This window comes from Pseudomonas coronafaciens pv. oryzae str. 1_6 (assembly GCF_000156995.2).
In the GTDB taxonomy this organism is placed as follows: Bacteria; Pseudomonadota; Gammaproteobacteria; order Pseudomonadales; family Pseudomonadaceae; genus Aquipseudomonas; species Aquipseudomonas tremae.
In genome coordinates this window covers 4722501-4833374 of the sequence record NZ_CP046035.1, presented here as the reverse complement: position 1 = coordinate 4833374, position 110874 = coordinate 4722501, and the positions used below count along the sequence as shown (strand labels likewise).

The window sequence follows — 110874 nt, the reverse complement described above, 5'->3', positions numbered from 1 at the left end:
CCGCGTTGCGCAGCTGTCTCAAGGGCCAATAAAGTGTTTTCCGGCGCGTAGGCCTTGGCACCGCGGTGAGCGATCAGCGGCGAGCGGACGAGGGGAGCGTGTTTGGGCATGGACGATCACTTGGCGGGTTGGGAAAAGGAGACGAGCTGGCGCTTGCCACTCTCGACATCGAACAGCAAGGGTGTGGCATTGAGCCCCAGTCGGACTTGGGTGCCAGGCATCAGCTGCTGACGCCCGGCAAGGCTGACAACGCAGCGTGTCCCGGCCAGTTGGCAATAGAGCAGGCTGTGGCTGCCGAGGTTTTCAGAGGACTCGACCGTCGCAGTCACACCTTCCTGGTTCAGCGTGAGTGTTTCAGGCCGCAGCCCGAGCAGCCATTTGCCCACGTGGTTGGTGGCAAAGCCGAGTTTGACGGGCAGGCGTTGCCCGTCTGCGAGCATCAGCACGTTGTCTTCCTGACAGGTCACGGGCAGCAGATTCATGGGCGGCGTACCGATGAAACCGGCGACAAAGGTGCTGGCCGGCTGGTCGTAAATATCGGCGGGCGTGCCCACCTGCTCGACGTGCCCCCGGTTGAGAATCATCACGCGATCTGCGAGCGTCATGGCTTCGGTCTGGTCGTGAGTGACATAAAGGATCGTGGCACCGGTCTGTTGATGCACGTTACGGATCAACAGACGTGTTTCGTGACGCAAGGCGCTGTCCAGATTGCACAGTGGCTCGTCGAACAGCAGCACCGGCGGCTTGCGAATCAACGCCCGTCCTATGGCTACACGCTGGCGCTGGCCCCCTGAAAGCTCTCCGGGCTTGCGTTGCAGCAGGTCCAGCAACCCCAGCGAAGCGGCGCAGGCTTGAATGCGCTCATCCCGGTCCTTGCGTGAAACGCCTTCAAGCTTCAGCGCGTAGCCTATGTTCTGGGCCACGCTCATGTGCGGGTAAAGCGCGTAGTTCTGAAAAACCATCGCGCAGCGGCGTTCTTTGGGCGCAAGCCGGGTGACATCGCGGCCACCCATCATGACCTGCCCTTGGCTAACCTCTTCCAGACCGGCAATCAGGCGCAGCAGTGTGGACTTGCCGCAGCCGGACGGGCCAAGAATGACGCTCAGTTCACCCGCCTTGAAGGTCAGGTCCAGACCGTGAAGAACAGGCTCCGCACCGTATGTCTTATGCAGGCCGCTGAGAACGATAGCCGGAGCGCATGCAATGGGGGTGAGGGCGGTCATTTACCGACTCCAATCAAGCCTTTGACGAACCATCGCTGCATGATCGCGATGACGAGGACTGGTGGCAGCATGCTGACTACAGCGGCGGCCATCAGCAGGTTCCATTCGGGGATTTGCGTATTGTCGGTTGGCAGGAAGCTGGCGACACCCAGTACCAGTGTGCGCATGTCCTCACGATTGGTCGCGACCAGCGGCCACAGGTAGTCTTTCCAGGCACCGATAAACACCAGCGTGCCCAGCGCTGCGAAGTTGGTCTTGGACAGTGGCAGCAGAATGTCGATGAAAAAACGCCACGGCCCTGCGCCATCCATTCGTGCGGCTTCGACCAGTTCGGCGGGCAGCGTCTGGTAGAACTGTCGAAACAGAAAGGTACCGGTAGCCGATGCAATCAGCGGCAGCGCCAGGCCGGGGTAGCTGTCCAGCAGATTGATGGTCGGCACCGGGAGCCACTGGATGCCCAGCCATTGCAATACGCTGCGCACTGGGCCGAGCAAATCACTGGCGACCGAGTAAGTCGGAATGATGCGCACCTCCAGCGGCAGCAACAACGCGCCCAGTACGGCGAAGAAAATCACCGAGGTGTAGCGGCTGCGAAAGTACACCACCGCAAAGGCGGTCAGCGCCGAGAGCGTCAGCTTGCCGATTACCACGAGTGTGGCGACCAGCAGGCTGTTGCCGAGCAAACGCAGCAAGTCCAGCCGCTGTGTCACTTGCGCAAGATTTGTCAGCAATTGGTCGCCAGGTATCACTGCCAGCCCTTGGCTGAACAATTGCGAATTGCTGACCGTCGCCGAGCAGAACGCCAGGTACAGAGGCCCCAGCGCGAATATCAGCCCCAGAATCAGCAGCAGGTAGGCGCCTGCGTCGAGCAGTCGGTTGCGCTCGTTCATGTTTTCACCCCGCGTCGCTTGAGGCGCGTCATGAGCTTGAACTGGGCAACGCTCAGCCCTACGACCGTCAACAGCATGAGCACCGAAAGCGTGGATGAACCTGCCAGGTCCAGCCCCATGAAACCGTCGGTGTAAATCTTGTAAGCCAGCACGTTGGTGGCATCGCCAGGCCCACCGTGGGTAAGGGTGTCGACCAGGCCGAAGCTGTTGGACAGGCTTTCCAGCAGGTCGATGACGAACACGAACAGCAGATAGGGCGCTATCAGTGGCAACTGAATATCGAGCATGCGCCGGAACGGGCCTGCACCGTCCAGTGCCGCAGCGGCAAGGTAATCGTCGGGTACTGATTTCAGGCTTGCGACCAGCATCACGAAATTGAACGGCACCAGGCACCACGCATAGGCCACGATCAACAACAGCATGCTTTGCACCGGGCTGGCGTAGGGCGCCCAAGTGCCGGGAGCAATTGCGTTGAGCCAGGCAAAAATGCCCATCACCGGGTTGGCCAGCACGTGAAAGACAATGCCGATGGTGGCGCCCGACACTGCGTAGGGCCAGATCAGCAGGTTACGAAACACAGCGTTGCCGCGCAGTTTCAGCTCAAGGCACAGCGCAAGCACCAACGCGATGAGGATCGAAAGCACCACACTCGACAGGCTGAACACCAGCGTCGAGCCCAACGACGCGAGCACGCCGGGGTCTTTCAGTACACGCCAATAATTGCTCAGGCCGACAAATACCTCGTTGCCTCCGAAGGGCGGTACAAGGTGAAACGACCACCAGACCGCCTGCACCGCAGGCCAGTAGAAAAACAGCCCGAGCGCCAGCAGTTGAGGCAGGGCAAACAGCAGCGCTGTACGTGGCTGAGGAAAGTGTGCGGTCGGCTTCATGGCGTCGCCTCGTCAGTCAGTTGGCTGGCCTGGCTCTGGTGCATCTGTTGAAACAGACTGAGCAACTCGTTGGCGCGCAGGGTTGACTGGTGCAGCGCGTGATCAACGCTTTGTCGGCCTGCGAGTGCGTTTTCCATCTCCTGCGACCAGATCAGGCGCATCAGCGTGATGAAGCCGCAGCGCAGCGGGGTAGATGGCTGGCCATCAATGTCATTGAGTGCAGCCAGGCCGACCGTCACCGCCGACGGTTGCTGCGCAGTGGATTGCAGCGTCGCCGCTGCAGCCTGAGTGACTGGCAAGTAGCCGGTCCGGGCGCTGAACATCAATTGGTTTTCCGGTTGCAGTAAGAACGTCAGGAATTGCGCTACCAATTGGTCATCCTGAACAGAATGCCCACGCATCACCCACAACGAGGAACCTCCGGGAACGTTGGCGCGCCTCTGGCTATTCGCATAGATCGGTAGTGCTGTGACGTCGATATCGGATTTGAGCGTGCTGCTTACAACATTCCAGGCGCCGGTGGAATCAATCAGCATGGCGCAATCGTCAGTGGCGAACGCCAGCGCCTGCTGGCCACTACGGGTTGAGTCCTCGTATCTAACCAGCCCTTCGGCAGCCCATTGAGCAAGGTCATTCATCAGGCGCAAATGCGTGCCTTTATCGAACTGGTAACGATCCGTTCCGTCGACACGTATCGCGACATCAGTACCCTGCGCTGCGCTGGTTTGCTCCAGCCAGATCCACGACGCGAACTCGGTGGCGACAGGGCAGGCATGACCATTTTTCTTCAGGGCACGCAGGGCCGTGGCAAATGCTTCCCAAGTGGCGGGCGGCTGTTGAATGCCTGCTGCGGCCAACGCGTGGCGATGGGTGTACAGCACGGCGGTCGACACAGCGAAAGGCTGTGCTGCCAGAGCGCCGCTATCGTCTGCGTAGTAGCGGCGCAGCGCAGGCAGGAACGTGTCGGTCGAATAGGCTCTCTGATGTTCGGCCATCATGGTTTCGACAGGCTGCGTGGCGCCACCCAGCAGCATGTCCGGCGTGGCTACGTCATAAATCTCCACCAGAGCGGGACCAATGCCCGCTCGATAAGCCGCTACTGTTTTTTGTAACGTCTGCTCGTAGGTTCCCTGGCGGATACAGTGCAGGCTATCGCCTTCTTCATGCTGTGCATTGAAACGTTTGCACAGGTCAGCGATGGCGCTACCGGCCGCACCACCGTGGCTGTACCAGAACTCGGCTGGCGCAGCACAGGTCTGGGCGGCGAGGGGCAGCAGAGCCAGCACGGACAGAATTTTATGGATGAAAGGCATGAGGACACTCACAGGATCTGAGTGTTATTTAATACAGGTAGTGTGTAGTATTTGTGACCTGCGTGGTTTTTATTAAATTTTCATGATTGAGGCGTGTAATCGGCGACGAGCGATACACTGCCCCACACGCATACAGTTTTAACCCTCTTCTGACACGTTGACCCTCATGCCCCTCGACCTTCAAACGCAGCCGCACCCGCTATTGAGCCTCAACGAGCGCAAGTTGCTGGACATCCTTCGGCGGCGTGGCGCCATCACCCGCGCTATCGTATCGACCGAAATGGATCTGGCTCAGCAGTCGGTTCATCGTCTGATCGAAGAACTGATCAGCCGAGGTCTGCTGCGCAGTGGCGAGCGTGTGAAGAACGGTCGCGGCCAGCCCAGCCCGCGTATCGAACTGGTCAATGAAGCGGTGTACGCAATCGGCGTGTCGATCAACACTGACTCGGCGGTGGTCTGCGTTGCCGATCTTGGCTGCAACGTCCTGGAGCAAGTCACCCTGCGTACGCCGCCGTTGAGCCGCAACAGCACGCTGGATTCGCTGGAAAAAACCATCGAGCGCATGCTGCAACGCAATGGTATCGACGCTGAGCGTGTCATCGGAATTGGCTTTGCCATCGCCGGTTTCTTCCTCCAGAACCGCCAGGTCAATGCCCCCGAACCGCTGCGCGACTGGTCATTGATAGACTTGCAGCCAGTCCTCGAAGAGCGCTTCGGCATGCCGGTCTGGCTGGAAAACAACGCCACTACAGCGGCCATCGGCGAAAGCCTCGTGGGGGCAGGGGCCTGGGCGTCCAACTTCATCTACCTGTCGTTCAACTTCGGCTTCGGCGCGGGCGTGGTCATCAACGGCAAACCGTATTTTGGCAGTCACGGCAACGCAGGGGAGATCACCCTGTACAACGATGAAGAGTCGGTAAACCGCCCGGCGTTGCGCTACCTGTTGGAAGAGCTGCACCAGAACGGCGTGCAGGTCGACTCAATCGAAGACCTGCGCTTGCGCTTCGATCCCTACTGGCCAGGCGTGGACAACTGGCTGAAACGCATCCAGCCAACCCTCGACCGTCTGGTCAACGCACTGGCAGGGCTGTTTGACCCTCAGGCCGTGGTGTTTGGCGGGCAGTTGCCACCTGAACTGGGCAGGCGCCTGATTGCCGCTACAACGTTCTGGGGCACCCACCGCTACAACTCGCCACCGCCTCGGCCGCAGTTATTGCTGAGTGAGACCAATGGAGATGCAGCGGCTATTGGTGCGGCGCTAGTGCCGTTGAAAGAGCGTTTTTTTGTTTGATCAAGTGGTACGCGCTCGGGTCTGTTAAGCGGCTTGCAGATAGTCGACGACTACCGGACCTCGATCTCTGCGTGATCAGCGCCGTCGCTTTTTTACCACCAGCGTCATAGAACACGCGCAGAAATGCCTGGTCCGCAAGCTCATGCCGGCCATGCGACTGGCGCAAAGCGTTACCGCTTATGAGTCAAAACGCATATTACGAACGTGTGCTGAAAGTCGTGCTTTTCCTTTTCCAGTTTCTAGCTATGGCAATACTTTTGACAAAGCCTGAATAACATCCGCTGCCATCTTTTCAGCACTGCTCAACCCATCAACTCTAACAATTGGAACTGTTTGCCTGGACAGCCACGCCTCGTGCCACGCCCTGTTGCGTCCTGAAAAAGTCGGGTCGTCATACTTCGATGCCCATTCCCGGAAGGCCAGATGAATCTCATGCATGTCGCCACCTGGCGCGATCCGGTCTCCAAAGCGCTTCTTTTCACGCGCTGCTAATCTTTCAAGGCGAACGGGTGTTGGCGTTGCGACAAACACAATCACGTCGGCGTTGTTAATTAATGCATCTCCCCAACCCATACAGGATCCGGTCAGTACCCAGTTGTCGTCCTCTTGGCTTTGCTGAATCAGGGCCACGCGCTCACTGGGCGCGCGTTTGGTTGTAAAAGGTGGGTCGGTAGGCAGCCAATAGAAGTCATCCACGTCTAGATGACGAAGGCTGAGCAAGGAGGCGAGGGTATGACCCAACGTCGTCACGCCGGCACATGAGGCACCTGTGATGTAGGTCCGCAATTTTTTACTCCATAAGTAACTGCCAGCGTTGAGCAGTCTGCTGTTAATACCATCCAAAGTCGTACATTTTTGTGGATCATCGATTACAGCTTTAGCCGATTTTGTAAAAAATCACTCACTCAGGTCTGAATTTAAGGCGCCTGAAACAGACAGCAAGCATTCGTGAATGCGGTCTGACGAAGTCGCCGCGTCGCTTTCGGTCAGCGGCAGACTTCCAGATATCTCCGCATTACCACCGGGAACATCAGCGACCGCCTGATGGACTAAATTAAGTTACTTCTGCGGCTGTCCCCCAACAGGAATGAAATCGATGCATATTCTTCACATCGCCAGTTCTCCACGCGGGGAGCGCTCAGCCTCCCTGAAATTGGCCTCGCGCTATCTTGAGACGCTAACCTCGCTTCATCCCGGCGCTACCATAGATGTTCTGGATGTCTGGACGACAGAGCTGTTGCCGTTCGACGGTCCTGCCCTGAATGCGAAGTACGCGGACCTCCAAGGCTTGCAAATGAGCCCTGAACAACAGGCGGTGTGGAAGCAGATACATGCATTGAGCGAGCGTTTCCATCTGGCCGACGTCATCCTCTTTAGCGTGCCTATGTGGAATTTCGGTATCCCTTACCGGCTCAAGCATTTGATTGACGTAGTTTCCCAGCGTGGCGTGCTGTTCGAGTTCGACGCCCAAGGCATGCGAGGTCTTCTTAAAGGCAAGAAGGTAGTGGTGTTCGCCACCCGCGGTGTGGCGCTTGGGGAAGACTTCCCTACTGAAGCTTACGATCATCAGGTCGCGTACATCAGAACCTGGGCGCGGATGGTGGGCATCACGACCATTGATGCGGTCCTGTCAGAAGCAACGCTTGCGGATCCTGCAACGGCAGATGCCAATTTTGCTGCAGCGCTGACAGAGGCGTCTAAGCTGGCTACAAGCGTTGTATGAAACGTCAGCGTCTAATGTCGATGGGCAGGGCGCTCTGACCGGGGCGAAAGCACTCGCTGCTACCTAACAAATGTTAGGTAGCCTATTGACGCAGGCCACTTGTCATCCTATGGTTTACCTACCTAACAACCGTTAGGTAGATTTTTCTCACTCCAAGGTATGCCCATGAATTCGAAATTGCAGCTGTTTACGTCCCCTTCGGCTTTCCCCAATCCCCAGCGGCTGCGCTTATTCATTCATGAAAAAGGCATCGCCGACCAGTTTGATGAAATCATCTATGACATGGCCCCGGGAGGCGAGCAGCGCGGCTGGCGTCACCTGAACATGAATCCATGGGGTGAAACACCAACTCTCCAGCTGGCCGATGGTGGCTATATTTCCGAAACCCCGGCAATCGCTCGTTTTCTCGATCAGTCCTACCCTGGTCGCAAGATCATGGGCGATGGGGCTCTTGAGCAGGGACTCGACAATATGTGGGATAACCGCATATGGGTGCATATCCTCTATCGGATTGTTACGGCTTTCCACGTATTGCACACAGGACTCGGATTCAAGCTCGAACTGACCAAGAATGAGGCGTGGGGTGAGCACTGCCGCAAGGAGGCGCTTACACACGCGGCACTGGTTAATCGTCATTTGTCTGATGGTCGCGAATGGCTGCTCGGCGGCACTGAGCCCACGTTTTCCGATATAACGCTGGCTACCGCCATCGCATTCTCCAAGTTCCCCGTCAACGCTACCCCTCTGGATGAGCGTTTCGAACATCTGGACGCTTACTGGAAACGCTGGCAGAAACGGCCAGGCTTTCAGGCTGCTTATGCTGATCGCAGCAGCGGTATACCAGAACTGGATTCGCCCACTGTGTAATGTCCGCTCGTTAAACACTGAGCAATCGTCGAGACAGCGGCTGGATGGCAGTCTCGGCGTAAATACCTTGGGCGCGCTCGACGTTTGCCAGCCATGCAGACGTCAGGTAGATACTTTTTGCAGCCCGATCTTGCCTACCTGACAAATGTTAGTTTTTTTGCTTTACCATGCCCGGCTTCCTCGAAACTCGCCCGAAGTGCGAAAGGCACGACAATGAGCACCAACGCCCGAGAGGCCATACTCATGGCCGCCAGGAACATCGCCCAGTCACAGGGTTACAACGGACTGAATTTTCGCGATCTTGCTCATGAGGTCGGCATTAAGCCAGCCAGTATTTATTACCACTTTTCCAGCAAGGCCGATTTGGGTGTCGCTGTTGCCAAACGGTACTGGGAAGACGGCGCAGCTGCGCTCGAAACTATCTCTGAGCAAACCCCGAATCCTGTCGAAGCACTTCATCGTTTCCCCGAAATTTTTCGGCGCTCGCTTGAAGCTGGAAATCGCCTGTGCCTGTGCAGTTTCGTGGGGGCTGAAACCGATAATTTACCCACCGAAATGTCCCAAGAGATACAAGCGTTCACAGAGGTCAATGTTGACTGGTTGAGTAAGCTACTTGTCGCCGCACACGTCTGCGAGCCAGTTGATAGCGACGCGCGCGCGCGAGCTATTTTTTCTGCCGTGGCGGGCGCCCAGCTCATCGCAAGAAGCAGGTCAGACATCTCGCTTTTCGATACCCTGATCGACGCCTACCGAATGCATGGGCCGCTCCCGGCATAATTTAAAACCATCCGCCGGGTACCTCGGCAAGAGTCCGCATTCGTTCGAGACACTCTGCTCTGAAGATTTGGCATGCCGGAAGAAGCGGCGTCTGTAGCCCAATAAATTCGTTCATCGGCATACTCCGCGCGTTCCGATTCAACTTTGCGGATCTACGATCCTGAGCCAAGGCCAGCGAGCTTGATAACTTTTCGCCTTCTGATCGAACATATCCGGCTTGGGATTCTTTGGATTGATACGAAGTAGCCCTTGCTCGGTGTCTGCCAGGCCATTGGGAGCATAGATTTCGCCAGTTTCAACTTCCCAACCAATGCAGGTACCGGCAATCAGGTAGCGATCAATCCCTTCTTTAGCAGAATGAAGCTGGGGATAATCCCCGCCAAACCGCTGGTTGTACCACAGGTGAACGCGAGCCTGATTCTTGATCTCAATGTTAACTTCGAGATCCTGGAAGAGACGCTGAACAGAGCCGATGACCTTATTCTCGGCCTCCCAGGACAGATCATTGTCGAAGTAAAAAACGTCGTAATCCTTCACCCCCAGGCTGACGGCAGGCGAGCCTGATGATTCCAGAATGCTTGGAACAGGCAGCCAGCGGTGAGCATGCATTGATTCAAACCGAGTGAAGGCAAGCGTGAGATGATTTCAGCATTTATCGGATTGGCCATTGCTACCCTGGCAAACCTCTCGACAGTCAACGTCATTTTCATCCTTTTGGAATCAATCTAATCCTGGCGACCGGCAATACATCTTGGCCTTGTAAAACTCCGCCAAGGACAGCCTTTTTACACACTATGACTATGGGCCAAAACAGCCGCTCAAATAGGCAGGTCAGGCCGGCAGCGATCCTGTTTTCGCGAGCGACATAAGTCACCAGACAATAGGTTTGTCGTCCCACGCCCAGAAGGACCCGCTGTCGGCTGGTCCATGTACTCCTACCAGCTCAATAATGCGATCCGCCGAGAACGCCGGTTCGAACAGTTGGCCATCAGGCACGTTCGCCTGGAATGGCTGAGACAGATCCGTGTCCGTCGTGCCTGGGTGTATTGCCAGAACAGTGGAGGCAGGATTCAGGCGTTTCAATTCGATACTGGCTGTGTGCAGCAACTGGTTGAGCGCTGCTTTGCTGGCTCTGTAGCTGTACCAGCCGCCCAATCGATTATCGCCGATAGAGCCGACTCTGGCAGAGAGCGCCGCGAAGGTAGAAGGTTGTTTGCGCAATAACGGGAGCATGTATTTGAGCAAAAGGATTGGAGCAAACGTATTGGTCACAAAGCTTGCTTGCATGCCCGCAAGGGTCAACTGTGCCAGACCCTTTTCTGCTCTTGCGCCGTCCTGATGAAGAATGCCTAGCGTACTAATGACAAGGTGCAGATGATCACATCCTTCAAGTATCTCGCTCGCGAGTGCTTCAAGGGATTGCTCATTGCGCGCGTCGCAGTTGACCCGTTTCAGGCGGTCGCCATATTGCTCTGCAAGCTTTGCCAGTTCCAGGGAAGTGCTGGCTTCTCGCGCTACCGCCCATACCTGAGCCACATCATCGCGAGCAAGCAAAGCCGCGCAGAGTGCCAAACCGATACCTCGGCTGGCTCCGCATATCAGCACGTGAGCTTCGCTGTTCAGTTCGGGTATCAAACTCATAAGGCACCTTGAGGAGCGTGGTTACGCTGGTTGCTTTGTCACGATAAGCAGCATTTAGTCCAGAGACCGCAGAGAGTAGCAGTCGAAGCAAATGATGGGCAGCTTCTGGCTGATTGCTGTCTGTCGTAATGGGCAGTTATCGACCCGTTACAGCCATTCGTGCGGCAGTGTTCAAGTTTCGCTGTCATCCAATACCACTGGCGTCGCTGCCGACCCTGCCAGCAGACCTCCATCAATGTTGAACTCACTGCCGGTAATGTATGTAGCCTCATCGGTGGCCAATAACAGGGCCACAGCCGCCACTTCTTCGGGCATGCCAAATCTTCTGAGTGGAGTGTGTCGAACGAGTGCAGCCATTCGCTCTTCACGACCCGCATCAGCACCCAGCATGGGCTCCCACATGGGGGTGAGGATGGCGGCCGGGTGGATAGAGTTGCATCGAACTTTCAATCCTTGCTCGGCGCAGTAAAGCGCCACCGTCTTGGATGTCTTGCGTGATGCTGCCGCTAGGGGATGTCACAGGATTACCCCGCACTTGCAGAGAATCCTGACCTGCCGCGGCGCTGACCTGAGTCTGACGGATCGGTTGAAGGGGAGGGTTTTACTTGAGCTTCTGGACGTTATCGAAACTTGACTCGTAACGCGTCATGGTCACGCCACAGCCTTGCATCAACAGTGCAAGCAACGCAACCACCAGTAGGCTTCCTTTCACTGCGTTTCCTTGCTTGAGTTATTTGAGGGCGTGATTATCAGAAACCTCAAATTCAAGGGCAATGCTTGATGGCAGGCGTGACCTACATCCTCAGCGCGATAGCCTCGGCCACAAGGCACTCCAGTGCAAACTGCTCGGTATAGGTCATCTGAATCGGCGTGGTTTCGCCCTTGACGGTCCTTTCACCATCAAGAATGTAGCGAATACGTTTGTCAGTCACACCGATACGCTTGGCGATCCACAAGGGGGTTTGCCCGATGCGCGAGATCAGTTTGTCGGCGTATTCGGTTGAAGGGTTATAGAGTTCTGCGTTGGGTGTCATGGGGTGTCCAGATATAAGTCGGCGCTATGTAGATGGGGAGTATGCAGCACCGTGCGCTATTCGTCGCCAGTCGCCCGGCTCACTCCCGCAAGCAAGTGAGCAGCAGGCCGGGCAACACACGTCCACCATCAGCAACAATTACAACTTCACCCCCAATGTCACAAACGCACTACGTGGCGTCCCCACTTGAAGAATCTGCAAGTTGCCTGACGGGTCGGCAGCGGCGCTGGCGTCGGTGTTAAGGGTAGAGATGTAGCGCTTGTCGAACAGGTTGACCATGTTCAGCGAAACGGTGGTGTCCTTGAGGGCGCCGAGTTTGCCGAAGTCGTAACCCAGGTTGGCGTTTGCCAGCCAGTAGCCGCTGACGCTGGAGTCGTTGGTGTAGGTGTAATAGCGTTTGCTGACGTAATTGCCTTGCAGGCCGGCGTTCCAGTGTTCCCAGTTCCAGTCCAGGTTGCTTGAATACATCAGCTTCGGCGAGTCGACCACGGTTTTGTCTTTGACATGCACGGTGCTGCCTCCGCTGGAGTAATCATCATCGTAAGTGCTGCGGTTATAGGACATGGAGTTGCTCCAGCGCCAGTGTTCGTCGGGTGTCAGGCCGAATGACAGCTCCAGCCCTCGACTGGTGACCGAGCCGACGTTGGCCACGCCGTTCTGGCAGATCACGATCCCGGTGCAATTGGTGATAGCGACCAGGCGATTGTCGAACTTCGTGCTGTATACCGCCGCCGATGCCGAATACAGCTTCGTGCTGCGACGCAGGCCCAGTTCGACGGTTTTCGAGGTTTCGGGTTTCAGGTCCTTGAAGCCATTTTGCGCGTCTACGGCAGTCTGGGTGGTGAAGAACGGGCTGTAACCGCCGCTCGGAAAGGCTGCCATGTTTTCCGAGTAGGAAGTGAAGACCTCGTCGTCTTCGTCGAGCTTATAGGTCGCGCCCACCTGCGGCAGGAAGCGGTCCCGGGCTTCCAGTGAGCCATTGGCGTAACCGCCACCCTTGCCTTCGGCGGTAGATGTGGTGACCGTATTTTTCGCGCCGAACTCGAGTTTGAGGCGGTCATCGAGCAGAGTGTAGGTATCACGCAAGTAGAACTGTCGGGTCAGGTCGTTGTAACTCTGGTCCAGCACAGTAGCCGCCAGCGGCAGGCCGTTGGTTTTGACGATGTGGTTCTGCGGTGTCGCATTGGTGGTGTCGAACAGGTAACGAGCAATGTCGTTCTTGTTGGACTGAATCCAGAACCCGCCCTGAATTTCATGCTGGCCCAGATAGTAGGTCAGCGAGCTCTGGAACCCGGTTCTATCAATGCCGTACTGCGTGCTGCGAATCGAGTTGCTGGGCACCGTGTTAGCGCCGGTGGTGTAGATGAACGGATAATAAGAGTTGCCCCGGCCCGAGTCGTGATGGTGATAGACAGTGGCGTCGAGGACCAGATCATCGGTCAGCGAGAAGTTGCCATTGAGAATATCCAGCTCGTCGTCGCGCAGGCTGCTGGCGTTGTAGGTTGCATCGCCTGCGCTGGTTACACCACCGGTATAAATGCCGTTGGCAGCGTTGACTGCGCGGGGCCAGTCGGGTGTGTAATAGCTCCAGTTGTAGCCCAGTCGCTGGATAATGCTTTGCGACATGTTCGGCAAGTTGGCTTCGTCATGCGACGAGGTGCTGTGAAAGAAACTCACGCGGTTGTCGCCGAAGTTGTAATTGACCTTGGCGTTCACAGCATCGGACTTTTGCGGGTTGTTGTGGCCTTTCCAAGCGTCGGCATCGTATTTTTCTCCCGACACGTAAGCCGACAGGCCGTTGTATTCCCCTGTGTCGACCCGCATGAACGTGCGCGAAGTGTCGTAGCTGCCCATGGTCTGCGACAGCCGCGCGCCGAACTCTTTATCGGGGTTGGAACTGGTGAACTGGATAGTGCCGCCCAGGTCACTGTTTGACGCCGTGCCGAGCGAACCGATGCCGGGAGCCACTTCGCTGGCTGCAATGTTTTCCGCAATGATCGCTCGGGTAATGCTCAGGCCGTTGAAGTTGCCGAAGCTCATGTTGCCGAGTGTGACGCCGTCCAGTGTATAGCCCAGGTGGTGCATGTCGAAGCCGCGCAGGCTGATGCGCTGGCTGCCTTCTTCACGGCCCAGCGGGTCGCCGGACTGGAAGTTGACTCCCGGCAGGCGCTGCAGAACCTTCAGCGGGCTGGTGCCTGCGGAATAAGCCTTCACGTCTTTTTGTGTGACGCGTTGCACCTGACGGGTTTCGCCCTGGCCGATCACCGAGACGGTGCCCAGCGTCGTGGCTGTGGCATCGTCGCTGGCTGGCGGCGTGACAGCCACTGGCACATTGTCGTCGGCCCGAATGAACGGGCTGATCAGGCACAGTGAATTCAATGAAATCAGCAGCGCAAGACGCGTTACTGGAAATCGAGAGGCGCGCGGTATCGATCGAGTGTTCATGAAAGGTTTTCCTGGGGCGTCAGGGGGCCGCACTGGCGGCATGTGTCATTAGGGAGCGGCAGGTTTTATGTCAGGGGCTTTCGGTTACGACCGACAGGCGACTGATCCCGGCTTTCTGGACATCGGCCAACACCTGAGCGACTCGGCCATAGCCCGTCGCCTGGTCGGCGCGCAGGTTGATCGCGACGTCCGGATCCTTGTCGTGAAGGTTTTGCAGCGCGTCCGGCAGTTGTTCCAGCGCTACCGCTTCACTGTCGATAAACACGCCACCGCTGGCATCGACGCTCACCACTACCGGGCTGGCCTGATCCTGTGAGGGCGTGGCGACCGTTTGTGGCAGATCCAGCGGAATGGAATTATTGAGCAGCGGCGCGGTGATGATGAACGTCACCAGCAGCACCAGCATCACGTCCACCAGCGGCGTGATGTTGATGTCGCTGATTGCATCGTCATCACTGGAAGTTGAAAAGGACATGTCAGATCACTCCTTTCAGGTTGGGGACTGCCTTGTCGCGCTTCCCGGGTTGCAGCCGGAACGCGTTGCGTTGCGAGAGGTTGAGAAAGTCCACGGCGAACTCGTCCAGATCCGCGATCACCAGTTTCATGCGTCGTCCGAAAAAGTTGTAAGCCAGCACCGCAGGCACGGCGACTGCTATGCCGACGCCGGTCGCGACCAAGGCTTCGCCGATAGGCCCGGCGACCACAGCGATGCTGGCAGACTTGGCCTGGCTTATCGCAGTGAGCGCATGAATGATTCCGAACACGGTGCCGAACAAACCAATGAACGGCGCGGTGCTGCCGATAGAGGCGAGCAGGATCATGCCGCTTTCAAGATGACGTCGTTCCTTGTGGATCTGCTGGCGCAGGCTGCGCTCCAGCAGGTCCTGGCGATTCCAGCTGTGGCCAAGGTCTGGCGAGTCATGAGGCGCGGCGAGGGCTTGTGCGCCAGCATCGGTCAGGCGCGCCAGGCTGCCTTCGCCGTGGGGCAGCTGCAGTGCATTTTGCAAGTCGCGTGCGGCCCAGAACTGCGTGGCGTAACGTCGATTCTGCCGCGACAGTCGCCAGTGCTGGAACGTCTTGCCAAGCAACAGCGCCCAGGTCACCAGCGAGAAGATCACCAGCAGGATCATCGAGGTCTGGGTAATGATTACGGAGTAAGCGGTGTTCATGACGTAAGCCTCAGGGTGCGAGTTTGAAAGCCAGGGGCACGTTGACCCAGCCTTCGACCGGGGTGTCGCCGCGTTTGGCGGGAATAAAGGTCCACTGCCGAACAGCCGCTTGCGCGGCTTCATCCAGCGCTGGCACGCCGCTCGATTGCTGCACCTGTACCTGGTCGGCACGTCCGTTGGGCAGCACGTGGACGCGCAGCAGCGTCGTGCCTTCCTGGTGTCGGCGTGCGGCGGCGGGCGGGTACACCGGCGGCGGGTTATTCAGGTAACCCGCCCGGCCAATTGGCGCGGTAGTTGACTGCGTCGCAGCCGCGGCAGGCGCTGGCGCCGCTTTAGTCGCCGCAGGTGCGGGTGGCGCTGCGGAAGGGGCTTGCGCAACCGGTTTGGCCACGGCTTTTATCGGCGGTGATTTTGCTTGGGCCTTGGGCCTTGGCAGCTCGGCTGGCGCAGGTTTGGGAGGCGGCGTGGGCGCAGGGCGCGGCGCTTCTGGCTGAGCTACAGGTTCGGGCGGCTGCGGTGTCGGCTGGGCTGACGGCGGAGCAGGCGGAGTAGGCGGCGGCACCCATTGCACGGTGATCGGCATCGGTGGAGTCGGTTCGGGCGCTTGCGGATGATCGGCCGTCAGCCACAGCACCAGTGCCGCATGCAGCCCGAGCGCTGCCAGAATCGCCGATGTATTGCCCAGCCACGCTTTCGGAACGTTGCCTCCATGAGGCGGGACGAACAGCGAAGATGGCGCCACACAGCGCGTGCCGACAGGCGGTTCAGGCCAGGAGCGGCATTCATGCGGCGGCAGTCGGCGGGGCAGGATCAGCGTTGACATGGAATCGGCTCACCATCGAAAGAGTACGAACCCGCGACGTAACAATGCGGGCTCGTTTCAACTGGTGAGGATATTAATACTCATTGTGTGTATTAATTATGACCGCCTCCGTTCGATCCAATTTTCTTTCGCTTAATGCGAATGCCTTGGCGGCCCATTGCGGGCGATGATTCTCATGTGCAGGGTGGCCGGTTCCAGACAGCCGCCGGTGGACAACTGCCCGACCAACTGTCGGTAGAGTTCCTGCCAGGGCGTTTGTGACGGCGCCATTGACGGTGTCCAGGCTTGTCGACGTACTGCAAGTTCCTCGTCGTCTACCAGCAGGTTCACCGAACGGGCATTGAGGTCCACCCGCAAACGATCATTGGTGCGCAGCAATGCAAGGCCGCCACCGATGGCGGCCTCCGGAGACATGTTGAGTATTGACGGGCTTGCCGAGGTGCCGCTCTGGCGCCCATCACCCAGACAGGGCAGCGAGTCGATGCCGCGTTTGATCAGTGCGGCGGGTGGGTCCATGTTCACCACTTCAGCGCTGCCAGGGTAGCCGACGGGGCCTGCGCCACGGATTACCAGAATGCAGCGCTCGTCGATATCCAGCGTCGGATCATCAATGCGCGCGCGGTAATCCTCGGGCCCCTCGAACACGATAGCGCGCGCTTCAAAGCTGTTTTCGGCTCCGGGTTCGGACAGATAGGTTTTGCGGAAGGCCTCGCCGACGACTGACATTTTCATGATCGCGCTGTCGAAAAAGTTGCCGCTGAGCACGATAAACCCGGCACCGTATTTGAGCGGTTTGTCGTAGGGCAGGATGACTTCGGTGTTGCTGGTGACTGCCGTGCGGACAATGTCGCCTATGGATCGGCCGCTGACCGTGGCGCAGTCTTCATGCAGGCGCCCGGCTTTTTGCAGTTCGTGCATCACGGCAGGTACACCGCCTGCATGGTGAAAACCCTCGCCAAGGTATTTGCCGGCCGGCATGCAGTTGACCAGCAAGGGGACATCGACGCCGATACGCTGCCAGTCTTCCAGGCTCAGTTCGACGCCCATATGGCGGGCGATGGCGATCAGATGTGGCGGACAGTTGCTCGACGCACCCAGTGCCGAAGCGACAGCAATAGCGTTTTCGAACGCTTCTCGGGTCATGATCTGCGAAGGGCGGACGTCTTCCATTACCAGTTCACAAATGCGTTTGCCGGTGGCGTAGGCCATCTGCCCGCGTTCGCGATAAGGTGCAGGAATACTCGCGCAGCCGGGCAACGACATGCCCAAGGCTTCAGCGATCGCGTTCATCGACAGGGCGGTGCCCATAGTGTTGCAGTGGCCGATCGAAGGCGAGGCGGCGGTGGTCATTTCCATGAAGCCTTCGTAGTCGATCTCCTGAGTCGCCAGCAGCTTGCGCGCATGCCAAAGCACTGTGCCGGAGCCGATCAATTCGCCTTTGTGATGGCCGTCGAGCATCGGCCCGCCGGACAGCACAATGGACGGCAGGTCGGTAGTCGCGGCGGCCATCAGGCACGCGGGCGTTGTCTTGTCGCAACCGGTAGTCAGCACGACCCCGTCCAGCGGGTAGCCATGCAGAATCTCCACCAGCCCCAGGTACGCCAGGTTGCGATCCAGCGCAGCAGTCGGGCGACGGCTCTGTTCGGCAATCGGATGCACCGGGAACTCCATCGGGATGCCGCCCGCATCGCGAATGCCGGCCTTGACCCGTTGGGCCAGTTCGATGTGATGGCGATTACAGGGCGTCAGGTCGCTGCCGGTCTGGGCGATCCCGATGATCGGACGACCCGATTGCAGCTCACTGCGTGTCAATCCGTAATTCATGTAGCGCTCGACATACAGCGCAGTCAGGTCGGCATGCTCAGGGTCGTCGAACCATTGCTGGCTGCGCAGAGAGCGTTTGGGTGGCAGGCTCATGGGCGTGTTCTCTTGTTATGTGGTGAAGCCGGAATAGTGCGCAACGTCGCTTAGCGTTTCAGAAGGCCTCGGGCTGACAGGTTATGAAACAGCGCGCCGATCCCGAACGTCCACGGCGCGGCGGCATTGCTGTACGTCACCTCGTTGTGCAGGCTGCCGAGAAACGGGCTGCTGATGCGCACCAGATCGCCGGATTTGTGAGTGAAGCCAGCGCCAGGGTGATCGCGATCCTGGGTCGGGGCGAACAGCGTGCCAAGGAATAGCACCAGGCCGTCCGGGTACTGGTGACAGCCATTGAGGGTCTGCGCCACGATATCCAGCGGGTCGCGACTGATCTGATCCATCGAACTGGCCCCTTGCAGCCGGTAAGCATCGGTCCCCTCAACCGTCAGGTCGATCACGCAGTGGCGCACGTCATCAAGGCTGAAATGCTCGTCAAACAGCCGAATAAACGGGCCGATGGCGCATGAGGCGTTGTTGTCCTTGGCCTTGCCCAGCAACAGCGCGCTTCGTCCTTCGAAGTCACGAAGGTTCACGTCATTGCCCAGCGTCGCGCCTACAACATGACCGCGACTGTTGACCGCGAGCACCACTTCGGGCTCGGGGTTATTCCAGTGCGAATCCGGGTGAATGCCGATCGGGCTGGCGCTGCCAACGGCTGAAAGCACAGGGGCCTTGGTGAAAATCTCTGCGTCGGGGCCTATCCCGACTTCCAGGTATTGCGACCACATGCCTTTTTCGAGCAGCACCGCCTTCAGCAGCATAGCCTGCTCGGAGCCAGGCTTGACCGCGCGCAGGTTGTCGCCGATGACCTTGCGCACCGTCTCGCGGACACTGTCGGCAAGCGTTGCGTCGCCTCCGGCTTTTTCCTCGATGACTCGTTCGATCATGCTGGCGGCGAAGGTCACGCCGGCGGCCTTGATCACCTGTAAATCCAGTGGCGCCAGCAAGCTGGGGCGGTCACGGTTGGTGTGTACGCCACTGTTCGCCAGCAGCGCCGCAATGCTTGCGACAAAAGTACCCGAAGCGTTGCGCACAGCCTCGACTGGGGAGTCCTGCTCCAGCAATTCGCTGACCGTGGCGAAGTGCGCCGACAGGTCGAACACCCCATCAGCGCGCAGTACCACAGGCGAGGGGCCAGCCACATTGCCGGGGATCCAGGCGCGTCCGATAAGGGTGGCAGGCGAGCCATCGGTTGGCAGGGTGTTTTCAGGCGTAAGACGGATGGGCATAGCGAACGCTTCCTGGTCCATAAAAACTGCACGCTAGGTGGCTGCCTGGATAAACTCCAATGGCAAATATTCACTTATCGATAACCTGGCGTTATTGCTGCGCAGAGGGAACCCATGTCGGACCTGTCGTTTTCGAGCTTCTGTAACTGGTTGAAATATCGCCATCTGATTCTGATCGACACCCTCGGGCGTACCCAGAACATGCACCTTGCTGCGCAGCAGATGAACCTCAGCCAGCCTGCGCTGAGCAAGATGCTCAAGGAAATAGAGAGTCTGCTGGGTTTCGCGATTTTCGAGCGTTTGCCGCGCAGCATGGTGCCGACTTCACTGGGCGTGCAGGTGGTGCGTTACGCCCAGCTTGCCTTGAACGATGCGCGTACGTTCGTCGAACAGATCAACAACCTCAGCGCCGGTGGCCATGGACACCTCAAGGTCGGCGGCATCTTCGCTGCCACGGCGGTGGTGCTGCCCGAGGCCATCGTGCAGATCAAGGAACGGTGGCCGTTGCTGTCCATCGAGGTGGTCGAGCAGACCAGCGATCACCTGATGGAAATGCTGGAAGAGCGAACACTCGACTTGGCCATCGGCCGATTCACCGAAAAGGGCCAGCAGCAGCGTTATGATTTTCAGGCACTGGCGCCCGAACCGTTCAGTATCGTGGTCAACAGCCGTCATCCGTTGTGCGATGCAGGGCCGATGAGCTTGCAGCAATTGGTGGACTGGCCATGGATGCTGTATCCGAAAGGCACGCCGATACGCGGACGTATGGAAGCAGCATTTGCCGAGGCCGGTGTCGGCGTGCCGCGCAATACCATCGATACCATCTCGATGCAGACCTTCCTCAAGGTGCTGCAAAGCGGCCCGATGATCGGCATGTTGCCTGACGCGATGGTTGCACCTCATCTCGAAAGTGGGCTGCTCAGGACATTGCAAACGCAGATGCATCTGGTGCCGCAGTTCTACGGGATTCTGACCCGCAAGAGCGAGCCACTGACCGGCCCCGCTCAGGAATTTGCCAATATCCTGCTGGAAAACGCGCGTCTGGTTCAGGAAAAGCTAGCGCCAGGTTCATGAGGTAGAGCAATAACCGTGCGTTATCGATTAATCCAAAAATGCCATTGGGATTGAATCACTCCCTGACCTAGATTACTGGCCAGCACATGCAATGGGGCATTCAGTGATTTAGCTGTGTCTGCCCGCACGACCCACTCAATAAAAACAATGAGGCATGCCCGCATGCCAAGGGTTATTCACATGCAGACCAATGCCGAACCGCAGGGCTCCGACGCAGGATTTGAAGACCGCACTTATCGCAAGGTTATCTTGCGAACTCTGCCGATCCTGCTGCTGTGTTACATGGCCGCCTATCTGGACCGGGTCAATATCGGTTTCGCCAAGCTCGACATGCTCAACGATCTGCAATTCAGCAATACCGTCTATGCGCTGGGCGCGAGCATGTTCTTCTGGGGTTACTTTCTGTTTGAAGTACCCAGCAACCTGCTGTTGCACAGGCTTGGCGCGCGTTTCTGGATTGCCCGGATCATGTTCACCTGGGCACTGGTGTCCATTGCAGTCGCCTTCACCGTACCCCTCGCACAGTTCTTCCGCATTGAATCGAGCAGCATGTTCTACGTGCTGCGCTTTTTGCTGGGCATCTGTGAGGCAGGTTTCTTTCCCGGGGTCATTCTGTACCTCAACTACTGGTTTCCAACGCACCGTCAAAGCCGCGTGATGTCCGGTTTTCTGATGGCGCTGCCGGTCAGCCTCACGCTCGGCGGCATGCTGTCCGGCTGGCTGATGAACAGCATGAACGGCATACACGGCATGGCCGGATGGCAGTGGATGCTGATCATCGAGGGTATCCCGTCAATCATCATGGCGGTCGTGGTGATCGTTTACCTGTGTGACAACATCGACTCGGCCAAATGGTTGTCGGCACCTGAGAAAGCCATGCTCAAGGCCAATCTGGTCAGCGACAATCACGGCAAGGCCTCGCGCCTGAGCGAGGTGTTTTTCAACCCGCGCGTCTGGCTGCTGGTGTTGATTCTGCTGACATTCAACACCGGTTTTTATGGCCTTGCGTTCTGGATGCCGTCGATCATCAAAAGCGCAGGTATTGCCAATACCTTTCATATCGGTTTGTTGACCGCCATTCCCTACAGCATCGCCACCGTTGCCATGTTGCTCAATGCACGGCACTCCAATCGCACTGGCGAGCGGCGTCTGCACGCGGCAGTGCCCGCGTTCATTGGTGGCGTCGGTCTGATTCTGAGTGCTTACTTTGCTCACAATCTGGTGCTTTCGGTGCTGTTTCTCAGCGTGGCGGCGTCAGGGCTGCTCAGCCTGATGCCGATATTCTGGACGTTGCCGGGGACCGTGCTGTCAGGCGTTGCGGCAGCGGCCGGGATCGGGATGATCAATGCGATCGGCAACCTGTCCGGCTTCACGGGCTCTATGATCACTGCTGTCGCTGAGACCATGACGGGGGACATCAATAACGGCACATACGTGCTGGCCCTGTGCCTACTGGTCAGCGGCGGGTTGATTCTGTTGATCCCGCACAGCATGCTCGACAAGACCGGCGCTGCTCCGGCAATGGTTACTCCCACTCTTTCTGGCATGGAGAAAGTATGACCATGAGCGACAAACGAGTACTGATTACCGCGGCTGGCCAAGGTATCGGGCTGGCCAGTGCCAAGGCGTTCGTCGAGGCTGGCGCTGAGGTCATTGCAACTGATCTGGACCTGAGCAACCTGAGCGGTATAAGCGGACTGCAAGCCATTAAGCTGGACGTTACCTCGGCCCAGGCGATCCGCGAACTCAGCGAGCAGATCGGCCCGATCGATGTGCTGTTCAACTGCGCAGGCTATGTGCATTCCGGCACAATCCTGGAATGTGACGAAGCAGCCTGGCTGCACTCGATGGATCTCAATGTCACCGCCATGTACCGCATGATCCAGGCCTTTCTGCCGGGCATGCTGAGCCGCGGTGGCGGTTCGATCATCAACATGGCGTCGGTGGCGTCCAGCGTCAAAGGCGTGCCCAATCGCTTCGCCTACAGTGCCAGCAAGGCGGCGGTGATCGGGCTGACCAAATCGGTAGCTGCAGATTTCATTGGTCAAGGCATCCGTTGCAATGCTATTTGTCCAGGCACGGTGGATTCACCGTCTCTGCGAATGCGCATTGCCGCGCAGGCCAGACAGCAGGGCATTACCGAGGCACAGGTCTATCAGCAGTTTGTGGATCGACAGCCCATGGGACGTATCGGCAGCGTGGAGGAAATCGCGCAACTGGTTATTTATCTGGGCTCTGATGCCTCGTCCTACACCTCCGGTGCTGTGCATGTGATCGATGGTGGAATGAGCATCTGAACCCGTTTTTGCAGCCTCGACAGAAACAGGAGAACCCGATGAAATTGCTACGTTACGGTGAAAAAGGTGCTGAAAAGCCCGGCCTGCTGGATGCAAGCAACCAGATCCGCGATCTCTCCGCGCACATCAAAGATGTCGCAGGCGATGCGTTGAGCCCAGCCAGCCTGGCTAGCCTTGCGGCACTTGACCCTGCAAGCCTGCCGCTGGTGCCGGGTCAACCGCGTATCGGCGCCTGCGTCGGGCAGGTCGGCAAGTTCGTCTGCATCGGCCTGAACTACGCCGACCACGCTGCCGAATCCAATATGGAAATCCCGAAAGAGCCGATCATATTCAATAAATGGACCAGCGCCATCTGCGGCCCGAACGATGACGTCCAGATCCCGCGTGGCTCGCTCAAGACCGACTGGGAAGTGGAAATGGGCGTCGTGATAGGCAAGGGCGGGCGTAACATCGACGAAGCCAATGCAATGGAGCACGTCGCTGGCTACTGCGTGATCAATGATGTGTCCGAGCGCGAATGGCAGCTCGAGCGCGGCGGCACATGGGACAAGGGCAAGGGCTTCGATACCTTCGGCCCGCTTGGCCCTTGGCTGGTGACCCGCGATGAGATCGCCGACCCTCACTCGCTTGACCTGTGGCTTGAGGTCGATGGCCATCGCTACCAGCAGGGCAATACCCGCACGCTGATTTTCTCGGTGCCGCAATTGATCGCTTACCTGAGCCGGTGCATGAGCCTGCAACCGGGTGATGTGATCTCGACGGGCACGCCACCTGGCGTCGGCCTTGGCGTCAAACCCGAGCCCGTGTTCCTGCGTGCCGGGCAGCGTATCCGCCTGGGCATCGCCGGGTTGGGCGAGCAGAATCAGTTGACCGTTCAGGCCGACTGATTCTGTGTGAGAGGGGAGTCGGCAATCGACTCCCTGTTGTACGCAGGGCTTCAGCTCTGCAGAAACGTCAGCAAATCCTCGTTCAGTTGTTGCGCATGGGTCACTGCAAAACCATGCGGAGCGCCAGGATAAACCTTCAGCACGGCGCCCTTGATCATCTCGGCAGCCCGCTTGCCCGACGCCTCGAATGGCACGACCTGGTCACCATCGCCATGAATCACCAGGGTCGGCACATCGATTTTGGCCATGTCCGGACGGAAGTCTGTGGCGGAAAACGCCGTAACGCAATCCAGCGTGCCCTTGAGTGAGGCGAGCAGGGCGATGTTCAGGGTTTGGGTCTGAACGCCTTCAGAAACTTCCTGACCTTTATTCAGGCCGTAGAACGGTGTCGCAAAGTCACTGATGAACTGGGCGCGGTCCTTCATCAGGCCGTCCTTTATGCCATCGAAAACGGATGCGTCGACACCTTCAGGGTTGTCTTCGGTCTTGAGAAAAAACGGCGTGACGGAGCCCAGCAAGGCGAGCCTGGCGACTCGTTCGCTGCCATGCCTGGCAATGTAGCGCGTCACGTCGCCGCCGCCCATGGAGAAGCCGACCAGCGTTACGTCGCGCAGGTCGAGGTGCTCGATCAGCTCAGCGATATCGTCAGCAAAGGTGTCGTAATCGTAACCGCTCCACGGCTGGCTCGAACGGCCAAAGCCGCGCCGGTCAAAGGCGATGGTGCGGTAGCCTTTGCTGCTGAGGTGCTCCATCTGGTATTCCCACATGTCGCCATCCAGCGGCCAGCCGTGGCTGAACAGCACCGGTGTGCCCGTGCCCCAGTCCTTGTAATAGATATCGGTGCCATCTTTGGTCTTGAACGTGCTCATGCCGATTCCTCTCGTTTCAGATGATCTGGCTTGCCAGTCAGGTTGCCACGTGTCGAGCCTGTTGACTGTACGCATGCAGATGTTACGGCTCTCGTCTTTTCCGGCATTTGGCCTGTTGCATAGTTCAGTCCGAATGTCCGAGAGGCATGCCTGACTCGTGCTGCAGAGCGCTCCGCTGAAACATCGGCTCATTGTATTTCCCTGTGCAAACCGAACTTGCCGGGCAAACAGGAATCAGTTCCTTGGGTTGAGGCTTCCTGAACCTGAACATTGAAGGAGAAAACGGCGTGGCGTCTCAGCTGAAAATCTTGATCCTGTCGGGTCTGTTGTTATTCGCAGGCAGCTTCAACCTTCAGGCGGCCGATGTACCCGCACTGCCAATGGGCGCTGCGGTGCCCGCCGATGACAAGGCGGCGGACAAGGCCGACAGCAAGGCAGCCGACAAAGCGCCCGCCAAGCCGGACGACAAGGCCGCAGCCAAACCGGATGCAGCGTCAGACGCTGCTGCAGACCCCGCCGCCGCTGACCCGGCTGCCGAACTTCTGGTACAGGGCGGTTTGCTCGGCGCTATCAGTACCAGCATTGATGACGTGCAGGAAAAGCTTAATCTGGATGACAACCTGTTCGACGCCTGGCGATTGCGTGCCGACCGTGCAGCCGACGAACTGGAAAAGCTGGTCAACAAGCGCACCACGCGTTCGCCCTGGAGCGTGGTCGGCGACTTCCTGGCCTTGTCGTTCGTGTGGATGGGGGCGTTCGCGGTTCTGACGACATTGGGTCGCTTTCTCGCCGTTCGCTTGTGCAAAACCCCCTTCATGCAGGTTCGCGAGCGCAGTCAGGCGCTGCTCAAATACGTCTTGCCGTTTACTTTGCCAGCCATCATCTGCCTGCCACTGACCCTCTATGTCAGCCACTTCATGCCGTCCTCGGTCGGTCGCGCCCTGGCGCTGTGTTTTGCCTACGCCACCAGCAGCGGCATCGTTTCCACGTCAGTGCTGCTGTGCGTGATCGTGATGTTCAACGCAGGGCACAAGCGCGCTGCGGTGCGCATGATTCGCCGTTATTCACCCAAGCCGTTGTTCGTGGTGGGCTTTCTGGCAGCGCTGAGCGATGCGCTGACCAGCCCGCAGATCGCCCGGCAACTGGGCAGCAACGTCACCACCAGTGTTGCGGTGTTCACCGGCCTGTTCGCGTCGGTGGTGTTCTGCATGCTGATCATCAAAGTGCGTCGGCCAGTGTCGCATCTGATCCGTAACCGGTCGCTGAGCAGCCGCTTGCAGCGGCCTGCACTGCAACAGTCGCTGAAGATATTCTCCAACCTGTGGCACCTGCCTATCCTGCTGATGATTCTGGTCTCGGCGATCAACCTCATCGGCGCCGGTGAAGACAGCCAGGAGGCGCTGCGTTGCGCGCTGTTCACCACCATATTGCTGATTGCCACGGTTTTCCTCAGTACCGTGTTCCAGCACCTTTTCAAACCCGCCGAATCCCTCGGGCGCGGCGGGCATGTGTACAAGGCGCGCTTGCTGAGCCTTGTGTACGCCGTGTTGCGTATCGCACTGGCGCTCACCTTCATCGAAGTGCTGGGGCGTATCTGGGGGTTCTCGATGTTTGAGTTCGCCCAGCGCAATACGCTGGGTCGGGTGATCAGCGATTCACTGAGCAGTATCGGGCTGATCTTTGTGGTCACCTGGCTGCTGTGGGTGGTGCTGGACACTGCGATTCAGGAAGCCCTCAAACCACCGATCAATCATCGCAGCGGTCGTCAGCCCAGTACGCGGATCAAGACCATCCTGCCGTTGCTGCGCAATGCGGTAAAAATCATTCTGGTGGTGATCTGCGCGATCACCACCATGGCCAATCTGGGGATCAACGTCGCGCCACTGCTGGCGGGTGCCGGTGTTGTCGGCCTGGCGATCGGTTTTGGCTCGCAGCAATTGGTTCAGGATGTGATCACCGGCCTGTTCATCATCATCGAAGACACGTTCTCGGTGGGCGACTGGGTGGTGCTGAGTACCGGCCATTCGGGGTCCGTGGAAAGCCTCACCATCCGCACCGTGCGTCTGCGTGACGGCAAGGGCTTCGTCCACTCGGTGCCGTTCGGGCAGATCAAGGCGGTCACTAACCAGTCACGCCAGTTCGCCTATGCGTTCTTCTCGGTGCAGTTCACCTACGACTCGGACATCGATGACGCGCTGGCGCTGATCCGCGAAACCGGTCAGTCGATCAGCGAAGACATCCTGCTCAAGCACAACCTGCAAGGCCCGCTGGAAGTGTTCGGGGTCGATCGCATGGACCTGAATGGCGTGGTGCTGACCGCGCAGTTCCGCACCTCGTCAGGCGGGCAGTATGCGGTCGGGCGTGCGTTCAATGAGCGCCTCAAGCGGCTTGTGGACAAGAACCCCAACGTGCGCTTCGCGCAGACTTATCCACAGATGGTCATGGGGCCGGGCTTCAATAATCCTCAGGCTGGCGTTGAAGCCGAAGGGCCGCCGGCGCCATCGGACCCTGCCGTCGCTACGCCATCTGCGCCGACACCTGCGCCGCTCGGTCTGCCCAAAGGCAATGCATGAGGCCAAGGCGCTGCAACGTGTTGTTGTAGCGCCATCGCCCAGCCAGACTGCGCAACTGTTGGGGGTTGGCAGCCAACGTGTTATGTTTGCAGGCGTTTTTCAATTGTTTGTTTGATTACCTGATTCCGAGCCTGCTGACTCTATGCGAATGCGCCTTATGCTGTTGGGCGGCGGGAATGCCCTCGGGCAGGCGCTGATTCGTCTGGGTGCCGAGGAAGACATTGGCTTCCTCGCACCACGTCCACCGCAAGACGGCTGGGACGTGGCGAGCCTCACGCAACTGCTTGACGACACCCGTCCCGATGCCTTGATCAACCTTGCTTACTACTTCGACTGGTTTCAGGCAGAGGTGGTCAGCGAAGCGCGTCTGACTCACCAGGAACGCTCTGTCGAGCGTCTGGCCGAACTGTGTCAGCACCACAACATCACTCTGGTACAGCCTTCCAGCTACCGTGTGTTCGATGGCTCGCGTGCGACCGCCTACAGCGAAAAGGACGAGCCAGTGCCGTTGGGCCTGCGTGGCCAGGCGCTGTGGCGTATCGAACAAAGCGTGCGCGCGACCTGCCCGCAACATGTGCTGGTGCGTTTCGGCTGGCTGCTGGACGACAGCGCCGACGGCGTATTGGGTCGCTTTCTGTCGCGCGCCAAAGAGCCTGGCGAAATACTGCTGGCCGATGATCGACGTGGCAATCCGACGCCCGTCGATGATGCTGCGCGAGTGCTTATTTCGGTGGTCAAGCAACTCGATTGCGAAGCGCCGCTGTGGGGCACTTACCACTATGCCGGGCACGAGGCGACCACGCCATTGGCGCTAGGACAGGCAGTGCTCACCGAGGCGCGTATTGCGCATCCGCTGGCCATCGAGTCGCCTACCGCGCAGGCCCACGCCGCGCGCCCCGATGCAGCCGAAGAGCCGCAGCACGCGGTCCTCGCCTGCAAGAAGATTCTCCACACTTTCGGCATCAAGCCTCGCGCCTGGCGGGCCGGCTTGCCAAGCCTGCTGGATCGGTATTATCGACATGTCTGACGCTCCTGTTCTGATCACCGGGGGGGCTGGCTTCATCGGCTCGCACCTGACCGACGCATTGCTCGCCAGCGGGCACAGCGTGCGCATTCTCGACAACCTTTCGGCGGGCAAACGCAGCAATCTTCCGCTCGACAACCCTCGGGTCGAACTGATCGAGGGAGACGTGGCAGACGCCGCACTGGTCAAGCGTGCCGCACAGGGCTGCCGGGCAGTCGTACACCTTGCTGCCGTAGCCTCGGTGCAAGCGTCAGTCGATGACCCCGTACGTACCCATCAGAGCAACTTCATCGGGACGCTGAATGTATGCGAAGCGATGCGCGAAGCCGGCATCAAACGTGTGATCTTCGCCTCCAGCGCGGCGGTCTACGGCAATAACGGCGAAGGCGATGCTATCACCGAGGACACCGTCAAAGCGCCGCTGACCCCTTATGCGTCGGACAAGCTGGCCAGCGAGTTCTACCTGGATTTCTATCGCCGCCAGCATGGTCTGGAGCCAGTGATCTTTCGCTTCTTCAACATCTTCGGCCCGCGCCAGGATCCATCTTCGCCATATTCCGGGGTGATCAGCATCTTTGCCGAGCGTATCCAGAACGGTTTGCCGATTGTCGTGTTTGGCGATGGCGAGCAAACGCGCGACTTTTTCTACGTAGGGGATCTGCTCAAGCTGCTGCTGCAGGCCCTGTCGCGGGAAAGTGCGATTGAAGGTGCGATCAACGTGGGTCTGAACAACACCACCTCGCTCAATGAGCTGCTGTCGGCGCTCTCGCAAGTGGTCGGCAAGCAGCCGGAAGTCAGCTACCAGGCGCCGCGCTCGGGCGACATAAAACACTCCCGCGCCAGCAACCGGCGTTTGCTGGAGCACTTCACGGTGGATGAGCCGACACCCTTGCATCGCGGCCTTGAGCTGTTGATAGGGCAGTGAATCCGGCGTTCAGCGTTACACACACACACACACACACACATCTGGTTGATTACTAAAAACGACAAAGGCACCCGCTGAGGGTGCCTTTGTGTTTGTGGCGCTTGAAACTGTGCAGGTCAGAACTTGTAACCCACGCCCACCATGTACACCCACGGGTCGATATCCACATCCACTTTGGTCTTGCCGACAGCCAGCGCAGAAGGCCCGTCGACGGTAGCTTTGGTGTCTATATCGACGTACCAGACCGAGGCGTTGACCAGAACGTTTTCGGTGATCATGTAGTCCATGCCCAACTGTGCGGCCAGGCCTACCGAGTCCTTGAGCTTGAGGTCACTGAAACCCTGATTCTTGCGGTCGCCGGTCAGGTCGGTGTCGAAGAACGTGGTGTAGTTGATACCCACGCCCGCGTAAGGCTGGAATCTGGACGAGGGTTCCATGGGGTAGTACTGCAGCGACAGGGTGGGCGGCAGTTGTTTGATGTCCGCCAGCTTGCCATCCAGTCCAGGGCCCAGGCCTTTGACCGATACGGTGTGGCTGAATGGCGTGGCGGCCAGCAGCTCGATGCCGACATGTTGAGTCAGCATGTAAGCGAAGGTCAGGCCCAGCTGGTTTTCGCCATCGACAGTGGCTTTGGTGCCGGAAACCTTGGCGCCGTCGAGCCTGACTTCGCTGCTGTCTTCGTTAGGCTGGACGTGCGCGACACCGGCACGGACGATGAAATCGCCTTTTTCGTAGGCGTGTGCCGCAACCGGGGCAGTGATGGCGAGCGCGACAAGGGACGCGCTTAGCAGGTGCTTGTTCATGGAGGCTCCAGAGATCAGTCAAAATTTATGGGCGTAATGTTAAAGCGCTGTCGAGCGGCGGCTTTGACTCAGCTCAATGAAATCGCTGGGAACCTCGTCATCCTCATGAATCCGGCAACTCGTAGACAAGGATCTTGTCTGCCTGCATCTGATAACCCGCTTCTGCCAGTTCGCTGCTAGACGACTTGGCCTGCATCGGTCCTTCGATCCAGTACGGCTGATACAGCTCATCGACCTTCACGCCCAGCTCACTCGTGACATGCACGATCTGGTTCGCTGGTGGCGGCGGCACATGGATGCAGGCACCGAAATACGGCACCAGCAAAAACTCCGTCACTCTGCCTTCTTCACTGACCTCGAGCGGCACGATGTAGCCCGGCAAACGCACCATTTGTCCATCCAGTGCCTTGACCACCGGCGCATGCGGTGCCAATTGATGGGCCGCAGGCGCTGCCTCCATGGCCAGTGCATCGGACAGCTTGGACATATCGTGTATGGGAGCCGTTACCGGCTTCACCACAGGTGCATCGGGCGGAATCATGTCATTCCAGGTCAGTATCCGCGGCTCGGCGGCCCACAGTTGAGTGGTCACCGAGAGCAGCAGAGTGAGTAGCATGCGCCGCATCATGAAGGTCCTCATAAACGAATCGACAGTCCATCGGCCAGTGACTGCCTGTAGGCTCGCCAGGCTGGCACGGTTCCCATCAACAGCGCGCAACCGAGAATGCCACCCAGTAAAGTCCATTCATATTGGCCAGGTGGCATAGACGAGAGGTACAGGCCGTAGTTGTCCAGTACGTAGTCACGTGCCGCAAAAATGCCGATATAGAGCAGTGCAAGGCCGCTGATGACACCGGCCAGAGCGAGTGCGAAGGCCTCGAGTATAAGCAGGCTTGCGACGTGCCAGGGACGCGCGCCGACCGAGCGTAGAATCGCCATTTCCCGGCGTCGCTCGTTGAGGCTGGTGAGAATCGCGGTGAGCATGCCGATCAGGCCGGTCAGCACCACAAACAGAGAAATCACGAACAGCGCTTTCTCGGCGGTGCCCATCAAGCCCCACAGTTCTTGCAACGCCACACCTGGGAGAATCGCCAGCATGGGTTCGCCTCGGTATTCATTGATCTCGCGTTGCAGGCTGAACGTCGAAATCTTGCTGTTCAGGCCCAGCATGAATGCAGTAATTGCGGTGGGTGTCAGGTCCATGTTGCGCGCCTGATCGGCCGAGATTCGCTCATTGCCGCGTGCCGGAGCGCCGTTATGCCAATCGATGTGAATGGCCTCCATGCCGCCCAGGCTGATGTGCAGTGTGCGGTCAACCGGCGTGCCGGTCGGTTTGAGAATGCCGACCACAGTGAACGGCTTGTCGTCATGCTTGACCAGGCTGATCGCCGCCACACCGTGCGCCAGTACCAGCTTGTCGCCCAGCTTGTAATGAAGCGCCTTGGCCACTTCAGAGCCCAGCACCACTTCGAACGGGTCGGTGTTGAACTCGCGCCCATCGGCCATCTGCAAGTGCTGCTGGCGGCCGAATTGATAGTGTTCGAAGTACGAGGCATTGGTGCCCATTACCCGATAGCCGCGGTGCGAATCGCCGAGGGAGATCGGGATTGCCCATTTGACCTGCTTGTTCTCGGCAAAATGCTCGAAGCTGTCCCAGCGAATATTATTGGTGGCGTTGCCGATGCGGAACACCGAATACAGCAATAAGTTGATGGAGCCGGAACGTGCGCCGACGATCAGGTCGGTGCCGCTGATGGTGCTGGCGAAACTGGAACGGGCTTCGGTGCGCACGCGCTCGACGCCGAGCAACAGGCAAACCGAGAGAGCGATGGCGAAGGCGGTGAGAAACGCAGTGAAGCGGCGATTGGCGAGGCTGGCGAGCGCCAGACGAAACAGATACATCTCAAATCTCCACGGCAACGGCGGCGCGATTCAGGTCGCTCAGCGACAGGTTGCGATCAAACAAGGGCGCCAGGCTCTGGTCATGACTGACGAACAACAGGCTGGCCCCGGCTTCGCGGCATTCGGCGAACAACAGGCGAATGAACGCCTCGCGCGAATCGGCATCCAGCGCAGAGGTGGGCTCGTCGGCAATCACCAGCTCCGGCTGACCGATCAACGCCCGTGCGGCGGCCACACGTTGCTGCTGGCCGATGGACAGGGAATCGGCGCGGCGGGCGAGCAGTGCCGGATCTTTCAAGCCTAGATGGGCGAGCAGGGTAGTGGTGGCTTTTTCAACGCTGCCGTGACGTTGCCTGGCGCGTTCTGCACGGACGTTGGAAAAGTGGCAAGGCAGCTCGACGTTCTCCCGGACCGACAAAAAGGGCAGCAGGTTGAACTGCTGGAAGATGTAGCCGGTGTGATCGACACGGAAGCGATCACGGGCTGCCGACGACAGGCTCGATAACTCCTGATTCAGTAGTTTGATGCTGCCACTGACGGGTTTTTGAACGCCGCCCAGCAGGCCCAGCAATGTGGTTTTGCCGCTGCCACTGGGGCCTTTGAGGAACAGGGTTTCGCCGGTTTCCAGACGAAACGCCGGGATGTCCAGCAACTGCGGTTGGCCTGGCCAGTTGAAGGTCAGGTCCGACAGCTCGATCAGTGCTTGGGTCATGGCTGACTCACGCTCGGTTGGAAATTAAAAGACCGGGCCAGGCCCGGTCGTTGTGCCGCAAAGTGCGATCAGAACTTCAGCGTAGGGTTGGCCGCTATCACTTCCGCGCCCGACTGGCCGCCTGGCGAGATCAGTTGTACCTGAAGCTTCTTGGTGTCGGGGAAGGTTTTGAAGATTTGCGACAGGTCGAGCTTCTTCAAAACGGACGGTGCGTCGCAGACGAACTTGTAGTGACCATGAATTTCACTGTGCTCATGATGATCTGCGTCGCCTGCTGCGGCGTGTTCCTCGTGGTCATCATCCTTGTCGCCAAACAGCGGGCTTTCCAGCTTCACCGAGGTGGCCGAGCAGTTGGCTGCATCGGCAATGCTGAACAGTGCGTTGGGCTTGAGCAGCAACTCACGTGCCTTGGCCACTTTGGCCTTGTCTTCGGCAGAGGTTGCCACGTGCTCGAAGCCCACGATATTCATGGCCGGGCTGTCAAACTCGAACTCCAGCGTCTTGCCTTCCAGCACCACGTCCAGACGCCCTACGCCGTGCTCATGGGCGCCAAGGCTGCCATGTTCCTCACCATGGTCGTGGTCATGATCGTGTTCTTCTGCCGCATGAGCGGCAACGAGTGGCAGCAGGGCGAAAGGCAAAGCGAGTAGCAGGCGGCGCATAGCGAACTCCGGAACAATATTCAAAAAACTGTTATGTGATCTTATAACAAGTGTCGATGTGGGTGGACGTGTTTTTATCCTGGGCGTGGCCTGACGAGCCTCTTTGGGGGCTGAGTTGTTGGTGCTGACTGGAATACCTTGCCCAGTGCTTATGCAGAAGTAGTCTCACACTTTGCGTCATCAAGTCCTACTCTGGAAGATGAAAGTCTCTACACCTGCGCCGGATGCGTCAGGAAGGTTTTCAGCGCCAGCCGGGCCATGTGTTCGACGTCGGTCGAGTGCGACATCAAGGAAGATACCCATGAACAAGCTCCATCCGAACAGAGAAATCCTGCGCGCGGTGTACAAGGATCTGACACGCATTACCGAATTCGCCGACGCTGACATCGTGCTGCACAAGGCTGATCAGGGCGCGGGCGGCGGTCTTTCCATTGCCATCGGTAGAGACGCGGTGCTGTCCCACGAGCTGAACCTGCTCAAGCGTACGCATCAGACGCTGTACATGGATGTTCACGAGATCGTTGCCAACGCACATTTCGGTTCGGTGGTGGGAGAGATACGCGCCCGCTGCGAGGGGCGGAAAATCATCATGCCGTTTTGCGGCCTGTGGCGGTTTCGTGATGGACGGATCGTCGAGCACTGGGAAAACGTCTACGACGTGCGGTCGCTTGGCGACTTCATGAACGGCAAGGCGCCGGCAGCCAATCAGTGGCATTACGGTTGAGAATGGGAATGTGCGTCTGCCTGTGGGAGCATGTGTGCCTGACTGTCAGCAGGTACACATCATGTTGCGTATTCGTGGAACCGTAGGCCAGTGGCCGGTGGATTTGACCCTGGAATTGGATGAAGGTGACTGGGCTCAGTTGGGCGCGCAGCTCAAGGCTGCCGCGCCTGATATATCGGTCGCGGAGGTTGAGAGCAAGCCGCTTGGTCAGGACGACACGCTATGGCAGGTCGCTCAGGAGCTGCTGCAGAAGGCCGGGCAGATGAGTGGGCCGGATTTACTGGGGCAACTGGAAGGGCTGGCCGGCAGCACGGCAGCCGGCAAGCATCTGCTGGTGCGTCTGAGGCATAACGCAAACGTGAAGGTAGAAAGCGGCGGAGATGCGCCGCTTTACAGCTGGATCGAAGCTGTTTGATCTGACGCCGTCCACACACTGGCACCCATGCGGTGCCAGTGTGTTGAGCTTAGTACAGCGCGGCGAACAGCTTGCGACGATAGGCAGTGACCAGCGGGTGATCATTGCCCAGCAGGTCGAACACTTGCAGCAGCGTCTTGTGCGGCAGGCCCTCGGCGTAGCTGCGGTTGCGAATGAACAGCTTGAGCAGGCCTTCCAGTGCAGCTTCGTACTGCTGGCGCGATAACTGCTGAATAGCCAGTTGGTGTGCGGCTTCGTCATCCTGCGGGTTTTGCGTCAGGCGGCTTTTCAGCTCGGCGGCATCTGGCAGGGTCGCAGCTTCAGCCAGAAACGTCAGCTGTGCCTTTGCACCGGCCAGTTCGGCCTTGTGTTCGTCACCCGTGACCGCATCCAGCACTGCTTTGGCTTCGCTCAGTTCGCCACGTTCGGCCAGGCAACGTGCATACAGAATCAGCGCGGCAGCGTTGGTGTTGTCCTCGCCCAGCAGCAGCTTCAGTACTGCTTCAGCCTCGGAAAAACGGCTTTCGGCGAATAAGGCCTGTGCCTGCTTGAGCGGGTCGGCAGCCGGTGGCGGCGGCATTACCACATGTTGTTCGAGAATTTTGCGAATCTCCGACTCCGGCTGCGCACCGGCAAAGCCATCCACCGGCTGACCGTCCTTGAACAGCACCACGGTCGGCAGGCTGCGAATACCGAAGCGCGCTACGACATCCGGCTCGGCATCACAATTGACCTTGGCCAGCAGCAGTTCGCCCTGATAACTCTCGGTGATCTGCTGCAGCAGCGGCATCAAGACCTTGCAGGGCGCACACCACTCGGCCCAGAAATCGACCAGCACTGGTTGATCGAATGACTTGTCGATCACCATCTGATCGAACGTAGCCGTGGTGGCGTCGAAGATGTAAGCAGTGTCCTGGCTCATTGCGCGTCTCGAAGAATCTGAATGCCGCCAACTATAAAGCCCGCAGCGCAATGCGCAAAGCGGCGTCGGCTATAGCGCGCCGAATGCAGGCTGATCCAGCGTGGTAACGCCGTTCCGGGCGCTCTGCGTCTGGTCCTGAGTGCATCGCACGGCGTGATACACACTCACGTCGCGAAACTCGTGGGGTTCTGCCAGGTCCGGCAACGTGTGTGCATGCAGTATCGCCAGGCGCTGGTAGGCAGCGTGCCTGAAGTCGCGCACGCGCGAGTCTGCCACCAGGGCCTGGCGGCCTCGAGAGAGAAACTGATCAAGCAGCGGCAGATTGGCGCGGTCGTACAGCACGTCGGCGACCAGGATCAGGTCAAAGCGATCAGCTTCGGCGAAGAAGTCAGCAGAGTAATTCAACTGCACCTGATTGAGCTCGGCATTGGCCCGACAGGCGGCAATAGCCAGTGGGTCCAGATCACACGCCACCACCTCGATTGCCCCGGCTCTGGCCGCCGCAATGGCCGCCACACCTGAACCTGCGCCGAAATCCAGTACTCGCTTGCCTGTTACCCATTGCGGGTTTTCAGCCAGAAAACGAGCCAAAGCCAGACCGCTGGCCCAGCAAAAGCTCCAGTACGGCGGATCTTCCAGGATGCGGCGCGTTTCATCCGGGCTGAACGCTCGGTCCATGTTGGCATCGTCGATCAGCCACAGTTTCAGTGCCGTGCCCGGCAGTGCCGTTACCACCAGTCGGGCGTCGCCGAGCAATTCTCCCAGCGCGTCTTGCAGATGTTGCGGGGCGATCATGGCGCCTTGACGAACTGCAGTTGGCCGAGCATTTGAGTGGTGGGCTGATCGATGCGCATCGACGGCAGGTGCAGAATGAGCTGCCCTGACTGGCTGGCTCGACCGCGCAGCTCCACTCGTCCGCCTACCGGAAAGGCCTCCGGGTTGAAGCGCAACTGGAAGGGCAGCGACTTGCCGTTGCCTTTAAGCAAGGTGTTGGTCAGCAGCTTTTGCGGACGACCGCGATCGTCGATCACCAGCATTGCCAGTTCGACCTCGGCCCCGGCCGGCACGCCCAGCAACTGACCGCTGATCTCGCGCTGATAAGGTTGCAGCGGCCCTGGGCCGGCAGGCAACTTGATCGCCGGCGCAACGGGAGGAGCGGCAACAGGTTTCGGGGCATCGTTGCTGCTGCACGCGGCGAGCAGACCAACGAGGCCTAGCAAAAACAGGGGTCGTAGCGTCATCAAAAGCTCCATAAAACAAATATCGAAAGGCTGTGCGACGCCAGAGGTGCAGTATTACCGAGCCAAGGCAATTTAACATCGCTTTAATGCGCGTCTATATACCGCAAACCCTCAGCCTTGTCTTGCCGACAGGATGCGCTAACATGGCGCTCCTCATTCTTTCGTTGCCAGCCACCATGCACTGTCCCTTCTGCGGTGCCAATGACACCAAAGTCATCGACTCCCGCCTCGTCGCCGAAGGCGAGCAAGTACGCCGCCGACGTGAATGTCTGGCTTGTGGCGAGCGCTTCACCACGTTCGAGACCGCCGAGCTGGTCTTGCCGCGCCTGATCAAGCAAGACGGCAGTCGTCAGCCTTTCGATGAAGAAAAGCTGCGCGCCGGCATGCAGCGGGCTCTTGAAAAGCGCCCCGTGAGTGTAGAGCGTCTTGAAGCGGCGCTGGCCCATATCAAGCACAAGTTGCGCGCAACCGGCGAGCGTGAAGTCAAATCCCTGGTGGTGGGCGAACTGGTCATGACCGAGCTGCAAAAGCTCGATGAAGTGGCCTATATTCGTTTCGCTTCGGTGTACCGCCGCTTTCAGGACCTCAACGAGTTTCGTGAAGAAATCGACCGTCTGGCCCGCGAGCCGGGTAAGGAATGAGTGCATTGTTGACTGAGCAGGCTGCCCTTGACGTTCATTACATGGCCCATGCGCTGGAACTGGCGCGCAAAGGCCTGTACTCCACCCACCCCAACCCGCGAGTCGGTTGCGTCATCGTGCGCGATGGCCAGATCGTCGGTGAAGGCTGGCATGCCCGCGCGGGCGAGCCTCACGCCGAAGTGCATGCCTTGCGTCAGGCTGGCGAGCTGGCAAGAGGCGCCACCGCCTACGTCACGCTGGAACCGTGCAGCCACCAGGGCCGTACGCCGCCCTGTGCCGATGCGCTGGTCGAGGCCGGGCTGTCCCGCGTCGTTGCTGCCATGCAGGACCCCAATCCCGAAGTTTCCGGTCGCGGACTGCTACGTCTGATGAACGCGGGCATCGGTGTTCAATGCGGTGTGCTGGAAAACGAAGCGCGAGCACTGAACAAAGGCTTCCTCAAGCGCATGGAAACCGGACGTCCCTATATCCGGGTCAAGCTGGCAATGAGCCTGGATGGCCGCACTGCGATGGCCAGTGGCGAAAGCCAGTGGATCACCGGCCCCGAAGCCCGTTCTGCGGTGCAGCGTCTGCGCGCGCAGTCGAGTGTCGTTCTGACGGGCGCCGACACCGTGCTGGTGGACAGCGCCAGGCTGACCGTTCGCCCTGAAGAACTGGGGCTGAGCGCAGAGTTGACCGCATTGGCTGCTGCGCGTCCTCCCTTGCGCGTATTGATCGACGGAAGGCTGCGCGTGCCACTGGACGCGCCGTTTTTTCAGGCAGGTAATGCCCTGGTTGTGACCTGCGCCGCTGCGTCGGCGCGGGGTCGCTATCAGGAAGACGGCCACGAAATGCTGGCGCTGGCCGACAGCGCGGGCCATGTGGACCTGCGCAAGTTGATGGGCGAGCTGGGCGCGCGTGGCGTCAACGAGGTGCTGGTCGAGGCTGGCCCGCGTCTGGCGGGTGCTTTTGCGCGTCTCGGGCTGGTCGACGAATTTCAGATATTCATTGCCGGGAAGTTTCTCGGCTCATCGGCCCGGCCGCTGCTGGATCTGCCACTGGCGCAGATGAGCGAAGCGCTGGAGCTGAACATCGTGGAAATGCGAGCCGTCGGCAATGACTGGCGAGTCATTGCTCTCCCAGTCTCCGTACCCGGCGTATAATTCCCGGCTTCGCCTAGCGCAGCCTTTGTTCCCCCGGAGGACCCATGTTTACCGGCATCATCGAATCCATTGGCAGCATCCGCGCCCTGACTCCGAAGGGTGGCGACGTCCGCGTTTACGTGGAAACCGGCAAGCTCGACCTGAGCGACGTCAAGCTCGGCGACAGTATTGCCGTCAACGGCGTGTGCCTGACCGCAGTGGAACTGCCCGGCGATGGCTTCTGGGCTGACGTCAGTCGCGAAACGCTTACCGTTACCGCGTTTGTCGATCTGAAAAGCGGCAGCCGGGTCAATCTGGAAAAAGCCCTGACACCGACCACGCGCCTGGGTGGCCATCTGGTCAGCGGCCATGTCGACGGCGTAGGCGAAATCGTCGCCCGTGCCGACAACGCCCGCGCCATTCAGTTTACGGTGCGTGCGCCGCGTGAACTGGCCAAATACATCGCCCATAAAGGTTCGATCACGGTCGACGGCACCAGCCTGACTGTCAATTCGGTCAATGGCGCGGAGTTCGAACTGACCATCGTGCCTCATACCTGGAGCGAAACCATCATGGCCGACTACCAGCCTGGTCGTAAGGTCAATCTGGAAGTCGACCTGCTGGCGCGCTATCTGGAGCGTCTGCTGCTGGGCGACAAGGCTGCCGAGCCGGGTCATGGCACGATCACCGAAAGCTTTCTGGCCGAGAACGGCTACCTGAAATCCTGAACCAAGGGGGTGCCGCGTGGCGCTCAACAGTATCGAAGAACTGGTCGAAGACATTCGCCAGGGCAAAATGGTCATCCTCATGGATGACGAAGACCGCGAGAACGAAGGCGACCTGATCATGGCCGCCGAGTGCGTTAGGCCTGAAGACATCAACTTCATGGCGCGCTTTGCCCGTGGCCTGATCTGCATGCCGATGACCCGCGAGCGCTGCGAAACCCTCAAGCTGCCACTGATGGCGCCGCGCAACGGTTCAGGTTTCGGCACCAAGTTCACCGTGTCCATCGAAGCCGCCGAAGGCGTGACGACCGGCATTTCCGCCGCAGACCGCGCGCGCACCGTACAGGCAGCGGCAGCCAAGGAAGCCAGAGCTGAAGACATCGTCAGCCCGGGGCATATATTTCCGTTGATGGCCCAGGCCGGTGGCACGCTTGCTCGTGCCGGCCACACTGAAGCCGCCTGCGACCTTGCACGGATGGCCGGGTTTGAGCCCACAGGCTTGATCTGTGAGGTCATGAACGACGACGGCACCATGTCGCGTCGCGCCGAACTTGAAGCATTTGCCCAGCAACACGACATCAAGATTGGCACCATCGCCGACCTGATTCACTACCGGATGATTCACGAGCGTACCGTTCAGCGGATTGCCGAACAGCCAATGGACAGTGAACTGGGCAGTTTCAACCTGGTTACTTACCGCGATTCGGTCGAGGGTGATGTGCATCTGGCACTGACTCTGGGCAAGATCTGCGCAGAAGAGCCGACCCTTGTGCGAGTCCATAACATGGACCCGCTGCGCGACCTGTTGATGGTCAGGCAACCCGGCCGCTGGAGCCTGCGCGCCGCCATGAGTGCGGTCTCCAAGGCAGGCAGCGGTGTGGTCCTGTTGCTCGGTCATCCGCTGGACGGCGATGTATTGCTGGCCAATATTCGCGAAACCGCCGGGCAACAACCGATCAAGACGCCGACCACGTACAGCACGGTCGGTGCAGGTTCGCAGATCCTTCGTGACCTCGGCGTGCGCAAAATGCGCCTGATGAGTTCGCCAATGAAGTTCAATGCGATATCCGGTTTCGATCTGGAAGTTGTAGAATACGTGCCCTCCGAATAAATACCGGCAGGCCGATGCGTGCGAAAGAAGGTTTTCGCAGGTTTTGGCCTGACAGTTGCGATTCGTGGCCTACTATCCCTCAAAGTCCGCCTCAAGGCGCGCTTGCTCTTTAATACGAGACTCACCGAATGACCTTGAAGACCATCGAAGGTACTTTCATCGCCCCCCAAGGACGCTACGCCCTGGTAGTTGGCCGTTTCAACAGCTTCGTCGTGGAAAGCCTGGTTAGCGGTGCCGTCGATGCGCTGGTACGCCACGGCGTCAGCGAAAGCGACATCACCATCATCCGCGCGCCGGGTGCCTTCGAAATTCCGCTGGTAGTGCAGAAAGTTGCTCAGCGCAGCGAGTTCTCCGCCATCGTCGCGCTGGGCGCGGTGATCCGTGGTGGTACGCCGCATTTCGAATACGTTGCAGGCGAATGCGTCAAAGGCCTGTCTCAGGTTTCCATGGAGTTCGGCATTCCGGTCGCCTTTGGCGTATTGACTGTCGATTCCATCGAACAGGCCATCGAACGCTCCGGCACCAAGGCCGGTAACAAAGGCGCTGAAGCTGCCCTGTCCGCGATTGAAATGGTCAGCCTGCTCTCGCAGTTGGAGGCCAAGTGATTTCCGACGACACCGATCAGTTCAATCCGCGCGACGCCAAATCGCCGGAAGCCGCCAAGGGCAAGAGTGCCAAGCGTCGCGAAGCGCGTCAGATGGCAACCCAGGCGCTGTATCAATGGCACATGGCTGGCCATGCACTGAACGAGATCGAAGCACAGTTTCGCGTCGACAACGACTTCAGCAACGTCGATGGCACCTACTTCCATGAGCTGCTGCATGGCGTGGCGACCAACAAGACCGAGATCGACACCGCGCTCTCGCCTTGTCTCGACCTGACCATCGAAGAGCTCGATCCGGTTGAACTGGCGGTATTGCGCCTGTCCACCTTCGAGCTGCTCAAGCGTATCGATGTGCCTTATCGCGTGGTGATCAACGAAGGCATCGAGCTGGCGAAAGTCTACGGCTCCACTGACGGCCACAAGTTCGTCAATGGCGTGCTGGACAAGCTGGCGCCGCGCCTGCGTGAAGTCGAAGTGAAGGCCCACAAGCGCTGATCCGCGCCTGACCTTCATGGGAGAGTTCGAGCTGATCCGCAACTACTTCGCTGCCGCGCCCTGTGCGCAGGCAAGTGAAGAGGTTGCCTTGGGGATTGGCGACGACTGCGCGCTGCTGGCGTTACCGCCCGGCGAGCAGTTGGCGATCTCGACCGATACCCTGGTGGCCGGGGTGCATTTTCCCGATACCTGTGACCCCTTTCTGCTCGGCCAGCGTGCGCTGGCGGTGTCTGCCAGCGATCTGGCCGCGATGGGCGCTCGTCCTGTTGCCTTCACTCTTGCCTTGACCTTGCCGCGCGTCGATGGCGAATGGCTGCAGGCGTTTGCTCGTGGCCTCAACCTGATGGCGCAAGGCTGTACGCTACGCCTGATCGGAGGAGACACCACTCGCGGTCCGTTGAGCCTGACGCTGACAGTGTTTGGCAGTGTGCCCGCCGGGCTCGCCCTGACGCGCAGCGGCGCTCGCGAGGGCGAGCTGTTGTGTGTTGGCGGCACGCTCGGTGACGGCGCAGGAGCACTGCCACTGGTGTTGAATCAGCGCAGCGCGCATGCGTCGATTTCCGATCCGTTGCTGGCTCGCTATTGGTCGCCACAGCCTCAATTGGCGCTGGGCCAGGCTTTGCGCGGCAGTGCGACGTCGGCGCTGGATATCTCCGATGGCTTGCTCGCTGACTGCGGGCATATCGCACGCGCTTCCGGTGTGCGTCTGGTGATCGAGCGTGACAGGCTGCCCTTGTCGCAGCCACTGCTGGCGCTGCTTGGTCTGTCGGGCGCGCAACAGGCTGCGCTGAGTGGCGGCGATGATTACATACTGGCATTTACTCTACCGTCCGAGCAGCTTGCCGCTTTACAGGCACAAGGCTTGCCGGTGCATGTGATCGGACGGGTGGAAGCCGGGCAGGGCGTGGTTCTGCTCGACGGCGCCGGCGCCGATATCACTCCCGATAACCTTGGCTACCAGCATTTTGGCGGCGCGCAGTGACGCGATGCCTCCAGTCTATCTATCGAACTTTATGATCTAAACCCCCGATAATTCAGCCTGAGCGTCCGCAGGAACCTGCTGTTACAATGCAAATCTTGCGAATTTCCAGTCTTCATACTGATCAGGAGCACACGGTGCCCGTCGTATTTGTCGCCGCTTCCAAACTGCCCACCCCTTTTGCAGAGTTCGCCATGCACGGCTTTATCGAGTCGGCAACCGGCCGCGAACATGTCGTCCTGAGCCTGGGCGACGTGGCGGATGGAGCCCCGGTTCTGGGCCGCGTTCACTCGGAATGCCTGACAGGTGATGCCCTGTTCAGCCAGCGTTGCGATTGCGGCTCTCAACTGGAGGCTGCACTGCGTGCCATTGCCAGCGAGGGGCGCGGGGTTTTGCTGTATCTGCGCCAGGAAGGGCGCGGTATTGGTCTGATGAACAAGATCCGCGCTTATGAATTGCAGGACGGCGGCGCCGATACGGTCGAAGCCAACGAACGTTTGGGCTTTGCCGCCGATCAGCGTGATTACGCCATTTGCCTGCCAATGCTCCAGCACCTTGGCGTGCAATCGTTGCGCCTGATGACCAATAACCCTCGTAAGGTCAAGGCGCTGACCGACATGGGCATCAACGTCGCCGAACGCGTGCCGCTGCACACCGGGCAAAACCCGCACAACCGCCTCTATCTGGCGACCAAGGCCGGCAAGCTCGGGCACATGATGGGCAATGAGCATCAAAGTGAGGTAGGCCCCGCGTGACACGCAGCGAGGTGCGTCAGAAGCTGGAGATGGCCTGGTGGCGACAACTGGGCCTGACCCTGGCGCCGTTACTGGTGATTTGTCTGTTTTTCGGCTCAAGCGAAGCGCTTGTTCCGGTGCTGGCGGTGCCGCTGTTCATCGCTGGAATAGGCTCGATGTTCGTCAGCCTGAAACCGTTCGGTTCATACAAACGCGCATTGGCTGCTACTCAAGCTGCGATCGACACCCCGGAAGAACCGGCAGCCTGGATCAGGCTTGCGGCGGTTCGACGTCTAGCCTTCCTGGCAGCCGGCCTGCCCGCCTGGATCGCGGCCATCGCGGTACTGTTCGGGCTGCACCCGCTACCGGTCTGCCTGCTGGCCTTTTCCAGCGTGGTGCTGCTTTATTTGTATCGGCTTCCTACAGCCTGATAAGCCAAGGAGCGGAGGGTGTCCGCTCTCCATCAGCCGATTAACGCCAATCGCTCGTTGATCGCCGCTTCTATCCCTTCAGCATTCAGCCCGCACTCGGCCAGCATCTGCGCTGGCTTGGCATGCTCGACATAAACGTCCGGCAGGCCCAAATGCAGCACTGATTTGAGGATGTTGACGCGGGCTAGGAATTCGCTGACCGCTGCACCGGCACCGCCCATCACTGCGTTTTCTTCCAGCGTGACCAGCAGTTCGTGACTGGCTGCAGTTTCGCGTACCAGTGCCTCGTCCAGCGGTTTGACGAAGCGCATGTCGATGACCGTGGCGTCGAGTTTCTCGGCAACGACCATTGCGTCGCTCAGTTGCACACCAAACACCAGTATCGCGACGCCCTGACCTTGTCGACGCACAACGCCTTTGCCAATTTCGACCGGCTTCAGGCTGGCCTCAATCTCCGCGTTGGGCCCCGTACCGCGCGGGTAGCGCACTGCCGCAGGTCCGGTATGCAGATAGCCGGTGCTGAGCAATTTGCGCAGTTCGTTCTCGTCGCTCGGGGTCATCACCACGATGCCGGGGATGCAGCGCAAGTAGGAAAGATCGAAGCTGCCCGCGTGCGTCGGACCGTCTTCGCCGACCAGTCCGGCACGGTCGATGGCGAACAGCACGTCGAGGTTCTGCACCGCGACGTCATGCACCAATTGGTCATAGCCACGCTGCAGGAATGTTGAGTAGATCGCCACCACCGGCTTGCTGCCTTCGCAGGCCATGCCCGCCGCCAGCGTCACAGCGTGCTGCTCGGCAATGGCGACATCAAAATAACGCTCGGGGAAACGCTCGCTGAACTCCACCAGGTCCGAACCTTCCTTCATTGCTGGCGTAATGCCTACCAGGCGCGAGTCGGCCTCGGCCATGTCGCATATCCACTGGCCGAACACACCCGAGTACTTCGGTGCACTGACTTTTTTCTGGATGCTGACCGGCGCATTCAACGGTTCGAGTTTGGTGATCGCGTGATAGCCGATCGGATCAACTTCCGCCGGTGCGAAGCCTTTGCCTTTCTTGGTCACAACGTGCAGAAATTGCGGGCCTTTGAGATCGCGCATATTACGCAGCGTGGCAATCAGGGTCGGCAGGTCATGGCCGTCGATAGGGCCGATGTAGTTCCAGCCCAGCTCTTCGAAAAGCGTGCCCGGAACCAGCATGCCCTTGGCGTACTCTTCGGTTCGGCGCGCTATTTCCCAGGCACCCGGCAGACGCGAAAGCACTTTCTTGCTGCCTTCGCGCATGCTCGTGTAGGTGCGGCTGGAGAGAATCTTGGCCAGATAATTCGACAGCCCGCCGACATTGCGCGAGATCGACATGTCGTTGTCGTTGAGGATCACCAGCATGTTCGCTGCCACTTCCGGCGCATGGTTCAACGCTTCGAAAGCCATGCCGGCGGTCAGTGCGCCATCGCCGATCACTGCAATGGATTTGCGCTCACTGCCTTGCAGACGCGAGGCAATGGCCATGCCCAACGCGGCACTGATGGAGGTGCTGGAGTGGCCGACACCAAATGTGTCGTACTCGCTTTCGCTGCGACGCGGGAAGGCTGCAACTCCGTCTTTCTGGCGCAGGGTGGACATGCGCGCGCGGCGGCCGGTCAGAATTTTGTGCGGATACGCTTGATGGCCCACGTCCCACACCAGACGGTCGTCCGGCGTGTCGAAGACGTAATGCAGCGCAATGGTCAGCTCGATGACCCCAAGACCGGCACCAAAATGCCCTCCGGTCTGGCCGACGGAGTACAGCAACTCCAGGCGCAGTTCATCGGCCAGGGTTTCCAGCTCGGCTTCGCCCAGTCGGCGCAAACCGTCCGGGGTGTCTGCTTGATCGAGCAACGGAGTAACCGGGCGCTCGCGGGGGATCTCTTTGAACGTCGTGGGCATCAGGCGAATCGTTATAAGTAAAAGAGGTGGCAGTTTACCTTATGCATCGCGCGCTGCCCATGAAGTGAGTCGGCGGATAGTCCGTCGATTGATACGCTTGAAGATTCAGACCGGATGAACCGTGGTTGATTCATCGGTTTTCAGGTGGATTGTGATCAGTGTCGGCGTTCGACGATATAACGGGCCAGATCGCGCAACGGCTCTGCGGCCGGACCGAACGGGTTCAATGCGTCGAGCGCCATGTCACGCAATTCCAAGGCATAGCTTTTGGCTGCGTCCAGGCCCAACAGCGCAGGGTAGGTGGGTTTGTCGCGGGCAATGTCGGCGCCTTGGCGTTTGCCGAGCGTCGCGGTATCGCTTTCGACGTCGAGAATGTCGTCCTGAACCTGAAAGGCCAACCCGACCGCCCGTGCATACACCTGCAGCGAGTCAAGCCGGGGCTGATCCGCCTGACCGCTGGCCAGAGCTCCGAGCCGTACACTGGCTTCGATCAATGCGCCGGTCTTGTGGCGATGCATGTATTCCAGCGCAGCCTGATCCAGCTTCAGCCCCACCGAACCCAGATCGATCGCCTGTCCGCCGACCATACCGGCCGGCCCGGCTGCTGCTGCCAGCGTGCTGACCATCTGCAGTCGAGTCTCGGCGTCACGTGAGGTCAGGTGGGGGGCGAGCAGAGCAGTAAAAGCGAGGCTTTGCAGACCATCGCCAGCAAGAATCGCACAGGCTTCATCGAATGCCTTGTGCGTGGTGGGCTGGCCGCGGCGCAGATCGTCATCGTCCATCGCTGGCAGGTCATCGTGTACCAGTGAATAAGCATGGATCAGCTCGACTGCGCAGGCCGCACCGTCAGCATCCCTGGCCTCGCCGCCCAGTGCTTCGCATGCCGCGTAGGCCAGCAATGGGCGCACTCGTTTGCCGCCATTCATCACGCTGTAGCGCATGGCATCGTAGAGGCGCGCCAGTTCCGGGCCTGGCGCTTGAAACAGGCTTTCCAGAGCAGCGTTCACACGGGTCTGGCTCAGTGCCTGGTAGCTCGCGATCATTCAGGCAGTTCCGCATTGTCGAAGGGCTCTTCGGTCAATTCGCCATCGCGCTCCAAGAGTACCTGAACCTTCTGTTCAGCCTGCGTAAGGGCGCTCTGACACTCGCGGGTGAGGCGCACGCCTTGCTCAAAGGCGGTCAGAGAATCTTCCAGCGACAGTTCGCCATTCTCCAGGCGCTCTACCAGCGCTTGAAGATCAGCGAGGGACTGTTCGAAATCCAGTGCAGCTTTCTTGCGGGCCATGAGGGCATTTCCGGTAGAGACTAAACCGCGCGACACTAGCAGAGCGATGGCCTCGGGGCAAATGGCGGCGATGGGCGTCCGCCTTTGCTGCGAGCAAAAGGTCTACCCCGCTGCGAAACCGTTCTGCAGGTCGGCGATCAGATCTTCCGGGCTTTCCAGACCTACCTGCAGGCGCAGCATAGGACCGGCACCGCGATCAGGTCCGTGCTGTTCGACCTCGGTAATCAGGCTTTCAAAGCCGCCCCAGGAGTAGCCGATTCCAAACAGCTTCAATGCGCTGACAAAGCGGTCCGTAACCTGGCGATCGGCGGACTTGAACTCGAAGCTGAGCAAGCCGTTGCAGCCGTGGAAATCACGTTTCCAGATGGCATGACCCGGATCATCCGCCAGCGCAGGGTACAGAACCCGGGCAACCTGAGGCTGAAGCTGCAGCCATTGGGCGATCTGCAGTGCATGGCGTTCATGCATGGCCATGCGCGCAGCCAGGCTGCGCGCTCCGCGGAGTACGAGATAGGCGTCGTCCGGGCTGACGGTGTTGCCCACAGCGGTGCTCATCGCCTTCAGGGTTTTCCAGTGCGCCTCGGTGGTGCTTACACTGCCCATCATGACGTCCGAATGCCCGGCCACGTATTTGGTGAGGGCCATCAGGGAAATATCTGCACCCAGCTCAAGCGGTTTGAACAACACGCCCGACCCCCACGAGTTATCCACAGCCAGCAGCAGGTTTTTCGATCTGCACAGCTGCGAAAGCGCGGGCAGGTCGCACATGTCGAAGGTCAGCGAACCCGGGACCTCGGCGTAGATCATGCGTGTATTGGCTTTGATCATGGACGCTACGTTGCTGCCGTCGGCGGCATAGAAGTCGAACTGAATGTCGAAAGCCGTCAGCATCGTGTTCGCCAGCCGCCGCACCGGACCGTAGACCGATTCGGTGATCAGCACGTGATCGCCAGGTCGCAGAAACGCTTGAAACATTTGCGCTACCGCTGCGAGCCCGGTGGGGTACAGGCAAGTGCCGTGAGCGCCTTCAAGCTCGGAAATCAGGTCCTGCAAAGCAAACGCGGTCGGGTTGCCATTGGCGCCGTAGGTCAGCGAACGTTCCGGGCCTGCCGTGCGAACCTCGGCTTCCCGCAGGCTCTCCAGGCTGTCGAACAGCACCGTACTGAGGCGAACCACTGGTGGATTGACCGCACGCCCCGGACCGCTGCTGGCGCTTCGGCCACGTTGCGACAGAGCGGTGTGGGCGCGAGGGTCTTTGCTGTGCGGCATCTAAGGCTCCGTGAGGTGAAGTTGTCGTCCGCACAAGCGTAATGCATCCATGCAGTTGTCAGGTATTACTGATCGTCCTTCGCGACGTCCAGGGCGTAGAACTCGTGAAGTTTGGCCTGCAACAACTGTCGGTCCGGTAATCGAGTCTGGTATTCGGCAATCAACGCAGGTGACAACGAGCGATTCAGAGCGTACTCGACCACCTCATCGTTTTTGCTGGCACACAGCAAGACGCCAATGGCGGGGCTTTCATGGGGTTTGCGCTCGGTCTGGTCCAGTGCTTCCAGATAGAAGTTCAGCTTGCCCAGGTATTCCGGTTCAAAGCATCCCACTTTGAGTTCGATGGCAACCAGGCAGTTGAGGCCCCGATGAAAGAACAGCAGGTCGAGTGCGAAATCCCGTCCGCCCACCTGCACTGGGTACTCGGAGCCGACAAAGCAGAAGTCGCGGCCCAGCTCGATCAGAAACCCCTTCAGGCGTTGCAGCAAACCGCGATGCAGGTCCGCTTCGGCGTGTCCTGCAGGTAGCTCCAGAAACTCCACCAGGTAGGCATCACGGAATACATCCATAGCCGCCGGTCGGGTCTCCTTGAGCATGGCCGAGGCTTTGGCTGGCTGGGTGACACTGCGCTCGAACAAGGCGGTTTTGAACTGGCGCTCCAAGTCGCGGCTGGACCATTTTTCCCTGATTGCCATTTGCAGATAGAACTCACGCTTTTCGGGGCGTCTGCTTTGAGTGAATATGATCAGATGGTGGGTCCACGGCAATTGTGTCAGCACTGCTGACACTTTCTCATTGTCACGGTAAACCTCGAAGAATTGGCGCATACGGAACAGATTTCGGCGGGTAAACCCGCGCAATCCCGGCTGGGTGGTAGCCAGATGTGCGGCGAGCTGGCTGACTACAGCATCACCCCATTCGGCGTTTTCAATCTTGCGGCTGATGTAGGCGCCGACTTGCCAGTAAAGCTCGATCAGGCGCGTATTGACAGCTTGTGCTGCCTGCTGCCGGGCGCCTTGAATCATGGCGAGCACTTCATCAAAACGATCGGTTGACGGTGCCTGCGGAACGTCGGAAGTACTCATGCTGCAAGTACTCCACAACGTATCGAATTGGCAACCAGTTGCGAGAGAAGAGTCGAGCGGGTGGTTCCATGATCCATGTGAGCGCGTCCTTGGGGGGCAGTAAGGCCGGCTACTTTACGTGCAGATCACTCCCCTCGGGCCCAGCATTTTCGCTGGTTTTGTCACATCAGGTTTCTCTTCGTGCCGGCCTTGACTTGCGCTTTATTTTTCCAGGTCGGATGCGTCATGCCGTTCTGTAACCTGATCCGATTCCTCTCCCCATGTGCGATTGACCTTTTGCCCTTTCACCACTGCCGGGCGTGCTGCGATCTCTTCTGTCCAGCGGATCAGGTTCGGGTATTCGTGTACCGACAGGAACTCGGCAGCCGAATAGACTTTGTTCCGCACCAGCGCGCCATACCAGGGCCATACGGCGATGTCGGCAATGGTGTAGGTGTCGCCAGCCAGATAGCGATGCTCCGCAAGGCGACGGTCCAGTACATCGAGTTGCCGCTTGGCCTCCATCGCAAAACGGTTGATGGGGTACTCGAGCTTCTCGGGGGCATACGCGTAAAAATGCCCGAACCCGCCGCCCAGGTAGGGTGCCGCGCCCATTTGCCAGAACAGCCAGTTCAGCGTTTCAGTGCGCCCTGCATGGTCTGCAGGCAGGAAGCTGGAAAACTTCTCTGCCAGATACAGCAGGATCGAGCCGGACTCGAATACCTGTACAGGCGTTTCATGGCTTCGGTCCACTAATGCCGGGATCTTGGAGTTAGGGTTGATCCCTACAAACCCACTGGAAAACTGATCTCCCTCGGAGATGCGGATCAGCCAGGCATCGTACTCCGCGCCGCTGTGCCCCAACGCCAGCAATTCCTCCAGCATGATCGTGACCTTCACGCCATTGGGCGTTGCCAGCGAGTACAGCTGCAGCGGGTGCTTGCCGACGGGCAGTTCCTTGTCGTGGGTGGGACCTGCGACGGGCCGATTGATGCTGGCAAACGCGCCCCCCGACGAAGTATCTGGTCGCCAGACCTTGGGCGGCGTGTAAGAAGTACTGGTCATGGAAAGCCTCGCTTGTTCGATGATGATCGCTGGCGGATGCCTTTTATTGATTCGGGAGTTTGTGGAATGTTCCTACGATAATCAAGGCGGCGTCCTATAGCTGGCGTTCATCGAAAGAGAGGAACATGTGCCTGCAGCACAAAGTTGCAAGGTTCTCTCTCAACAGCTAGGCACTCGTATGTCGTCACTTCGTAGCGCAGGCATCATCAAATGGCGTGATCTCGTCATCAATCTTGTCTCCAAAGAAATCAAGATCCGCTACATGGGCGCGACGTTAGGGTTTGTATGGTCGTTGGGTAACCCGCTGGTCGTCACCCTCACGTACTACACCGTATTCACTTATATCCTGCCAAGCAGCCAGGATCGTTTTGCGCTTCATCTGGTGACAGGCGTCGTTCACTGGATGCTGCTGGCGCAAATCGTTTCGCAGGGCGGCGAATGGCTTATCAATAATGGCAATCTCATTCGGAAGTTACGCTTTCCGCGCCTGTTGCTGCCTGTCTCCGGGGCGATCACGATCCTGGTGTTCTGGAGTGGGTGCCTGATCATCTATGCGTCATTGTTTATTGCCCTTGGCGGTGTGCCTACACAGGCGTTGCTGTTCTATCCGGTCGTGCTGCTTTCGTTCATTTCTCTGGTCATGGGCATCGGTCTGGCGCTGAGCATTATTCAAATAACTGTCAGGGACGCCAGGCACTTCATCGACGTGTTTTTACCCCTCCTGTTCTGGTTGACGCCAATTGTGTGGGTCACCTCTTCATTGCCTGAAGGTATTGCCCGTATTGCGGCTTATAACCCGTTCGCCCTGTACTTCAACAGCTTCAGCAGCATTCTGCATGCCGGAGTTGTCCCGGACACCCGCGATCTGGTGCTTTGTGTGCTGTTGGGTGCTGCATCACTTGGAGCAGGGCTATGCCTGTTCCGAAAAGTGGATCGTATGGTGGAGTACCTATGAGCAACGTCGTCATCAAGGCGGAACATCTCTCCAAGCAGTTTGTTCTTCGCCACAACAGGGGCGGTCTGAAGAAGAAGTTTCTGGGGCTGTTTGATGCCCGGCACCGCGAGCGTGTCGAAGACTTCACCGCCGTCGATGACGTGTCGTTTACTTTGTGCAAAGGGGAGTCGCTGGCGCTTGTAGGGCATAACGGGTCTGGTAAAAGCACGCTGTTGCAACTGGTGTCACGCATCCTGTTGCCTACCAGCGGACGCCTGACCACTGTGGGCCGTGTAGCGCCGTTGATAGAGATTGGAGTGGGCTTTCACCCTGAGCTGACTGGCGAGGAAAATATTTACCTGAATGCCAGCCTGTTCGGATTGAGCAATAAGGAAATACGTAGTCGCTTCAATGAAATCGTTGATTTTTCCGGCCTGGGAGATTTCATCGATACACCGGTAAAAAACTACTCGTCGGGCATGTACATGCGACTGGGGTTCTCGGTAGCGGTCCACGTCGAGCCACAGACGTTGCTGGCTGACGAGGTGCTTGCAGTCGGCGACGAAACGTTCAAGCGCAAGTGCCACGAGCGAATCCGGAGCATGCAGGAGGACGGCATGGCCTTGATTCTTGTTACTCACGCGGTAGACGAGGGCAGAGAATTTTGCCAGCGATATATGACCCTCGAGCGTGGCCGGATGATTGGGCAGGGCTGTTATTAATGCCGTTGCCCATGCAGTTGAAAGTTGCCTCCCTGCGTATCTGAACGACTATTCATAAGGTATTTCCATGTTGCAAATAATCGTTCCGATGGCCGGGGCCGGGAGCCGCTTTGCCGTCGCCGGGTTCCCGGAACCAAAGCCGCTGATCCCGGTGCATGGCGTACCGATGATCAAGGTCGTGATCGACAACCTGATGCCGGACTGTCCACACAAATTCATCTTCATCTGCCAGTCGGAACATGTCGCGAGGTATGGGCTGAAAGAGAAGTTGAGTGCCTGGGCACCCGGTTGCGATATCGTCGAATTGGATGGCGTAACCGGGGGCGCAGCATGTTCCGTCTATGCTGCAAGGCACCTGATCAACCCTGACCAGCGCGTCATGATTGCCAATAGCGATCAGTACGTCGACGTGGACATCAATGCCTATCTGCAGGCAATGGACGAGACTGATGCAGCGGGCCTGATCATGACCATGAAAGCCAATGACCCGAAGTGGTCATTTGTCGGCATCGACGCAGAAGGTCTGGTCAATCGTGTGGTCGAGAAGCAAGTCATTTCCGATGAGGCCACTGTCGGCATCTACAACTTTCGCAACGGAGCCCAGCTGATATCCGCCATCGAGGCGATGGTCATGAAAGACCTTCGCGTAAATGGTGAGTTTTACATCGCACCGGCCTACAACGAGATCATCGCTCAAGGCGCCAGGGTCATCCATTACAGCATCGGCTCAGAAGGACACGGCATGCATGGCATGGGCATTCCTGCAGATCTGAACCTGTTTTTGTCGTTACCGCTCAGCCAGCTTGCAGCTTCAGGCAGTGGAGGCTGACATGCAGATCATCAGTCATCGCGGCTACTGGCTGCACAAGCCCGAGCGTAATTTGCCGCAGGCATTTCACCGCTCCTTCGATCTTGGCTTCGGCACTGAAACCGATGTTCGTGACGTCGCCGGTCAACTGGTCATTTCCCATGACATGCCGGTGGGCGGCGAGCTGACGCTTGATGGCTTGCTTGACATCATGGCCGGTCGCGACCTGCCGCTGGCTATCAATATCAAGGCCGACGGCATGGCGCAGGCCATCAAGAATACCTTTGCACGTCATGGGCATACCCGATGGTTTGCCTTCGACATGGCCATTCCCGACATGCGTACTTATCTGCAGGAAGGGATGGTTACCTACACGCGTCTCAGCGAAGTCGAGCCTTCGCCGGTCTGGATCGACAAGGTCTCGGGTGTCTGGCTGGACGGGTTTGAAAGCGAATGGTTCTCCAATCAGGTCATTGCCGATCTTCTGGCCTTGGGTAAGCACGTGTGTGTGGTATCGCCGGAACTGCACGGACGCGACTGTGACCCGTTATGGACGCGATTGCTCGACTTCAGGTCGCAGACGCGTCTTACGCTCTGTACCGACACTCCCACAGATGCGGCCAGTTTTTTCAAGTGAGGCAGTCATGATCAAGGCGGTGATATTCGATATGGACGGTGTCCTGATCGAGGCCAAGGAATGGCATTACGATGCACTGAACAAAGCACTCGGCCTGTTCGGCTACAACATCAGCCGCCACGAACACCTGACGGCTTATGACGGTCTGCCCACCTCCAGAAAACTCGATATGTTGAGCGTCGAGCGTGACCTGCCAGTGGCCTTGCACGGGTTTATCAACGAGATGAAACAGCAATACACCCTTGAAATCGTCTATGCCCGGTGCAAGCCTACCTTCGTTCATCAGTATGCGCTGTCATCCCTGAAAACACGGGGCTACAAGCTGGCCGTGGCGTCAAATTCCATTCGCAACACCGTCGATGTGATGATGGACAGGGCGGACCTCAGCCGCTACCTGGACCTGCAACTTTCCAATGAGGATGTGAAGCACGCCAAGCCAGCGCCGGACATCTACGTCAAAGCCATTCGGCAGTTGGGTTTGCAGCCAGAGGAATGTCTGATCATTGAAGACAACGAGAACGGCATCAAGGCTGCCCGGGCTTCCGGCGCGCATGTTCTGGTCGTGGCGGAAACCTGTGACGTGAACCTCGGCAACATCCTTGGCACGCTGGAAACAATAAATGTCGGCGAGGTAGCCAGCCTGTGAGTACGCTCAACATCATTCTTCTCTCGGGCAATACGGGGTATGCCCGACGCGATGACGGTGAGTACCCAGAATACCTTCGTGAGTGCAATGGCAAACCTTTGATCCACTCGCTGATCGACAACTGTGCAGCGCTGGCACCCGCGAGACTGATCTGCACGTTTTCAAACGACGATGTCGTCAGGCTGCACCTGCGTAACATGATTCAGCAAATGCACACGTCTGCCAGTGTCCTGCCGGTTCACAACCTCACCCAAGGTGCGGCCTGTACCGCTCTTCTGGCGAGTGAGCAAATCGACAACGATGACGAACTGCTGATTCTGAGCGTGAGTGATTTTCTGGATACAGACCTGCAAGCGGTCGTGCGCTGGTTTCGTGAACGAGGTGATGATGCCGGCATCGTCATCTTCAACTCCTTGCACCCTCGTTATTCGTTCGCGCGTCTGGATGGTGACAACCGGGTTATCGAAGCTGCCGAGAAAAACCCGATCAGCCCTAATGCCATCGCCGGCATGTACTGGTTCAGGTCCGGCTCGCTGTTTGTCGCGGCGGCCAAGGAAATGATCCGCAAGGACGCTCGGGTCAACGGCAACTTCTACATTGCCCCGGTACTTAACGAGCTGGTGCTTTTGCAGAAGATAATCGGTGCTTTTCGTGTTGAGCCCAACCAGTATCGCCCCCTGAAAACCCAGCGCCAGCTGCATGCGTTCGAAGCAGGGGACGCACGATGAAAACAGCGAAGCTGGAAGAGATGATCAAAGGCTGGTTCGTGGGGGGGTTCCAGCCCGCAGCGTTCAGCACCAACGCCTGTGAAGTCGGGGTCAAAAGCTACCAGGCTGGCGATAACGAAGCAGCCCATTATCACAAGGTCGCAACGGAGATTACTCTGGTGCTCTCCGGGACAGTTCGCATGCGTGATCAGGTCTGGCAGGCGGGTGACATCATTGTTCTTGAACCAGGCGACGTCACTGCGTTTGAAGCGCTTTCCGATACGACAACAGTGGTTGTGAAGGTGCCAGGTGCGCTTGATGACAAGTACGTTGTCTGACCCATGAAAACCACCTTGCTTCAGTATCACTGCCGTCCTGGCTGCACCCCGGCAACCTTCCTGCGCAGCTGCTGCTAACCCTTTAGTGGTCGAGCATCATCTCGTTCCGCAAGCATCCGGCCCGCAAGCCGGAGCTACTCAAGAGCCCTCAACGCGTCTTTCAGTGTGCCTTCTGGTCAATATTCATCGCCGGTTCACAGTTGTCGTTTTCCGATTGCAAGGTTGAAATATGTACCATCTTGTACCTGTCGACTCCAGGCAGATCAGCGTCGTTATTCAGGGGCCTCTCTGCCTCAATGTGGGACCTGATCGAAATATTTTCGCGTGCATCCGCTCGATCAGAACGCACTTGCCTCAAGCCGAAATCATCGTGTCTACTTGGCGCAATGAAGATGTTTCAGCCGTTGAAGCTGAGCGGATAATAGTCTCGGATGATCCGGGAGCTTTCATTGATGATGCCGGTAATCAGATCAACACCAACCGCATGTTGCAGTCGACGCTGTACGGCATTCAGGCGGCCACAAGACGTTATGTCATGAAAATGCGCGCAGATCACAACCTGACCAGCGCAGCACTTGCCGTCATAGGCTGCGCGGAGGATACCGGGTCTGACAATCCGCCTCTTTTCGACACGCCCATCACCACAACGACGCTTTATATCCGCAACCCCGAACGCTTTCCAATGCTGTTCCATATTTCGGACCTGGTTCAGTTCGGCACCCGCGACGCCATGCTCTTCATGTGGGAGCACCCGCTGTACGAAAGAACAGATCTTTTCAACAAAAAACCGTCCCGTAACCCGTTCGGAAACTTCATCGGGTATACGTCCGCGCGTATGGTGAGCGAACAGGCACTCATGCTGAGCGTCATGCGCAAGGGAGGTATCGATGCGCGACTCGCAAAGCCCTGTCAGGTAGGCCTCGGCAATCTGAAACTGTGGGATAACATCCTGAGGTGTAATTTCAGTGTGTTGAACCATTACGAAGCGGGGGTCGATTTCCCGGAGCGCTTTACCGCAAACGAATACATGCTGAACACACTCTATACATCAGATGACATAGACCAACTTAAGCGTCTGGGGCCGGGTGCTTACAGACTGAGGTTAGCGCGCATCTGGCTCAATCAATACGCACTGAGCTGCTTGCGCCCCGGCTGGTGGATATCGTTCGTCACCATCGTACTCTTCAGCACCTCGCCACCGCTTGCCCGAGCCGTGCGGTCGTGTTGGCGGAAATACCGGAAACTGGTGCATGCAGCGTCGTATCGGGTTTAGACGGCGCTACGCCACGTAAATGCGTGTGCCGGCGGCGCATCTGCCGTGGCGGAATCAGTACGCTTGCATCGCGTCCAGTTTGATTTATTTGTGACAGGCATTAAAAAGCCGGCTTGTGGCCGGCTTCTCGTAGGTGATTCCGATCTATTTTTGATAAACCGCAATCGCCTTCAACAGGTGCGCTCCTGAAGAAGCGCGAATAGACAACAGGGCAAACGGATCACATGCCTCGTTCAAGCACCACACCGCTGAACAGCGCCGGGTACTCTGGATGGCGCACAGGATACTAAAAGTCACCCCTCATGCCCAGCCTCAATACCTCGCCGCTCCAAAGTCCTCTCACAACAGCAGCATCGCATTGCGGCGGCTGTTCAGGGTCGACCACCAGAATATCCAGCCCAGAATGCGGATTTTTTCCCGGTCTATGTCCTCGGCGCTGAACACTTCGTCAGGGTATTCGGCGTCGTTGTGGCTGCGCAGGCGCAGGCCGCCGTTGGGCAAGCGGTAGAGGTAGCGGACGCGCAGGATGCCGCCGTGCTCGAGGGCGTAGATTTCGCCGTCGATGACCTGGGTCAGTTCGCGGTCGACGCCGAGGATCGAGCCGTCCTGGATCTTGTCGGCCATGCTGTTGCCGACCATGGCGACGCACATGCAGCTTTTCGGGTCGATGCCCATGGTCTGCAGAACTTGCAGGGGCAGGCGTATCTTCTGGCCGGGGGCTTCGGACAGGACGGTTTTGCCGACGCCGTGGGTGGATTCGACCTCCATGTAAATCTGGATTTCCACGTCACCGCGCAGGACGTTTCTCGTTTGCTGGATAACCATTCGGGTATCGCCAGCGGTGTGTTCATGGGCGGGTTCATTGGGGTGTTTCGGGCCATCACCGGTACGCAGCCAGCGTGCGTTGACGGTTAATAATTCAGCCACCTCGTCAATGCGCGCCATGGGTACGCCGCGTTTGAACCAGTTATTGACGTGCTGCGGCGTGATTTTGCGGTTGGCGGCAAAATCAGTCGCTGTGAGGTGGCACTCCCGAAGGAGGATGCGGAGTCGATCGCCTGATGTATTCATGGGGCGAAGTTTACGGGCGTCGCTTGGGCGTTTAAATGAACGAGGTGTTGAGGTCGACGTTATCCCAAGGGGCTGGCGGCTATCTGGACTACGGATGGAATCAATGTTGTGTAGGCAGATTCCGTAATAGCGTTTTTTCGACTAAACGGAGTATCTGGCGTTTACCCCGGCTATACGGGCATTAACGGACTGTTTATGGAATGGCTAAAAGGACAACGCATTTTTAAACGTGCTATTTGCAAAAAAGCTTGAGGGGGAAGTTCTCAGGGGAGGTTGGTGGATACGGCGGGGATCAGGCGGGAAGGTGAAGCGTGTTTCCGGACACTGTGTGCAGTGCCCGGAAACGCTTGATCGATGATCAGCCTTTGAAAGCTGCAACCGATTTGGTGATCTCGGCGCGGGCAGCGTCAGCGTTGCCCCAACCTTCGATTTTCACCCATTTGCCTTTTTCGAGATCCTTGTAGTTCTCGAAGAAGTGTTTGATCTGCTCAAGCAACAGTGGTGGCAGGTCGGTGTACTCTTTCACGTCGACGTACAGCTGAGACAGCTTGTCGTGTGGTACTGCGATGACTTTGGCATCGCCGCCGCCGTCGTCAGTCATGTGCAGGATACCGACCGGGCGTGCGCGGATGACCGAACCAGGGGTAACCGGGTAAGGGGTTACTACCAGGACGTCCAGCGGGTCGCCGTCGTCAGCCAGGGTGTTGGGAATGAAACCGTAGTTGGCCGGGTAGAACATCGGGGTTGCCATGAACCGGTCAACGAACAGGCAATCGGAGTCTTTGTCGATTTCGTATTTGATCGGCGCGTGGTTGGCCGGGATTTCGATCGCGACGTAGATGTCGTTCGGCAGGTCTTTGCCTGCCGGAATCTTGCTGTAGCTCATTGGGCATTGTCCCCTGGTTGACCAGACAGATTGTGGCGCGAACCGCCATAAAGTGGTCCGGATTATAGGCATATTCTGTTTTGGTTGCCACGCATGGCCTTGGCAGCGGTCAGTTGTCCTGACAAACCGGGGCGTGTTGGCGAGCTGTGTTCAGGCGTGCGAGAGGGTCCTGGCGGTAGAACGCCTTGAGTTGTGCGTAGACCGCCGGGTACTGCTCGTGCAACAGGTCGGGAGCGCTGAAGAAGTACTCGCTGGTCACCGCAAAGAACTCGGCGGGGTCTTGAGCAGCATAAGGGTCAATGGCGGTTTCTGTATCCGGGTCCTGATCCAGCTGCTGGTTGAGATCATCGAACGCGCTCTGCATGACGCTGGCCCATTCGGTCACCTGCATGTCACTGTGCAGCGGCGGCAGGCCGTTGGCGTCGCCGTTGAGCATGTCTAGTTTGTGCGCCAGCTCGTGAATGACCAGGTTGTAGCCGTCCCAGTCGCCGCTGCTCAGCACGCCTGGCCAGGCCAGAATGACCGGCCCTTGCAGCCACGCCTCGCCACTGTGTTCGCCGTCCCACTCGTGCTCTACGCCGCTGGCGTCGCGATGGCGTTGCGGGCTGACGAAATCGTCGGGGTACAGCACGATCTCGTGAAAGCCCTGATACCAGTTGAGGTCACCAAGGCTCAGCAATGGCAGTTGCGCCTGAGCTGCCAGGAACAGCCTTTGCTCGTCATCGAGCTCTACGCCCGGCAGCGCGCTGAGGTATTTGTCATTCAGAAACAGCACGCAGGCATCGCGAAGGTGTACGTCTTGCTCAGCGCTTAAACCGTCGAGAATGGGCAAACGCTCGCGCACTTTTTGCCACAGCTCGGCAGCAACCGGGTGCCTGGCAATGGTGCGTCGCCTGCGCCAGTTGCTGAGTGACCACATGGGTCAGCGAGCGTCGACCGGGGGCGCGCTGCGGCTGCGCACCACACCGATGATCATCGGCACCAGCGAAAGCACAATGATCGCCAGCACCAGCAGGGTCAGGTTGTGTTTGATGAACGGCACGTTGCCGAAGAAGAAACCCAGCGTGACCAGGCTGCCGACCCACAGTACCGAGCCCAGCACGCTGAAGCCCACAAAACGCGGATAGGACATTCTGCCGACACCCGCCACGAATGGCGCGAACGTGCGGATGATCGGCAGAAAGCGCGCCAGCGTCACGGTCTTGCCGCCGTGGCGTGCGTAGAAATCCTGGGTGCGCAGCAGGTAGTCGCGGCGAAAAATGCGCGATCTGGAGTTGCTGAACAGTTTTTCGCCAACGGTGCGGCCGATGACGTAGTTGGTGCTGTCGCCCAGAATAGCCGCGAGCATCAGCAGCCCGGCCAGCAATACCGGGTCCATGCCGCCGCCAGCAGCTACGGCACCGGCAATGAACAGCAATGAATCGCCCGGCAGGAAGGGCATGACCACCAGCCCTGTCTCGCAGAAAATCACCAGAAACAGAATCGCGTAGACCCAGGGGCCATAGTTGGTCACCAGCAGATCAAGGTAGACGTCGAGATGCAGAATAAGGTCGAGCGGGTTGAATTCCATTGAAGCACCTGAGGCGATCACCCTGTCCGGGGTCGCATGCGGAAGAAGCGGCTGCGCGGCATTATAGAAGCAGAATGCGCAGAAGAGGTTCCGTAATAATGCGCGGGCAGGTTTGTGTGATCATCGATGACCAACTGGCGACGGTCGACCTCGGCTAGGTAGACGTCGGTGAGAATCCGTTCGCGTTTCAACAAAAGCGATAAGTCGCTCGGACAGGGCTGGCAAAAGCCCGGAAGTCTTACTTCGTCTTTATTGGCCAGCGCCAGATAGATGGCCGACTCACCGAGTCGCAGGCAAGCTAATGCGGATCAGTCGGACCATCGAGCAGGAAATTGCCGATCTGCTTGCCTGAATTGTCGGCAGATCCATCGGACTCCAGGGTCTTCAACTCGGCTTCATCCTTAAGGCTGACGCCGGAAATCTTCCGTCGGCAGGCTTCGCGCATCAGGTACAGCAGGCGGTGCGCGGCCATCGCGTAACTCAGCCCTTCCAGACGCACGTTGGAAATGCAATTGCGATGCGCGTCATTCAGGCCTGCCTTGGGGGCGTAGGTGAAATACAGCCCCAGGCTGTCAGGGGAACTCAGGCCGGGGCGTTCGCCGATCAGGATGACCACCATCTTCGCGCCGAGCAGCTCACCGATTTCGTCCGCGACGGCCACGCGGCCCTGTTCGACCATGATCACAGGCGACAGCGTCCAGCCGTCGGAACTGGCTTGTTCTTCGAGCCGGGTGAGAAAGGGCACGGCATGCCGATGCACGGCGAGGGCCGACAGGCCGTCGGCCACCACCACGGCAAGATCAAGACCGCCTGGGTGAGCTGCAGCGTAGTCGCGCAGTGTCTGCGCAGACTCGTCGTTCAGGCGACGGCCCAGGTCCGGGCGTTGCAGGTAGCAGTGCCGGTCGGCAGCAGCGCTGTGCAGCAGCAAGGTTTCGCGGCCTTTTTCAGTCAGTTGAGCGCTGATCGCCGCGTGATCGAACGCGAGATGCACGGCGTCGCGCGCTTGGGCATGTGCGGCTTGAAAGTCGAGCTGCGCGGCGGTAGGCAAGCTGGTACCGGTGCGGCCCAGTGCAATGCGTGCCGAGGTCAGGCGGCGCAGTTCCAGCCAGGGGTTGGCTGGCTGGGTGCTGTCTTGGATCTCGTTCATCGGCTTGTCACTCATGCGATGTGCGCCAGTGCCTGGCGAAAGGCGAGCGGAAGGCTGTCACCGAAGCGCACGCGGCCGTCGGCCTGAGTGAAGATGCCCATTTTTTCCAGCCACGCTTCGTATTCCGGTGCGGGACGCAGGCCCAGGCTTTGTCGGGCGTACAGCGCATCGTGGAACGAGGTGGTCTGGTAATTGAGCATGATGTCATCGGAGCCGGGAATACCCATGATGAAGTTGATCCCGGCCACCCCCAGCAGCGTCAGCAGGGTGTCCATGTCGTCCTGGTCGGCCTCGGCGTGGTTGGTGTAGCAGATGTCGCAGCCCATCGGCACACCCAGCAACTTGCCGCAGAAGTGATCCTCCAGACCTGCACGGATGATCTGTTTGCCGTTGTACAGGTACTCCGGGCCGATGAAACCGACCACGGTATTGACCAGAAACGGGTTGAAATGCCGTGCGACGGCGTAGGCGCGGGTCTCACAGGTCTGCTGATCGACGCCGTGGTGGGCGTTGGCTGACAGCGCGCTGCCTTGCCCGGTCTCGAAATACATCAGGTTATTGCCGAGGGTGCCACGGTTCAGGCTCAGTCCCGCTTCATAGCCTTCCTGCAGCAACTTGAGGCTGATGCCGAAACTGGCATTGGCGGCCTCTGTGCCGGTGATCGACTGAAAAACCAGGTCTACCGGCACGCCCCGGTTGATCACCTCAATGGACGTGGTGACGTGGGTCAGTACGCAGGACTGGGTCGGGATTTCATAGCGCTGGACGATGGCGTCGAGCATTTCCAGCAACGCGACAATGGATGAAGTGCTATCAGTGGCCGGATTGATGCCGATCATGGCGTCGCCGTTGCCGTACAGCAGGCCGTCCAGAACGCTGGCAGCAATGCCGGACGGGTCATCGGTGGGGTGATTGGGCTGCAGGCGGGTCGACAATCGACCGCGCAGGCCCATGGTGTTGCGAAAACGGGTGACGACACGGATTTTCTGCGCCACTAGCACCAGATCCTGCACACGCATGATCTTCGATACTGCGGCGGCCATCTCCGGCGTCAGGCCCGGTGCCAGCGCACGCAAGCTGGTTTCGTCAGCCAGGTCGCTGAGCAGCCAGTCACGAAAGCCGCCGACGGTCAGGTGGCTGACCGGCGCGAAGGCCGCTTTGTCGTGAGTGTCGATGATCAGGCGGGTGACTTCGTCCTGTTCGTAAGGGATCAGGGCTTCCTGGAGAAAATGAGTGAGCGGAATATTCGCCAGCGCCATCTGTGCGGCTACCCGTTCGCCGTCATTTTGCGCCGCGACTTCCGCGAGGTAATCACCGGAACGCGCCGGGCTGGCCTTGGCCATGACTTCTTTGAGGCTGTCGAAGCGGTACGTCTGCGCACCGACAGAATGGGAAAAGCTCGCCATACAGATTCTCCATGACGTCGCGCTGCTCGCGTCGAACGTAGTCTTTCGGCCAAACCGGTGACGTCCCGGTTCAAACGACTGTGGGAAGCGATGTAAGCAATTAATACTCCATTCGGGCCGCAAGTGCGATTTTGTAGGCGTAAGCGGAGGGCCCAGGGGCGGGTTGCATCATCCCGGAGCGATGAGCGGTCGCATGATGCACAGCGTTGGTGCGCGTGTTTTTAATGGCGCAGAGCTTCAGAAACAGCGTTACCACGCCGGAGCGTGGTAACGATCATCGATCTCGAAATGACTATCGATCATCAAGCTATCAGCGGGCTTAGAAAAAACCCAGCGGATGGGTGTCGTAGCTCACCAACAGGTTTTTGGTCTGCTGGTAATGCTCAAGCGCGACTTTGTGGGTTTCGCGGCCGACGCCGGATTTCTTGTAACCACCGAATGCGGCGTGCGCCGGGTACAGGTGGTAGCAGTTGGTCCAGACGCGTCCTGCCTTGATCGCTCGGCCCACGCGGTAAGCGCGGTTGATGTCACGGGTCCACAGGCCGGCGCCCAGACCAAACTCGGTGTCGTTGGCGATCGCCACAGCTTCTGCTTCGTCCTTGAAGGTCGTGACGCTGACTACCGGGCCGAAGATTTCCTCCTGGAAGACGCGCATCTTGTTATTGCCTTTAAGCAATGTCGGCTGGATGTAGTAACCCGTCGACAGATCGCCCTCCAGCTTCTCGACCTTGCCACCGGTCAGCAACTCGGCGCCTTCGCCCTTGGCGATGTCGAGGTACGAAAGAATCTTGTCGAATTGTTGCTCGGACGCCTGGGCACCGACCATCGTGTCGGTGTCGAGCGGGTCGCCACGCTTGATCTTCTCGACCTTGCGCAGCACTGCTTCCATGAACTGCGGGTAAATCGATTCCTGCACCAGTGCGCGGGAAGGGCAGGTGCAGACTTCGCCCTGATTGAAGAACGCCAGCACCAGACCTTCGGCGGCTTTGTCGATGAACTCCGGTTCGGCGCTCATGATGTCTTCAAAGAAGATGTTCGGCGACTTGCCGCCCAGCTCGACGGTAGACGGGATGATGTTGTCCGCGGCTAGTTTCATGATATGCGAGCCGACGGGTGTCGAGCCGGTGAAGGCGATTTTGGCGATACGCTTGCTGCTGGCCAACGCCTCACCTGCCTCGCGGCCATAGCCCTGGACGATGTTCAGCACGCCAGGAGGCAGCAGGTCGCCGATGAGTTCGATCAGCACGCTGATCCCCAGCGGGGTCTGTTCGGCAGGCTTGAGCACTATGCAGTTACCGGCAGCCAGCGCCGGGGCGAGTTTCCAGGCGGCCATCAGGATCGGGAAGTTCCACGGGATGATCTGCCCGACCACGCCCAGCGGCTCGTGAATGTGGTACGCCACGGTGTTGCCGTCTATTTCGGCAGCGCTGCCTTCCTGAGCGCGCAGCACGCCAGCGAAGTAGCGGAAGTGGTCAGCGGCCAGCGGAATATCGGCGTTGAGGGTTTCGCGAATCGCCTTGCCGTTGTCCCAGGTCTCGGTGATGGCCAGAACTTCCAGATTGGCTTCGATGCGGTCGGCGATTTTCAGCAGGACCAGCGAACGGGCCTGTACTGAGGTCGAGCCCCAAGCGTCGGCGGCAGCGTGCGCAGCGTCGAGTGCTTTTTCGATGTCTTCGGCAGTAGAACGCGGGAATTCGGCAATGGGCTTGCCGTTGACGGGCGATGTGTTGGTGAAGTACTGACCTTTGACCGGCGCGACGAATTCGCCGCCAATATAGTTACCGTAGCGTTCCTTGAAGTTGACGATAGCGCCTTCGGTACCGGGATGAGCGTAACGCATGGTATGTCTCCTGGTTCTTGTTGTGAGGGAGTCTGTGTCGATTCTGCTTTCGGGTGTGTGGCAACAGGCGTTCAAGAATAGGCCATTTGTATTCAGCCGTGATCAGGACTTTAGGCTTATCTGCCGCGCATTGAAATGCCCCGCGCGCGCAATCCGGCGCACAAACTCAGGGTGCCATTTCACCGCCCCTACGTTAACCTGCGTGGATGTTCTGAGAGGTTGGTCATGCACATTCATATCCTTGGTATCTGCGGCACGTTCATGGGTTCGCTGGCGGTACTCGCCAAAGAGTTGGGCCATCGGGTTACCGGGTCCGACGCCAATGTCTACCCGCCGATGAGCACCCAGCTCGAAGCTCAGGGCATCGAGCTGACTCAGGGTTACGATCCTGTGCAGCTGATTCCGGCACCGGATCTGGTGGTCGTCGGCAACGCGCTGTCGCGTGGCAACCCGGCGGTTGAATATGTCTTGAATCAAGGCTTGCCCTACGTGTCTGGTCCGCAATGGCTGGCGGACCACGTGCTGCAGGGCCGCTGGGTACTGGCGGTGGCCGGTACGCACGGCAAGACCACCACCAGCAGCATGCTGGCCTGGGTACTGGAACACGCGGGCATGAGCCCCGGCTTTTTGATTGGCGGCATCCCACAAAACTTCGCGGTATCGGCTCGTCTGGGCGGGACCCCGTTTTTCGTGGTGGAAGCCGACGAATACGACAGCGCCTTCTTCGACAAACGCTCCAAGTTCGTCCACTACCGTCCGCGCACTGCGATCCTCAACAATCTTGAGTTCGATCACGCCGACATCTTTCCCGATCTGCCAGCCATCGAGCGCCAGTTTCACCACTTGGTGCGCACCATCCCGAGCGAAGGTCTGGTGATTCACCCGACCACAGAGCCCGCGCTGTCACGCGTCATCGAGATGGGCTGCTGGACGCCGGTGCAGACCACGGGTCAGGGCGGTCAGTGGCAGGCGCGGCTGTTGAGCGAAGACGGTTCGCGATTCGAAGTGCTGTTCGAGGGTGAGCTACAGGGCGCGGTCGAATGGGACATGACCGGTCAGCACAACGTCGCCAATGCGCTGGCGACCCTCGCTGCCGCGCGCCATGTCGGCGTGGTGCCATTGCTTGGCGTGCAGGCATTAAGTGCGTTCAAAAGCGTCAAGCGCCGTATGGAAAAGGTCGCCGACGTTCGCGGCATTACCATTTATGACGATTTTGCTCACCACCCGACGGCGATCGCTACCACCCTGGATGGTCTGCGCAAGAAGGTCGGCGCTGCGCCGATCATTGCGGTTATCGAGCCACGCTCCAATTCCATGAAGCTCGGCGCACACCGCGACGGTCTGCCGGAAAGCGTGAACCAGGCCGATCAGGTGGTCTGGTATGCGCCGCCCAATCTGGGCTGGGACCTTGCTGCCACCGTAGCTGGGGGAACTGTACCAGCGCAGGTATGTGATTCGATTGAAGCGATTATTGATCAGGTGAAGAGCCATGCGCAGCCCGGCACGCACATCGTGATCATGAGCAACGGCGGCTTTGGCGGTCTGCACGGTAAACTGGCTGAGGCGCTGAAATGAGCGGCCCGGATCGCGTCACGGTTGCCATGACCGGCGCATCGGGTGCGCAATATGGCCTGCGTTTGCTGGATTGTCTGGTGCGAGAGGATCGGGAAGTACACTTCCTCATTTCCAAGGCTGCGCAACTGGTGATGGCCACCGAGACAGATGTGCGCCTGCCGCCCAAGCCGATGATGATGCAAGCCTTCCTGACTGAGTACACCGGCGCCTCAGCCGGGCAGATTCGTGTGTATGGCCGTGACGACTGGATGTCGCCAGTCGCTTCGGGTTCGGGTTCGCCCAGCGCAATGGTGGTAGTGCCGTGTTCCACAGGGTCGCTGTCGGCAATTGCCACCGGCGCGTGCAACAACCTGATCGAGCGTGCCGCCGATGTGACGCTGAAAGAACGTCGTCAGTTGATTATTGTGCCTCGCGAGGCGCCTTTTTCCAGCATTCACCTGGAGCACATGCTCAAGCTGTCGAACATGGGGGTGGTGATTCTTCCTGCATCTCCCGGTTTTTATCATCAGCCGCAGACCATCGACGACCTCGTGGACTTCGTGGTTGCGCGAATTCTCAATCTGCTGAATATCCCTCAGGACATGCTGCCGCGCTGGGGGGAGCACCATGTGGGCGCGGATGAGTAAGCTGCTGCTGGTGGCGTTGGTGCTGACATTGACCGGCTGCGCCACGGCGCGCACCCTGAATGCGGCGAAGCCTGGCGCGCCAGTGGTGTATGCGGGTACCCGGCTGAACATGTACGCGTTGCAGGGCGGCTGCTGTGCCGCCGACCGTTTTGGTGCAGAAGCCCCGAGCTATCCGGGCCTTGACCTGCCTGGCAGCGCGCTGCTCGACACCTTGTTGCTGCCGCTGTCGTTGCTGACGGCGGCGGGCTTCGGAGTGCAGGCTACGGGTGGGCTTTAGGGGGTTGATCTTCTTGCACTAGCACCAGGACGACTATCGTGCCAGTGCTCTGCGTCACGAATCGTAAGTCTGGGAACGATCATCAAGCTCCTGCCGCCGGCTTATTTGCCCAGTTTGCGCAGCTCATCCGACTCGACAATCCGCACACCATTCTGTTCTTCCAATGCAAGACGCCACATCGCGCGGGCCAGTTGGCAGGCTTCGATGGCGCCGTATTTGCCCGGGATCAGTTTGGCGATGGGAGCGGCCAATTGTTCGACCCAACGGGTTTCACTGCGGCTTCCCACCAGCAGGGAAGGGCGGGCGATGGTCAGTTGCGGCCAGTCCTGGGCACGAAGCGCCTGTTCCGTTTCGCCTTTGATGCGGTTGTAGAAAGTGCTGGATTTGGGGTCTGCCCCAATGGCGCTGATGACCAGTAAATGACGCGCACCCAGCTCGCGTGCCCGCTGCGCGAAGGCAACTACCAGGTCCAGGTCGACCGCCTTGAAAGCGTTCTGCGAACCTGCTTGCTTGATCGTGGTGCCCAGGCAGCAGAAAGCAATGTCCACACGCCCATCCAGTGCAGGCAGCAGCGCAGTCAGATCGCCGACCGGGTTCTCGAGGTGGGGATGTTCCGCCAGCGGGCGGCGCGTCGGGGCCAATACGCGGCTGACGGTTGGCTCGTTGAGCAGGCGATCAAGCAAATGCTCGCCGGTAAGCCCCGTGGCTCCTGCAAGCAGGATGTGTTGCGGCGTCAGATACATAGACTTCTCCCTTGATTCTGATAAGCCTAGCGGCTTGTCGAGGTCTTCGCTTCCGTGCGATTCAACGCCGTATTCAAAGCGCGTTCGGCCTGGCTTCTGCGCAACTGCTGCCAGCGCGCCAGAACTCCTTTGGGTGCCCATATCTGCGGCTCGGAGGCCTCGAAACTCTCTTCGGTCTCGCGTCGCGCGACATAGGTTTTGGCATCATTGAAAGCTTGTTGCAGGTCATCGGTTTCGACCAGTGCCCGGGCAAATAGTGCATCGCCGAAATAAGTGAAGTCGGCTTCTTCCGAGCAGCCGAACGAGACCCTGTCTTCGCGTGAGGCGGTCATGATCAGGGTATGCTCGTCTTTGAGGTCCGGGATGAAACCACCGGAGTAACAGGCCGAAATCACCACTACCTTGTCGCGATTTTTCAGCGGTGCAAGGGCGGCAGCCAAGGCGTCGGCGGGCAGGTCGGCCAGCGACAGGCGCGGTTGATCCAGCACCAGTTCGTGGTCCTGAGTGCCGTGGCTGGTCAGGTAAATGAACACCAGGTCTTCCGGGCCGGAGCGCTGGGCGATGGTCTGGACTGCGCGTGTGATGGTCTCACGGGTGGCCATCGGGCGGTCAGCCATGTGGTCGCGGTGGTTGACCAGGCTGATCTGGCCGGCAGCGCCGAATCGGGATTTGAGCAGGTTGCTGACGTAGTCCGCCTCGCGCATGAACACACTTTGCTTGCCGTCGCCCCCCACAACCAGCGTGTACAACTCGGTGGCCGGCGTGGAGGCTGGCACTGCAGCGAGAGCCTTGTCCAGCAGGCTGCCTTGCGCCAGCAACCCGGCTTCAAGCGGATCGGGCAGTAGCTTGCCTTTGGCATCACGCACGCGTTGGCCGTTGGTCCAGATGCCTCTTTCTTCCTTGCCTTCCGGCGATATCAGTACGCCGTTGCCCTGATAGGTGTCATCGGCGAATTGACCGACATAGCGGCTGCCGTCAGCCAGTTGCAACTGACCTTGGCCCGAAAAGCGCCAGTTGTCGAAGTCGCCCTTGTAGCGACTGCCGTCAGAGCCGATCAGTTCGCCCTTGCCGGTCAGCGCGCCCTCTTTGAATTCACCGCTCCAGACATCGCCATCGCTATTTTCATAGCGGCCCTGGCCGTCAATCTGGCTGTTGCGGAAGTGGCCGACGTATTGATCGCCGTCAGCGCTGGTAAAGCTGCCGACGCCTTGCAACTGGCCGTTGACGAAGTTGCCACTGTATTGGTTACCGCTGGCGTCACTGCGTGAGCCCTCGCCGTTGGCTTTGCCATTGGCGAACATGCCTTGGTGCTGGCTGCCGTCTTCCAGCTCCAGACGACCTGGGCCGTCGTACAGGCCGGCCTTGAACTGGCCTCGGTACAGCACGCCTTTGTCTTTTTGCGTGCCTTCGCCATCGCGCAGCCCGAGTTTGAAGTTCCCCACATAGCTCGCGCCGTTGTGGCTGGTCAGTCGGCCCTGGCCGTGAAACAGGCCTAGTTCAAAGCCGCCTTTGTAGACATCGCCGTTGGCTGCGTGCCATTCACCCTGGCCCTGCCACAGGCCTTTCTCGAACTGCCCGGCGTACCAGCTGCCGTTCGGGTAATCGACTCGCCCCTGGCCCTGCAACGCACCGTTGACGATGTCACCGCGATAACGTCCGCCGTCTGGCAGACGGCCGTCGGGGGGCAGCAGTGATTCGCCATCACCGCAGCCTGCGATCAAGAGGGTCAAAGCCAGTGGAGCGAGCGCGCGCATGTGATATCCCGGGAGATTGATTCAACGGCGGCCTCGGCTCTGCTTGAGCAGATGTCTTGGGGCACGACCGCAGAGGAGTATGCCGCAGCGAGTAAGCGGGATGAAACAGTCTGTTACGACTGTTTCATGTTTTAAACGTGTTACACGAAACAAAGCGTCAGCGGTTCAGCGATAAAGGCAGGTTTTTCCTGCCCCTCGACCTCCGTCACGTCAGTCAGCCGGACCACGAAACGAACGCGCGCACTGACCGGCAGCGGCTGAATGAAGCGCACGCCTTCCTTGTCCGATGGGTTTTGGCCGCAAGAGCTGCGGTCGTCGGGTTGCAGGTGAATCACAAGATCAGCAGCGGGCTGGCCGGTGCTCAAGTGACCGACGGCGCGCGAATACCGGGTCATGGTCTCTGGCCCGGCGTGTTTATAATGACGCCGTGACGTAGCCGGATTGGTTTATTTGCTGGAGTTCTCATGTTGTTACGGGGTTTGACATGGCTGGTGCTGTTCCAGTTACTGGGAACGGCACTCAACCATCTGTTTCTGTCGATACTGCCAGGGCCGATCATCGGCCTGGTATTGCTGATGGCCTATCTGATGATGCGTGGTGAAGTTAGCGAACCTGTCAGCGTGGCGGCCAGCAGCCTGTTGCGTTATCTGCCACTGCTGCTGGTGCCGCCAGCTGTCGGTGTGATGGTTTACGCATCCGCCATCGCCGAGGATTTCTGGGCGATCTTCGGCACGCTCACCTTGTCGCTGATGATTTCACTGACGTTTGCCGGCTGGCTGATGCAGAAACTCATCCAGCGTCAGAGCCGTCGCCGGGAGGTTTCATGAGCATGGACTGGCACGGTGCGTGGCTGTCGGTGATTCACCATCCCTTGTTCGGGATCGCGATCACGTTGGGGGCTTATCAACTGGCGATGGCCGCGTACGAAAAAACCCGCTGGCTGTTCCTGCAGCCAGTGCTGGTGTCGATGATTGTGGTGATCGGGGTCGTGCTGTTCTGTGGCCTTGAGTACGAAGAGTACCGTAAAAGCACTGAAATCCTCGGTACGCTGCTGGGGCCTGCCACCGTTGCGTTGGCCGTGCCGCTGTATCTGAACATGCGACGGATTCGGCAGTTGCTCTGGCCGGTGTTGACTACGCTGGTAATCGGCGGGGTATTTGCCACCGGGCTTTGCGTGGGGCTCGGAGTACTGTTTGGCGCCGATCACATGATCCTGATGACCATGGCGCCGAAGTCGGTGACCTCGCCGATCGCCATGCTGGTGGCCGAGCAGATTGGCGGAGTCGCTGCGCTGGCGGCGGTTTTTGTATTGATTACCGGGGTATTTGGTGCCATTTTCGGCCCGGGTCTGCTGTCGCTGGCCGGGGTGGATCATCCCGCAGCTCGCGGCATGGCACTGGGCTTGACCGCGCATGCGGTGGGAACGTCCGTGGCATTGCAGGAAGGTGAGGAATCGGGGGCTTTTGCTGCGTTGGCAATGAGTCTGATGGGCGTTGCAACGGCATTGTTCCTGCCGCTGGCAATGTCGCTGGCCATTTGAAGGGAGGAGGCTTTACATGACATTGCCATTGTTTCCACTGAACGCCGTACTGTTTCCGGGCTGCGTTCTTGATCTGCAGCTGTTTGAAGCACGCTATCTGGACATGATCGGCCGCTGTATGAAGCAGGGCCAGGGCTTTGGTGTGGTGTGCATCACCGAGGGCAGCGAGGCCGGGTCTGTGCCGGACGGCTACTCGCGGATTGGCTGCGAAGCGCTAGTCGAGGATTTCGAGCAGCAGGACAACGGTCTTCTGGGCATCCGGGTCGTGGGTGGCCGCCGCTTCCGGGTAGTCGCAGCCGAAGTTCAGCGCGATCAATTGCTGGTGGCCGAAGTCGAGTGGCTGACAGAGCCTGAAGAGCGTCCGTTGCAGGAAGAAGACGCCGACCTCGTCGCGCTGCTCGAAGCCCTTGCCGAGCACCCGATGGTCGCGTCGTTGAACATGGGCGTGTCCGCCGAGGGCCAGTATTCGCTGTCCAATCAGCTCGCCTATCTGCTGCCATTCACGGAAAAGGACAAAGTCGGCCTGCTGGAAATCGACGACCCCGAAGAGCGCCTTGACGCGATTCAGGAACTGCTTGATGAAATGCAGGGCGATATGCAGGCTTGAGGTTAAACGTAATCTCGTGCCAATGCTCCGCGTTGGCATGCATTGAGTGAGACTTTACGTCACAACCCGAAGCTACTCACTCAAGGCCGGACGCAGAGCCTGCGCAACGAGAATCGTGACTGTCGCACGGTATTAAGGCTCAATCACCGCGGCGGGTATTGCTCCAGTATCTTCGCGACGGTCGTGCGGATAGCCTGGTCGCGTTCAGCCGGGTTGCCGGCATTGTCACTGAGGATGCGCTCGGTGCTGCCGCGCCAGACCAGTTTGCCGTCCTTGCCGTCGAACAGATCAATCTGCAGGGTGCTGACCTTGTAGTCGACGCTGCGCGTTTCGGTGTTTATCGGGCCGTTCCAGTAGCCGTAGCCTCCCCAAGGGCTCCAGCCGCCGCCGTAATTGGTGCTGACGGTCTGCTGGCGATTTTCGACAATCAGCCAGGTCTGCACTTTCAGATCCGGGCGCGCGCCACTTGCGGCCATGCGCAAGCCGCGCTGGTCCAGCTGCTCGCTGATCGACTGACGGATGCGCTGCTCGGTCAGGTCGCTTTTGAGGCGCGGGTCATCCGGTTGATACTGAACGCCGGGCTCCTTCCAGCTCCAGGTGCGATAACCGGCGAAATCCCGCTGGGCATCAAAGTCGCGATTGATCGAGTTGCTCTGACAGGCAGCCAGTAGCACAGCGCAGGACAGCAGGACGATACGGCGGAACATGGCAGTTCTCCGAAAGGTTACGAAGGCGGATAAGCCGTCAGCGCTTGTTGCACGGCTTGACGTAGAGCTTTGCTGCGGTCTGCCAGATTATTGCTGCTATGTGCGTCTGCACTGGCGCTCCAGACGGGCTGGCCCGTGCGGGCATCGAACAGGTTGATCTGCACCACCATGACTTTTTCCTGATACGTGCGCACCACCGGCACGCTGGCGTAACCGCCATAACCTGGCCGATAGCCACCGTAAGGTCCATAACCCGGGCCGCCACCGTAATACGGATCGACGTCTTCGCGCACCTGACGCAGGCGCACCTCCTGACGCGTCGTGGCGCTGACGTACAGGTCGGCAGGCTGATTGTTGCGGGCTGGCCGCAGGCCACGCTGATCCAGGCCATTGCTCAACGCTTCGACCACCTGCGCCGAATCCACCCAGGCTGTTCCGGGCGGCAACTGACCGTTGAGCCAGCCCCAGGTCCGGTACTTCGCATAATCTCGCGGCGGCGCAGGGTAGGCGCTCATGTCCAGCGTGTTGGCTGCCTGCGGCGGCGCAGGCGGCATAGGCAGCGAACTGGCCACGTAAGGATTGTCGCTTTGGCAGGCACTGACCCCGAAGAACAGAGCCAGCAAGGCAAGACGGTACTTCATGGTGGTCTCCGCAATAGTGTCAGACCGGACGGCAGATCCAGTGCAGGTATCGACCCAGCCCTGCAAAGGCTGGGTGACGCCGATGCGCCAGCTCCATCTCCAGCAGCTCTGTCAGTTCGGCCCGAGCCTGGAATTCTATCGGCATGTAATCGTGAAACACCCGCACACCGCTACGGGTTTCGATGCTCCACAACCCCTCAAGTTGCGCCTCTAGCTCACGAGGGTCGAGCGGTTGTTGAGGTGTCAGGCTCTGCTTTTCTCCGGCCATGTCATTCTTGCGCATCTTGCGGAAATGGCCTTTCAACAGGTTGCGATAGATCAGCGCGTCGCGGTTATAGAACGCCAGTGACAGCCAGCCGTCGTGCTTGGTCAGCTGGCGCAGCACGGGAAGGATCGTGTGCGGCTCGGCGAGCCATTCCAGCACAGCGTGGCACAGCACCAGATCATATGTGTCACTCAGTAATCCGGGCAGCGCTTGCCAAGGGGCCTGAATGAAGGTTGCCGTCTGTCCGGCATCGGCGAAACGCTGGCGCGCGCCTTCCAGCATGGGCTCGGCAGGTTCGGCCAGCGTCACCTCGTGGCCTTGCTCGGCCAGCCACAGCGACATGTGGCCCAGGCCTGCGCCGATGTCCAGCACGCGCAGTGATCGGTCCGGCAAGGCCTCGGTCAGATCCGCCTGCAGCACGGCGAGGCGAATGGCGCCTTTCGCGCCGCCATAGATCTTTTCCGCAAAGCGGGTCGCCAACTGGTCGAAATGACGGTCACTCACGGGGCGAATCTCCGTTCGCTGTCCGCCAGTTTGTTGCGTACCACTTCTTCCATGTCCAGCCCCAGTTCGCTGCACAGCAACAATAGGTACAGAACGATATCGCCAACTTCCTGACCGGCATGCTCCAGTTGGTCGGCAGGCAGCTCGCGGGACTGGTCTTCACGCAGCCACTGGAATATTTCCACTAGCTCGGCCATCTCCACGCTGGCCGCCATGGCCAGGTTCTTGGGGCTGTGAAATGGCTTCCAGTCGTTCTGGTCGCGAATACGGTGCAGGCGTCGGGTCAACTCGTCGAGGTTCATTGTGCTCTCCTGAAGACGCATAGCTTCAGGGGGAACGGTCCGCCAGGCAAGTGGGCGTTGGGGTTTGTTCAGCCAAGGCTCAATCATGATCAGAGAGCCATGCTCCCGAATCAGGAAAACCTACCGGGTAACCGGTTGCCAGCTACCAGTCATGTGCACAATGTCATTGTCGTCATCCACCCGAAACTGCCCCTGCGAACCTCCGGCACTGGCCGACAGCATCACATCGGCAGGCAGGCGCACCGACTTCTTGAACTGTGCGCTGATTTCAATATTCGAGGTGGGCAAGTGCTCATCGAGTGCGGCCAGGGCGCGTGCCTTCAGCCACATGCCGTGAGCGATGGCCCGTGGGAAGCCGAACATCTTGGCGCTGGGTGCGCTGAGGTGAATCGGGTTGTAGTCGCCAGACACCTTGGCGTAATCGCGGCCAATCTGCGGCGGTGCCCGCCAGCTTTCCACCTGCATCAGCGGGAGCTGCACCGACTCTTCCGGCTCGGCGGACGAGCTGTCCGATTCGGCAGCGGTACAAAGCATGGTGCTTTCTTCTTCCCAGAGCAGCCCCAGCCCGTCTTCGGCCTGCGTCACCAGCGTGAACATCGCGCCCTTGCGGTGCGGGCGCAGGTTTGTGGCCTGCACGCTGATGTACAGCTGACTGACGCCACCCAGCGGGCGATGGATGCGGATGCAATTATCGATGTGAATCAGCCCCAACAACGGGAACGGAAATTCCTGCGACGTCATCAACTGCATCTGTAGCTGAAACGCCATGACATGCGGATAGGTCGGCGGCAGCAGGCTGCTGTCCTCAAACCCGCAGACCTTGCGATATGCCCCTACCTTTGTAGCGTCTACTGCAACCCAGCTGCGCAAGCCAAGATCGGGTAACTGCGAGCCTGTCACCTTGCGGCGGCGCATTGCCGCCTGCAGGAACAGGTTTGAAAGGGGTTGCAGAGAATCGAGGTAGCGCCAGTGAGCAGTCATTATCCATCTCCTTGAGCTTGGTACAGGGCCTCAGGCCCCGATTACACTTTGACCACATACACGCAACACTTGACCGCTCACCGCGCCGCTGCCTGCCTGGCTGAACCACGCCACCGCTTCGGCAACATCCTGAGGCGAGCCGCCCTGGCCCAAAGTACTCATGCGCCGACCCGCTTCGCGCAGAGTGAAAGGCATCTTGGCCGTCATCTTTGTTTCGATAAAACCTGGGGCAACTGCGTTGATACTGATACCACGGGCCTTGAGCGCCGGGGCCATGGCGCGGGCAAAGCCGATCAGCCCGGCCTTGCTGGTGGTGTAGTTGGTCTGACCGCGATTACCGGCGATACCGCTGATCGAGGCCATCAGCACGATTCGTGCGTTGTCGTTCAGTGCACCGCCGTCCAGCAGGGCCTGGGTCAGTACCTGCGGGGCATTGAGGTTGACGGCCAGTACCGAGTCCCAGAAGTCCTCCGGCATGTTGGCGAGCGTCTTGTCGCGAGTAATGCCGGCATTGTGAATCAGAATATCGACGCCCCCTGGCAAGTGCTCGAGTAACTGGGCGGGAGCATCCTCGGCACAGATATCCAGCGCCAGAGCCTGGCCGCCGAGTCGCGAGGCCAGCGCTTCCAGTTCATTTCGGCTTTGTGGCACGTCCAGCAGGATGACCTGTGCGCCGTCACGCGTCAGGGTTTCGGCAATCGACGCCCCAATGCCCCGCGCAGCGCCGGTGACCACAGCCTTGCGTCCGGCCAGCGGGCGTGTCCAGTCCTGGACCTGTGTCGGGCAGGCGCTCAGGTGAACGAGCTGGCCTGTAATGAACGCCGCTTTGGGTGTGAGGAAAAAGCGCAACGCGCCTTCCAGTTGATCCTGCGCATCTTCATCCACCTGCAACAGCTTGACCGTTGCACCGTTGCGCATTTCTTTGGCCAGCGAGCGGCTGAAGCCTTCTATCGCCTGCTGAGTGCTGGCCGCCAGCGGGTCTTCCAGTGTTGCCGGCGACCTTGCCAGAATCACCACATGCGCGCAGTGGTCGAGGTTGCGCAACAGGGGTTGAAAGAAATCACGGAGCTGCTTGAGCTGGTCGGTTCGCAGGATCTGACTGGCATCGAAAACCACTGCCTTGAGCCGAGGCCCCTGATTGGCCACCCAGGTGCTGGCACCGGGCATTTCGCTGCCGAAGCTGTAAAGCGAGTCGGTCAGGCGGCTGGCGAATTGACGGACCTGATCGCCCAACGGTCCGGCGCTGATCAACAGCGTCCCTTCGACGGGGCGAAGGCGCCCGGCCTGCCAGCGCTCCAGGTGCGCAGGGGCTGGCAGACCTGTAGCGTTCACCAGACGCCGACCCATATCGGAGTTGGCGAAATCTATGTAGCGATCTGACGGCATGGAACACTCTCCTGAAGTCGGGGTTCAAAGGAATGGACCACGTTGGTACGACGTTCGTTCTTGCGATCGACACGGCTCATTCATTCGTTTGTAGAAAGGGAGTTTTCCATGACGCATCCACGTCGGGTCGCCATCGTCGGCGGTAACCGTATTCCGTTCGCGCGCTCCAACGGCCCTTACGCGAAGGCGAGCAATCAGGACATGCTGACCGCGGCCCTCGAAGGCCTGATCGAGCGTTTCAATCTGCATGGCTTGCGCTTGGGCGAAGTGGTGACCGGCGCGGTACTCAAGCACTCCAGAGACTTCAACCTGACCCGTGAATGCGTGCTGGGCTCGCGGCTGTCCGCGCAGACCCCGGCCTACGACATTCAGCAGGCCTGTGGCACCGGGCTGGAGGCGGCATTGCTGGTAGCCAACAAGATCGCGCTGGGGCAGATCGACTGCGGCATTGCCGGAGGCGTGGACACTACGTCGGATGCGCCGATAGGTGTCAATGAGGGGCTGCGCAATATCCTGCTGCAGGTCAATCGCAGCAAAACTCCTGGCTACAAGCTCAAGACCCTTCTGCAACTGCGTCCGCATCATCTCAAGCCCGAGCTGCCGCGCAACGGTGAGCCGCGCACAGGCCTTTCCATGGGGCAACATTGTGAGTTGATGGCGCAGGCCTGGGGCATAGAACGTGCGCCGCAGGACCAGCTTGCGCTGGAAAGCCACCTGAAAATGGCCGCGGCCTATGCCGAGGGCTGGCAGGATGATTTGATGACGCCCTACTTGGGGCTCAACCGTGACAACAACCTGCGCCCGGACCTGACGCTGGAGAAACTGGCGAGTCTCAAGCCCGCTTTCGAGCGCAGCGCCAAGGGTACGCTGTCGGCGGGCAACTCGACGCCGCTGACCGACGGCGCGTCCGTCGTGCTGCTGGCCAGCGAAGAGTGGGCTCGCGAGCGGGGTTTGCCGGTGCTGGCTTACTGGCGTGATGGTGAGGCGGCGGCTGTGGATTTCGTCAAGGGCGCAGAAGGGCTGCTGATGGCTCCGGTCTATGCCGTGCCGCGTCTGCTGGCCCGCAATGGCCTGACCCTTCAGGATTTTGATTACTACGAAATTCACGAAGCCTTTGCTGCTCAGGTGCTGTGTACCCTCAAGGCTTGGGAGGATGCCGATTACTGCAAGACCCGCCTGGGGCTGGACGCGCCACTGGGGACGATCGATCGCAGCAAAATGAACGTCAAAGGCAGTTCGCTCGCAGCCGGCCACCCGTTTGCCGCCACCGGAGGCCGGATCGTCGCCAACCTGGCCAAACTGCTGGATGCGGCAGGCAGCGGGCGCGGACTGATATCCATCTGCGCCGCAGGCGGGCAGGGCGTGACGGCGATACTTGAGCGTTAGGCAAATACCCGGGGACATGGGCATAATCCGCTGCTGCGTGGTCAAGGTTGGACGCGGAGCGTCCAGAACGGCATGCCCACGCGGAGCATGGGCACGCACTTCGTGACACTCTGCGTCACAGCCGCGCTAGGGATGACTAATCAGTACTATTGGCGTGTAACGTTGAGGTAAAGCATGGGGCTCATTATTGGCGTGTCGGTACTGGCAATTCTGATCAGCGCCGCGCTCTATCTCTTCGACAAAGGCGCGCGGACTCGCTGGTTGCGGCCTTACATCGGCCTTGCGCTGATCGGTTTGCTGATCGGCGGGATGGGGTTGCTGGTGGGGCTGGTGTCCGATGACATCGAAGGTTATTTTTTGCTGGTTGCCAAATGGGTGATCGCCGTGACCGGTATCATGTTCTGCCTGCGACTGATCATGCTGATCGCCAAACGCTTCATCGTCAGAAATTGAGCGCGCAATTCCCCATGCGTGACAGGACAACGTGGAAAATCATTTCAAGTTTCTGACCCTGCCCAAGACATCGGGCGAGGTCGCCAACGTCTTCATTCACGGATACTCGTCAGGCCACGATCTGGATGACCGGCGCATGCTGGCCAACAGCATCCCCGGCGCCTTGCGTCAGAGCGTGAATATTCTGGCCTTTTGGCCGTCGAGCCATTTCACCCAGATGGATAATCGCTCTCGGGGCCTGCTGATGGCTGCCGCTCGTGTGCATCCACTGGCGGGTGCAGCGGCGCTGGCGGGGGACCGTGTCGTGCATTTCGCGCGTATCCGCAACCGCGCCCGGGACATGGGTAAAGTGCTGCTGGCGCAACTCGATCGCTACCTGTTCGAACATCATCCGGGCGTCAAACGCGTTAATCTGATCGGTCATTCTCTGGGCGGACGCTTGTTGATCAGTGCGCTCAAGCACCTGGAACAGCCTCTTGAGCATGGTCTGGTCGTGGACGACGTGCTGTTGATGGCTGCAGCGGTGCGCATCGAGCCCGGCGAGGCGCAAGTGCTCAAGCAGAAGATTAGCGGACGGCTGATCAACGCCTATTCCAGCGACGACCATGTGCTGCTGCTCAACCTGGGCGAGAAAAGCCTGGGGCGCACGCCAGTCGAGCATTTTGAAAACGTGCGCATGCCGGGCTACCGCCACCATCATTACTGGCGACGCTTGCACGAGGTGCTGATCGCCACCGGGTTCAGCGGCTGCGAAGGGCTGAAAACCGGTGTTGCCGTGTTACCGACAACGACCCGCGACCCGGTCTTGCAAGACACCTGGCTACATGACGTATTGGCGCGCTCGCCGGATTACGTGCTGGAAGCGGCGATCAGGCACCTGCGCAGCAGTCGCTGGACCCGTCTCAAGGAAACCGAGGCGAACCGCACGTACGCCTTCGTGCGTGAGTTTCAGCTGGTTGCCGGGCACTTTCTGATCAATGCTGCCCGACGCAGAGGCGTGCCTTACACGCGAGTGCTGGGCATGCTGGCGCGGCAATATGGCCTGGACGCTGCATTGCACCAGTGCGCAACGGTCGTTGAAGTGGAAGAACTGCTGCTCAAGACCTTTTTCCGCCACGCGTTCAACAATGAACATCCGCTGGTGCAAATGCCCCGTGCCAGCGTGGGCGCGATGGGTTGGGAGGTATACGCCGCGCATGTCGATGCCTTGGCCGAACGCTTGACCGTTGCAGCGTTTTTCAAACCCGTGTTGCCTGACACCCGTGCACTGCCTGAAAAAGCGCCCGGTTCGATCAAGGGTTTGCTGGGCGCGATTCGCCAGGCCCCGGTGCAGCGCCTGCTGACACATTTCGGCACTGCGCTCAGGCCAGGCTATTCGGCGCTGATCCCGACCGTGGCGATCGTTTTCTATGCGCGCGTCACGCTTGATGACGACGCGCTGATGTAGCGTGCGTCAGGCGGCACGCGCCTCTTCCAGTGCGGCTTCCGACAATTGCTGACGGTGACGGCTGGCATAGCTCTCGGCAATCACCGAGCATACGATCAACTGCATCGGGTGATAGATCATGATCGGTAGCAGGATCAGCCCCAGCCCAGGATTGCTGCCGAAGATCAGCGCCGCCATCGGCGCACCGGCTGCCAGAGACTTCTTGCTGGCGCAGAACACCGCAGCAACCTTGTCGGCATGATTGAACCTGAGCACCCGCGCAGTGCGTGTGGTCATCAACAGAATCACGGCCAACAGTAGCGCGGTGCCGATGAAGGCGGTCAGGAGCACGCTGTTGCCCTGGCTTTGCCACATTCCCGAAATCATCGAATTGCAGAACGCCGCGTAGACCAGCAACAGGATGACCATCTTGTCGATCAGGTTGGTGTACTTCTTGTGCCGTGCGAAGAGTTTGCCGAGCAGTGGTCGCATCAGCTGGCCCAGCACCAGCGGCAACAGGAGCATGGCGCACAGGCTCAGCAGGGTGTCACCCAGATCGATACCGCCTGCGCCAGTGCCGACCAGCAGACTCACCAGCCACGGCGTGATGAAAATCCCGATGACGCTGGACATGCTGGCGTTGAGAATCGCGGCGGGAACGTTGCCGCCCGCACTGCCGGTCAGCGCCACCGAAGACGAAATGGTCGAAGGCAGGGCGCACAGGTAGAAGAAACCCAGCATCAGCAACGCCGGCACGTGCGAGCTGAGCAGTCTGTCACAGGCCAGCCATATCAGCGGGAACACCACGAAAGTGAACACCTGGATCATCACGTGCAGTCGCCAGTTGGTCAGGCCTCTTTTGATCTGCTCGCTGGAGAGGTTGACGCCGTGCAGAAAGAACACCACAAACACGCCGATGTTGATCACATATTCGGCGTGCATGTTGCCGCCGGTAGCCCCGAAACGCGGAAAAAAATAAGCCAGTACCGTGGCCAGAACCATGCCCCACAGGAACCAGTCGGTGGCGACGCGCTTGAAGTGTTTGAGTGATTGCATGGCGAACTCGGACATCTTTTGTCATCAGGGATGCGCGCAGGCTACTCTGTTGTCCCGCAGCCGTCTTGCGACACAAGGCCATAAGATGCCGACTAACGGACAACCCGATCAGCGTCATCCTGAAGGAGAGCGACAGATACCGGCGCTGTCCGGTTTGCCGCGTCCGCTGTATGCCCGCGCCGAAAGCCTCAGTGCCGGTTCATGGACGCCGCCTCATCGTCACGACTGGGTGCAGTTTTCCTATGCAATCAGCGGCGTCCTGGGGGTACATACTGCCGAGGGCAGTTTTTTTGCTCCGCCGCAGTGGGGCGTCTGGGTGCCTGCCGGGCTTGAGCATGAGGTGGTGACCTCCATGCGCGCCGAAATGCGCAGTTTGTACATTCGTACGGCTGATTCCAGTTGGGCACCGCAGCGCTGTCGGGTTCTAGAGGTCACGCCGCTGGCCCGCGAGCTGATCAAGAGCTTTTGTCTATTGCCTGCGGACTACCCCGAGCAGGACAGCCATGAGTCACGGCTGGTGCAGGTGCTGCTGGATCAACTGGCGGGCTTGCCCGAAGTCGGATTCTCACTGCCGTTGCCGCGTCATCCGCGCTTGCTGGGGCTGTGCAACGAATTGATCGAGGAACCCGGCCAGTTGATCACCTTGCACGACTGGGCCGATCGTCTGGGGACGTCGGAGAAAACCCTGATGCGCCTGTTTCAGCGTGAAACCGGGTTGAGCTTCCGGGGCTGGCGTCAGCGAGCACGCTTGCTGTCTTCGCTTTCTGCACTGGAAGAGGGCGCCAGTGTCACCCGGACCGCGCTGGCCTGCGGCTATGACTCGACATCAGCCTTTATCGCAGCGTTCAAGGGGTTGTTCGGCTATACACCCGGCGATCTGTTCAAGTGAAATCGCATGGCCTGGGCGCACTGAGCCGGGTATATCGTCGTGTTTTTTCTGCCTTTACATGTTTTGTCCCGGAATATCTTTCTTCTGCCGCGCGGCACGAAAGGTGCTTGAAACCGGGGCATTGAGCGGTTTTTGATTAAAAAACCTTTCAATCCAAAGGGCACTACCCCTACTCGCTGGCGGAGGATTGCCGTATAACGGCAACAATCGCGTATCTGGCAACAAAGGACCCACAATAAAAGCTGATGAAAACTCCTAAACGCATTGAACCCCTGATCGAAGACGGTCTGGTCGACGAGGTGCTGCGCCCGCTCATGAGTGGTAAAGAGGCAGCTGTTTATGTGGTGCGCTGTGGCAACGAGCTGCGGTGTGCCAAGGTTTACAAGGAGGCTAACAAACGCAGTTTCCGTCAGGCGGCTGAATATCAGGAAGGCCGCAAGGTACGCAACAGCCGACAGGCTCGGGCCATGGCCAAGGGCTCGAAGTTCGGGCGCAAGGAAACCGAGGACGCCTGGCAGAACGCCGAAGTGGCTGCACTGTTTCGTCTGGCCAGTGCTGGCGTCCGGGTGCCCAAACCGTATGACTTCCTTGAAGGCGTACTGCTTATGGAGCTGGTGGCCGACGAATACGGTGATGCCGCCCCGCGTCTGAACGACGTGGTGCTGGAGCCGGATCAGGCGCGCGAGTATCACGCGTTCCTGATCGAGCAGATCGTGCTGATGCTGTGCGCCGGTCTGGTGCACGGTGACCTTTCCGAGTTCAACGTTTTGCTGGCGCCATCCGGTCCGGTGATCATCGACTTGCCGCAAGCGGTCGATGCAGCGGGAAACAACCATGCGTTCAGCATGCTGGAGCGCGACGTCGGCAACATGGCGTTGTACTTCGGCCGCTTTGCGCCTGAGCTGCGCAAGACCAGGTTCGCCAAGGAAATGTGGTCGTATTACGAGGCTGGCACCTTGTCGCCAGCCACGGTGCTGACCGGCGAGTTCGACGAGCCGGAGGACGAAGCCGATGTCGGTGGCGTACTGCGCGAAATCGAAGCAGCCCGTCTCGACGAAGCCCGCCGTCAGGCAGCCCGTGCTGCAGATGATGAGCCGCCGGGTAAATCCGCCGAAGAACCGCCACCGCCGTGGATGCAGCACTGACCTTTCCCGTGTCTATCGTGCCAATGCCCCGCGTTGGCATGCAGTTCGTGACGCTCTGCATGACAAATATTCAGACTGGTGGCACAGCAAGCGTAATCGGGCACAAGGCCTGAATAGCGCTTGCATCTTTACGGCCTAAAGCAGGCGTTAGTGCTGATGTGCGACGCGAAGCGCCACGAGCCGCATTCCCACGCGGAGCGTGGGGACGTATTGATAACTGCCCGGCTCGCTCCCACGGGAGTGTTGCGAGACCTGTCTTAGGCAGTGTCTAGCAACACCCGCCCGACGCCAGGTCCTTGAGGATCGGGCAGTCGGGTCGGTCGTCGCCCTGGCAGTGTTCAACCAGTTCCTTAAGCGTGTCGCGCAGGCTCGCCAGTTCCTCGATCTTGCGATCAAGGTCGCTTATGTGTTTTCGAGCCAGCGCCTTGACGTCGGCGCTGGCGCGTTGGCGGTCTTGCCAGAGGGTCAGCAGTTTGCCGACCTCGTCCAGCGAAAAGCCCAGATCCCTCGAGCGCTTGATGAACGCCAGCGTGTGCAAGTCTTCTGTGCTGTACAGGCGATAACCGCTGTCGCTGCGATTGGCCGCTTTCAGCAGACCAATGGATTCGTAGTAACGGATCATCTTTGCGCTCAAGCCGCTGCTTTTTGCAGCCTGGCCGATGTTCATGGTTTTTCCTCCAGGTCGCGCGGTTTCCAGGTTTTCAACAGCAGAGCGTTGCCCACCACGCTGACGCTGGACAAGGCCATTGCCGCGCCCGCCAGCACCGGGTTGAGGTAGCCCAGCGCGGCCAGAGGAATGCCGATCAGGTTATAGACGAATGCCCAGAACAGGTTCTGGCGGATCTTGGCGTAGGTCCGGCGGCTGATCTCCAGGGCTGCCGGTACCAAGCGCGGATCGCCGCGCATCAGGGTGATACCTGCGGCATGCATCGCTACATCCGTACCGCCGCCCATCGCAATGCCTACATCAGCCGCCGCCAGCGCCGGTGCGTCGTTGATGCCGTCGCCGACCATTGCCACGACATGATTGTTTTTCAATTGCGTGACGGTGTCCGCCTTGTCGGCAGGCAGCACCTCGGCATGCACATCATGGATGCCCAGCGCCCTGGCAACGACTTGCGCGCTGCCGCGGTTATCGCCAGTCAGCAAGTGGCTGGTGATACCACGCGCGTTCAGCGCCCTGATCGCCTGATCGGTGCCGGGCTTGAGTGTGTCACCGAAGGCGAACATGCCGATCACCTTATGCTCCGGTGCTGTTTCGATCAGCCAGGAAAGGGTACGCCCTTCGGCTTCCCAGACACGTGCAGATTCGGCCAGCTGGCCCATCGGCAGGCCGCTTTCGTCCAGCAGGCGCCGATTACCCAGCGCCAGCTCACGGCCCTGAACAGTACCGGCTATACCTCGGCCGCTTAGCGCGCGGCTGTCTTCGACCGGATCGAGTTTGAGTTGCCATTCATGGCAAACGTCCAGCACCGCTTTGGCCAGCGGGTGCTCGCTGCCGCGTTGCAGGGCGCCTGCCAGTTGCAGCAGGAGTTCTTCGTTGCCCAGCACCGCGCTCATGTTGGTGATGCGTGGTGTGCCCGAGGTCAATGTGCCGGTCTTGTCGAACACCACGGCGTCAACGTTGTGGGCACGCTCCAGTGCGTCGGCATCCTTGATCAGAATGCCGTAGCGCGCCGCCACGCCGGTGCCAGCCATGATCGCCGTTGGCGTCGCCAGCCCCAGAGAGCAGGGGCAGGCGATCACCAGCACGGCCACGGCATTGATCAGCGCCACTTCCAGAGAGGCGCCAACCAGCATCCAGCCCGCCAGCGTAAAGAAAGCGATCACCAGAACAGTCGGCACAAAGACCTGGCTGACTTTGTCCACCAGCTTTTGAATGGGCGCCTTGCCCGACTGCGCTTCTTCTACCAGGCGAATGATGCGCGCCAGAACCGTCTCAGTGCCGATCGCTGAAGTTCTGATCAGTAGACGGCCCTCACCATTGATGGCGCCGCCCGTGACCTTGTCACCCGATTGTTTGAACACCGGCAGACTTTCTCCAGTGATCAGCGCTTCGTCGGCATGACTGCGACCTTCGAGCACCTCGCCGTCTACCGGGAAGCGTTCTCCAGGCTTGACCAGCACGTAGTCGCCAATTCGCAGTTTGCTGATTGCCACTTCATGCTCAACGCCATCGACCATGCGCAGCGCGTGCTCCGGGCGCAGGGCCTCTAGGGCACGAATGGCGCTGGCTGTCTGGCGTTTGGCCCGGCTTTCCAGGTATTTGCCCAGCAACACCAGCGCAATGACTACCGCTGACGCTTCGAAGTAAAGGTGCGGCGTGGTGCCGGGTGCGGCGCTCAGCCATTGGTAGGCACTCAGCCCGTAGCCGGCGCTGGTGCCGATGGCAACCAACAGGTCCATATTACCGGCGCCTGCTCGCATGGCTTTCCAGGCGGCGACATAGAAGCGCGCGCCCAGAATGAATTGCACCGGTGTCGCCAGCGCAAATTGCGCCCAGGCGGGCAGCATCCAGTGCAGACCCAGAGGCGCCATTGCCATCGGCAGTATCAACGGCAGTGCCAGTGCGATTGCCAGTACCAAGGCCCAGCGCTCATGCTGCAAGTGACAGCGTTTGCTGTCGGCTTCGGCGCGATGGTCCTGAATCAGCGTTGCACCATAACCGGCGCGGCTGACAGCGGCGACCAGCGTCTGCGGGTCGGTTTGCAGGGCGGTGACTACGTGGGCGCGTTCACTGGCCAGATTGACCGTCACGCTGTTGACCCCCGGCACTTTGGCCAGGGCACGTTCGACCCGGCCTGCGCAACTGGCGCAGGTCATGCCGCTGATCGGCAGGTCGAAGGTGGTGGTGTCTTGCATCTCTATCACTCCCTGAGGCTGGATACCTGCAAGGATCAACCTTGCCACATGGGCAAGGTCAAGCGCGAATCAATAGTTGAGGTCGGCCTTCTTGAGGTACAGCCCGTTCAGGTCGGTGGCAATGCGGTATTTGAGAATGTCCCCGGCGCGCAGTTTGATCTTGATGTTGTTCTGCGCTTCCATGCCTGATTCGCAACCCCTGACGGCGCCGCCTAGCCTGCGCAGCCGCACGGACACTTCACCCGGCGGCAGGTTGAAAGACACCGAGTCCTCTTGAAACAGGCGCCCGGCCAGTTGATCCTGAACATAAATACCGATTTCACAGGAGGTAGCCACCTCCAGTCGCTCTCGGGAAATGATCAGGATGCCGTAATCCTGAGCAGCCTGCGTGGCAGGTGCGATAGCCAGAAAACCGAGAATGGCGAAGAGACTCACTGCTGACCAGCGCATCGCTGATACTCCTGATGTAAACGTATTGACTCAGCTTGGCCCACGATCAGCCTGAATACCAGCCCGGCAGGAATCACAGAAACTTGACCTTGTCATGATGGCAAGGTTGAAGATGCCCGACATTCATCACAGAAGGAGTAGCACCATGCAGTTATTCAACGTTCAAGGCATGACCTGCGGGCACTGTGTTCGCGCCGTGACCGACGCCATCCGGCACGATGATCCCGCCGCCGATGTTCAAGTCGAGCTGGCCAGCAAGGAAGTCAGGGTGCAGAGCAGTCTGTCGCCAGAGCAGATTATCAGGTTGATCGGCGAAGAGGGTTATCAGGCGCAGTTGGCCTGAGCCTTGGCGAGGGAAGCCGAACTTGCGAAACAGGGGCGGCTCCCGGTATATAAAGTTTGAAAAACTTTGAATTAATTATCCTGTCCTCCGTCCTCTGCTAGGTATGCCGGTTAAACTGGCCCGTTGCTTTGCAGTCGTTGATGGACATCTGATGAATCTACGAACGATCCTTATCCTTGGCTCCTTGAGCGCCTTCGGCCCGCTGGCCATCGATTTCTACCTTCCTGGTTTTCCCGCCATAGCCTCGTATTTCGGGACCGACGAGAAGCACGTACAGCTGACCTTGGCCGCCTACTTTCTGGGCCTGTCCCTTGGCCAGTTGGCCTATGGGCCGGTAGCCGACCGTTTTGGCCGGCGTGTCCCGATGCTGGTCGGCGTTGCCCTGTTCATGCTGGCCTCGGTGGCCTGCGCCTTTGCTCCGAGTCTCGAGTGGCTGATCGGCGCACGTTTCGTTCAGGCGTTGGGTGGCTGTGCCGGGATGGTGCTGTCGCGGGCGATCGTCAGCGATAAATGCAATGCCGTCGAGTCGGCCAAGGTCTTCTCGCAACTGATGCTGGTGATGGGCCTGGCGCCTATTCTGGCGCCCATGCTCGGGGGCGTGCTGGTCAGCAGCTTTGGCTGGCAGTCGATCTTCGTCAGCCTTACGCTGTTCAGCGGGGCCTGCCTGACAGCGGTTGCAATCGGTCTGCCGGAAAGCATGCCCGCCAGCGCGCCTCGTCAGCCATTGAGCGGCGCATTGCGGCAATACGCCAACCTGTTCAAGGACCGCGTGTTTATCGGCCATGCCCTGACAGGTGGTATCGCCATGGCCGGAATGTTCGCTTACGTTGCCGGGTCGCCCTTTGTCTTCATCAAGCTGTACGGCGTACCTGCCGAGCATTACGGCTGGCTGTTCGGGATGAATGCGGCGGGCTTCATTCTGGTTGCGCAGATCAACGCGCGCGTGCTGCGCAAGACTGGCCCTGCATTCATATTGTCACGCACGGTATGGGTCTACCTGACGGCGGCGCTGGTCTTGCTGGCGATCACCGGGCTGCGTACCGAAGCGCTCTGGCCTTTGCTGGTGCCGCTATTCATATGCGTCGCGAGCCTGGGCTGCATCATTCCCAACGCCTCGGCCTGTGCCATGAATGGCCAGTGGGCGCGCGCCGGCAGTGCATCGGCATTGCTGGGGTGTCTGCAATTCAGCGTCGCCGCCGTCGCTGCCAGCCTGGTGGGCGTACTGCATGACGGCACGGCCACACCAATGGCGCTGGTCATCAGCCTGTGCGGTGTACTGACGGTGGGCCTTTCGGTGTTGACGCGTCGCGCGCAGCACACTCGGGACGCCAAGGCGCAGACTGCCTGATGCGTTTCGGCGCGGGGGCCGGTCGTTGTGCGACTGACTCCCGCGTTCTGGTGTGCCTCAGAACCCTTCAAGCACTACCTTGCCTTTGGCAGTGCCGCTTTCCAGCAGGGCATGAGCGCGGCGCAGGTTTTCGGTGTTGATGCGGCCAAAATGTTCACCGAACGTGGTTTTCAGTGTGCCAGCGTCGATCAGCTCGGCCACCCGGTTGAGCAGGTTGTGCTGTTCGATCATGTCCTCGGTTTCAAACATCGAGCGGGTGTACATGAACTCCCAATGCAACGAAAGGCTCTTGCGCTTGAGTTTCGAGACATCCAGCGTTTTTGGGTCATCGATCAGGGCCAGTTTGCCCTGCGGCTTGAGCGCCTCGACCAGTTGATCCAGATGCTGTTCGGTCTGAGTCAGGCTGGCCACGTGGGTCACCTGGTTCAGGCCGACACGTTTGAGTTCTTCGCTCAATGGCTTGCTATGGTCCAGCACTTCATGTGCGCCCAGCTCGCGAACCCAGCGTTCGGTCTCGGGGCGCGAAGCGGTGCCGATGACCTTGAGTGAGGTCAACTGCCGCGCCAACTGGGTCAGGATCGAACCCACACCACCCGCCGCGCCGACGATCAGCAGGCTGTGCGGGCCTTCGCCTTTCTGCTGAGCAATTTCCAGGCGCTCGAACAGCAGCTCCCAGGCAGTGATGGCAGTCAAAGGCAGCGCTGCTGCATGAGCAAAACTCAGGGTCTTGGGCATATGGCCGACGATGCGCTCATCGACAACGTGCAGTTCACTGTTGGCGCCTGGTCGGGTCAGGGAACCCGCGTAAAAAACGTTATCACCTGGCTTGAACAGGGTGACCTGGCTGCCAACGGCTTTCACCACGCCTGCCACGTCCCAGCCCAAGACCTTGGCCGCACCGTCTTCCGGCTGGACGTTCTGGCGAATTTTGGTGTCCACCGGGTTGACCGATATTGCCTTGACCTCGACCAGCAGATCGCGTGCGCCCGCGACCGGTTCTGGCAGCTCGATGTCCTGCAATGCTTGGGTGTCGCTGATCGGCAACGAATGGTAGTAGGCAATGGCTTTCATCACGGGGCCTCCTCGGAAAATGATGGAGAGATCATTGGCTATTTCCAGTAAAGATAAAACCCGTTAAAACTGCAGTCTGTTTCAACTTTATTTTGATAATGCGAGGCTTTGATGCTGCGTTTTGATGACTTGCAGTTGTTCGTGCGTGCAGCGGACCTGGGCAGCCTTTCTGCTGCTGCGCGAGTGATGGACATGTCTGCGGCGGTGGCGAGTGCGGCGCTCAAGCGCATTGAACGGCAGTTGGGCGCGCGTCTGCTGGCGCGCTCTACCCGCAGCCTCAGGCTTACCGCAGAGGGCGAGGGGTTTCTGGAATATGCCCGTGCGGCGCTGGGTAGCCTTGAAGAAGGACGCAGATTGTTGGCCAGCAGTCAGGATCGCTGCGAGGGCGTGCTGCAACTCTCTGCCCCCTCGGACCTGGGTCGTAACGTGCTCTTGCCCTGGCTGGATGACTTTCAGCAGCAGCATCCGCAACTGACCGTCCGGCTGTTGCTGGGTGATCGCATAGCTGATCTATTTCGCCAGCCTGTCGATGTCGCGCTGCGTTACGGCGAACCCGAGGACTCCAGCCTGGTGGCGCTGCCGGTTCTGCCTGACAACCGGCGGGTGCTGTGTGCCGCTCCGGGTTATCTGGAACGCCACGGTGAGCCTCATCAAATCGAACAGTTGGCGCAGCACAATTGTCTGCTGTTCATGTTGGGTGATCGCGTGCATGACCGCTGGACGCTGAATGACGGCAAGCGTGAAATCAGTCTGACGGTCAGCGGTAATCGCTTCAGCGACGATGCCGACGTGGTACGCCGCTGGGCCGTGGCGGGCGAGGGAGTCGCGTACAAGTCCTGGCTGGACGTTGCTGCAGACGTCAGAGTCGGCCGCCTGAAAGTGCTCATGCCCGACCTGACCGGAGAGCGCGCCCCGCTGAACTTGTTGTGCGCGCACCGTGCGCAACTCAGCAAACCGGTCAATCTGCTGCTGGATATGCTCAGGTCTCGCTGTAAGCAACATGCTGTAGGCCCGTCGCCTGTTGGTTTGTTTTAATGGCTACGTGTGACAGGGAAATAGCCTACGGACACTTCGGAAAATAGAGTATTTAAATGCATTTCAAATCTGCAAAGTTCTGCTTCAGGTACTAACTTGAAGCCGACTGTTGTTGAGGGGTTTTGGCATTTTTGTCATAGGCATGGCGCTTGTGTTTTCCGTTACTTTTTCAGGGGTGCGCTGAAAGCCCTTGATTAGAGCGGTTTCTGTGTAATGGCTAGTAGCCGCCAAATCCGGCGTGACACTCCAGCTTCAGGCGGTTTTGCGGGTGTTCGCGCGACCACAGTGCGCACCAGTAGTTTTTCACCCGCCGGGGGCGCAGGCCATAGAGTTTATACTTGTCATTTCAGGTCAAAGACGCGTTCAACTTTATCAGAGCGTGATTACAGTCATTAAGTCACCGAGACAGATGAATGTTTCAACAGGGAGTGAACACATGGAATATGGTCCGCGCATCAGCCAGATTGCAACATTGCTGGCCGACCCCAAGCGCAGCGCAATGATCTGGGCGTTGATGGACGGTACGGCTCGTTCCGCCGATGAGCTGGCGATTCTGGCGGGGCTCTCTACGTCTTCGGCGGGGGCGCATCTGGCGCGTCTGGCCAATGGCGGTCTGTTGAAGCAGGAAGCCCGGGGGCGAAAGCGGTTTTTCCGTCTGGCCGCGCCGGAAGTCGGTGCTGCCGTGGAAGCGCTGGCCTGTGCGTCGCAGGCCAGCGCCGTGCAGATCAGTCGGCGTTTTGCCCAGCCCATGCCTCCCTTGCCACTGCGGCGCGCAAGAATCTGCTCCGATCACCTGGGCGGTGAAATGGCTGCCGAGCTTTATCAGCGGTTGCTGGGGGCCGGCTGGATAGAGCAGCAGGAGAAGCGTATCGAAGTGACGAGCAAGGGCGTGGCCAGCTTTGCCGAGCGCGGCATCTACATACCTGCGCTGGCACAGCGCAAACGCGAAACAGTGTGTGCCTGCCCGAAACTGAGCGACCACAGCGCGCACCTGGGGGGCGCGCTGGGGGCGGGATTGTTGCAGTTGTTCATTCAGATGGGCTGGCTACGTACCACTGAGGAGTCCAGCACGTTGCAGGTCTCGTCCAGCGGGCAGCGGGAAATCAGCAAGATAGCTGCAGCGGCCTAAGAGGGCATGCCTCAATACCGAACGCAGAGCGTCCAGACCTGCGTTCCTGCGCTGAAGCGTGAGGAACGACAAGTGCAGGATTGATGCTCCGCGCTGTTTCCGGGAGTAGAGCGTTTCAGGGCTTGACCAGGCGGGCATCCAGGCTGTTTTGTGCCAGGCGGGTGGCCTGGTCCTGAGTCATGCCCAGGTGCGTATACAGCGCATGGAAGTTCTCGGTCACGTAGCCGCCGAAGTAGGCCGGGTCGTCGGAGTTCACCGTGACTTTCACGCCGCGCTCGAGCATGTCGAGGATGTTGTGCCGAGCCATGTCGTCGAACACGCAGAGCTTGGTGTTGGAGAGCGGGCAGACGGTCAGCGGGATCTGTTCGTCGATGATGCGCTGCATCAGCCGCTCGTCTTCGATGGCGCGAACGCCGTGGTCGATACGCTGGATTTTCAGCAGGTCCAGTGCTTCCCAGATGTACTCCGGCGGCCCTTCTTCCCCGGCATGGGCCACGGTCAGGAAGCCTTCGTTGCGGGCGCGGTCAAACACGCGCTGGAACTTGCTCGGCGGGTGGCCCATTTCAGAGCTGTCGAGGCCCACGGCGACGAACGCATCGCGGAACGGCAGCGCCTGGTCGAGGGTCTTTTCGGCTTCGTCTTCGGACAGATGACGCAGGAAGCTCAGGATCAAACCGCTGTCGACACCCAGCTTCGACTTGCCGTCTTTCAGCGCACCGGTAATCCCGGCCAGCACCACTTCAAACGCAATGCCACGGTCGGTGTGGGTTTGCGGATCGAAGAATGGTTCGGTGTGGATGACGTTCTGTTCCTTGCAGCGCTGCAGGTAGGCCCAGGTCAGGTCGTAAAAGTCCTGCTCGGTGCGCAGCACGTCTGCGCCGCGATAGTACAGGTCGAGGAATTCCTGCAGATTGTTGAAGGCGTAAGCCTTGCGCAGCGCATCTACGTCATTCCACGGCAGGGCAATCTTGTTGCGCTCGGCCAGGGCGAACAGCAGCTCGGGTTCCAGCGAGCCTTCGAGGTGCAGGTGCAGTTCTGCCTTGGGCAGTGCGTTCAACCAGTCGTACATATTCTTTTCTCATCAGGTGCAGATGGCGGGCATTCTACAGATGCATGCCGCTGCGCAGGGTAAAACCTGACCGAACGTTCAACTTGGCTCTTGTTCGCGACGATAGGCGTAAGTATCGGCGAAGCGTGAAAGCAGAAATTCGGCACACGTCGTTACAGGGTAGCGGGCCGGATGAGTTTCGCTCTGACAGCCAGGCAGGCACTCGATGCGCGTGTCCGGATGCGGTTCGGCAAAGAACGGCATCGAATAGCGATCGACACCCAATGTGCTGATGACCCGGTGGGGCGTGGACAGATAACGATCATTGCTCCAGCGCGCCATCATGTCACCGAGGTTGACCACGAAGGTGCCGTCGACAGGCGGTGCGTCGATCCATTCGCCGCTTACGTCGCGAACCTGCAGACCGCCCGCCGTGTCCTGGTACAGCAAGGTGATACAGCCGTAATCGGTGTGCGCTCCCGCGCCTTGTTGCTCGGCTGACGTCGCGGTGTGCCGTGGCGGGTAATGAATCATGCGCAGCACGCTGACCGGGTCCTTGAAGCGCTGATCGAAAAAGTCGTGCTCGATGCCCAGAGCCAGTGTCATGGCGCGCAGCAGGGTTTGCGCCAGCGCCTGCATGTCCAGGTAATGCTGCTCCATCAGGCTGGCCCAGCCGGGAATGTCCGGGTGCCGATTGGGGCCGCGCAACGGTTTGCCGGCCAGTACATCGGAATGGCTGGCCTCCATATGCAGGCCCATGTCGAAGGTTTCTTTCAGGTCGCTCGGCAGGCCGGGGTCCAACTGCTCGGTGGCAATCGCGCCGTAGCCACGATGGTGAGTGCTTTGGGTGATATCGATCCTGAGCTTTTCGGCTGCATCCCTGGCGAAGAAGTCCTTGGCGGCGGCCTGTACCTGTTCGATGCGTTCGGCGCTGATCGGGTGGCCTTTGATGTAGAAAAAGCCCCATTCACGGCAAGCGCTGTCGATCTGTGTGGCGACAGCCTGCCAGGCTTGGGCGTCCGCGCCGTAAAGCGGGCTGATGTCGATGACGGGAAGCTGGTCCATTAACCGTTCCTGAGCGTTCGGTGGTGTTCAACAGAGAGGGACGTGCCCGCCGAGGCAGGCAAAACAGCGTTACTTGGGAAGTTCGGCCTTGATCCCTTCCACGTAATAGTTCATCGATGCCAGCTCGGCGTTGGTCGCAACGACGCCATCGGCAATCTTGATCGTGCCGTTCTGGTCCTTGATCGGGCCAGTGAACGGGTGGAATTCGCCGCTTTCGATGCTGGCGATGATCTTCTGCGCCTCGGCTTTCACGTCAGCCGGCACGACGTCGCTGATCGGCAGTTCGACCGTGCCTTCTTTCAGGCCACCCCAGTAGTCCTGCGGTTTCCAGGTGCCGGCGATGGCGCCCTCGGCGGCCTGGGTGTAATGCGGGCCCCAATTGTTGACGATGGAAGTCAGCACCGCCTTTGGCCCGAAATGCGCCATGTCCGAGGCGTAACCTACCGCGTAGACGCCACGGCGCTCGGCCGTCTGGATCGGTGCCGGGCTGTCGGTGTGCTGGAAGACTACGTCGACGCCCTGATCGATCAGGGCGTTGGCGGCGTCCGCTTCCTTGCCCGGATCGAACCAGGAGTTGACCCAGACCACTTTGATTTCAGTGCCCGGGTTGTATTTGTTCAGCGCCAGCTGGATGGCGTCGATGTCACGCAGCACTTCAGGGATCGGGAATGAGGCGACGTAGCCGATCTTCTTGGTCTTGGTCATTTTCGCTGCGATGTAACCGCTGACGTAGCGGCCTTCATAAGTACGGGCCAGGTAAGTGCCCATGTTCTTGTCCTGCTTGTAACCGGTTGCGTGCTCGAATTTCACTTTCGGGAATTGCTTGGCGACTTTCAGGGTCGGGTTCATGTAACCGAAGGAAGTACTGAAGATCAGGTCATAGCCGCCCTTGGCCATGTTGCGAATCACCCGCTCGGCGTCGGCACCTTCCGGCACGTTTTCCACGTAAGTGCTGCTGACCTTGTCGCCCAGCGCCTTGACCATCGCCAAGCGGCCCTGTTCGTGCTGATAGGTCCAGCCGTGGTCGCCGATAGGGCCGATGTAGACGAATCCGACTTTCAGCGGATCGGCGGCCGATGCGAGCAGGCTGGAGCCGATGCCGACGACAGCGGCCATGGCGCACAGCAGTTTTTTCAGAGGACGACGTGGGTTGGTCAGGTGCATCGGGTCTAGCTCCTTGCGGTCTTGTTGGAGTGCGTACTCCCGACAATGCAAATAACTGACCAACAGGACAACTATGTCGCCAGCGCGTCTTTGATTCTGCAAGGAGCGTGGGAGCGGACCGCGCGACGCTCCCACGGCCTTCGGGCAGAATCAAAAACAGACTTGTGTACCGTACGAAGTGCAGCGCTACGGTGCAGAATCGAGCGCCAGCGCCGTCAACTGGTGCAGCGGGTGCTGCGCTCGACAATGCACATCGGCGTGCCGGCCACCGGTTCGCGCATGATCTGCACCTGCACGTCGAACACCTGGCAGACCAGCTCGGCAGTCAACACCTCGCCCGGCGCGCCGCAGGTCACCAGACGCCCACCCTGCATGACTGCCAGATGATCGGCGTAACGGCAGGCCTGGTTGATGTCGTGAAGCACGGTAATCACGGTTTTGCCTTCGGCGCTCAGTTCGCGCATCAAATCGAGCAGCTCGACCTGATGGCTGATGTCCAGATAAGTGGTCGGCTCATCGAGCAGGACGATGGCGGCGTCCTGCGCCAGAATCATCGCCAGCCACGCCCGCTGGCGTTGCCCGCCGGAAAGATCCGACAGCGGACGCTCGGCCAGCGTATCAAGCTCCATGCGCTGCATCGCTTGATCGACGCTGTGCTGATCGGCACCGCTCAGGCGCCCCCACAAGCTGTTGTGCGGGCTGCGCCCGTAAGCGACCAGTTGGCGCACGCTGACGCCTTCCGGAATCGGCAGCACTTGCGGCAGAAACGCCACCTTGCAGGCCAGCTCTCTGGCAGACAACTGACTGTAGCCCTTGCCGTCCAGGCTCAACGTGCCCGATTGCGGTGTGAGAATGCGTGCAAAAGCCTTGAGCAGAGTGGACTTGCCGCAGCCGTTGGGGCCTATCAGTGCCGTGACCTGTCCCGCTGGCGGGCTGAACGACAGGTCCTGCACGATGCGTGCTGTGCCGTAGCCGATGTCGAGGTGCTGCGCCTTCAGAATGCTCATGGGATCAACCTTTGAATCGGGCCAGCAGCCAGAGGAAATACGGAGCGCCGATCACGGCTGTCAGAATCCCCGCCGGGATTTCACTGGGGGCGATCAGGGTGCGGCCTAGCGTATCGGCCAGCACCAGCAACAACGCGCCCAGCACCATCGATGCGGGCAGCAGGTATTGATGATGCCCGCCGACCAGACGCCGAGCCATGTGCGGGGCGACCAGCCCGACAAAACTCACCGGGCCGATGATGCCCACGCCCAGACTGGTCAGCAGCACCGCGCTGCCCATTGCCAGCCAGCGAGTCCGTTTGAGGCCGGTCCCCAGGCTTTGCGCCGCTTCATCGCCAAGCCCGATCAGGTTTAGCGGCTTGGCCAGCAGAAGGCTCAGCGGTATCAGCAGCAGAAGCGGCGTGGCCAACAGGACGTGATGCCAGTTGCGGCTCCACAAACTGCCGGTCAGGGCCAGCAGCGCCGTGTTGATGTCCAGTGGATTAGCGAGAATCAGGAATTCGGTGATGCTCGACAGTGTGACCGCAATCGCCACACCCGACAGCGCGAAACGCACGCCGGAAAACTGCACGCCGGTGTTATACAACGCCAACAGCAGTGCCCCTGCGGCGCCGCCCAGGCAGGCCACGAACGGCAGTGCGGCCACCGGCAACTGCGGCAAACTGATGATCGCGATGGTCAACGCCAGCCCTGCACCCTGGGTCACGCCAAGTATTTCCGGCGAGGCCAGCGGGTTGCGAATCACACCCTGAACGATGGCGCCTGCCAGGCCGAATGCGCAACCGGTCATGATCGCGATCAGGCCGCGCGGCAGGCGATGATTCCAGACCTCGAAGTCTTTGCTGTCGTGAGCGATCAGATGGTCGAGTACCGCGCCAGGCGTCAGCCAGGCGGTGCCGGCGCTGAGGCTCAACAATAGGGCCAGCGCCAGCAGCATGATCAGTAACAAGAGTCGTGAGCGAGGCTGGTTCACAGTGCGCGCCTCGCCAGAAACAGAAAGAACGGCGCGCCGATCAACGCAGTCACCACGCCAGCCGGGGTTTCGACGGGGAACGCCACCGCGCGGCTGATCAGGTCGGACGCCAGCACGATGGCCGCGCCCAGCCCGGCACTGACCGGGATCAGCCAACGGTAGTCATTGCCCAGCCATTGCCGGGCGATGTTGGGTGCAATCAGACCGACAAAGCCGATGGGGCCGACTGCGCACACGCTGGCGCCGACCAGCAGCAGGCTGACCACGAACACCAGCAGGCGCAAGGCGCCGATGCGCACACCGAGCGAGCGGGCGGCGTCTTCGCCGAGGTTGATCAGGTTCAGGCGCGGCGCACAGGCAATTGCCAGTACCAGACCGATCAGCGTGCAGGGCCAGAGCAGTTGCAGTTGTTCTGCTCCGACGTTGGCCAGCGAGCCTGCCAACCAGTTGAGCACGCTCTGCGCCTGGACCTCGACAAGAATCACAGTGAGGCGGGTCAGTGCTGCGCAGAGTGCTGCGACGGCGACGCCTGCCAGCACCAGTCGCCCTTGGGAGGTGGCAGGCGACCACGCGCCACCAAGGCTGAACACGGTAATCCATGCCAGCGCACCGCCGAGACAGGTCATCAGCAATGCGCCACCGGGAAACGGCAGGGCAATTAGCCCGGTGGAAAACAGCGCGAGCCCCAAGGCAGCACCTGCGGTGACGCCGAACAGTGACGGCGAGGCCAGACTGTTTCGGGTAATGCCCTGCATCAAGGCGCCGGCGACGCCCAGGCAGGCGCCGACCAGCGCAGCGCACAGCGCACGCGGTACTCGCAGTTGGGCGACGATGTAGGCAATGTTGCCGCCTTCGCGACCCTGGGTGAACAGGCCGTTCCACGCGTCGACCTGGCGGATGCTGAAGGACGACAGCGCGAACAGCGACACCCAGAAAAGTCCCAGGCAGGTCGCGGTGATCACGCCTGCCATTAGCCAACGGCGCATTTAAGGGTTCAGCACGGCCTTGCCGCCCTTGAGCACGGCAAGCGCATCGTCGGCGATCTGCTCGGAGGCCATGATCCCGCGGTTGCGCGCCCAGCTGTCGCCGTCGACTTCGGCCACCTGTTTATTACGAACTGCGCCAAGTACCTGCCACAGCGGCTGTTTGCTCCAGCTGTCGACAATGCTCGGACGACGATAATGCCCGACCAGCAACCAGGCAGGGTCCAGCGCCAACAGCTGTTCCAGGCTGACGAACTCGGTGGGCGCAGCGTTCTTGCGCACTTCCGGCACCTGCAAACCGATGGCTTGCAGCACGCTGCCTGCATAGGAGTGCGGGCCGTGAACGGAGAAGCTGTCTTCGCGGGCAACGCCGAACAACACCTTGGTATTGGCCGGAATCTGCTCGGCGACGGTTTTCAGATGCTGTTTGTTTTCCGTGATGCGTGTCTGCATCTGCGGACCTTTGCCCAGCGCCTTGCCGATCAGTTCGGCGGATTGCAGGCTGTCCTGATAATCCTCGCCACGCGACGGCAACATCAATGTCGGCGCCATGCTCGCAAGGTCGTTGTACAGCGCCTGATGACGGCCAAGGTCGGCAATGATCAGGTCAGGCTTGAGCCGCGCGATCACCTCGATATTGGGTTGCGAGCGCAGGCCTACCGACTGCCATTCGCCCACAGCTTTGCGCACGCGGGGCAGCACCCGATTGGCATCGCCATCGTCTGCAGCACCGACTGGCGTCACGCCGACCGAAGCCAGCCCGTCGAGAAACGAAAACTCCAGCACTACCACGCGTTGCGGGGTGTCTGGCAGATGGACCTTGTGCTGGCCGTCATCGATGTCGATAGGCGTTGCCTGAGCGGCGCTCGCCATCAGGGTCAGCAGGCCGCAAGCCACCAGATGCGGAAGTCGAAAAGCACGCATGGCGTATGTCCTTTCTAGCAGAAGCAGAATCGTGAAAACGGGCGCGCCATAAAGGCCACGAAGAAAATGGCGGGCACTATTTCACATCGTGGCGGCGGGATCAAAAGTCATTTACGCATGAGTGCAGTTCGCATTCTGGCTATTTTATGAAACCTTTTGTCACACAAGCTACTCTCAGACGCTTCACTGTTGGCCACCTTCATGTACATCCGCGGCGATGTCGCAAGGTTCGGGGTATAAAAAATGGGCGCATTGCTCAAGCAAGAAAAGTTTCTGCTGCTGGCGATCATCGCCACGTTCGTGGCCTATCCGCTGGAGCACGTGCTGCTGGGCAACGGCCAGGTCGTCGCGCTGGTGTCCGGTCTGGCACTGGTAGGGTTTATCGTCTGCGCCTCGATGCGCGTTGCGCACCACGCAGAGATGCTTGCTGAAAAAGTCGGTGATCCCTATGGCACGATGATCCTCACCCTGTCGGCGGTGCTTGTCGAAGTGGTGATTCTGGCGATCATGATGAGCAACGAGCCATCGCCGACGCTGGTGCGCGACACGATCTACTCGGCTGTGATGCTCGACATCAACGGCATTCTCGGCCTGGCGGCCCTCATGGGCGGCATCAAGCATGGCGAGCAGTCATATAACGATGACTCGGCGCGCACTTACAGCGTGATGATCCTGACTGCGATGGGCGTCTCGATGGTGGTGCCCGAGTTCATTCCCGAGGGCGACTGGAAGATCTACTCGGCGTTCACCATCGGCGCGATGGTTCTGCTTTATACCCTGTTCCTGCGCATGCAGGTCGGGCCGCACAGCTACTTCTTCAGCTACAGCTACCCGGAAAAGAAAAAGCGTCAGGGTCAGGCCGAGGAGCATGAGTCGGTCAACCTGACCCGCTCCATCGCCACCCTGGTGACGGGCGTTGTGGTGATCGGCGCATTGGCGGAAGTCATGTCCAAGACTGTTGACCTCGGTCTGGAAGGTACGGGCGCGCCGCCGGTCATGACTGCGATTCTGGTCGCCGCCATTTCCGCTGCCCCTGAGATCCTGACCGCTTTGCGTGCGGCCCTGGCCAACCGCATGCAGTCAGTGGTCAACATTGCTTTGGGCGCCTCGCTGTCCACGGTGATCCTGACCGTTCCGGTCATGGAGGCGATGGCGCTTTACAGTGGCCAGCCGTTCCAGATGGCAATGACGCCGGTGCAGACTGTGATGATCTTCATCACCCTGCTGGTGTCCGCCATCAACCTGAACGACGGCGAAACCAACGCCATCGAAGGCATGACTCACTTCGTGCTGTTTGCGACATTCATCATGCTGTCGTGTCTGGGGCTTTAGGGCTCATTACCTATCGTGCCCACGCTCTGCGTCGCAAGAGGACGCAGAGCGTCCTGAACGGCATGCCCACGCGGAGCATAGGCACAATAGGTAGAGTTGGTTCCGTATGCTCAGCCCTGAATCAGCTCCCGCGCTGCCTGGCGGTGATCGGCAATCAGTTGACTGATGTCCAGCCCTTCAATCTGGCCATCGATCACCCGCCACTGACCTGCGACCATCACCCGATCCGCACGATCCGCGCCGCACAACAGCAGTGCCGCCAGCGGATCGTGGCTACCGGAAAAGCGCAGTTCGTCCAGCTTGAACAGGGCCAGATCGGCCTGTTTGCCCACTGCCAACTCACCGATATCGGCGCGTCCCAGTAACTGCGCCGAGCCCTTGGTTGCCCAACCGAGGACGAGTTGCGGGGTGATTTTCTCGGCGCCGTAGCGCAGGCGTTGCAGATAAAGCGCCTGGCGGGCTTCGAGCATCATGTTTGACGCATCGTTGGACGCTGAACCATCGACGCCAAGCCCCAACGGCGCGCCTGCAGCAATCAGCTCCAGTGTCGGGCAAATACCGGAAGCCAGGCGCATGTTCGAGCTGGGGCAGTGACAGACGCCGGTGCCTGCTGCGCCCAGGCGAGAGATTTCAGCAGGGTTGAAGTGGATGCCGTGGGCCAGCCAGGTACGCGGGCCGAGCCAGCCGACGCTGTCCAGATAGTCCACGGTGCGCAGGCCGAAGCGTTGCAGGCAGAAGTCTTCCTCATCAAGGGTTTCGGCCAGATGGGTGTGCAGCCGCACATCGAGCTTCTCGGCCATCGCGGCGCTTTCAGCCATGATCTGTGGTGTTACCGAGAAGGGCGAGCAGGGCGCCAGGGCTATCTGGATCTGCGCGCCGTCGCCACGTTCGTGCCAGGTTTCGATCAAGCGCTGGCTGTCGGCCAGAATCACTTCGCCCTGCTGCACCGTCTGCTGGGGCGGCAAACCACCTTCCGCTTCGCCCAGGCTCATCGAACCGCGTGTCAGCATCGCGCGCATGCCCAGCTCACGCACGCTCTGCACCTGCACATCAATGGCGTGCTCCAACCCGTCGGGGAACAGATAGTGATGGTCGGCAGCCGTGGTGCAACCCGACAGCAGCAGCTCTGCCAGAGCAACCTTGCTGGCGACGGCCAGCTTTTCAGGCGTCAGGCGCGCCCACACCGGATACAGAGTCTTGAGCCATGGGAACAATGGCTGATTGACTACCGGCGCCCAGGCGCGCGTCAGGGTTTGATAGAAATGATGATGGGTGTTGATCAGCCCCGGCAGCAGCACATGTTCGCGTGCATCGAAAGTTTGCGCGCAGGGCCTTGAGGGCTGCTGCCCGGCGGCCAGCATTTCAGTGATGACACCACCCTCGATGACGAGGCCCCCACGGGCGTCCAGATCATTGGCGGTGAATACGGCGAGTGGGTTTTTCAACCAGATACGGGTCGCGGGCATGGGCCGGCTCCTCTGAAAAGGGTTCAGGGTTAGCCAGCTCAGTGTTGCCCTGTCTGCTGATCCAGGGTTGCCAGAGGCATACAGCCCCCGGCAAGGTCGGCGAGTCTATCGGCGGGATTGATTGCTGATCAACACCTGTTGATCACCAGGCAATGGTATTGCCCTGATAATCGACGAAGTGATGACCACCTTTGCCCGCATACGCATTGAGCTGCTCGACCAGCCCGGTGGTGCTGGTCAGCACATCGATGGCAGCGTTTTCACCGCCCATGTCAGTCTTGACCCAACCCGGATGCATCGACAGCACAGTAGGGCGGTTTTCGCCCAGCTCGGTGACAAAGGTGTTAGTCATTGAGTTGAGCGCCGCCTTGCTGGCCTTGTACAACGCCAGGTTCGCGCCATCCGGGCACTTCACGCTGCCCAGCCATGAACTCATGAACGCAAGCACACCCGTTTCAGGACGGATCTGATCGACGAAACGCTCGGCCAGACGAATAGGCGCAACCGCATTGGTCAGAAACAGTTGCCCAAGTTCAGCTGCGGTCGACTTCGCTGCGCTTTGATGTTCCGCGCCTGTGATCCCTGCATTGACGAACAGCACGTCGAACACCTCGCCTCGCAGCTTCTGGACCAGCACTTCAAGCGACGCGATTTCGTCGAGGTCTACGGCTTCGATGCGGACGCCCGCGACTTTTTTCAGGTTTTCGGCGTTTTGCGGATCACGAACGGTGGCGGTGACTTTCCAGCCCTGTTCGGTCAACCGCTCAACCAGCCCGAGCCCCAGGCCTCGCGAGGCGCCGATGACAAGAGCGGTTTTTTGGGTAGTGGTCATGAATGACTCCTTGGCAGATTGAGAGACAGACTCCATGGCAGCGCCAGCAAGACCTCTCGAAAGTTCGACCTTGCAGCGTACTCCTGCCTATGAAGTGTTGGAATCTCTGTCAGCCTAAAACGTTCAGGGGGAATGATCTGGACGCTCGGACATCTCGTTCCTCACGCTCCGCGTGGGAATGCGTTGTTTGACGCTCTGTGTCACAGATCTGCGCCGCACCGCACCGCCAGGATCGGACGCGGAGCGTCGCACGGTAGTCAAAGCTTGCAGTTGAACCCCATCAATGCCCCGCTCGCCACGGCTGCCCCAGTGACACCGGCGCATAGAGCCGGGTGCGCAGCGCATCGCGGGAGAGCAGGACCAGGACGACGATGGTTGCCACGTAAGGCAGCATCGCCAGAAGGTTGGACGGGATGGCCAGGCCGATGCCTTGCGCCACCAGGTGCAGGATGCTGGCGAGGCCGAACAGGTAGGCGCCAAGCAGCAGGCGCCAGACACGCCAGCTGGCGAAAACCACCAGGGCCAGGGCGATCCAGCCACGTCCGGCACTCATGTTTTCTGCCCACATTGGCGTGTACGCCAGCGACAGGTAAGCCCCTGCCAGACCAGCCATTGCGCCGCCGAACAGGACCGCCAAGGTGCGCACCCGCAACACCGGCAGCCCCATTGCGCTGGCGGCGTCCGGGTTTTCGCCGACCGCCTGGATGATCAGCCCGACGCGGCTTTTCAGCAGCGCCCATGCCACCAGCGCAAACAGCGCAAAAGACAGGTAGACGAGCAAATCCTGGGCAAACAGCATGCGGCCGATCAGCGGGATATCGCTCAGGAAGGGAATCGCGACCGGCTCGAAGCCACTTAGTGGTTTGCCGACCCAGGCCGCGCCGACGAAGCTTGAAAGGCCGACACCAAAAATGGTCAGCGCCAGCCCGGTCGCCACCTGATTGGCGTTGAATACCAGCGCGACCACGGCAAACAAGGCGGACAGCAGCATGCCCGCCAGCATTGCCAGCAACACGCCCAGCCACAGATTGCCAGTGCTCAGCGCGACGATGAAACCGGTCACCGCGCCGAACAGCATCATGCCTTCCTGGCCCAGGTTGATGACGCCGCTTTTCTCGCAAATCAGTTCGCCCAGCGCAACCAGCAGCAACGGTGTACCGCAACGGACCATGGCGTAGAAAATGTTGCTCAGCAGGTCGATATCCATCATGCGGCTCCTGTGACAGGTGTCATCTGGCGCTTGGCCCAGCGTTGCTTCAAGCGGGGGCGGTAAAGAATCAGCACGTCGCAGGCGAGCAGGAAGAACAGCATCATCCCTTGAAACAACTGAGTGATTGCGAGGGGCAGGTTCAAGGTCATCTGCGCGTTTTCTCCGCCCAGGTAGAGCAGGGCGATAAGCAGGCTGGAGAACAGAATGCCGATGGGGTTGAGTCGGCCAAGAAAGGCCACGGTAATTGCGGCGTAGCCATACCCCGGGGAAACCTGCGGCACCAGTTGGCCGATGGGGCCGGTGACCTCCGAAACACCCGCCAGCCCGGCCAGCCCACCGCTGATCAACAGCGCCAGCCAGACCAGTTGCTTCTCGCGAAAGCCGACGAACCCGGCTGCGCGTTTATCCAGCCCCAGCACTTTGATCTGGAAGCCGACAAAGCTGCGCTGCAGCAGGACCCAGACCGCGACCAGCGCCAGCAGGGCGAAATACACGCCGATGTGCGCACGACCCTCGTCCATCAGCAGCGGCAACCGGCTGGCGTCGCCGAAGGTCGCGGACTCCGGGAAGTTCATGCCTGCCGGGTCCTTGAGCGGCCCGTGTACGAAGTACAGCAGCAAGTTCAGCGCAATGTAATTGAGCATGATGCTGGTCAGGATTTCGTTGGCATTGAAGTGAGTGCGCAGCCACGCCGTTACGCCAGCCCAGGCCGCGCCTGCCAGGGTTCCCGCCAGGAGTACCATCACCAACGCCCAGCGACTTTCCATCTCGATGATATTCACTGCTACCGCACTGCCCGCCAGCGCGCCGAGCAGCAACTGGCCTTCAGCGCCGATGTTCCAGATACGGGCCTGGTAGGCGACTGCCAGCCCCAGCGCGCAAAGCAGAATCGGCAGCGTCTTGACCATCAGTTCCGACAGGCCATACAGATCGCTGACCGGTGCGATCAGCAGGGTGTGCAGCGTCACCAAGGGGTCGAGTCCCAGGCCGATGAACAACAGCGAACCACAGACCAGTGTCAGGACGGCTGCGAGCAGCGGAGAGCACCACAGCATGGCGCGTGATTCCTGACCGCGCGGTTCCAGAGAAAGCAGCATGTTTTGCTCCGTTAACCAGGCATGTGGGCCCGGGGTTGAGAATGTTCGAACTGTCCCGCCATCCATCCACCGATCTGCACGGCGCTGGTTTGTTGCGTCGGGATCAGGTCGGAAAGCTGACCTCCGCTCAGCGCGGCAAGTCGGTCGCTGATCTGGAACAGTTCGTCGAGGTCTTCGGAAATCACCAGAATCGCAGCGCCGGCATCACGCAAGGCAATCAGCGCCCGGTGAATGGCTGCTGCTGCGCCGACATCCACGCCCCAGGTCGGGTGTGCGGCAATCAGCAGTTTCGGGCTTTGCAGGATTTCCCGGCCGAGAATGAATTTCTGCAGATTGCCGCCCGACAGGCTGCGCGCGGCAGCCTGAGCATCGGGCGTCTTGACCGCGAAGCGGCGAATGATGTCATCGGCCAGTGCGCGAACCTTGCCGCGCTGAATAAGGCCCTTGCTTACCAAGCCTTGCTGGAAGGCAGTCAGCAGGGCGTTATCGGCCAGACTCAACTCCGGCACTGCGCCATGTCCCAGCCGTTCGGCAGGCACAAATGCCAGGCCGCGCTTGCGTCGCGCCTCAGGGCGCAAATGGCCGACCGGCGTGTCTTCGAAGCGCAGGGTTGCCGCCTGCGGGTGAGGCAGCGTCTGCTCGCCGCTCAACAGCGCGAGCAATTCATCCTGACCGTTGCCTGCCACACCCGCGATACCGACGATTTCGCCGCTGCGCACGTCCAGGCTGAGATTCTTCAATGAGCAACCGAAAGGATCAGGGTTGTGCCATGACAATCCGCCGACCCGCAGAAACGCAGTGCCGCCGCTGACCTTCTGGTACTGCGCGGTCAAGCCCTCGGCATCACCGACCATCATCCTTGCCAATGCCAGGTCCGAACATTCAGCCGGGACGCAGTGCCCGGAGACCCTGCCGTTGCGCAACACCGTTGCGCTGTGGCAGAGCGCCCGGACTTCGCCCAGTTTGTGACTGATGAACAAAATACTGCAGCCTTCCTCGGCCAGGCGTCTGAGGGTGACGAATAGCTCTTCGGCTTCCTGAGGTGTGAGCACCGAGGTAGGTTCGTCGAGAATCAACAGGCGAATGTCCTGCATAAGGCAGCGAATGATCTCGACTTTTTGCCGTTCACCAATCGACAGGCTGTGAACCAGACGCTGCGGTTCCAAGGCCATGCCATAGCGTTGCGAGACCTCACGAATGCGCGGTTCCAGTTGTTTTGGCGTGCCGGCGGCAGCACCCATCGCCAGCGCAATGTTCTGCGCAACGCTCAGGGTCTCGAATAGCGAGAAATGCTGGAACACCATGCCGATCCCCAGGCTTCTGGCCTGGGCCGGGTTGCGCATGACCTGCGCGTTGCCTTGCCAGATGATCGACCCTGCATCCGGTTGAGTGACGCCATAAATGATCTTCATCAGCGTGCTTTTGCCCGCGCCGTTTTCACCCAGCAAGGCGTGAATCTCGCCGGGCTGAATGGTCAGGTCGATAGCATCGTTGGCCAGGCAGCCGGGATACCGTTTAGTGATGTGGCGCAGTTGCAGACGCGCAGGTATCGCATGGTTTGACATGAAGGGCTCTGGGCAAAAAAGAGGGTCGCCTGTGGATAAAGCAAAATCCTGGCCAAGGGGTCAGGATTCAAATGCGCCGCTCTGAATAGGGGCAAATAGGAGCGTTAGCCATGAATTATCGACTTTGGCTGGCACTTACCAGACTGTTCAGGCACCAGATCGGGGCGTACCTGCGTTAGCGAAGTCCGAATTTGGCTCATTGAGTTGAGCAGAAAATGTACAGCAAGCGTTGGAGGCGGTGCGATGAACCATTGCGCAGATCTTGCACCTGTTATCCACAGGTTACTCCACAGTTCCTGTGCGCAACCTGCCTGGCGCAGCATAACGCTGCGCTGACTAGCGCCCAAAGGTGCTAAGGCGCGCTAAGCGGCTGTTTTTTCGCTGTTTTCAGGCGCGAGAACGTAAATTGTTCAAAAAATGATCATTCGCCTGAAGCGCCCGGCCCACAAGGCTTGCGATGGACTGTGCTCAGCTTATCCACAGTCGGATGCACAGTAGATGTGGGCAATTACGAGAACCAGGCGGATGCGCGTATTCAGTTGTCCACAGACGGCTGCAGGAGAATTCTGCCGCGGCTCAGATCAGCCAGTTGTTGTTGCAAAACGTCGAGATGCTCCGGGCCGACAGCAATTGCCATCTGCACGCCGTTGGCGGTGAAAACCTCATGGGTCACGAGGCCGTTCAGCTCCGCGAGGCGTAGTTTGACCAGCGCGAGTTCACTAAAGCTGCATTCCAGAGCAAACGACGAACGCTGAACCAGCGGCAGGCGCTCGGCCTGCTGCAAGCACTTGTTGGCGCCGCCGCCGTAAGCACGAGCCAAGCCCCCGGTGCCCAGCTGGATGCCGCCGTACCAGCGAATCACTAGCACCACCACCTGATCGAATTCCTGTGCCTCGATGGCTGCAAGAATCGGTCTTCCTGCCGTACCGCCCGGCTCGCCGTCGTCATTGCTGCGGTACTGAGCGCCCAGTTTCCAGGCCCAGCAATTGTGGGTCGCGTTCAGGTCGCTGTGCTGCTCGATGAACGCCTGAGCATCGGCAGGGTTGTCGATGGGCGCTGCGAGGGTGATGAAGCGGCTCTTGCGGATTTCTTCACGAAACTCGCAAGGGCCGAGGAGGGTATAAGGCATGCGGGTGTCCTTGCTGGCGGCAAGGTGCGGATTCTACAAGGCCGGCGGTGTCAGCCCGCAACCTTTGAGGATGATCCGGATCAGATTATCGCTGGCTTGCGTCATGTCCTGGCGTGTCAAACGGCTGCGGCCGGTCACACGGCAGATCTGGGTCGCGAAGTCGGCGTAATGTTGGGTGCTGCCCCACACGAGAAATATCAGGTGGACCGGGTCGACCGGGTCCATCTTTTGCGCGTCTATCCAGGCTTGAAAAACCGCTGCCCGGCCCTGAAACCACAGGCGATAGTCCTGATTGAAGTATTCAGTCATACATTCACCGCCGCTGATGATTTCCATCGCGAAGATGCGAGAGGCCTGGGGCTGACGACGTGAGAACTCCATCTTGGCGCGAATGTAGCCGGCCAGTGCTTCGGCGGGGTCGTCGTCGACGCTGAGGTTGTTGAAGGTGCTGTCCCATAGTTCGATGATGTTGCTCAGTACCGCGACATAAAGGCCGAGCTTGTTCGTGAAGTAGTAATGCAGATTGGCTTTTGGCAGTCCGGCTTTCAGCGCGATGGCATTCATGCTGGTGCCCTTGAAGCCATGACGGGCAAATTCATCTTCGGCCGCCTGGATGATCGCGTCCTCGTTCTTCTGACGAATTCGGCTGGCAGGCTTGGAGACGTGAGCGCTGTGTGCTGGGACTTCGAGGGTCATAAGCAATTCCGGACAGGTCATGGGGGCACTACGAGTGAACAGATAACTCACCGGCGGCTATCCCGCAAGCGCCGGTGCAAGTGCAATTGTCGAAAGTTAAAGTGGCTGCTCGAGGTGCTTGGGTTCCGGCACCTTGTCGGATTGGACTGCGGCGACTTTACCCTCTGGAATCAGCAAGCACATGACAATCGCAGTGATGCCGCCACTGGTGATCGCCGAATCGAACAGGTTCTGAATCAACTGCGGCATTTGATGCAGCAGCGAAGGTTGCGCCGCGATGCCAAGACCAACGCCAAACGAGGTCGCAATGATCAGCATGCTGCGCCGGTCCAGTGGCGACTGAGCCAGAATCCTCACGCCTGCCGCCGCAACGCTGCCGAACATCACCAGCGTCGCGCCACCCAATACCGGCTTGGGGATCTGCTGGACGACGGCGCCAATGTGCGGAAACAGCCCAAGGATGAAAAGCACCGCGCCGATGTACAAACCGACATAGCGGCTGGCGACGCCGGTCAACTGGATCACGCCGTTGTTCTGCGCGAACGTGGTATTGGGGAACGCGCTGAACGTAGCGGCAATCATGCAGCTCACCCCATCGCCCAGCACTCCGCCCTTGAGGCGCGCCAGGTAACCCGGGCCGCTGATCGGTTGTCGTGCGAGCATGCAATTGGCGGTGAGGTCGCCGACTGTTTCGATGCTGCTGATCAGATAAATCAGCGCGATAGGCAGGAAAGCGCTCCAGTCGAAGCTGAAACCGAATCGGAACGGCAACGGTACGCTGATCAACGGCAGGTCATGAATAGGCTGGAGCACCAGCTTGCCGCTGAACCAGGCGGCAAGACTGCCAATGGCCAGGCCGATGATGATCGCCGACAAGCGTACCCAAGGGGTATTCGAACGGTTGAGCAGGATGATCACCGCCAGTACGAATACACCCAGCGCCAGATTCAGCGGTGCACCGAAATCCGGTGCGTTGAAGCCCCCCCCCAGATCGGTCACACCGACTTTTATCAGGCTAACGCCAATCAGCGTGATCACGATGCCGGTCACCAGCGGCGTTATCACGCGGCGTAGCTGGCCGATACAACGGCTCAGGATTATCTGTACCAACGCGCCGAAAAAGCACACGCCGAAGATCATCGCCATGATGTCCTCCGGGCTGCCACCGCGCTGCTTGACCAGAAAGCCTGCTGAAAGCACGGCCCCCAGAAAAGCGAAACTGGTGCCTTGCAGGCAGATCATTCCGGCCCCAATACCAAACGGGCGACGTGCCTGAATGAACGTGCCAGTGCCTGACACCATCAAGGCCATGCTGATCAGATAGGGCAGGTATTCGGTCAGTCCCAGTGTCGAGCCGATAATCAACGGCGGTGTGATGATGCCGACGAAGCTGGCGAGTACATGCTGAAGCGCTGCCAATAGGGCGGTCAGCGGTTTTGGTCGGTCGTTCAAGCCGTAGATCAGGTCGTTATTGTCACAATCTTCAACGCGTTCAGGAGTGTCAGGCTGCATGGCGAGGTCTCGGAATGGGAAATGCCACTGGCTGGCGTGTCACTTTTTCCTGATGTTGCAAAAAGCTGTCCACCCACTCAGGTTATTGTTGCGAAAGTCGGTGTATTGCCAGATATATCAGCCTGATAGCGTTTTTACGGGTGCCCGCGATTCAGACGAATCAATCCGGTGTCTGGCAGAAATGTGTCATCGGGTAGCAGCCAGTGCTTCCAGAAAGCTTTCCAGCACCAAATGAGGGCGTCGGCCCTTGCGCGTTACCGTGACAAGGTTGAGGTCATAAAACTTCGAGTCAGGTTTCAACGCACGTAGCCTGCCTTCCTGTACCCAGGCGTTGGCGTAATGATCCGGCAGGTAACCGATGTAGCGCCCGGTCAGAAGAAGAAACGCAATGCCCTCACGGTCGGAGGCGCTGGCCGTGCAGGTGAGCGCTTTGTAATGATCCTGAATGTCGTGGGGCAGGCGGAAGGTAGGAGTGATCGCTTCCTGCTGTGCAAGGCGATCGTCATCCAGCGTCGAATTGTCGGCGTAAAAAAGCGGGTGACCGACTGCGCAGTAAAGCAGTGAGCGCTCGCTGTACAGCGCGTGATATTCCAGCCCCCGCAACGCGCTGGCCTGGGGAACGACACCCACATGCAGGCCGCCGTCGAGAACGCCCTGTTCCACTTCGGCGGGGGCAACCATGCGGATATTGATATGCACGCCTGGGCCGCGCTCCTTGAGCCTGGCCAGTGCATGGGTGATGCGCATGTGGGGGAGGGTGACCAGGTTGTCGGTCAGGCCGATGTTCAACTCACCGCGCAAATTTTGATGCAGACCGTTGACTTCGGTCCTGAAGCTTTCCAGTGCGCTGAGCAACTGCAGCGATGATTGGTAGACCTCGCGGCCTTCATCGGTAAGCGAAAAACCGGCCCGCCCTCGCTGACACAAACGCAGGCCGAGGCGCTGCTCCAGGTCGCTCATCTGTTGGCTGATGGCGGACCGGCCAATACCCAGCGCACTTTCGGCAGCCGAAAAGCCGCCTGCTTCGACCACACTCTTGAAGAGGCGCAGCAAGCGGATATCAAAATCACTGACTTGCGCCAACGGATCGGAACGGCGAAGGCTCATTGTTTAGTAAATGCCTAACTAAAGATCGTGAAAATCATGTTTCACCAACTTTAGTCCCGTGGCACCTTGGCTGCAATCACTGTTCGTCTACGTGCCTGCGAGGCTCGCTCCATGAATATGTTTGAATCGTCAGAAGTGCCAGTCACCAGCCAGCTGAAGCTCGATGCTCACTGGATGCCTTACACCGCGAATCGTAATTTCCACAGCGACCCACGCATGATCGTCGCCGCGCACGGCAGTTATCTGACAGACGACAAGGGGCGCAAGATCTACGATGGCCTTTCCGGTCTCTGGACCTGCGGCGCGGGGCATACTCGCAAGGAAATTCAAGACGCTGTGTCGCGGCAACTGGGCATCCTGGATTACTCACCCGGCTTTCAGTTCGGGCACCCCCTGTCATTCGAGCTGGCGGAAAAGATCACCGAGTTGACGCCGGGCAATCTCAATCACGTCTTCTATACCAACTCTGGCTCCGAATGTGCGGACACAGCGGTGAAGATGGTGCGCGCCTACTGGCGGCTGAAAGGCCAGGCCAGCAAGACCAAAATGATCGGCCGCGCGCGTGGTTATCATGGCGTGAATGTAGCCGGCACCAGCCTGGGCGGCGTCAATGGTAATCGCAAAATGTTCGGTCAGTTGATGGACGTCGATCACCTGCCGCACACCTTGCTGGCCAGCAATGCTTTCTCCAGGGGTATGCCCGAGGCCGGCGGTATCGCGCTGGCCGACGAGATGCTCAAACTGATCGAACTGCACGATGCATCGAATATTGCGGCGGTGATCGTGGAGCCGATGTCAGGTTCGGCGGGTGTGATTGTTCCGCCACAAGGCTACCTCAAGCGTTTGCGCGAAATTTGCGATCAGCACAACATCCTGCTGATCTTCGACGAAGTCATTACCGGCTTCGGTCGTACTGGCTCGATGTTCGGCGCCGACAGTTTCGGCGTGACTCCGGACCTGATGTGCATCGCCAAGCAGATCACCAATGGCGCCATTCCGATGGGCGCTGTTATAGCCAGCAGCGAGATCTATCAGACCTTCATGAATCAGCCCACGCCGGACTATGCCGTCGAGTTTCCGCATGGTTACACCTATTCGGCACATCCGGTGGCATGCGCGGCGGGGTTGGCTGCGTTGGAGCTGTTGCAGCGTGAACACTTGGTGCAGCAGGTTGCAGACATTGCGCCGCATTTTGAAAGCGCGTTGCACGGTATCAAGGGCGCGAAGAATGTCGTCGATATTCGTAATTACGGGCTGGCAGGGGCTATCCAGATTGCACCCCGCGACGGGGATGCAATCGTGCGGCCTTTCGAGGCTGGCATGAAACTGTGGAAAGCAGGTTTCTATGTGCGCTTCGGCGGCGACACTCTGCAGTTCGGCCCGACCTTCAATAGTAAGGCGCAAGACCTCGATCGCATGTTCGACGCCGTGGGCGAGGTATTGAACCAGCTTGATTGATCACGCTGGCAGTCTTCTCGCACAGGTACTTTTTCCTGTCAGGGGTGAATAGATTTGCGCCTGACGCCGTTTTCTGGAGTTTTCATGAGCAACATTCAGCACT

At 59.4% G+C, this 110874-nt stretch carries 113 protein-coding genes and 4 pseudogenes (2 of these 117 running past the window's edge); 48 read left to right on the top strand and 69 right to left on the bottom strand.

Annotated elements, in window-relative coordinates:
- The 5 genes in view from POR16_RS21870 to POR16_RS21850 are tightly spaced (at most 6 nt apart) and all read right to left on the bottom strand, a layout consistent with a single transcriptional unit that may run on beyond the window.
- On the bottom strand, window positions 1-110 hold the 5' portion of the coding sequence (locus POR16_RS21870; protein WP_024669019.1) for a glycerophosphoryl diester phosphodiesterase. It extends 652 nt beyond the left edge of the window; 110 of the gene's 762 nt are visible here — the first part of the coding sequence; its start codon is at window positions 108-110; its stop codon lies off the left edge, out of view.
- Between the two features lie 6 nt (window positions 111-116).
- Window positions 117-1223, bottom strand: a complete 1107-nt coding sequence (locus tag POR16_RS21865) for an ABC transporter ATP-binding protein (RefSeq protein ID WP_005887123.1) — start codon at window positions 1221-1223, stop codon at window positions 117-119.
- Window positions 1220-2113, bottom strand: coding sequence for an ABC transporter permease subunit (locus tag POR16_RS21860; RefSeq protein ID WP_005887124.1), 894 nt, complete (start codon window positions 2111-2113; stop codon window positions 1220-1222). Before POR16_RS21860 ends, POR16_RS21865 begins: the two co-directional genes overlap by 4 nt.
- A complete protein-coding gene (locus POR16_RS21855; RefSeq protein ID WP_005887126.1) occupies window positions 2110-3003 on the bottom strand; it encodes a carbohydrate ABC transporter permease in 894 nt (297 codons plus the stop codon). The genes POR16_RS21860 and POR16_RS21855 overlap by 4 nt, the downstream gene beginning before the upstream one ends.
- Window positions 3000-4316 carry an extracellular solute-binding protein gene (locus tag POR16_RS21850; protein WP_005887127.1) on the bottom strand — a complete coding sequence of 439 codons (1317 nt, stop codon included), beginning with the start codon at window positions 4314-4316 and terminating at the stop codon, window positions 3000-3002. The genes POR16_RS21855 and POR16_RS21850 overlap by 4 nt, the downstream gene beginning before the upstream one ends.
- A gap of 166 nt (window positions 4317-4482) precedes the next feature.
- Here POR16_RS21850 and POR16_RS21845 point away from each other — a divergent pair, with 166 nt between their 5' ends.
- Window positions 4483-5607 carry an ROK family transcriptional regulator gene (locus POR16_RS21845; protein WP_005887129.1) on the top strand — a complete coding sequence of 375 codons (1125 nt, stop codon included), beginning with the start codon at window positions 4483-4485 and terminating at the stop codon, window positions 5605-5607.
- Between the two features lie 243 nt (window positions 5608-5850).
- On the opposite strand, the gene POR16_RS21840 is transcribed toward POR16_RS21845, so the two are convergent.
- The gene (locus tag POR16_RS21840; protein WP_005887130.1) at window positions 5851-6393 is read right to left on the bottom strand and encodes an ATP-binding protein; all 543 of its coding nucleotides are present in this window, start codon (window positions 6391-6393) and stop codon (window positions 5851-5853) included.
- Window positions 6394-6703: 310 nt separating this feature from the next.
- On the opposite strand from POR16_RS21840, the gene POR16_RS21835 reads away from it, so the two are divergent.
- From POR16_RS21835 to POR16_RS21825, 3 genes are all read left to right on the top strand, one after another.
- Window positions 6704-7330 carry an FMN-dependent NADH-azoreductase gene (locus POR16_RS21835; protein WP_005887132.1) on the top strand — a complete coding sequence of 209 codons (627 nt, stop codon included), beginning with the start codon at window positions 6704-6706 and terminating at the stop codon, window positions 7328-7330.
- A gap of 165 nt (window positions 7331-7495) precedes the next feature.
- Window positions 7496-8197 (top strand): glutathione S-transferase family protein, encoded by a 702-nt coding sequence (locus POR16_RS21830; protein ID WP_005887134.1) that lies wholly within the window; start codon window positions 7496-7498, stop codon window positions 8195-8197.
- A gap of 213 nt (window positions 8198-8410) precedes the next feature.
- Complete coding sequence (locus tag POR16_RS21825; RefSeq protein ID WP_005887136.1) at window positions 8411-8974, top strand: TetR/AcrR family transcriptional regulator; 564 nt, start codon at window positions 8411-8413, stop codon at window positions 8972-8974.
- A gap of 138 nt (window positions 8975-9112) precedes the next feature.
- Here POR16_RS21825 and POR16_RS21820 read toward each other — a convergent pair.
- From POR16_RS21820 to POR16_RS21770, 11 genes and pseudogenes are all read right to left on the bottom strand, one after another.
- Window positions 9113-9678, bottom strand: a pseudogene (locus POR16_RS21820) (nucleotidyltransferase family protein).
- A gap of 166 nt (window positions 9679-9844) precedes the next feature.
- Window positions 9845-10615: an SDR family NAD(P)-dependent oxidoreductase gene (locus tag POR16_RS21815; protein WP_005887139.1), complete on the bottom strand. Its 771-nt coding sequence runs from the start codon at window positions 10613-10615 to the stop codon at window positions 9845-9847.
- Between the two features lie 171 nt (window positions 10616-10786).
- Window positions 10787-11119, bottom strand: a pseudogene (locus tag POR16_RS21810) (SDR family oxidoreductase); the annotation flags it as partial.
- Window positions 11094-11327, bottom strand: a pseudogene (locus POR16_RS21805) (hypothetical protein); the annotation flags it as partial. The pseudogenes POR16_RS21810 and POR16_RS21805, both read right to left, overlap by 26 nt.
- Before the next feature lie 82 nt (window positions 11328-11409).
- Entirely contained in the window at window positions 11410-11649 is a 240-nt protein-coding gene (locus POR16_RS21800) for a hypothetical protein (RefSeq protein WP_005887145.1), read from the bottom strand.
- A 138-nt stretch (window positions 11650-11787) separates the two neighbouring features.
- Window positions 11788-14094 (bottom strand): TonB-dependent receptor, encoded by a 2307-nt coding sequence (locus tag POR16_RS21795; RefSeq protein WP_005887147.1) that lies wholly within the window; start codon window positions 14092-14094, stop codon window positions 11788-11790.
- Between the two features lie 70 nt (window positions 14095-14164).
- Window positions 14165-14569: an ExbD/TolR family protein gene (locus POR16_RS21790; RefSeq protein ID WP_005887149.1), complete on the bottom strand. Its 405-nt coding sequence runs from the start codon at window positions 14567-14569 to the stop codon at window positions 14165-14167.
- A 1-nt stretch (window position 14570) separates the two neighbouring features.
- Window positions 14571-15263 carry a MotA/TolQ/ExbB proton channel family protein gene (locus tag POR16_RS21785; RefSeq protein ID WP_005887151.1) on the bottom strand — a complete coding sequence of 231 codons (693 nt, stop codon included), beginning with the start codon at window positions 15261-15263 and terminating at the stop codon, window positions 14571-14573.
- Window positions 15264-15273: 10 nt separating this feature from the next.
- Window positions 15274-16086, bottom strand: coding sequence for an energy transducer TonB (locus POR16_RS21780; protein ID WP_005887153.1), 813 nt, complete (start codon window positions 16084-16086; stop codon window positions 15274-15276).
- A 132-nt stretch (window positions 16087-16218) separates the two neighbouring features.
- Window positions 16219-18003 carry an IlvD/Edd family dehydratase gene (locus tag POR16_RS21775; protein ID WP_005887155.1) on the bottom strand — a complete coding sequence of 595 codons (1785 nt, stop codon included), beginning with the start codon at window positions 18001-18003 and terminating at the stop codon, window positions 16219-16221.
- Window positions 18004-18053: 50 nt separating this feature from the next.
- A complete protein-coding gene (locus POR16_RS21770) occupies window positions 18054-19235 on the bottom strand; it encodes a fumarylacetoacetate hydrolase family protein (RefSeq protein WP_005887157.1) in 1182 nt (393 codons plus the stop codon).
- A 114-nt stretch (window positions 19236-19349) separates the two neighbouring features.
- On the opposite strand from POR16_RS21770, the gene POR16_RS21765 reads away from it, so the two are divergent.
- From POR16_RS21765 to POR16_RS21750, 4 genes are all read left to right on the top strand, one after another.
- On the top strand, window positions 19350-20309 hold the full coding sequence (locus tag POR16_RS21765) for a LysR family transcriptional regulator (protein WP_005887159.1): 960 nt from the start codon (window positions 19350-19352) through the stop codon (window positions 20307-20309).
- Between the two features lie 162 nt (window positions 20310-20471).
- Window positions 20472-21869 carry an MFS transporter gene (locus tag POR16_RS21760; RefSeq protein WP_122381223.1) on the top strand — a complete coding sequence of 466 codons (1398 nt, stop codon included), beginning with the start codon at window positions 20472-20474 and terminating at the stop codon, window positions 21867-21869.
- Window positions 21866-22606, top strand: coding sequence for an SDR family oxidoreductase (locus POR16_RS21755; RefSeq protein WP_005887164.1), 741 nt, complete (start codon window positions 21866-21868; stop codon window positions 22604-22606). The genes POR16_RS21760 and POR16_RS21755 overlap by 4 nt, the downstream gene beginning before the upstream one ends.
- Before the next feature lie 38 nt (window positions 22607-22644).
- A complete protein-coding gene (locus tag POR16_RS21750; protein ID WP_053932321.1) occupies window positions 22645-23493 on the top strand; it encodes an ureidoglycolate lyase in 849 nt (282 codons plus the stop codon).
- Window positions 23494-23543: 50 nt separating this feature from the next.
- On the opposite strand, the gene POR16_RS21745 is transcribed toward POR16_RS21750, so the two are convergent.
- The gene (locus POR16_RS21745; protein ID WP_005887170.1) at window positions 23544-24362 is read right to left on the bottom strand and encodes an alpha/beta fold hydrolase; all 819 of its coding nucleotides are present in this window, start codon (window positions 24360-24362) and stop codon (window positions 23544-23546) included.
- A gap of 287 nt (window positions 24363-24649) precedes the next feature.
- Between POR16_RS21745 and POR16_RS21740 the strand changes: the two genes are divergently transcribed.
- From POR16_RS21740 to POR16_RS21730, 3 genes are all read left to right on the top strand, one after another.
- On the top strand, window positions 24650-26935 hold the full coding sequence (locus POR16_RS21740) for a mechanosensitive ion channel family protein (protein WP_005887173.1): 2286 nt from the start codon (window positions 24650-24652) through the stop codon (window positions 26933-26935).
- A 142-nt stretch (window positions 26936-27077) separates the two neighbouring features.
- Window positions 27078-27962 carry a sugar nucleotide-binding protein gene (locus POR16_RS21735; RefSeq protein ID WP_032618329.1) on the top strand — a complete coding sequence of 295 codons (885 nt, stop codon included), beginning with the start codon at window positions 27078-27080 and terminating at the stop codon, window positions 27960-27962.
- A complete protein-coding gene (locus tag POR16_RS21730; RefSeq protein WP_005887177.1) occupies window positions 27955-28884 on the top strand; it encodes an NAD-dependent epimerase/dehydratase family protein in 930 nt (309 codons plus the stop codon). Before POR16_RS21735 ends, POR16_RS21730 begins: the two co-directional genes overlap by 8 nt.
- 116 nt (window positions 28885-29000) lie before the next feature.
- On the opposite strand, the gene POR16_RS21725 is transcribed toward POR16_RS21730, so the two are convergent.
- The 5 genes from POR16_RS21725 to POR16_RS21705 form a co-directional block, all read right to left on the bottom strand.
- Window positions 29001-29687, bottom strand: coding sequence for an OmpW/AlkL family protein (locus POR16_RS21725; protein WP_005887179.1), 687 nt, complete (start codon window positions 29685-29687; stop codon window positions 29001-29003).
- 103 nt (window positions 29688-29790) lie between these two features.
- Window positions 29791-30315: a DUF3299 domain-containing protein gene (locus tag POR16_RS21720; RefSeq protein WP_024669001.1), complete on the bottom strand. Its 525-nt coding sequence runs from the start codon at window positions 30313-30315 to the stop codon at window positions 29791-29793.
- An 8-nt stretch (window positions 30316-30323) separates the two neighbouring features.
- Window positions 30324-31589 carry an ABC transporter permease gene (locus POR16_RS21715; protein ID WP_005887183.1) on the bottom strand — a complete coding sequence of 422 codons (1266 nt, stop codon included), beginning with the start codon at window positions 31587-31589 and terminating at the stop codon, window positions 30324-30326.
- A gap of 1 nt (window position 31590) precedes the next feature.
- Complete coding sequence (locus POR16_RS21710; RefSeq protein WP_005887185.1) at window positions 31591-32301, bottom strand: ABC transporter ATP-binding protein; 711 nt, start codon at window positions 32299-32301, stop codon at window positions 31591-31593.
- 68 nt (window positions 32302-32369) lie between these two features.
- Complete coding sequence (locus POR16_RS21705) at window positions 32370-32963, bottom strand: DUF2796 domain-containing protein (RefSeq protein ID WP_005887187.1); 594 nt, start codon at window positions 32961-32963, stop codon at window positions 32370-32372.
- A 301-nt stretch (window positions 32964-33264) separates the two neighbouring features.
- Here POR16_RS21705 and POR16_RS21700 point away from each other — a divergent pair, with 301 nt between their 5' ends.
- Together POR16_RS21700 and POR16_RS21695 are read left to right on the top strand one after the other, a co-directional pair.
- Window positions 33265-33687 carry a nuclear transport factor 2 family protein gene (locus POR16_RS21700; protein ID WP_005887188.1) on the top strand — a complete coding sequence of 141 codons (423 nt, stop codon included), beginning with the start codon at window positions 33265-33267 and terminating at the stop codon, window positions 33685-33687.
- A 61-nt stretch (window positions 33688-33748) separates the two neighbouring features.
- Window positions 33749-34102, top strand: coding sequence for a hypothetical protein (locus POR16_RS21695; protein ID WP_122350141.1), 354 nt, complete (start codon window positions 33749-33751; stop codon window positions 34100-34102).
- Window positions 34103-34151: 49 nt separating this feature from the next.
- Here the strand turns inward: POR16_RS21695 and trxA are convergent, their stop codons facing one another.
- The 3 genes from trxA to POR16_RS21680 all read right to left on the bottom strand — a co-directional run bounded on the left by trxA (window position 34152) and on the right by POR16_RS21680 (window position 36265).
- Complete coding sequence (trxA, locus tag POR16_RS21690) at window positions 34152-35024, bottom strand: thioredoxin (RefSeq protein WP_005887193.1); 873 nt, start codon at window positions 35022-35024, stop codon at window positions 34152-34154.
- Window positions 35025-35093: 69 nt separating this feature from the next.
- A complete protein-coding gene (locus POR16_RS21685) occupies window positions 35094-35819 on the bottom strand; it encodes a class I SAM-dependent methyltransferase (protein ID WP_005887195.1) in 726 nt (241 codons plus the stop codon).
- Entirely contained in the window at window positions 35816-36265 is a 450-nt protein-coding gene (locus POR16_RS21680) for a hypothetical protein (RefSeq protein ID WP_005887198.1), read from the bottom strand. Before POR16_RS21680 ends, POR16_RS21685 begins: the two co-directional genes overlap by 4 nt.
- Window positions 36266-36441: 176 nt before the next feature.
- Here POR16_RS21680 and nrdR point away from each other — a divergent pair, with 176 nt between their 5' ends.
- From nrdR to POR16_RS21635, 9 genes are all read left to right on the top strand, one after another.
- Entirely contained in the window at window positions 36442-36906 is a 465-nt protein-coding gene (gene nrdR, locus POR16_RS21675) for a transcriptional regulator NrdR (RefSeq protein ID WP_005887199.1), read from the top strand.
- Window positions 36903-38048: a bifunctional diaminohydroxyphosphoribosylaminopyrimidine deaminase/5-amino-6-(5-phosphoribosylamino)uracil reductase RibD gene (gene ribD / locus POR16_RS21670; protein WP_005887201.1), complete on the top strand. Its 1146-nt coding sequence runs from the start codon at window positions 36903-36905 to the stop codon at window positions 38046-38048. Before nrdR ends, ribD begins: the two co-directional genes overlap by 4 nt.
- A gap of 44 nt (window positions 38049-38092) precedes the next feature.
- Complete coding sequence (locus POR16_RS21665; RefSeq protein WP_005887203.1) at window positions 38093-38755, top strand: riboflavin synthase; 663 nt, start codon at window positions 38093-38095, stop codon at window positions 38753-38755.
- Between the two features lie 16 nt (window positions 38756-38771).
- Window positions 38772-39863, top strand: a complete 1092-nt coding sequence (gene ribBA, locus POR16_RS21660; RefSeq protein WP_005887205.1) for a bifunctional 3,4-dihydroxy-2-butanone-4-phosphate synthase/GTP cyclohydrolase II — start codon at window positions 38772-38774, stop codon at window positions 39861-39863.
- Between the two features lie 128 nt (window positions 39864-39991).
- On the top strand, window positions 39992-40468 hold the full coding sequence (gene ribH, locus POR16_RS21655; RefSeq protein WP_024646173.1) for a 6,7-dimethyl-8-ribityllumazine synthase: 477 nt from the start codon (window positions 39992-39994) through the stop codon (window positions 40466-40468).
- Window positions 40465-40962 carry a transcription antitermination factor NusB gene (nusB, locus tag POR16_RS21650; RefSeq protein ID WP_005887210.1) on the top strand — a complete coding sequence of 166 codons (498 nt, stop codon included), beginning with the start codon at window positions 40465-40467 and terminating at the stop codon, window positions 40960-40962. The genes ribH and nusB overlap by 4 nt, the downstream gene beginning before the upstream one ends.
- A 16-nt stretch (window positions 40963-40978) precedes the next feature.
- Complete coding sequence (thiL, locus tag POR16_RS21645; protein WP_005887212.1) at window positions 40979-41944, top strand: thiamine-phosphate kinase; 966 nt, start codon at window positions 40979-40981, stop codon at window positions 41942-41944.
- A gap of 134 nt (window positions 41945-42078) precedes the next feature.
- Window positions 42079-42696, top strand: a complete 618-nt coding sequence (gene ribA / locus POR16_RS21640; protein WP_005887214.1) for a GTP cyclohydrolase II — start codon at window positions 42079-42081, stop codon at window positions 42694-42696.
- A complete protein-coding gene (locus POR16_RS21635) occupies window positions 42693-43106 on the top strand; it encodes a hypothetical protein (RefSeq protein WP_005887216.1) in 414 nt (137 codons plus the stop codon). Before ribA ends, POR16_RS21635 begins: the two co-directional genes overlap by 4 nt.
- A gap of 32 nt (window positions 43107-43138) precedes the next feature.
- Here POR16_RS21635 and dxs read toward each other — a convergent pair whose 3' ends face one another.
- From dxs to yghU, 6 genes are all read right to left on the bottom strand, one after another.
- Window positions 43139-45034, bottom strand: coding sequence for a 1-deoxy-D-xylulose-5-phosphate synthase (gene dxs / locus POR16_RS21630; RefSeq protein WP_005887218.1), 1896 nt, complete (start codon window positions 45032-45034; stop codon window positions 43139-43141).
- Between the two features lie 155 nt (window positions 45035-45189).
- Window positions 45190-46077, bottom strand: coding sequence for a polyprenyl synthetase family protein (locus POR16_RS21625; protein ID WP_005887221.1), 888 nt, complete (start codon window positions 46075-46077; stop codon window positions 45190-45192).
- Complete coding sequence (locus POR16_RS21620) at window positions 46074-46319, bottom strand: exodeoxyribonuclease VII small subunit (protein WP_005887223.1); 246 nt, start codon at window positions 46317-46319, stop codon at window positions 46074-46076. The genes POR16_RS21625 and POR16_RS21620 overlap by 4 nt, the downstream gene beginning before the upstream one ends.
- 102 nt (window positions 46320-46421) lie before the next feature.
- Entirely contained in the window at window positions 46422-47588 is a 1167-nt protein-coding gene (gene metC / locus POR16_RS21615; RefSeq protein WP_005887225.1) for a cystathionine beta-lyase, read from the bottom strand.
- A gap of 65 nt (window positions 47589-47653) precedes the next feature.
- Entirely contained in the window at window positions 47654-48673 is a 1020-nt protein-coding gene (locus POR16_RS21610; RefSeq protein WP_005887227.1) for a PDDEXK nuclease domain-containing protein, read from the bottom strand.
- Between the two features lie 201 nt (window positions 48674-48874).
- Window positions 48875-49717 (bottom strand): glutathione-dependent disulfide-bond oxidoreductase, encoded by an 843-nt coding sequence (yghU, locus tag POR16_RS21605; RefSeq protein ID WP_005887229.1) that lies wholly within the window; start codon window positions 49715-49717, stop codon window positions 48875-48877.
- Window positions 49718-49895: 178 nt separating this feature from the next.
- Here yghU and POR16_RS21600 point away from each other — a divergent pair, with 178 nt between their 5' ends.
- The 8 genes from POR16_RS21600 to POR16_RS21565 all read left to right on the top strand — a co-directional run bounded on the left by POR16_RS21600 (window position 49896) and on the right by POR16_RS21565 (window position 55782).
- Window positions 49896-50672 carry an ABC transporter permease gene (locus POR16_RS21600; protein WP_005887232.1) on the top strand — a complete coding sequence of 259 codons (777 nt, stop codon included), beginning with the start codon at window positions 49896-49898 and terminating at the stop codon, window positions 50670-50672.
- The gene (locus POR16_RS21595) at window positions 50669-51373 is read left to right on the top strand and encodes an ABC transporter ATP-binding protein (RefSeq protein ID WP_005887234.1); all 705 of its coding nucleotides are present in this window, start codon (window positions 50669-50671) and stop codon (window positions 51371-51373) included. The genes POR16_RS21600 and POR16_RS21595 overlap by 4 nt, the downstream gene beginning before the upstream one ends.
- Before the next feature lie 67 nt (window positions 51374-51440).
- On the top strand, window positions 51441-52202 hold the full coding sequence (locus POR16_RS21590; RefSeq protein ID WP_005887236.1) for a glycosyltransferase family 2 protein: 762 nt from the start codon (window positions 51441-51443) through the stop codon (window positions 52200-52202).
- Between the two features lies 1 nt (window position 52203).
- The gene (locus POR16_RS21585; RefSeq protein WP_005887239.1) at window positions 52204-52818 is read left to right on the top strand and encodes a PI-PLC domain-containing protein; all 615 of its coding nucleotides are present in this window, start codon (window positions 52204-52206) and stop codon (window positions 52816-52818) included.
- Between the two features lie 7 nt (window positions 52819-52825).
- Complete coding sequence (locus POR16_RS21580; RefSeq protein ID WP_005887241.1) at window positions 52826-53464, top strand: HAD family hydrolase; 639 nt, start codon at window positions 52826-52828, stop codon at window positions 53462-53464.
- Window positions 53461-54192, top strand: coding sequence for a glycosyltransferase family 2 protein (locus POR16_RS21575; protein ID WP_005887243.1), 732 nt, complete (start codon window positions 53461-53463; stop codon window positions 54190-54192). The genes POR16_RS21580 and POR16_RS21575 overlap by 4 nt, the downstream gene beginning before the upstream one ends.
- On the top strand, window positions 54189-54509 hold the full coding sequence (locus tag POR16_RS21570) for a cupin domain-containing protein (protein ID WP_005887245.1): 321 nt from the start codon (window positions 54189-54191) through the stop codon (window positions 54507-54509). The genes POR16_RS21575 and POR16_RS21570 overlap by 4 nt, the downstream gene beginning before the upstream one ends.
- Before the next feature lie 229 nt (window positions 54510-54738).
- A complete protein-coding gene (locus POR16_RS21565; RefSeq protein WP_005887247.1) occupies window positions 54739-55782 on the top strand; it encodes a WavE lipopolysaccharide synthesis family protein in 1044 nt (347 codons plus the stop codon).
- Between the two features lie 339 nt (window positions 55783-56121).
- Here the strand turns inward: POR16_RS21565 and POR16_RS21560 are convergent, their stop codons facing one another.
- The 7 genes from POR16_RS21560 to exaC form a co-directional block, all read right to left on the bottom strand.
- Window positions 56122-56853, bottom strand: a complete 732-nt coding sequence (locus tag POR16_RS21560) for a LexA family transcriptional regulator (protein WP_005887249.1) — start codon at window positions 56851-56853, stop codon at window positions 56122-56124.
- Window positions 56854-57211: 358 nt separating this feature from the next.
- Complete coding sequence (gene ppa, locus POR16_RS21555) at window positions 57212-57739, bottom strand: inorganic diphosphatase (protein WP_003366402.1); 528 nt, start codon at window positions 57737-57739, stop codon at window positions 57212-57214.
- A 109-nt stretch (window positions 57740-57848) separates the two neighbouring features.
- The gene (locus POR16_RS21550; RefSeq protein WP_005887252.1) at window positions 57849-58658 is read right to left on the bottom strand and encodes a M90 family metallopeptidase; all 810 of its coding nucleotides are present in this window, start codon (window positions 58656-58658) and stop codon (window positions 57849-57851) included.
- A gap of 3 nt (window positions 58659-58661) precedes the next feature.
- Complete coding sequence (locus tag POR16_RS21545; protein ID WP_005887254.1) at window positions 58662-59309, bottom strand: DedA family protein; 648 nt, start codon at window positions 59307-59309, stop codon at window positions 58662-58664.
- A gap of 298 nt (window positions 59310-59607) precedes the next feature.
- Window positions 59608-60471, bottom strand: a complete 864-nt coding sequence (gene eutC, locus POR16_RS21540) for an ethanolamine ammonia-lyase subunit EutC (RefSeq protein ID WP_005887255.1) — start codon at window positions 60469-60471, stop codon at window positions 59608-59610.
- Window positions 60468-61862 (bottom strand): ethanolamine ammonia-lyase subunit EutB, encoded by a 1395-nt coding sequence (locus tag POR16_RS21535; protein ID WP_005887257.1) that lies wholly within the window; start codon window positions 61860-61862, stop codon window positions 60468-60470. The genes eutC and POR16_RS21535 overlap by 4 nt, the downstream gene beginning before the upstream one ends.
- Before the next feature lie 319 nt (window positions 61863-62181).
- Window positions 62182-63702 (bottom strand): acetaldehyde dehydrogenase ExaC, encoded by a 1521-nt coding sequence (gene exaC / locus POR16_RS21530; protein ID WP_005887259.1) that lies wholly within the window; start codon window positions 63700-63702, stop codon window positions 62182-62184.
- 225 nt (window positions 63703-63927) lie between these two features.
- Between exaC and mpl the strand changes: the two genes are divergently transcribed.
- From mpl to POR16_RS21515, 3 genes are read left to right on the top strand one after another with little or no spacing between them, the layout of a single operon-like run.
- Window positions 63928-65277: a UDP-N-acetylmuramate:L-alanyl-gamma-D-glutamyl-meso-diaminopimelate ligase gene (gene mpl, locus POR16_RS21525; protein ID WP_122381222.1), complete on the top strand. Its 1350-nt coding sequence runs from the start codon at window positions 63928-63930 to the stop codon at window positions 65275-65277.
- Window positions 65274-65903: a flavin prenyltransferase UbiX gene (gene ubiX / locus POR16_RS21520; RefSeq protein ID WP_005887265.1), complete on the top strand. Its 630-nt coding sequence runs from the start codon at window positions 65274-65276 to the stop codon at window positions 65901-65903. Before mpl ends, ubiX begins: the two co-directional genes overlap by 4 nt.
- The gene (locus POR16_RS21515; RefSeq protein WP_005887267.1) at window positions 65896-66180 is read left to right on the top strand and encodes a YceK/YidQ family lipoprotein; all 285 of its coding nucleotides are present in this window, start codon (window positions 65896-65898) and stop codon (window positions 66178-66180) included. Before ubiX ends, POR16_RS21515 begins: the two co-directional genes overlap by 8 nt.
- Before the next feature lie 101 nt (window positions 66181-66281).
- Here the strand turns inward: POR16_RS21515 and POR16_RS21510 are convergent, their stop codons facing one another.
- From POR16_RS21510 to POR16_RS27175, 3 genes and pseudogenes are all read right to left on the bottom strand, one after another.
- Complete coding sequence (locus POR16_RS21510; RefSeq protein WP_005887268.1) at window positions 66282-66923, bottom strand: oxidoreductase; 642 nt, start codon at window positions 66921-66923, stop codon at window positions 66282-66284.
- 26 nt (window positions 66924-66949) lie between these two features.
- Entirely contained in the window at window positions 66950-68677 is a 1728-nt protein-coding gene (locus POR16_RS21505) for a C13 family peptidase (RefSeq protein ID WP_122381221.1), read from the bottom strand.
- Between the two features lie 140 nt (window positions 68678-68817).
- Window positions 68818-68955, bottom strand: a pseudogene (locus POR16_RS27175) (hypothetical protein); the annotation flags it as partial.
- Between the two features lie 186 nt (window positions 68956-69141).
- On the opposite strand from POR16_RS27175, the gene POR16_RS21495 reads away from it, so the two are divergent.
- Genes POR16_RS21495 through POR16_RS21485 form a run of 3 tightly spaced genes read left to right on the top strand, consistent with a single transcriptional unit; the run spans window position 69142 to window position 70824 of the window.
- A complete protein-coding gene (locus POR16_RS21495; RefSeq protein ID WP_005887274.1) occupies window positions 69142-69504 on the top strand; it encodes a CidA/LrgA family protein in 363 nt (120 codons plus the stop codon).
- The gene (locus tag POR16_RS21490; protein WP_005887276.1) at window positions 69501-70217 is read left to right on the top strand and encodes an LrgB family protein; all 717 of its coding nucleotides are present in this window, start codon (window positions 69501-69503) and stop codon (window positions 70215-70217) included. The genes POR16_RS21495 and POR16_RS21490 overlap by 4 nt, the downstream gene beginning before the upstream one ends.
- 16 nt (window positions 70218-70233) lie before the next feature.
- Complete coding sequence (locus POR16_RS21485) at window positions 70234-70824, top strand: LON peptidase substrate-binding domain-containing protein (protein ID WP_005887277.1); 591 nt, start codon at window positions 70234-70236, stop codon at window positions 70822-70824.
- Between the two features lie 143 nt (window positions 70825-70967).
- On the opposite strand, the gene POR16_RS21480 is transcribed toward POR16_RS21485, so the two are convergent.
- The 6 genes from POR16_RS21480 to POR16_RS21455 form a co-directional block, all read right to left on the bottom strand.
- Window positions 70968-71531: a DUF4136 domain-containing protein gene (locus tag POR16_RS21480; protein WP_005887279.1), complete on the bottom strand. Its 564-nt coding sequence runs from the start codon at window positions 71529-71531 to the stop codon at window positions 70968-70970.
- 17 nt (window positions 71532-71548) lie between these two features.
- Window positions 71549-72172: a DUF4136 domain-containing protein gene (locus POR16_RS21475; protein ID WP_024670267.1), complete on the bottom strand. Its 624-nt coding sequence runs from the start codon at window positions 72170-72172 to the stop codon at window positions 71549-71551.
- 19 nt (window positions 72173-72191) lie between these two features.
- Entirely contained in the window at window positions 72192-72941 is a 750-nt protein-coding gene (locus tag POR16_RS21470) for a methyltransferase domain-containing protein (protein WP_005887282.1), read from the bottom strand.
- Entirely contained in the window at window positions 72938-73243 is a 306-nt protein-coding gene (locus POR16_RS21465) for a MazG-like family protein (RefSeq protein ID WP_005887283.1), read from the bottom strand. Before POR16_RS21465 ends, POR16_RS21470 begins: the two co-directional genes overlap by 4 nt.
- Before the next feature lie 120 nt (window positions 73244-73363).
- Window positions 73364-74224, bottom strand: coding sequence for a MaoC/PaaZ C-terminal domain-containing protein (locus POR16_RS21460; RefSeq protein WP_005887285.1), 861 nt, complete (start codon window positions 74222-74224; stop codon window positions 73364-73366).
- A 30-nt stretch (window positions 74225-74254) separates the two neighbouring features.
- The gene (locus POR16_RS21455; protein ID WP_005887287.1) at window positions 74255-75610 is read right to left on the bottom strand and encodes a 3-oxoacyl-ACP reductase; all 1356 of its coding nucleotides are present in this window, start codon (window positions 75608-75610) and stop codon (window positions 74255-74257) included.
- 108 nt (window positions 75611-75718) lie between these two features.
- On the opposite strand from POR16_RS21455, the gene POR16_RS21450 reads away from it, so the two are divergent.
- The 3 genes from POR16_RS21450 to POR16_RS21435 all read left to right on the top strand — a co-directional run bounded on the left by POR16_RS21450 (window position 75719) and on the right by POR16_RS21435 (window position 78896).
- Window positions 75719-76996, top strand: coding sequence for an acetyl-CoA C-acetyltransferase (locus POR16_RS21450; RefSeq protein WP_005887289.1), 1278 nt, complete (start codon window positions 75719-75721; stop codon window positions 76994-76996).
- Window positions 76997-77170: 174 nt separating this feature from the next.
- Entirely contained in the window at window positions 77171-77449 is a 279-nt protein-coding gene (locus tag POR16_RS21440) for a hypothetical protein (RefSeq protein ID WP_005887291.1), read from the top strand.
- 31 nt (window positions 77450-77480) lie between these two features.
- Window positions 77481-78896: a DUF726 domain-containing protein gene (locus POR16_RS21435; RefSeq protein ID WP_005887293.1), complete on the top strand. Its 1416-nt coding sequence runs from the start codon at window positions 77481-77483 to the stop codon at window positions 78894-78896.
- Window positions 78897-78902: 6 nt separating this feature from the next.
- On the opposite strand, the gene POR16_RS21430 is transcribed toward POR16_RS21435, so the two are convergent.
- A complete protein-coding gene (locus POR16_RS21430; RefSeq protein ID WP_042931981.1) occupies window positions 78903-79931 on the bottom strand; it encodes a bile acid:sodium symporter family protein in 1029 nt (342 codons plus the stop codon).
- Between the two features lie 85 nt (window positions 79932-80016).
- Between POR16_RS21430 and POR16_RS21425 the strand changes: the two genes are divergently transcribed.
- On the top strand, window positions 80017-80820 hold the full coding sequence (locus POR16_RS21425) for an AraC family transcriptional regulator (RefSeq protein ID WP_005887297.1): 804 nt from the start codon (window positions 80017-80019) through the stop codon (window positions 80818-80820).
- 245 nt (window positions 80821-81065) lie between these two features.
- A complete protein-coding gene (locus POR16_RS21420; RefSeq protein ID WP_005887299.1) occupies window positions 81066-81965 on the top strand; it encodes a PA4780 family RIO1-like protein kinase in 900 nt (299 codons plus the stop codon).
- Window positions 81966-82233: 268 nt separating this feature from the next.
- Here POR16_RS21420 and cueR read toward each other — a convergent pair whose 3' ends face one another.
- The 3 genes from cueR to POR16_RS21405 all read right to left on the bottom strand — a co-directional run bounded on the left by cueR (window position 82234) and on the right by POR16_RS21405 (window position 85277).
- Entirely contained in the window at window positions 82234-82632 is a 399-nt protein-coding gene (gene cueR, locus POR16_RS21415; protein WP_005887301.1) for a Cu(I)-responsive transcriptional regulator, read from the bottom strand.
- A complete protein-coding gene (locus tag POR16_RS21410) occupies window positions 82629-84827 on the bottom strand; it encodes a heavy metal translocating P-type ATPase (RefSeq protein ID WP_005887302.1) in 2199 nt (732 codons plus the stop codon). Before POR16_RS21410 ends, cueR begins: the two co-directional genes overlap by 4 nt.
- Window positions 84828-84896: 69 nt before the next feature.
- Window positions 84897-85277 carry a hypothetical protein gene (locus tag POR16_RS21405; RefSeq protein WP_005887304.1) on the bottom strand — a complete coding sequence of 127 codons (381 nt, stop codon included), beginning with the start codon at window positions 85275-85277 and terminating at the stop codon, window positions 84897-84899.
- Window positions 85278-85422: 145 nt separating this feature from the next.
- Between POR16_RS21405 and POR16_RS21400 the strand changes: the two genes are divergently transcribed.
- Together POR16_RS21400 and POR16_RS21395 are read left to right on the top strand one after the other, a co-directional pair.
- Window positions 85423-85620 (top strand): heavy-metal-associated domain-containing protein, encoded by a 198-nt coding sequence (locus POR16_RS21400; protein WP_005887306.1) that lies wholly within the window; start codon window positions 85423-85425, stop codon window positions 85618-85620.
- Between the two features lie 151 nt (window positions 85621-85771).
- Entirely contained in the window at window positions 85772-86968 is a 1197-nt protein-coding gene (locus POR16_RS21395) for a multidrug effflux MFS transporter (RefSeq protein WP_005887308.1), read from the top strand.
- Window positions 86969-87025: 57 nt separating this feature from the next.
- On the opposite strand, the gene POR16_RS21390 is transcribed toward POR16_RS21395, so the two are convergent.
- Window positions 87026-88039, bottom strand: coding sequence for a zinc-binding alcohol dehydrogenase family protein (locus POR16_RS21390; RefSeq protein ID WP_005887310.1), 1014 nt, complete (start codon window positions 88037-88039; stop codon window positions 87026-87028).
- Between the two features lie 111 nt (window positions 88040-88150).
- On the opposite strand from POR16_RS21390, the gene POR16_RS21385 reads away from it, so the two are divergent.
- Both POR16_RS21385 and POR16_RS21380 read left to right on the top strand, forming a co-directional pair.
- Window positions 88151-89074: a LysR family transcriptional regulator gene (locus POR16_RS21385; protein WP_122355674.1), complete on the top strand. Its 924-nt coding sequence runs from the start codon at window positions 88151-88153 to the stop codon at window positions 89072-89074.
- A gap of 436 nt (window positions 89075-89510) precedes the next feature.
- On the top strand, window positions 89511-90203 hold the full coding sequence (locus POR16_RS21380) for an ArsR/SmtB family transcription factor (protein WP_005887316.1): 693 nt from the start codon (window positions 89511-89513) through the stop codon (window positions 90201-90203).
- Window positions 90204-90318: 115 nt separating this feature from the next.
- Here POR16_RS21380 and POR16_RS21375 read toward each other — a convergent pair whose 3' ends face one another.
- The 7 genes from POR16_RS21375 to POR16_RS21345 form a co-directional block, all read right to left on the bottom strand.
- Entirely contained in the window at window positions 90319-91272 is a 954-nt protein-coding gene (locus POR16_RS21375) for an adenosine deaminase (RefSeq protein ID WP_005887318.1), read from the bottom strand.
- 78 nt (window positions 91273-91350) lie between these two features.
- Window positions 91351-92316, bottom strand: a complete 966-nt coding sequence (locus POR16_RS21370; RefSeq protein ID WP_005887319.1) for a 2-oxoglutarate and iron-dependent oxygenase domain-containing protein — start codon at window positions 92314-92316, stop codon at window positions 91351-91353.
- 69 nt (window positions 92317-92385) lie between these two features.
- Window positions 92386-93480 (bottom strand): BMP family ABC transporter substrate-binding protein, encoded by a 1095-nt coding sequence (locus tag POR16_RS21365; RefSeq protein WP_005887321.1) that lies wholly within the window; start codon window positions 93478-93480, stop codon window positions 92386-92388.
- Between the two features lie 215 nt (window positions 93481-93695).
- The gene (gene fecE, locus POR16_RS21360; RefSeq protein WP_005887323.1) at window positions 93696-94487 is read right to left on the bottom strand and encodes a Fe(3+) dicitrate ABC transporter ATP-binding protein FecE; all 792 of its coding nucleotides are present in this window, start codon (window positions 94485-94487) and stop codon (window positions 93696-93698) included.
- A 4-nt stretch (window positions 94488-94491) separates the two neighbouring features.
- Window positions 94492-95460 carry a FecCD family ABC transporter permease gene (locus POR16_RS21355; protein WP_005887325.1) on the bottom strand — a complete coding sequence of 323 codons (969 nt, stop codon included), beginning with the start codon at window positions 95458-95460 and terminating at the stop codon, window positions 94492-94494.
- On the bottom strand, window positions 95457-96446 hold the full coding sequence (fecC, locus tag POR16_RS21350; protein ID WP_042931977.1) for an iron-dicitrate ABC transporter permease FecC: 990 nt from the start codon (window positions 96444-96446) through the stop codon (window positions 95457-95459). Before fecC ends, POR16_RS21355 begins: the two co-directional genes overlap by 4 nt.
- Entirely contained in the window at window positions 96447-97367 is a 921-nt protein-coding gene (locus POR16_RS21345) for a Fe(3+) dicitrate ABC transporter substrate-binding protein FecB (RefSeq protein WP_005887328.1), read from the bottom strand.
- 243 nt (window positions 97368-97610) lie between these two features.
- On the opposite strand from POR16_RS21345, the gene POR16_RS21340 reads away from it, so the two are divergent.
- Entirely contained in the window at window positions 97611-98699 is a 1089-nt protein-coding gene (locus tag POR16_RS21340; RefSeq protein WP_005887329.1) for a calcium:cation antiporter, read from the top strand.
- A gap of 110 nt (window positions 98700-98809) precedes the next feature.
- Here the strand turns inward: POR16_RS21340 and POR16_RS21335 are convergent, their stop codons facing one another.
- The 9 genes from POR16_RS21335 to POR16_RS21290 form a co-directional block, all read right to left on the bottom strand.
- A complete protein-coding gene (locus POR16_RS21335) occupies window positions 98810-100165 on the bottom strand; it encodes an 8-oxoguanine deaminase (protein WP_005887331.1) in 1356 nt (451 codons plus the stop codon).
- A 142-nt stretch (window positions 100166-100307) separates the two neighbouring features.
- Window positions 100308-100997, bottom strand: a complete 690-nt coding sequence (locus tag POR16_RS21330) for an SDR family oxidoreductase (protein WP_005887333.1) — start codon at window positions 100995-100997, stop codon at window positions 100308-100310.
- A gap of 280 nt (window positions 100998-101277) precedes the next feature.
- Window positions 101278-102204, bottom strand: coding sequence for an ABC transporter permease (locus POR16_RS21320; protein WP_005887336.1), 927 nt, complete (start codon window positions 102202-102204; stop codon window positions 101278-101280).
- On the bottom strand, window positions 102204-103304 hold the full coding sequence (locus tag POR16_RS21315) for an ABC transporter permease (protein ID WP_005887338.1): 1101 nt from the start codon (window positions 103302-103304) through the stop codon (window positions 102204-102206). The genes POR16_RS21320 and POR16_RS21315 overlap by 1 nt, the downstream gene beginning before the upstream one ends.
- Before the next feature lie 11 nt (window positions 103305-103315).
- Window positions 103316-104869 (bottom strand): ABC transporter ATP-binding protein, encoded by a 1554-nt coding sequence (locus POR16_RS21310; RefSeq protein WP_005887340.1) that lies wholly within the window; start codon window positions 104867-104869, stop codon window positions 103316-103318.
- Window positions 104870-105404: 535 nt separating this feature from the next.
- Window positions 105405-105998 (bottom strand): IMPACT family protein, encoded by a 594-nt coding sequence (locus POR16_RS21305; RefSeq protein WP_005887342.1) that lies wholly within the window; start codon window positions 105996-105998, stop codon window positions 105405-105407.
- Window positions 105999-106031: 33 nt separating this feature from the next.
- On the bottom strand, window positions 106032-106694 hold the full coding sequence (locus POR16_RS21300) for a TetR/AcrR family transcriptional regulator (protein WP_005887343.1): 663 nt from the start codon (window positions 106692-106694) through the stop codon (window positions 106032-106034).
- A gap of 96 nt (window positions 106695-106790) precedes the next feature.
- Window positions 106791-108206 (bottom strand): uracil-xanthine permease family protein, encoded by a 1416-nt coding sequence (locus tag POR16_RS21295; protein ID WP_053480424.1) that lies wholly within the window; start codon window positions 108204-108206, stop codon window positions 106791-106793.
- Between the two features lie 186 nt (window positions 108207-108392).
- Window positions 108393-109313, bottom strand: coding sequence for a LysR family transcriptional regulator (locus POR16_RS21290; protein WP_005887345.1), 921 nt, complete (start codon window positions 109311-109313; stop codon window positions 108393-108395).
- Window positions 109314-109424: 111 nt separating this feature from the next.
- On the opposite strand from POR16_RS21290, the gene aptA reads away from it, so the two are divergent.
- Complete coding sequence (aptA, locus tag POR16_RS21285; RefSeq protein WP_005887347.1) at window positions 109425-110771, top strand: omega-aminotransferase AptA; 1347 nt, start codon at window positions 109425-109427, stop codon at window positions 110769-110771.
- An 84-nt stretch (window positions 110772-110855) separates the two neighbouring features.
- Window positions 110856-110874, top strand: partial view of a CoA-acylating methylmalonate-semialdehyde dehydrogenase gene (locus POR16_RS21280; RefSeq protein WP_005887350.1) — the 5' end (the start) only. Its footprint extends 1475 nt past the window's final position; 19 of the gene's 1494 nt are visible here — the first part of the coding sequence; it begins with the start codon at window positions 110856-110858; its stop codon lies beyond the right edge, outside the window.

What these genes read in the sequence shown, in the direction of transcription:
- POR16_RS21865 (WP_005887123.1), bottom strand. Translation starts at nt 1,223, where the DNA reads ATGACCGCCCTCACCCCCATTGCATGCGCTCCGGCTATCGTTCTCAGC.
- POR16_RS21860 (WP_005887124.1), bottom strand. Translation starts at nt 2,113, where the DNA reads ATGAACGAGCGCAACCGACTGCTCGACGCAGGCGCCTACCTGCTGCTG.
- POR16_RS21855 (WP_005887126.1), bottom strand. Translation starts at nt 3,003, where the DNA reads ATGAAGCCGACCGCACACTTTCCTCAGCCACGTACAGCGCTGCTGTTT.
- POR16_RS21850 (WP_005887127.1), bottom strand. Translation starts at nt 4,316, where the DNA reads ATGCCTTTCATCCATAAAATTCTGTCCGTGCTGGCTCTGCTGCCCCTC.
- POR16_RS21845 (WP_005887129.1), top strand. Translation starts at nt 4,483, where the DNA reads ATGCCCCTCGACCTTCAAACGCAGCCGCACCCGCTATTGAGCCTCAAC.
- POR16_RS21835 (WP_005887132.1), top strand. Translation starts at nt 6,704, where the DNA reads ATGCATATTCTTCACATCGCCAGTTCTCCACGCGGGGAGCGCTCAGCC.
- POR16_RS21830 (WP_005887134.1), top strand. Translation starts at nt 7,496, where the DNA reads ATGAATTCGAAATTGCAGCTGTTTACGTCCCCTTCGGCTTTCCCCAAT.
- POR16_RS21825 (WP_005887136.1), top strand. Translation starts at nt 8,411, where the DNA reads ATGAGCACCAACGCCCGAGAGGCCATACTCATGGCCGCCAGGAACATC.
- POR16_RS21815 (WP_005887139.1), bottom strand. Translation starts at nt 10,615, where the DNA reads ATGAGTTTGATACCCGAACTGAACAGCGAAGCTCACGTGCTGATATGC.
- POR16_RS21800 (WP_005887145.1), bottom strand. Translation starts at nt 11,649, where the DNA reads ATGACACCCAACGCAGAACTCTATAACCCTTCAACCGAATACGCCGAC.
- POR16_RS21795 (WP_005887147.1), bottom strand. Translation starts at nt 14,094, where the DNA reads ATGAACACTCGATCGATACCGCGCGCCTCTCGATTTCCAGTAACGCGT.
- POR16_RS21790 (WP_005887149.1), bottom strand. Translation starts at nt 14,569, where the DNA reads ATGTCCTTTTCAACTTCCAGTGATGACGATGCAATCAGCGACATCAAC.
- POR16_RS21785 (WP_005887151.1), bottom strand. Translation starts at nt 15,263, where the DNA reads ATGAACACCGCTTACTCCGTAATCATTACCCAGACCTCGATGATCCTG.
- POR16_RS21780 (WP_005887153.1), bottom strand. Translation starts at nt 16,086, where the DNA reads ATGTCAACGCTGATCCTGCCCCGCCGACTGCCGCCGCATGAATGCCGC.
- POR16_RS21775 (WP_005887155.1), bottom strand. Translation starts at nt 18,003, where the DNA reads ATGAGCCTGCCACCCAAACGCTCTCTGCGCAGCCAGCAATGGTTCGAC.
- POR16_RS21770 (WP_005887157.1), bottom strand. Translation starts at nt 19,235, where the DNA reads ATGCCCATCCGTCTTACGCCTGAAAACACCCTGCCAACCGATGGCTCG.
- POR16_RS21765 (WP_005887159.1), top strand. Translation starts at nt 19,350, where the DNA reads ATGTCGGACCTGTCGTTTTCGAGCTTCTGTAACTGGTTGAAATATCGC.
- POR16_RS21760 (WP_122381223.1), top strand. Translation starts at nt 20,472, where the DNA reads ATGCCAAGGGTTATTCACATGCAGACCAATGCCGAACCGCAGGGCTCC.
- POR16_RS21755 (WP_005887164.1), top strand. Translation starts at nt 21,866, where the DNA reads ATGACCATGAGCGACAAACGAGTACTGATTACCGCGGCTGGCCAAGGT.
- POR16_RS21750 (WP_053932321.1), top strand. Translation starts at nt 22,645, where the DNA reads ATGAAATTGCTACGTTACGGTGAAAAAGGTGCTGAAAAGCCCGGCCTG.
- POR16_RS21745 (WP_005887170.1), bottom strand. Translation starts at nt 24,362, where the DNA reads ATGAGCACGTTCAAGACCAAAGATGGCACCGATATCTATTACAAGGAC.
- POR16_RS21735 (WP_032618329.1), top strand. Translation starts at nt 27,078, where the DNA reads ATGCGAATGCGCCTTATGCTGTTGGGCGGCGGGAATGCCCTCGGGCAG.
- POR16_RS21730 (WP_005887177.1), top strand. Translation starts at nt 27,955, where the DNA reads ATGTCTGACGCTCCTGTTCTGATCACCGGGGGGGCTGGCTTCATCGGC.
- POR16_RS21725 (WP_005887179.1), bottom strand. Translation starts at nt 29,687, where the DNA reads ATGAACAAGCACCTGCTAAGCGCGTCCCTTGTCGCGCTCGCCATCACT.
- POR16_RS21720 (WP_024669001.1), bottom strand. Translation starts at nt 30,315, where the DNA reads ATGATGCGGCGCATGCTACTCACTCTGCTGCTCTCGGTGACCACTCAA.
- POR16_RS21715 (WP_005887183.1), bottom strand. Translation starts at nt 31,589, where the DNA reads ATGTATCTGTTTCGTCTGGCGCTCGCCAGCCTCGCCAATCGCCGCTTC.
- POR16_RS21710 (WP_005887185.1), bottom strand. Translation starts at nt 32,301, where the DNA reads ATGACCCAAGCACTGATCGAGCTGTCGGACCTGACCTTCAACTGGCCA.
- POR16_RS21705 (WP_005887187.1), bottom strand. Translation starts at nt 32,963, where the DNA reads ATGCGCCGCCTGCTACTCGCTTTGCCTTTCGCCCTGCTGCCACTCGTT.
- POR16_RS21700 (WP_005887188.1), top strand. Translation starts at nt 33,265, where the DNA reads ATGAACAAGCTCCATCCGAACAGAGAAATCCTGCGCGCGGTGTACAAG.
- POR16_RS21695 (WP_122350141.1), top strand. Translation starts at nt 33,749, where the DNA reads ATGTTGCGTATTCGTGGAACCGTAGGCCAGTGGCCGGTGGATTTGACC.
- trxA (WP_005887193.1), bottom strand. Translation starts at nt 35,024, where the DNA reads ATGAGCCAGGACACTGCTTACATCTTCGACGCCACCACGGCTACGTTC.
- POR16_RS21685 (WP_005887195.1), bottom strand. Translation starts at nt 35,819, where the DNA reads ATGATCGCCCCGCAACATCTGCAAGACGCGCTGGGAGAATTGCTCGGC.
- POR16_RS21680 (WP_005887198.1), bottom strand. Translation starts at nt 36,265, where the DNA reads ATGACGCTACGACCCCTGTTTTTGCTAGGCCTCGTTGGTCTGCTCGCC.
- nrdR (WP_005887199.1), top strand. Translation starts at nt 36,442, where the DNA reads ATGCACTGTCCCTTCTGCGGTGCCAATGACACCAAAGTCATCGACTCC.
- ribD (WP_005887201.1), top strand. Translation starts at nt 36,903, where the DNA reads ATGAGTGCATTGTTGACTGAGCAGGCTGCCCTTGACGTTCATTACATG.
- POR16_RS21665 (WP_005887203.1), top strand. Translation starts at nt 38,093, where the DNA reads ATGTTTACCGGCATCATCGAATCCATTGGCAGCATCCGCGCCCTGACT.
- ribH (WP_024646173.1), top strand. Translation starts at nt 39,992, where the DNA reads ATGACCTTGAAGACCATCGAAGGTACTTTCATCGCCCCCCAAGGACGC.
- thiL (WP_005887212.1), top strand. Translation starts at nt 40,979, where the DNA reads ATGGGAGAGTTCGAGCTGATCCGCAACTACTTCGCTGCCGCGCCCTGT.
- dxs (WP_005887218.1), bottom strand. Translation starts at nt 45,034, where the DNA reads ATGCCCACGACGTTCAAAGAGATCCCCCGCGAGCGCCCGGTTACTCCG.
- POR16_RS21625 (WP_005887221.1), bottom strand. Translation starts at nt 46,077, where the DNA reads ATGATCGCGAGCTACCAGGCACTGAGCCAGACCCGTGTGAACGCTGCT.
- POR16_RS21620 (WP_005887223.1), bottom strand. Translation starts at nt 46,319, where the DNA reads ATGGCCCGCAAGAAAGCTGCACTGGATTTCGAACAGTCCCTCGCTGAT.
- metC (WP_005887225.1), bottom strand. Translation starts at nt 47,588, where the DNA reads ATGCCGCACAGCAAAGACCCTCGCGCCCACACCGCTCTGTCGCAACGT.
- POR16_RS21610 (WP_005887227.1), bottom strand. Translation starts at nt 48,673, where the DNA reads ATGAGTACTTCCGACGTTCCGCAGGCACCGTCAACCGATCGTTTTGAT.
- yghU (WP_005887229.1), bottom strand. Translation starts at nt 49,717, where the DNA reads ATGACCAGTACTTCTTACACGCCGCCCAAGGTCTGGCGACCAGATACT.
- POR16_RS21600 (WP_005887232.1), top strand. Translation starts at nt 49,896, where the DNA reads ATGTCGTCACTTCGTAGCGCAGGCATCATCAAATGGCGTGATCTCGTC.
- POR16_RS21595 (WP_005887234.1), top strand. Translation starts at nt 50,669, where the DNA reads ATGAGCAACGTCGTCATCAAGGCGGAACATCTCTCCAAGCAGTTTGTT.
- POR16_RS21590 (WP_005887236.1), top strand. Translation starts at nt 51,441, where the DNA reads ATGTTGCAAATAATCGTTCCGATGGCCGGGGCCGGGAGCCGCTTTGCC.
- POR16_RS21585 (WP_005887239.1), top strand. Translation starts at nt 52,204, where the DNA reads ATGCAGATCATCAGTCATCGCGGCTACTGGCTGCACAAGCCCGAGCGT.
- POR16_RS21580 (WP_005887241.1), top strand. Translation starts at nt 52,826, where the DNA reads ATGATCAAGGCGGTGATATTCGATATGGACGGTGTCCTGATCGAGGCC.
- POR16_RS21570 (WP_005887245.1), top strand. Translation starts at nt 54,189, where the DNA reads ATGAAAACAGCGAAGCTGGAAGAGATGATCAAAGGCTGGTTCGTGGGG.
- POR16_RS21565 (WP_005887247.1), top strand. Translation starts at nt 54,739, where the DNA reads ATGTACCATCTTGTACCTGTCGACTCCAGGCAGATCAGCGTCGTTATT.
- POR16_RS21560 (WP_005887249.1), bottom strand. Translation starts at nt 56,853, where the DNA reads ATGAATACATCAGGCGATCGACTCCGCATCCTCCTTCGGGAGTGCCAC.
- ppa (WP_003366402.1), bottom strand. Translation starts at nt 57,739, where the DNA reads ATGAGCTACAGCAAGATTCCGGCAGGCAAAGACCTGCCGAACGACATC.
- POR16_RS21550 (WP_005887252.1), bottom strand. Translation starts at nt 58,658, where the DNA reads ATGTGGTCACTCAGCAACTGGCGCAGGCGACGCACCATTGCCAGGCAC.
- POR16_RS21545 (WP_005887254.1), bottom strand. Translation starts at nt 59,309, where the DNA reads ATGGAATTCAACCCGCTCGACCTTATTCTGCATCTCGACGTCTACCTT.
- eutC (WP_005887255.1), bottom strand. Translation starts at nt 60,471, where the DNA reads ATGAGTGACAAGCCGATGAACGAGATCCAAGACAGCACCCAGCCAGCC.
- POR16_RS21535 (WP_005887257.1), bottom strand. Translation starts at nt 61,862, where the DNA reads ATGGCGAGCTTTTCCCATTCTGTCGGTGCGCAGACGTACCGCTTCGAC.
- exaC (WP_005887259.1), bottom strand. Translation starts at nt 63,702, where the DNA reads ATGCGTTACGCTCATCCCGGTACCGAAGGCGCTATCGTCAACTTCAAG.
- mpl (WP_122381222.1), top strand. Translation starts at nt 63,928, where the DNA reads ATGCACATTCATATCCTTGGTATCTGCGGCACGTTCATGGGTTCGCTG.
- ubiX (WP_005887265.1), top strand. Translation starts at nt 65,274, where the DNA reads ATGAGCGGCCCGGATCGCGTCACGGTTGCCATGACCGGCGCATCGGGT.
- POR16_RS21515 (WP_005887267.1), top strand. Translation starts at nt 65,896, where the DNA reads ATGAGTAAGCTGCTGCTGGTGGCGTTGGTGCTGACATTGACCGGCTGC.
- POR16_RS21510 (WP_005887268.1), bottom strand. Translation starts at nt 66,923, where the DNA reads ATGTATCTGACGCCGCAACACATCCTGCTTGCAGGAGCCACGGGGCTT.
- POR16_RS21505 (WP_122381221.1), bottom strand. Translation starts at nt 68,677, where the DNA reads ATGCGCGCGCTCGCTCCACTGGCTTTGACCCTCTTGATCGCAGGCTGC.
- POR16_RS21495 (WP_005887274.1), top strand. Translation starts at nt 69,142, where the DNA reads ATGTTGTTACGGGGTTTGACATGGCTGGTGCTGTTCCAGTTACTGGGA.
- POR16_RS21490 (WP_005887276.1), top strand. Translation starts at nt 69,501, where the DNA reads ATGAGCATGGACTGGCACGGTGCGTGGCTGTCGGTGATTCACCATCCC.
- POR16_RS21485 (WP_005887277.1), top strand. Translation starts at nt 70,234, where the DNA reads ATGACATTGCCATTGTTTCCACTGAACGCCGTACTGTTTCCGGGCTGC.
- POR16_RS21480 (WP_005887279.1), bottom strand. Translation starts at nt 71,531, where the DNA reads ATGTTCCGCCGTATCGTCCTGCTGTCCTGCGCTGTGCTACTGGCTGCC.
- POR16_RS21475 (WP_024670267.1), bottom strand. Translation starts at nt 72,172, where the DNA reads ATGAAGTACCGTCTTGCCTTGCTGGCTCTGTTCTTCGGGGTCAGTGCC.
- POR16_RS21465 (WP_005887283.1), bottom strand. Translation starts at nt 73,243, where the DNA reads ATGAACCTCGACGAGTTGACCCGACGCCTGCACCGTATTCGCGACCAG.
- POR16_RS21460 (WP_005887285.1), bottom strand. Translation starts at nt 74,224, where the DNA reads ATGACTGCTCACTGGCGCTACCTCGATTCTCTGCAACCCCTTTCAAAC.
- POR16_RS21455 (WP_005887287.1), bottom strand. Translation starts at nt 75,610, where the DNA reads ATGCCGTCAGATCGCTACATAGATTTCGCCAACTCCGATATGGGTCGG.
- POR16_RS21450 (WP_005887289.1), top strand. Translation starts at nt 75,719, where the DNA reads ATGACGCATCCACGTCGGGTCGCCATCGTCGGCGGTAACCGTATTCCG.
- POR16_RS21440 (WP_005887291.1), top strand. Translation starts at nt 77,171, where the DNA reads ATGGGGCTCATTATTGGCGTGTCGGTACTGGCAATTCTGATCAGCGCC.
- POR16_RS21430 (WP_042931981.1), bottom strand. Translation starts at nt 79,931, where the DNA reads ATGCAATCACTCAAACACTTCAAGCGCGTCGCCACCGACTGGTTCCTG.
- POR16_RS21425 (WP_005887297.1), top strand. Translation starts at nt 80,017, where the DNA reads ATGCCGACTAACGGACAACCCGATCAGCGTCATCCTGAAGGAGAGCGA.
- POR16_RS21420 (WP_005887299.1), top strand. Translation starts at nt 81,066, where the DNA reads ATGAAAACTCCTAAACGCATTGAACCCCTGATCGAAGACGGTCTGGTC.
- cueR (WP_005887301.1), bottom strand. Translation starts at nt 82,632, where the DNA reads ATGAACATCGGCCAGGCTGCAAAAAGCAGCGGCTTGAGCGCAAAGATG.
- POR16_RS21410 (WP_005887302.1), bottom strand. Translation starts at nt 84,827, where the DNA reads ATGCAAGACACCACCACCTTCGACCTGCCGATCAGCGGCATGACCTGC.
- POR16_RS21405 (WP_005887304.1), bottom strand. Translation starts at nt 85,277, where the DNA reads ATGCGCTGGTCAGCAGTGAGTCTCTTCGCCATTCTCGGTTTTCTGGCT.
- POR16_RS21400 (WP_005887306.1), top strand. Translation starts at nt 85,423, where the DNA reads ATGCAGTTATTCAACGTTCAAGGCATGACCTGCGGGCACTGTGTTCGC.
- POR16_RS21395 (WP_005887308.1), top strand. Translation starts at nt 85,772, where the DNA reads ATGAATCTACGAACGATCCTTATCCTTGGCTCCTTGAGCGCCTTCGGC.
- POR16_RS21390 (WP_005887310.1), bottom strand. Translation starts at nt 88,039, where the DNA reads ATGAAAGCCATTGCCTACTACCATTCGTTGCCGATCAGCGACACCCAA.
- POR16_RS21385 (WP_122355674.1), top strand. Translation starts at nt 88,151, where the DNA reads ATGCTGCGTTTTGATGACTTGCAGTTGTTCGTGCGTGCAGCGGACCTG.
- POR16_RS21380 (WP_005887316.1), top strand. Translation starts at nt 89,511, where the DNA reads ATGGAATATGGTCCGCGCATCAGCCAGATTGCAACATTGCTGGCCGAC.
- POR16_RS21375 (WP_005887318.1), bottom strand. Translation starts at nt 91,272, where the DNA reads ATGTACGACTGGTTGAACGCACTGCCCAAGGCAGAACTGCACCTGCAC.
- POR16_RS21370 (WP_005887319.1), bottom strand. Translation starts at nt 92,316, where the DNA reads ATGGACCAGCTTCCCGTCATCGACATCAGCCCGCTTTACGGCGCGGAC.
- POR16_RS21365 (WP_005887321.1), bottom strand. Translation starts at nt 93,480, where the DNA reads ATGCACCTGACCAACCCACGTCGTCCTCTGAAAAAACTGCTGTGCGCC.
- fecE (WP_005887323.1), bottom strand. Translation starts at nt 94,487, where the DNA reads ATGAGCATTCTGAAGGCGCAGCACCTCGACATCGGCTACGGCACAGCA.
- fecC (WP_042931977.1), bottom strand. Translation starts at nt 96,446, where the DNA reads ATGCGCCGTTGGCTAATGGCAGGCGTGATCACCGCGACCTGCCTGGGA.
- POR16_RS21345 (WP_005887328.1), bottom strand. Translation starts at nt 97,367, where the DNA reads ATGCGTGCTTTTCGACTTCCGCATCTGGTGGCTTGCGGCCTGCTGACC.
- POR16_RS21340 (WP_005887329.1), top strand. Translation starts at nt 97,611, where the DNA reads ATGGGCGCATTGCTCAAGCAAGAAAAGTTTCTGCTGCTGGCGATCATC.
- POR16_RS21335 (WP_005887331.1), bottom strand. Translation starts at nt 100,165, where the DNA reads ATGCCCGCGACCCGTATCTGGTTGAAAAACCCACTCGCCGTATTCACC.
- POR16_RS21330 (WP_005887333.1), bottom strand. Translation starts at nt 100,997, where the DNA reads ATGACCACTACCCAAAAAACCGCTCTTGTCATCGGCGCCTCGCGAGGC.
- POR16_RS21320 (WP_005887336.1), bottom strand. Translation starts at nt 102,204, where the DNA reads ATGGATATCGACCTGCTGAGCAACATTTTCTACGCCATGGTCCGTTGC.
- POR16_RS21315 (WP_005887338.1), bottom strand. Translation starts at nt 103,304, where the DNA reads ATGCTGCTTTCTCTGGAACCGCGCGGTCAGGAATCACGCGCCATGCTG.
- POR16_RS21310 (WP_005887340.1), bottom strand. Translation starts at nt 104,869, where the DNA reads ATGTCAAACCATGCGATACCTGCGCGTCTGCAACTGCGCCACATCACT.
- POR16_RS21305 (WP_005887342.1), bottom strand. Translation starts at nt 105,998, where the DNA reads ATGCCTTATACCCTCCTCGGCCCTTGCGAGTTTCGTGAAGAAATCCGC.
- POR16_RS21300 (WP_005887343.1), bottom strand. Translation starts at nt 106,694, where the DNA reads ATGACCCTCGAAGTCCCAGCACACAGCGCTCACGTCTCCAAGCCTGCC.
- POR16_RS21295 (WP_053480424.1), bottom strand. Translation starts at nt 108,206, where the DNA reads ATGCAGCCTGACACTCCTGAACGCGTTGAAGATTGTGACAATAACGAC.
- POR16_RS21290 (WP_005887345.1), bottom strand. Translation starts at nt 109,313, where the DNA reads ATGAGCCTTCGCCGTTCCGATCCGTTGGCGCAAGTCAGTGATTTTGAT.
- aptA (WP_005887347.1), top strand. Translation starts at nt 109,425, where the DNA reads ATGAATATGTTTGAATCGTCAGAAGTGCCAGTCACCAGCCAGCTGAAG.